General features: G+C 58.6%; 101 protein-coding genes, 2 tRNA genes and 2 pseudogenes (2 of these 105 only partly in view). 59 read left to right on the top strand and 46 right to left on the bottom strand.

Features of this window, described 5'->3' with window-relative positions; translation table 11 throughout:
• A protein-coding gene (locus AB4N84_RS09330) for a phosphoenolpyruvate carboxykinase (protein ID WP_074757932.1) crosses the window boundary here: on the top strand, positions 1–1,382 show its 3' portion. Its footprint begins 160 nt before the window's first position; the window shows 1,382 of its 1,542 coding nt (coding positions 161–1,542); its start codon lies beyond the left edge, outside the window; it ends in the stop codon at positions 1,380–1,382.
• A 438-nt stretch (positions 1,383–1,820) separates the two neighbouring features.
• Here the strand turns inward: AB4N84_RS09330 and AB4N84_RS09325 are convergent, their stop codons facing one another.
• The 3 genes from AB4N84_RS09325 to AB4N84_RS09315 form a co-directional block, all read right to left on the bottom strand.
• Positions 1,821–2,537 carry a hypothetical protein gene (locus AB4N84_RS09325; protein ID WP_074757934.1) on the bottom strand — a complete coding sequence of 239 codons (717 nt, stop codon included), beginning with the start codon at positions 2,535–2,537 and terminating at the stop codon, positions 1,821–1,823.
• Between the two features lie 229 nt (positions 2,538–2,766).
• Positions 2,767–3,900 (bottom strand): hypothetical protein, encoded by a 1,134-nt coding sequence (locus tag AB4N84_RS09320; RefSeq protein ID WP_460046096.1) that lies wholly within the window; start codon positions 3,898–3,900, stop codon positions 2,767–2,769.
• 117 nt (positions 3,901–4,017) lie between these two features.
• Positions 4,018–4,830, bottom strand: a complete 813-nt coding sequence (locus tag AB4N84_RS09315; protein ID WP_460046094.1) for a hypothetical protein — start codon at positions 4,828–4,830, stop codon at positions 4,018–4,020.
• A 243-nt stretch (positions 4,831–5,073) separates the two neighbouring features.
• Between AB4N84_RS09315 and AB4N84_RS09310 the strand changes: the two genes are divergently transcribed.
• A complete protein-coding gene (locus AB4N84_RS09310; RefSeq protein WP_460046092.1) occupies positions 5,074–7,002 on the top strand; it encodes a RecQ family ATP-dependent DNA helicase in 1,929 nt (642 codons plus the stop codon).
• A 48-nt stretch (positions 7,003–7,050) separates the two neighbouring features.
• The gene (locus AB4N84_RS09305) at positions 7,051–7,482 is read left to right on the top strand and encodes an acyl-CoA thioesterase (RefSeq protein WP_460046091.1); all 432 of its coding nucleotides are present in this window, start codon (positions 7,051–7,053) and stop codon (positions 7,480–7,482) included.
• Positions 7,483–7,537: 55 nt separating this feature from the next.
• Here AB4N84_RS09305 and AB4N84_RS09300 read toward each other — a convergent pair whose 3' ends face one another.
• From AB4N84_RS09300 to AB4N84_RS09285, 4 genes are all read right to left on the bottom strand, one after another.
• Positions 7,538–8,011, bottom strand: a complete 474-nt coding sequence (locus AB4N84_RS09300) for a glycine zipper domain-containing protein (protein WP_074757944.1) — start codon at positions 8,009–8,011, stop codon at positions 7,538–7,540.
• Between the two features lie 259 nt (positions 8,012–8,270).
• Positions 8,271–10,601 (bottom strand): FdhF/YdeP family oxidoreductase, encoded by a 2,331-nt coding sequence (locus AB4N84_RS09295; protein ID WP_167362116.1) that lies wholly within the window; start codon positions 10,599–10,601, stop codon positions 8,271–8,273.
• A gap of 2 nt (positions 10,602–10,603) precedes the next feature.
• Positions 10,604–11,443, bottom strand: coding sequence for a formate dehydrogenase accessory sulfurtransferase FdhD (gene fdhD / locus AB4N84_RS09290; protein ID WP_460046089.1), 840 nt, complete (start codon positions 11,441–11,443; stop codon positions 10,604–10,606).
• Between the two features lie 95 nt (positions 11,444–11,538).
• Positions 11,539–12,426, bottom strand: a complete 888-nt coding sequence (locus AB4N84_RS09285) for a LysR family transcriptional regulator (RefSeq protein WP_460046087.1) — start codon at positions 12,424–12,426, stop codon at positions 11,539–11,541.
• 164 nt (positions 12,427–12,590) lie between these two features.
• Between AB4N84_RS09285 and lysM the strand changes: the two genes are divergently transcribed.
• Entirely contained in the window at positions 12,591–13,037 is a 447-nt protein-coding gene (gene lysM, locus AB4N84_RS09280) for a peptidoglycan-binding protein LysM (RefSeq protein ID WP_074757952.1), read from the top strand.
• Positions 13,038–13,149: 112 nt separating this feature from the next.
• On the opposite strand, the gene yrfG is transcribed toward lysM, so the two are convergent.
• Complete coding sequence (gene yrfG / locus AB4N84_RS09275; protein ID WP_460046086.1) at positions 13,150–13,812, bottom strand: GMP/IMP nucleotidase; 663 nt, start codon at positions 13,810–13,812, stop codon at positions 13,150–13,152.
• Between the two features lie 95 nt (positions 13,813–13,907).
• Here yrfG and nudE point away from each other — a divergent pair, with 95 nt between their 5' ends.
• The gene (nudE, locus tag AB4N84_RS09270; RefSeq protein WP_074757956.1) at positions 13,908–14,474 is read left to right on the top strand and encodes an ADP compounds hydrolase NudE; all 567 of its coding nucleotides are present in this window, start codon (positions 13,908–13,910) and stop codon (positions 14,472–14,474) included.
• Positions 14,471–15,319 (top strand): 3'(2'),5'-bisphosphate nucleotidase CysQ, encoded by an 849-nt coding sequence (cysQ, locus tag AB4N84_RS09265; protein WP_460046085.1) that lies wholly within the window; start codon positions 14,471–14,473, stop codon positions 15,317–15,319. The genes nudE and cysQ overlap by 4 nt, the downstream gene beginning before the upstream one ends.
• A gap of 241 nt (positions 15,320–15,560) precedes the next feature.
• Here the strand turns inward: cysQ and AB4N84_RS09260 are convergent, their stop codons facing one another.
• The 6 genes from AB4N84_RS09260 to rfbB form a co-directional block, all read right to left on the bottom strand.
• Entirely contained in the window at positions 15,561–16,025 is a 465-nt protein-coding gene (locus tag AB4N84_RS09260; protein ID WP_460046084.1) for a thioesterase domain-containing protein, read from the bottom strand.
• Positions 16,012–17,391, bottom strand: a complete 1,380-nt coding sequence (locus tag AB4N84_RS09255) for a sigma-54-dependent transcriptional regulator (RefSeq protein WP_460046083.1) — start codon at positions 17,389–17,391, stop codon at positions 16,012–16,014. The genes AB4N84_RS09260 and AB4N84_RS09255 overlap by 14 nt, the downstream gene beginning before the upstream one ends.
• The gene (locus tag AB4N84_RS09250; protein WP_460046082.1) at positions 17,388–19,202 is read right to left on the bottom strand and encodes a sensor histidine kinase; all 1,815 of its coding nucleotides are present in this window, start codon (positions 19,200–19,202) and stop codon (positions 17,388–17,390) included. The genes AB4N84_RS09255 and AB4N84_RS09250 overlap by 4 nt, the downstream gene beginning before the upstream one ends.
• Positions 19,203–19,485: 283 nt before the next feature.
• Positions 19,486–20,031, bottom strand: a complete 546-nt coding sequence (gene rfbC / locus AB4N84_RS09245; RefSeq protein ID WP_460046081.1) for a dTDP-4-dehydrorhamnose 3,5-epimerase — start codon at positions 20,029–20,031, stop codon at positions 19,486–19,488.
• Positions 20,028–20,903 carry a glucose-1-phosphate thymidylyltransferase RfbA gene (gene rfbA / locus AB4N84_RS09240; RefSeq protein WP_460046080.1) on the bottom strand — a complete coding sequence of 292 codons (876 nt, stop codon included), beginning with the start codon at positions 20,901–20,903 and terminating at the stop codon, positions 20,028–20,030. Before rfbA ends, rfbC begins: the two co-directional genes overlap by 4 nt.
• Positions 20,900–21,979, bottom strand: a complete 1,080-nt coding sequence (gene rfbB / locus AB4N84_RS09235) for a dTDP-glucose 4,6-dehydratase (RefSeq protein ID WP_460046079.1) — start codon at positions 21,977–21,979, stop codon at positions 20,900–20,902. The genes rfbA and rfbB overlap by 4 nt, the downstream gene beginning before the upstream one ends.
• Before the next feature lie 280 nt (positions 21,980–22,259).
• Between rfbB and AB4N84_RS09230 the strand changes: the two genes are divergently transcribed.
• The 8 genes from AB4N84_RS09230 to AB4N84_RS09195 all read left to right on the top strand — a co-directional run bounded on the left by AB4N84_RS09230 (position 22,260) and on the right by AB4N84_RS09195 (position 31,566).
• On the top strand, positions 22,260–25,178 hold the full coding sequence (locus tag AB4N84_RS09230) for an aminotransferase (protein ID WP_460046077.1): 2,919 nt from the start codon (positions 22,260–22,262) through the stop codon (positions 25,176–25,178).
• A 276-nt stretch (positions 25,179–25,454) separates the two neighbouring features.
• Entirely contained in the window at positions 25,455–26,333 is an 879-nt protein-coding gene (aguB, locus tag AB4N84_RS09225; protein ID WP_460046075.1) for an N-carbamoylputrescine amidase, read from the top strand.
• Between the two features lie 5 nt (positions 26,334–26,338).
• Positions 26,339–27,445 carry an agmatine deiminase gene (aguA, locus tag AB4N84_RS09220; RefSeq protein ID WP_460046074.1) on the top strand — a complete coding sequence of 369 codons (1,107 nt, stop codon included), beginning with the start codon at positions 26,339–26,341 and terminating at the stop codon, positions 27,443–27,445.
• A gap of 243 nt (positions 27,446–27,688) precedes the next feature.
• The gene (locus AB4N84_RS09215; protein WP_341845441.1) at positions 27,689–27,838 is read left to right on the top strand and encodes a hypothetical protein; all 150 of its coding nucleotides are present in this window, start codon (positions 27,689–27,691) and stop codon (positions 27,836–27,838) included.
• 252 nt (positions 27,839–28,090) lie between these two features.
• A complete protein-coding gene (locus AB4N84_RS09210; RefSeq protein ID WP_460046073.1) occupies positions 28,091–29,359 on the top strand; it encodes an OprD family porin in 1,269 nt (422 codons plus the stop codon).
• A gap of 123 nt (positions 29,360–29,482) precedes the next feature.
• Positions 29,483–30,259, top strand: a complete 777-nt coding sequence (locus AB4N84_RS09205) for an AraC family transcriptional regulator (RefSeq protein WP_460046977.1) — start codon at positions 29,483–29,485, stop codon at positions 30,257–30,259.
• A 134-nt stretch (positions 30,260–30,393) separates the two neighbouring features.
• On the top strand, positions 30,394–30,567 hold the full coding sequence (locus tag AB4N84_RS09200; protein ID WP_074757982.1) for a DUF1427 family protein: 174 nt from the start codon (positions 30,394–30,396) through the stop codon (positions 30,565–30,567).
• Between the two features lie 39 nt (positions 30,568–30,606).
• Positions 30,607–31,566 carry a quinone oxidoreductase family protein gene (locus AB4N84_RS09195; protein ID WP_460046072.1) on the top strand — a complete coding sequence of 320 codons (960 nt, stop codon included), beginning with the start codon at positions 30,607–30,609 and terminating at the stop codon, positions 31,564–31,566.
• 938 nt (positions 31,567–32,504) lie between these two features.
• Here AB4N84_RS09195 and AB4N84_RS09190 read toward each other — a convergent pair.
• Both AB4N84_RS09190 and AB4N84_RS09185 read right to left on the bottom strand, forming a co-directional pair.
• Positions 32,505–33,254, bottom strand: a complete 750-nt coding sequence (locus AB4N84_RS09190) for a substrate-binding periplasmic protein (RefSeq protein WP_460046070.1) — start codon at positions 33,252–33,254, stop codon at positions 32,505–32,507.
• Positions 33,255–33,404: 150 nt separating this feature from the next.
• Positions 33,405–33,725 carry a hypothetical protein gene (locus AB4N84_RS09185; protein ID WP_074757986.1) on the bottom strand — a complete coding sequence of 107 codons (321 nt, stop codon included), beginning with the start codon at positions 33,723–33,725 and terminating at the stop codon, positions 33,405–33,407.
• Between the two features lie 250 nt (positions 33,726–33,975).
• Here AB4N84_RS09185 and AB4N84_RS09180 point away from each other — a divergent pair, with 250 nt between their 5' ends.
• The 4 genes from AB4N84_RS09180 to AB4N84_RS09165 all read left to right on the top strand — a co-directional run bounded on the left by AB4N84_RS09180 (position 33,976) and on the right by AB4N84_RS09165 (position 38,657).
• The gene (locus tag AB4N84_RS09180; protein WP_460046068.1) at positions 33,976–34,887 is read left to right on the top strand and encodes a LysR family transcriptional regulator; all 912 of its coding nucleotides are present in this window, start codon (positions 33,976–33,978) and stop codon (positions 34,885–34,887) included.
• A 108-nt stretch (positions 34,888–34,995) separates the two neighbouring features.
• Positions 34,996–36,189 (top strand): CaiB/BaiF CoA transferase family protein, encoded by a 1,194-nt coding sequence (locus AB4N84_RS09175; protein WP_074757990.1) that lies wholly within the window; start codon positions 34,996–34,998, stop codon positions 36,187–36,189.
• Entirely contained in the window at positions 36,186–37,124 is a 939-nt protein-coding gene (locus tag AB4N84_RS09170) for a hydroxymethylglutaryl-CoA lyase (protein ID WP_460046066.1), read from the top strand. The genes AB4N84_RS09175 and AB4N84_RS09170 overlap by 4 nt, the downstream gene beginning before the upstream one ends.
• Before the next feature lie 198 nt (positions 37,125–37,322).
• Positions 37,323–38,657 (top strand): MFS transporter, encoded by a 1,335-nt coding sequence (locus AB4N84_RS09165; protein ID WP_460046065.1) that lies wholly within the window; start codon positions 37,323–37,325, stop codon positions 38,655–38,657.
• Between the two features lie 98 nt (positions 38,658–38,755).
• Here the strand turns inward: AB4N84_RS09165 and AB4N84_RS09160 are convergent, their stop codons facing one another.
• The 4 genes from AB4N84_RS09160 to AB4N84_RS09145 all read right to left on the bottom strand — a co-directional run bounded on the left by AB4N84_RS09160 (position 38,756) and on the right by AB4N84_RS09145 (position 42,810).
• Positions 38,756–40,336: a M48 family metallopeptidase gene (locus AB4N84_RS09160; RefSeq protein ID WP_460046063.1), complete on the bottom strand. Its 1,581-nt coding sequence runs from the start codon at positions 40,334–40,336 to the stop codon at positions 38,756–38,758.
• Between the two features lie 10 nt (positions 40,337–40,346).
• Positions 40,347–40,712 carry a hypothetical protein gene (locus AB4N84_RS09155; RefSeq protein ID WP_460046062.1) on the bottom strand — a complete coding sequence of 122 codons (366 nt, stop codon included), beginning with the start codon at positions 40,710–40,712 and terminating at the stop codon, positions 40,347–40,349.
• Complete coding sequence (locus AB4N84_RS09150; RefSeq protein ID WP_460046061.1) at positions 40,713–42,083, bottom strand: CHASE2 domain-containing protein; 1,371 nt, start codon at positions 42,081–42,083, stop codon at positions 40,713–40,715.
• Between the two features lie 427 nt (positions 42,084–42,510).
• A complete protein-coding gene (locus AB4N84_RS09145) occupies positions 42,511–42,810 on the bottom strand; it encodes a DUF6124 family protein (RefSeq protein ID WP_460046060.1) in 300 nt (99 codons plus the stop codon).
• A 541-nt stretch (positions 42,811–43,351) separates the two neighbouring features.
• On the opposite strand from AB4N84_RS09145, the gene AB4N84_RS09140 reads away from it, so the two are divergent.
• The 6 genes from AB4N84_RS09140 to AB4N84_RS09115 all read left to right on the top strand — a co-directional run bounded on the left by AB4N84_RS09140 (position 43,352) and on the right by AB4N84_RS09115 (position 49,567).
• Positions 43,352–43,528, top strand: coding sequence for a hypothetical protein (locus AB4N84_RS09140; RefSeq protein WP_460046058.1), 177 nt, complete (start codon positions 43,352–43,354; stop codon positions 43,526–43,528).
• A gap of 85 nt (positions 43,529–43,613) precedes the next feature.
• On the top strand, positions 43,614–44,255 hold the full coding sequence (locus AB4N84_RS09135) for a BRCT domain-containing protein (protein WP_460046057.1): 642 nt from the start codon (positions 43,614–43,616) through the stop codon (positions 44,253–44,255).
• Between the two features lie 532 nt (positions 44,256–44,787).
• Positions 44,788–46,584: a hypothetical protein gene (locus AB4N84_RS09130; RefSeq protein ID WP_460046055.1), complete on the top strand. Its 1,797-nt coding sequence runs from the start codon at positions 44,788–44,790 to the stop codon at positions 46,582–46,584.
• A 28-nt stretch (positions 46,585–46,612) separates the two neighbouring features.
• Complete coding sequence (locus AB4N84_RS09125) at positions 46,613–47,560, top strand: ABC-three component system protein (RefSeq protein WP_460046054.1); 948 nt, start codon at positions 46,613–46,615, stop codon at positions 47,558–47,560.
• A complete protein-coding gene (locus AB4N84_RS09120) occupies positions 47,553–47,783 on the top strand; it encodes an ABC-three component system middle component 8 (RefSeq protein WP_200866307.1) in 231 nt (76 codons plus the stop codon). The genes AB4N84_RS09125 and AB4N84_RS09120 overlap by 8 nt, the downstream gene beginning before the upstream one ends.
• A complete protein-coding gene (locus tag AB4N84_RS09115; protein WP_460046053.1) occupies positions 47,780–49,567 on the top strand; it encodes a DUF2326 domain-containing protein in 1,788 nt (595 codons plus the stop codon). The genes AB4N84_RS09120 and AB4N84_RS09115 overlap by 4 nt, the downstream gene beginning before the upstream one ends.
• Positions 49,568–49,875: 308 nt before the next feature.
• On the opposite strand, the gene AB4N84_RS09110 is transcribed toward AB4N84_RS09115, so the two are convergent.
• The 7 genes from AB4N84_RS09110 to AB4N84_RS09080 form a co-directional block, all read right to left on the bottom strand.
• Entirely contained in the window at positions 49,876–50,871 is a 996-nt protein-coding gene (locus tag AB4N84_RS09110) for an integrase domain-containing protein (protein WP_460046051.1), read from the bottom strand.
• 674 nt (positions 50,872–51,545) lie between these two features.
• Positions 51,546–51,621: transfer RNA gene (locus AB4N84_RS09105), tRNA-Thr, on the bottom strand.
• A 296-nt stretch (positions 51,622–51,917) separates the two neighbouring features.
• On the bottom strand, positions 51,918–53,123 hold the full coding sequence (locus tag AB4N84_RS09100) for a methyltransferase (RefSeq protein WP_460046050.1): 1,206 nt from the start codon (positions 53,121–53,123) through the stop codon (positions 51,918–51,920).
• Positions 53,124–53,252: 129 nt separating this feature from the next.
• A complete protein-coding gene (locus tag AB4N84_RS09095) occupies positions 53,253–53,942 on the bottom strand; it encodes an ABC transporter permease (RefSeq protein ID WP_074758013.1) in 690 nt (229 codons plus the stop codon).
• Positions 53,939–54,634 carry an ABC transporter permease gene (locus AB4N84_RS09090; protein WP_346828652.1) on the bottom strand — a complete coding sequence of 232 codons (696 nt, stop codon included), beginning with the start codon at positions 54,632–54,634 and terminating at the stop codon, positions 53,939–53,941. Before AB4N84_RS09090 ends, AB4N84_RS09095 begins: the two co-directional genes overlap by 4 nt.
• A gap of 69 nt (positions 54,635–54,703) precedes the next feature.
• Entirely contained in the window at positions 54,704–55,468 is a 765-nt protein-coding gene (locus AB4N84_RS09085) for an ABC transporter substrate-binding protein (RefSeq protein WP_346828653.1), read from the bottom strand.
• Between the two features lie 13 nt (positions 55,469–55,481).
• Positions 55,482–56,255 carry an ABC transporter ATP-binding protein gene (locus AB4N84_RS09080; protein WP_074758019.1) on the bottom strand — a complete coding sequence of 258 codons (774 nt, stop codon included), beginning with the start codon at positions 56,253–56,255 and terminating at the stop codon, positions 55,482–55,484.
• A gap of 422 nt (positions 56,256–56,677) precedes the next feature.
• On the opposite strand from AB4N84_RS09080, the gene gabP reads away from it, so the two are divergent.
• Positions 56,678–58,069, top strand: a complete 1,392-nt coding sequence (gene gabP / locus AB4N84_RS09075; protein WP_460046049.1) for a GABA permease — start codon at positions 56,678–56,680, stop codon at positions 58,067–58,069.
• 73 nt (positions 58,070–58,142) lie between these two features.
• Here the strand turns inward: gabP and AB4N84_RS09070 are convergent, their stop codons facing one another.
• From AB4N84_RS09070 to AB4N84_RS09045, 6 genes are all read right to left on the bottom strand, one after another.
• Entirely contained in the window at positions 58,143–58,685 is a 543-nt protein-coding gene (locus AB4N84_RS09070) for a cytochrome b (protein WP_460046047.1), read from the bottom strand.
• A gap of 90 nt (positions 58,686–58,775) precedes the next feature.
• The gene (locus AB4N84_RS09065) at positions 58,776–59,267 is read right to left on the bottom strand and encodes a hypothetical protein (protein ID WP_074758023.1); all 492 of its coding nucleotides are present in this window, start codon (positions 59,265–59,267) and stop codon (positions 58,776–58,778) included.
• Positions 59,268–59,423: 156 nt separating this feature from the next.
• Positions 59,424–59,499: transfer RNA gene (locus tag AB4N84_RS09060), tRNA-Phe, on the bottom strand.
• Positions 59,500–59,601: 102 nt separating this feature from the next.
• Positions 59,602–59,874, bottom strand: a complete 273-nt coding sequence (locus AB4N84_RS09055; RefSeq protein ID WP_074758025.1) for an oxidative damage protection protein — start codon at positions 59,872–59,874, stop codon at positions 59,602–59,604.
• Positions 59,871–60,938 (bottom strand): A/G-specific adenine glycosylase, encoded by a 1,068-nt coding sequence (gene mutY, locus AB4N84_RS09050; RefSeq protein ID WP_460046975.1) that lies wholly within the window; start codon positions 60,936–60,938, stop codon positions 59,871–59,873. Before mutY ends, AB4N84_RS09055 begins: the two co-directional genes overlap by 4 nt.
• A 186-nt stretch (positions 60,939–61,124) precedes the next feature.
• Complete coding sequence (locus AB4N84_RS09045; RefSeq protein ID WP_460046045.1) at positions 61,125–63,362, bottom strand: AsmA family protein; 2,238 nt, start codon at positions 63,360–63,362, stop codon at positions 61,125–61,127.
• 321 nt (positions 63,363–63,683) lie between these two features.
• On the opposite strand from AB4N84_RS09045, the gene AB4N84_RS09040 reads away from it, so the two are divergent.
• The 7 genes from AB4N84_RS09040 (at position 63,684) to AB4N84_RS09010 (ending at position 69,851) form a co-directional block, all read left to right on the top strand.
• Entirely contained in the window at positions 63,684–65,345 is a 1,662-nt protein-coding gene (locus AB4N84_RS09040; RefSeq protein ID WP_074758031.1) for an OFA family MFS transporter, read from the top strand.
• A 284-nt stretch (positions 65,346–65,629) separates the two neighbouring features.
• The gene (gene hisB / locus AB4N84_RS09035; protein WP_062379429.1) at positions 65,630–66,223 is read left to right on the top strand and encodes an imidazoleglycerol-phosphate dehydratase HisB; all 594 of its coding nucleotides are present in this window, start codon (positions 65,630–65,632) and stop codon (positions 66,221–66,223) included.
• Positions 66,223–66,861 (top strand): imidazole glycerol phosphate synthase subunit HisH, encoded by a 639-nt coding sequence (gene hisH / locus AB4N84_RS09030; protein ID WP_460046044.1) that lies wholly within the window; start codon positions 66,223–66,225, stop codon positions 66,859–66,861. The genes hisB and hisH overlap by 1 nt, the downstream gene beginning before the upstream one ends.
• On the top strand, positions 66,861–67,118 hold the full coding sequence (locus AB4N84_RS09025) for a DUF2164 domain-containing protein (RefSeq protein ID WP_460046043.1): 258 nt from the start codon (positions 66,861–66,863) through the stop codon (positions 67,116–67,118). Before hisH ends, AB4N84_RS09025 begins: the two co-directional genes overlap by 1 nt.
• Positions 67,119–67,141: 23 nt before the next feature.
• Positions 67,142–67,879 carry a 1-(5-phosphoribosyl)-5-[(5-phosphoribosylamino)methylideneamino]imidazole-4-carboxamide isomerase gene (hisA, locus tag AB4N84_RS09020; protein ID WP_460046042.1) on the top strand — a complete coding sequence of 246 codons (738 nt, stop codon included), beginning with the start codon at positions 67,142–67,144 and terminating at the stop codon, positions 67,877–67,879.
• Between the two features lie 166 nt (positions 67,880–68,045).
• Positions 68,046–68,816 (top strand): imidazole glycerol phosphate synthase subunit HisF, encoded by a 771-nt coding sequence (gene hisF, locus AB4N84_RS09015; RefSeq protein ID WP_346828662.1) that lies wholly within the window; start codon positions 68,046–68,048, stop codon positions 68,814–68,816.
• 279 nt (positions 68,817–69,095) lie between these two features.
• On the top strand, positions 69,096–69,851 hold the full coding sequence (locus AB4N84_RS09010) for a substrate-binding periplasmic protein (protein WP_074758041.1): 756 nt from the start codon (positions 69,096–69,098) through the stop codon (positions 69,849–69,851).
• Between the two features lie 214 nt (positions 69,852–70,065).
• Here the strand turns inward: AB4N84_RS09010 and AB4N84_RS09005 are convergent, their stop codons facing one another.
• The 4 genes and pseudogenes from AB4N84_RS09005 to gpmI all read right to left on the bottom strand — a co-directional run bounded on the left by AB4N84_RS09005 (position 70,066) and on the right by gpmI (position 75,226).
• On the bottom strand, positions 70,066–70,836 hold the full coding sequence (locus AB4N84_RS09005) for a divergent polysaccharide deacetylase family protein (RefSeq protein ID WP_460046041.1): 771 nt from the start codon (positions 70,834–70,836) through the stop codon (positions 70,066–70,068).
• Positions 70,837–70,879: 43 nt separating this feature from the next.
• Complete coding sequence (locus tag AB4N84_RS09000; RefSeq protein WP_074758045.1) at positions 70,880–72,211, bottom strand: S41 family peptidase; 1,332 nt, start codon at positions 72,209–72,211, stop codon at positions 70,880–70,882.
• A gap of 30 nt (positions 72,212–72,241) precedes the next feature.
• Positions 72,242–73,550, bottom strand: a pseudogene (locus tag AB4N84_RS08995) (murein hydrolase activator EnvC family protein).
• 140 nt (positions 73,551–73,690) lie between these two features.
• The gene (gene gpmI / locus AB4N84_RS08990) at positions 73,691–75,226 is read right to left on the bottom strand and encodes a 2,3-bisphosphoglycerate-independent phosphoglycerate mutase (protein ID WP_460046040.1); all 1,536 of its coding nucleotides are present in this window, start codon (positions 75,224–75,226) and stop codon (positions 73,691–73,693) included.
• 145 nt (positions 75,227–75,371) lie between these two features.
• Here gpmI and AB4N84_RS08985 point away from each other — a divergent pair, with 145 nt between their 5' ends.
• Genes AB4N84_RS08985 through secB form a run of 3 tightly spaced genes read left to right on the top strand, consistent with a single transcriptional unit; the run spans position 75,372 to position 76,572 of the window.
• Positions 75,372–75,785, top strand: coding sequence for a rhodanese-like domain-containing protein (locus AB4N84_RS08985; RefSeq protein ID WP_074758052.1), 414 nt, complete (start codon positions 75,372–75,374; stop codon positions 75,783–75,785).
• 1 nt (position 75,786) lies between these two features.
• A complete protein-coding gene (grxC, locus tag AB4N84_RS08980) occupies positions 75,787–76,041 on the top strand; it encodes a glutaredoxin 3 (protein ID WP_074758054.1) in 255 nt (84 codons plus the stop codon).
• A gap of 45 nt (positions 76,042–76,086) precedes the next feature.
• The gene (gene secB / locus AB4N84_RS08975) at positions 76,087–76,572 is read left to right on the top strand and encodes a protein-export chaperone SecB (RefSeq protein WP_074758056.1); all 486 of its coding nucleotides are present in this window, start codon (positions 76,087–76,089) and stop codon (positions 76,570–76,572) included.
• A 290-nt stretch (positions 76,573–76,862) separates the two neighbouring features.
• Here the strand turns inward: secB and trmL are convergent, their stop codons facing one another.
• Complete coding sequence (trmL, locus tag AB4N84_RS08970) at positions 76,863–77,318, bottom strand: tRNA (uridine(34)/cytosine(34)/5-carboxymethylaminomethyluridine(34)-2'-O)-methyltransferase TrmL (RefSeq protein WP_074758058.1); 456 nt, start codon at positions 77,316–77,318, stop codon at positions 76,863–76,865.
• Here trmL and AB4N84_RS08965 point away from each other — a divergent pair.
• Entirely contained in the window at positions 77,317–77,757 is a 441-nt protein-coding gene (locus AB4N84_RS08965) for a hypothetical protein (protein ID WP_074758060.1), read from the top strand. The genes trmL and AB4N84_RS08965 overlap by 2 nt on opposite strands.
• 411 nt (positions 77,758–78,168) lie before the next feature.
• On the opposite strand, the pseudogene AB4N84_RS08960 reads toward AB4N84_RS08965, so the two are convergent.
• Positions 78,169–78,240 (bottom strand): annotated as a pseudogene (locus tag AB4N84_RS08960) (hypothetical protein); the annotation flags it as partial.
• A gap of 1,351 nt (positions 78,241–79,591) precedes the next feature.
• Between AB4N84_RS08960 and AB4N84_RS08955 the strand changes: the two are divergent.
• The 6 genes from AB4N84_RS08955 to AB4N84_RS08930 all read left to right on the top strand — a co-directional run bounded on the left by AB4N84_RS08955 (position 79,592) and on the right by AB4N84_RS08930 (position 84,919).
• Positions 79,592–80,971 (top strand): OprD family porin, encoded by a 1,380-nt coding sequence (locus AB4N84_RS08955; protein ID WP_460046039.1) that lies wholly within the window; start codon positions 79,592–79,594, stop codon positions 80,969–80,971.
• A gap of 176 nt (positions 80,972–81,147) precedes the next feature.
• Positions 81,148–81,786, top strand: a complete 639-nt coding sequence (locus AB4N84_RS08950; RefSeq protein ID WP_460046038.1) for a peroxiredoxin — start codon at positions 81,148–81,150, stop codon at positions 81,784–81,786.
• A 278-nt stretch (positions 81,787–82,064) separates the two neighbouring features.
• Entirely contained in the window at positions 82,065–83,030 is a 966-nt protein-coding gene (locus AB4N84_RS08945) for a sulfonate ABC transporter substrate-binding protein (protein ID WP_460046036.1), read from the top strand.
• A 27-nt stretch (positions 83,031–83,057) separates the two neighbouring features.
• Positions 83,058–83,846 (top strand): aliphatic sulfonate ABC transporter permease SsuC, encoded by a 789-nt coding sequence (ssuC, locus tag AB4N84_RS08940; RefSeq protein ID WP_460046034.1) that lies wholly within the window; start codon positions 83,058–83,060, stop codon positions 83,844–83,846.
• Positions 83,843–84,652 (top strand): aliphatic sulfonates ABC transporter ATP-binding protein, encoded by an 810-nt coding sequence (gene ssuB / locus AB4N84_RS08935; protein ID WP_460046033.1) that lies wholly within the window; start codon positions 83,843–83,845, stop codon positions 84,650–84,652. The genes ssuC and ssuB overlap by 4 nt, the downstream gene beginning before the upstream one ends.
• A gap of 51 nt (positions 84,653–84,703) precedes the next feature.
• Positions 84,704–84,919, top strand: coding sequence for a TOBE domain-containing protein (locus tag AB4N84_RS08930; protein ID WP_062379390.1), 216 nt, complete (start codon positions 84,704–84,706; stop codon positions 84,917–84,919).
• Positions 84,920–85,119: 200 nt separating this feature from the next.
• Here the strand turns inward: AB4N84_RS08930 and AB4N84_RS08925 are convergent, their stop codons facing one another.
• Together AB4N84_RS08925 and AB4N84_RS08920 are read right to left on the bottom strand one after the other, a co-directional pair.
• A complete protein-coding gene (locus tag AB4N84_RS08925) occupies positions 85,120–85,758 on the bottom strand; it encodes a TetR/AcrR family transcriptional regulator (protein ID WP_460046032.1) in 639 nt (212 codons plus the stop codon).
• Between the two features lie 274 nt (positions 85,759–86,032).
• On the bottom strand, positions 86,033–87,409 hold the full coding sequence (locus AB4N84_RS08920) for a glutamine synthetase family protein (RefSeq protein ID WP_074758074.1): 1,377 nt from the start codon (positions 87,407–87,409) through the stop codon (positions 86,033–86,035).
• Positions 87,410–87,686: 277 nt separating this feature from the next.
• On the opposite strand from AB4N84_RS08920, the gene AB4N84_RS08915 reads away from it, so the two are divergent.
• The 8 genes from AB4N84_RS08915 to AB4N84_RS08880 all read left to right on the top strand — a co-directional run bounded on the left by AB4N84_RS08915 (position 87,687) and on the right by AB4N84_RS08880 (position 97,023).
• On the top strand, positions 87,687–88,481 hold the full coding sequence (locus AB4N84_RS08915; protein WP_074758076.1) for a gamma-glutamyl-gamma-aminobutyrate hydrolase family protein: 795 nt from the start codon (positions 87,687–87,689) through the stop codon (positions 88,479–88,481).
• Between the two features lie 42 nt (positions 88,482–88,523).
• Complete coding sequence (locus AB4N84_RS08910) at positions 88,524–89,882, top strand: glutamine synthetase family protein (RefSeq protein ID WP_074758078.1); 1,359 nt, start codon at positions 88,524–88,526, stop codon at positions 89,880–89,882.
• Between the two features lie 72 nt (positions 89,883–89,954).
• Positions 89,955–91,319, top strand: a complete 1,365-nt coding sequence (locus AB4N84_RS08905) for an aspartate aminotransferase family protein (RefSeq protein ID WP_074758080.1) — start codon at positions 89,955–89,957, stop codon at positions 91,317–91,319.
• 242 nt (positions 91,320–91,561) lie between these two features.
• Positions 91,562–92,659, top strand: a complete 1,098-nt coding sequence (locus tag AB4N84_RS08900; protein ID WP_074758082.1) for a polyamine ABC transporter substrate-binding protein — start codon at positions 91,562–91,564, stop codon at positions 92,657–92,659.
• Positions 92,660–92,926: 267 nt separating this feature from the next.
• A complete protein-coding gene (locus AB4N84_RS08895) occupies positions 92,927–94,021 on the top strand; it encodes a polyamine ABC transporter substrate-binding protein (protein ID WP_074758084.1) in 1,095 nt (364 codons plus the stop codon).
• A 55-nt stretch (positions 94,022–94,076) separates the two neighbouring features.
• The gene (potA, locus tag AB4N84_RS08890; RefSeq protein WP_074758086.1) at positions 94,077–95,219 is read left to right on the top strand and encodes a polyamine ABC transporter ATP-binding protein; all 1,143 of its coding nucleotides are present in this window, start codon (positions 94,077–94,079) and stop codon (positions 95,217–95,219) included.
• Positions 95,216–96,136, top strand: a complete 921-nt coding sequence (locus AB4N84_RS08885) for an ABC transporter permease subunit (RefSeq protein ID WP_074758088.1) — start codon at positions 95,216–95,218, stop codon at positions 96,134–96,136. The genes potA and AB4N84_RS08885 overlap by 4 nt, the downstream gene beginning before the upstream one ends.
• Positions 96,133–97,023: an ABC transporter permease subunit gene (locus AB4N84_RS08880; protein ID WP_460046031.1), complete on the top strand. Its 891-nt coding sequence runs from the start codon at positions 96,133–96,135 to the stop codon at positions 97,021–97,023. The genes AB4N84_RS08885 and AB4N84_RS08880 overlap by 4 nt, the downstream gene beginning before the upstream one ends.
• Before the next feature lie 301 nt (positions 97,024–97,324).
• Here the strand turns inward: AB4N84_RS08880 and AB4N84_RS08875 are convergent, their stop codons facing one another.
• Positions 97,325–99,724 (bottom strand): penicillin acylase family protein, encoded by a 2,400-nt coding sequence (locus AB4N84_RS08875; RefSeq protein WP_460046030.1) that lies wholly within the window; start codon positions 99,722–99,724, stop codon positions 97,325–97,327.
• A gap of 233 nt (positions 99,725–99,957) precedes the next feature.
• Between AB4N84_RS08875 and AB4N84_RS08870 the strand changes: the two genes are divergently transcribed.
• On the top strand, positions 99,958–100,872 hold the full coding sequence (locus AB4N84_RS08870) for a ParB/Srx family N-terminal domain-containing protein (protein ID WP_460046029.1): 915 nt from the start codon (positions 99,958–99,960) through the stop codon (positions 100,870–100,872).
• 53 nt (positions 100,873–100,925) lie between these two features.
• On the opposite strand, the gene AB4N84_RS08865 is transcribed toward AB4N84_RS08870, so the two are convergent.
• Positions 100,926–101,513, bottom strand: coding sequence for a DUF6436 domain-containing protein (locus AB4N84_RS08865; RefSeq protein ID WP_460046027.1), 588 nt, complete (start codon positions 101,511–101,513; stop codon positions 100,926–100,928).
• Positions 101,514–101,619: 106 nt separating this feature from the next.
• On the opposite strand from AB4N84_RS08865, the gene bipL reads away from it, so the two are divergent.
• Positions 101,620–102,576, top strand: coding sequence for a phospholipase BipL (gene bipL / locus AB4N84_RS08860; RefSeq protein ID WP_460046025.1), 957 nt, complete (start codon positions 101,620–101,622; stop codon positions 102,574–102,576).
• A 256-nt stretch (positions 102,577–102,832) separates the two neighbouring features.
• Here bipL and AB4N84_RS08855 read toward each other — a convergent pair whose 3' ends face one another.
• Complete coding sequence (locus AB4N84_RS08855) at positions 102,833–103,573, bottom strand: DUF2059 domain-containing protein (RefSeq protein WP_460046024.1); 741 nt, start codon at positions 103,571–103,573, stop codon at positions 102,833–102,835.
• 195 nt (positions 103,574–103,768) lie between these two features.
• On the opposite strand from AB4N84_RS08855, the gene AB4N84_RS08850 reads away from it, so the two are divergent.
• Positions 103,769–104,407, top strand: coding sequence for a 2OG-Fe(II) oxygenase (locus AB4N84_RS08850; RefSeq protein ID WP_460046974.1), 639 nt, complete (start codon positions 103,769–103,771; stop codon positions 104,405–104,407).
• Positions 104,408–104,746: 339 nt separating this feature from the next.
• The gene (locus AB4N84_RS08845) at positions 104,747–105,184 is read left to right on the top strand and encodes a DUF4399 domain-containing protein (protein ID WP_460046023.1); all 438 of its coding nucleotides are present in this window, start codon (positions 104,747–104,749) and stop codon (positions 105,182–105,184) included.
• 211 nt (positions 105,185–105,395) lie between these two features.
• On the opposite strand, the gene serA is transcribed toward AB4N84_RS08845, so the two are convergent.
• The gene (gene serA / locus AB4N84_RS08840) at positions 105,396–106,625 is read right to left on the bottom strand and encodes a phosphoglycerate dehydrogenase (RefSeq protein WP_074758106.1); all 1,230 of its coding nucleotides are present in this window, start codon (positions 106,623–106,625) and stop codon (positions 105,396–105,398) included.
• 200 nt (positions 106,626–106,825) lie between these two features.
• On the opposite strand from serA, the gene AB4N84_RS08835 reads away from it, so the two are divergent.
• The 4 genes from AB4N84_RS08835 to AB4N84_RS08820 all read left to right on the top strand — a co-directional run bounded on the left by AB4N84_RS08835 (position 106,826) and on the right by AB4N84_RS08820 (position 111,140).
• Positions 106,826–108,220, top strand: coding sequence for an FAD-binding oxidoreductase (locus AB4N84_RS08835; protein WP_460046022.1), 1,395 nt, complete (start codon positions 106,826–106,828; stop codon positions 108,218–108,220).
• A 69-nt stretch (positions 108,221–108,289) separates the two neighbouring features.
• Positions 108,290–108,955 carry a fumarylacetoacetate hydrolase family protein gene (locus AB4N84_RS08830; RefSeq protein ID WP_460046020.1) on the top strand — a complete coding sequence of 222 codons (666 nt, stop codon included), beginning with the start codon at positions 108,290–108,292 and terminating at the stop codon, positions 108,953–108,955.
• Positions 108,956–109,131: 176 nt separating this feature from the next.
• Positions 109,132–110,052 carry an SdiA-regulated domain-containing protein gene (locus AB4N84_RS08825; RefSeq protein ID WP_074758112.1) on the top strand — a complete coding sequence of 307 codons (921 nt, stop codon included), beginning with the start codon at positions 109,132–109,134 and terminating at the stop codon, positions 110,050–110,052.
• 176 nt (positions 110,053–110,228) lie between these two features.
• Positions 110,229–111,140, top strand: a complete 912-nt coding sequence (locus AB4N84_RS08820; protein WP_460046019.1) for an SdiA-regulated domain-containing protein — start codon at positions 110,229–110,231, stop codon at positions 111,138–111,140.
• A gap of 163 nt (positions 111,141–111,303) precedes the next feature.
• Here the strand turns inward: AB4N84_RS08820 and rpiA are convergent, their stop codons facing one another.
• A complete protein-coding gene (rpiA, locus tag AB4N84_RS08815; protein WP_074758116.1) occupies positions 111,304–111,975 on the bottom strand; it encodes a ribose-5-phosphate isomerase RpiA in 672 nt (223 codons plus the stop codon).
• 262 nt (positions 111,976–112,237) lie between these two features.
• On the opposite strand from rpiA, the gene ilvA reads away from it, so the two are divergent.
• Positions 112,238–113,420 carry the 5' portion of a threonine ammonia-lyase, biosynthetic gene (gene ilvA, locus AB4N84_RS08810; protein WP_460046017.1) on the top strand. Its footprint extends 332 nt past the window's final position, so the window shows 1,183 of its 1,515 coding nt (coding positions 1–1,183); the start codon lies at positions 112,238–112,240; its stop codon lies beyond the right edge, outside the window.

Genomic DNA, 113,420 nt, shown 5'->3' with positions numbered 1-113,420 from the left:
AAGAACCAACCACCCAGGACGCTATCGCCTGGGGCCCGATCAACCGCAAGTTTCCTGCCGACAAGTTCGATGCCCTGTGGGCGCGTGTCGAGGCGTTCAACAACGCTCAGGAACACTTCGTCTCCCACGTTCACGTAGGCGCTGCCGAGGATCACTACCTCGCCGTCAAGATGACCACCCAGACCGCCTGGCAAAACCTGTTCGGTCGTTGCCTGTTCATCAATCCGGCCCAGTACAACCCTGCTGGTCGCGAAGAGTGGCAGGTTCTGAACGTTGCGAACTTCGAGTGCGTTCCAGAGCGTGACGGCACCAACTCCGACGGTTGCGTCATCCTCAACTTCAAACAGAAAAAAGTACTGATCGCGGGCATGCGTTACGCCGGCGAGATGAAAAAAGCGATGTTCTCGGTGCAGAACTTCCTGCTCCCTGCCGCCGACGTGCTGCCGATGCACTGCGCTGCCAACATCGGTGAAGAGGGCGATGTGACCCTGTTCTTCGGCCTGTCCGGCACGGGTAAAACCACCCTGTCTGCAGACGAGAGCCGTTACCTGATCGGTGACGACGAGCACGGCTGGGGCGAAGGCGTTGTGTTCAACATCGAAGGCGGTTGCTATGCCAAGTGCATCGACCTCTCCGAGAAGAACGAGCCCGTCATCTGGAAAGCCATCAAGCACGGCGCCGTGCTGGAAAACGTAGTCCTGGACGCCAACGGCCACGCCGACTACGCCGACGGCAGCCTGACCCAGAACAGCCGCGCCGCCTACCCGCTGGAGCACGTTGAAAAACGCTCCGAGAAGAACCTGGGCGGCGAGCCTAACGCTGTGATCTTCCTGACTTGCGACCTGACTGGCGTTCTGCCGCCCGTCTCGATCCTCAGCGAAGAACAAGCGGCCTATCACTTCCTGTCGGGTTACACCGCACTGGTGGGTTCGACCGAAATGGGCTCGGGCGCTGGCATCAAGTCGACGTTCTCCACCTGCTTCGGCGCGCCGTTCTTCCCGCGTCCTGCTGGCGAATACGCCGAGCTGCTGATCAAACGTATCCGTGGCTTCGGCTCCAAGGTCTACCTGGTCAACACCGGCTGGACCGGCGGCGGCTACGGCGTCGGCAAGCGCTTCAACATCCCGACTACCCGTGGCGTTATCGCAGCCATCCAGAGCGGCGCACTGATCGGTGCAGATACAGAGCACCTGGACACCGTCAACCTGGACGTACCGAAGTCGGTTCCAGGCGTCGACACCGCGTTGCTCAACCCGCGCAACACTTGGGCTGACAAAGCGGCGTACGACGAAGCCGCCAAAGCGCTGGCCGGTCTGTTCATCGAGAACTTCAAGAAGTTCGACGTGAGCGATGCGATCAAGGCAGCCGGTCCTAAGCTGTAAGCTTGGGCTCTGCTGAATAAAAACCGCCCTTCGGGGCGGTTTTTTTATGTTCGCGTTTTGATGTTTGATGTTTGATGTTTGATGGCGTGGTGCAGATTAGCGCTTCTGCCCCGAGGGCGTGGGAGCTTTTGGAGGCTACGAGGGTATGGGCCGCACTTCGGACGAACGCGGTGTGTCATTCACCATTGATGCTGCTGACCCACCGTATTCGCCAGCAAGCCGGCTCCTACAGTATTCGTGTCATGTTCAAGTCTTTGGAACGCCGCGAACCCTGTAGGAGACGTCCGAGGTTACGAGGGCAGCGAACGCGGTGTGTCATTCACCGTTGATGCTGCTGACCCACCGCATTCACCGAGCAAGCTCGCACATTCCTCCCACGCCTTCCATTAAGAAACAAAAACGCCTACCCGCCAGCGTTGGCTTTGCTTTGGGTCAATGTCACCCCGCCTTATCCGTCACCGGAAAATCCTGGGTGATGTCAAAGCTACCTTTGGCGACGACGCTCTTGGCGTCGCACAGTTTTGCGTCGAAGCCGGGGTGGCGCTCGCCGTGTTCGGCGGCGTACGTTGCGGCTTCCCGGGTGCATTCGTCGGTGGGCTGTTCCGGGGACAGAGCTGCATTGAACTGGAAGGTGCCAACGAGGCGATAGCGGTCGAGCAACTTGTTGGTGGAGGTCAGCTTTTCGATCTTGCTGAAGTCGAGTTTGACGTTGCTGTTGGCGCCGCCTTTATCGGTGTCGAAGTATTGGTAGTACGAGCCGGTATCGTAGGAAGCGCTGTTTTCATCATGAGCGACTTCCACGCGACCGCCCTGGAACAGGATGGCCTGCTTTTCCTGATCAGGATTGTCGAACGAGAAACCCAGGATCGGCCCGATACTGACTTCGTTGCGATCGCCTTCTGCCTCCTGATCCGCGCTCAGGGTCAGCCAGTTGGCGCCGGGCAGCTTGCCGGGCAGGAAGCCCACGCCGACCGCATCGCCCTTGGCTTCGTAATGCAGGTTCAACGCCCCGCTGACATCCACCGTCATCGACTTCGACAAGCCCCGGGCGTCGGCCGAGGCGCTGCTGGTCTTCTCGGGTTCCTTCTCGCCGCAGCCAGCGAGTGCGGCCATGAATGCAGTCAGCAGTAGCGGTAGGTAATGGTTGCGGGTCATGACGATTTCCTGAAGTGATCGGCGTGCAGGCCTCTGCTTGGCGGAAGGTATGACCGCGGAATCGGCCAGTGGGTCAATGGCCGCAGGGTAATCAATGAAAAAACCGCCCGGTGACTGGGCGGTTTTTTTGAAACAGGGGCGCGGCGGAACATGTTCGATGGCTTGAACAGACCGACCTCAACGCATGACTCGTTAAACGTTTATGTACAGTCGTTAACGGTGAAACGTGTTACTTCAGAATAACTTTGTAGGCGTCGTTGCCTTTCGCAAGTGTGGCGGCCAATCCCTCTTTCGGATTAAGAGGTAGGCCGGTGACTTTTCCAAATGCAACGGTTTTACCGTTATGGATGACAGAGCGTTCATTCGCCGTGTGTTCCGTCAGCCCTGTATAAGATTGACTGCGCATTTTCACAAAGTCGCTGTCGTGCATGACCATGCTCTGGTGAAGATTGCTGACATCCACTGCTGACAGATTCATCGTCTTCGTCAGTTTTGTGCCCCATCGAGTGAGGCAAACTTCTGCATAGTGCCTGACCAGCTTGCCAGGCTCGTTCAGCGCACCAGGGCCCGACGCGCCGCTCAACGACGCATTGCCCACCAGCGTGGCGTGCCTTCCCGCCATGGGGAAGATACTCACTTGAGTGGAGGCGGCCGTTTTCGGAATGACGCAGGCAAATCCCTTGGAGCGTTCATCGCGCGCATAAAAGGCGACGTACTGTTTCACATTGCTGCTCAACGAAATCTTTTCAAGCTGCGTGTTCAAGGGACCCGGAACAGGATCTACCACGAAAATGTTGACAGGAATCTTCCGCAGCACGGGATCGGCCAGTAGTGCATTCGCCAGCATGTGGCAGCTCACACCACCCCGGCTCCAGCCCACCAGGTTGATCTGAGTCGGGATGATCCCTCCCTTGCGGTGGGTCTTGATGATCTGCTCTTGCAGTTGCTGCTGGCTGACTTTGCGGTTGCCAAAATCATAGTGTCGCCACAGCCAAGAATCAGTCTCTTCGACCTTATGGATCGGCAAGCCCGCATTTTTCAACCGAACATATTCCGTTTCAGTGAGTTTCGTCCGCTGCCAGTCAAATTTGCCCTTCACGATATTGACCGCATGTTGCACGTTTTCATGCCAGCCTTTGCCGAATGCTGTTCCTGTCCAGCCGTAGCTCTTGGATTCGGTGAACAGTTCGTCAGCCTGCAAGTTGCCACTGCCAGGGCCGTTCACCACGATCCAGTCAGCGAATTCGCGGCTGCCCATGTTATTGGAAAGTGTGGAAATCAGTTCACCGTTCCAGTAGTTGTCGTGAAGCGAGTCATATTTTGTGGAGCCAGTTCCACAAAAGAAAATAGTAAATACCGTCATGTTTCTAACCTCATGGGTGTGTAGGAGCCATGAGGTTAGATTAATTAATAAAACGTTTGTGGCTGGACTGTGTTACCTGATGTTGAGCCGTATTGAGCGGTACGCTTACACGATTAATTAGTTTGCCTGATATGTCCGCGCCGCCTCGCAATATTGCGCCTGCGCCAACTTATTCTTCTCGTCCTTGTCCTTTGCAACGCGTTTGGTCCAGTCACTGCACATGTCTTTGAAGAACGGAGTCGCCGCACGCCGGCATTCGCGGTATTCGACGCTGTCGCTTTTGAAGTTCATGCACACGCTGCTGTTGTCGATGTGGTTGTTATAGATGCGATACCGCGCTTCGTAGCGGTTGCGGCCGTCGATTTCGCGGATGAATACGCCCGCGACTTCGTAATGGCGGCCGGTATCGGCTTTGGGTTGGGTGGCTGCGGACTTGTACTGCGCCATGTAGCGGTCAGAGACCATGCCTTGAGGACGCGGAGCGTTATAGTCCGTCGGCTGCGCTTCACCGAAGCGGCAGTTGATGACGTCGCGATCAATCACATTGCCGTCTTTCAGGCAGTTATCCAGTGGCTGAGTGGTTGCGGGTTGCGCCGTTTCAAGCTTGGGCGCGACATAGACGACCTGTTCGGTTGTGCGTAAGTCCGCTGCTGGCGCGACCGATGCGGGCGCTTCCTGGAGGTCGGCAGAGGGCGTAGGTGCAATCGCGACGTGCGGTGGTTTCTGCGTGTGAAACATCTGGGTGACGAGATAGATAATCGCCGCCAGCAATGCCAGGCAAATGACAACGCTGCTGAGAGGCCAACTGGTCTTCGCAGGTGCGACTTTTCGTTTGGCGGGGTGGGATCCGAGCACGACATCGAACTGATCCGGTGTCAGACGCTGTATGACGGTGAGCCCGTCGTCTTTCGGCGGTGGGGTGGGCTGCATTGCCTCTCCTTGGCATGTCGCGGGTTGCGGGCGGTTCTCTGGGCCTGTGCGAACGCGCGACATAAAACGTAACGTGTGTGGCGGCGAGGTTAAACCCCGCAATGTTGTTTTGCTAGTACAACGTATCGATGCCGTACCGGGTCTGTATCCTGGTTGGCATTTCTGTAACGGTTTCGGTGTACTGCGCCCAAACCCACCGCGTTAAGGTGGCTCACCTTTGCGACGGTCCATGGAGTGGCAGCTATGCATCAAACCCTTGAACAGGTGTTCGGTTATCGGCAGTTTCGCACCGGACAAGAGGCCGCGATCAGTGCGGTGTTGGCCGGGCGTTCTGCTGCAGCAATCTTTCCCACAGGCTCGGGCAAGTCGCTGTGTTATCAATTGCCCGCGTTGCTGCTGCCGCACCTGACCCTCGTGGTGTCGCCATTGCTGGCGCTGATTCAGGATCAGTTGGCTTTTTTGCAGCGTCATGGCATCGCGGCCGCGAGTATCGATTCGGCGCAGAGTCGCGAGGAGGTCGCGGACGTCATGTCGCGCGCGCGTTCAGGCGAGCTGAAAATTCTCATGATCTCGGTCGAACGCCTGAAGAATGAACGCTTCAGGCACTTCATCGCGCAAGTGCCTATCTCGTTGCTGGTGATCGATGAAGCGCACTGCATTTCGGAGTGGGGGCATAACTTCAGGCCCGACTACCTCAAGCTTCCGGACTACCAGCGCGAGTTCAAGATCCCACAGGTGTTGCTGCTGACGGCTACCGCTACGCCAAACGTCATCGACGACATGCAGAGCAAATTCGCCATTGCCCCCGACGACGTGGTGACGACAGGCTTCTATCGAGCCAACCTGACATTACACGTGGAGCCTACACCTGGCCGTGACAAGCGCCGTCGGCTGGTGCAATGGCTTGGCGAACGCGCGGGGCAGCCGAGCATCGTCTACGTCACGCTGCAAAAAACAGCGGAGTTCGTCGCGGCTCATCTGGCGCAAAACGGCATTCCGGCGCACGCCTATCACGCGGGACTGCCTCACGATAAGCGTGAGTCCATTCAACGGCAGTTCATGGACGGGCGACTGAATTGCATCGTTGCCACCATCGCTTTCGGGATGGGCATCGACAAGAGCGATATCCGCAATGTGGTGCACTTCGACCTGCCGAAATCCATTGAAAACTACAGTCAGGAAATCGGTCGGGCGGGGCGCGATGGGGCCGTCTCGGAATGCCTGGTTCTGGCCAATCGCGACAGCCTGAATGTGCTGGAGAACTTTGTGTACGGCGACACGCCTGAGCGCGAAGGCATTGCTCGGGTGCTGGATGACCTGCTCAATGCACGTAACGACGGGCAGTGGGAGTTTTTGCTGTTGCCGCTCTGTGAGATGAGCAACATTCGTCAGTTGCCGCTCAAGACCCTGCTGGTGCAGCTGGAGCTGCGAGGCATCATCGCGCCGCGTTATGCCTACTTCGCCGAATACCGGTTCAAGTACCTGATCGAGCCGCACGAACTCGTGGCGCGTTTTCAGGGCGAGCGGCAGCAGTTTGTGCAAGCGCTCGTCGAGACTTCCAGCCGTGCGCGCACGTGGGCTACCGTCAATTTCGACGCCATGTATCAGCAGTATCAAGCGGAGCGCTCACGGGTCGTCACGGCGCTGGATTTCTTTCAGGAGAAGGGCTGGATCGAGCTTGAAAGCAAGCAGATGACGGAGGTGTACAGCCTGTTGGTCACCGATTTCGACGCACAGGCGCTGAGCGAGGAACTGCATGATTATTTCGCGCACCACGAAACGACCGAAGTGGCGCGCATTCACGCCATGCTGGATCTGTTTGCCAGTGAGCAGTGTTTGAGCCATCGTCTGGCGCAGTATTTCGGCGACGCCCAGGCGCCCGAGCGTTGCGGGCATTGTTCGGTGTGTGCAGGTCAGGTGGCTCGCTTGCCCGAGCCGCCGGCTCTCGAGCCGCTGGAGCAACAGAGCTTCGAGGCGCTCTGTGGCGATTTCATCGGCAAGCATCGCGAGGCGCGGGGCCATGATCCCAGCACTGAATGCCTGACCCGGTTTCTCTGCGGCATCAGCGTGCCGCTGTTCACCAGGCTCAAGGCAAGGAGTATCGCCGGGTTTGCCGTGCTCGAGGACTATCCCTATGCCTTGGTGCGGGACTGGGTGCTAAGTCACCAATGAGTGTTTGAGCCGTTTCCACAGGATTGATCGACAGCAGAGGAAGACTGAATGTCCCAACCGACCCCGCAACGTGCCGACTATCGCCATTTCCAGCCCATCACCACGCGCTGGCACGACAACGACATTTACGGGCACGTGAACAACGTCACCTATTACAGCTTTTTCGACAGCGCTGTGAACGGTTATCTGATCGAGCGAGGCGGGCTGGATATTCACGACGGGGAGGTTGTCGGGTTTGTGGTCAGTTCATCGTGTGACTACTTTGCATCGATCGCGTACCCGGACCTGATCGAGGTCGGTTTACGGGTGGGCAAGTTAGGCAACAGTTCGGTGCAATACGAGCTGGCGGTTTTCAAGGCCGGTGAGGAGGAGGCTTGTGCTGCTGGGCGTTTCGTTCATGTGTTCGTGGATCGCGCATCGAATCAGCCGGTGGCGATTCCTGCCGAATTGCGTGAGGCGATGGAACAGTTGGTGCTCTGAAACGACAACCGGCCGCAAGGAAGCGGCCGGTGTGTGTGCGACGTTGCGCTGACTGTCAGCGATGACGCCAGCCGCGATGACGGCCGTGGTCGTGATGACGGGGGCCATGACCGTGGCGGTAGTCACGGCGGTCGCCACGGTAGCCACGGCGATTATCGTCGTCATGGCGGCTTTGATCGCCCATGTAGTTGCCCAGTGCGCCACCGGCGCCGCCGCCCGCTGCTGCGCCGATCAGGCTGCCGGTGCTGCCGCCGACGCTACGGCCGATGACGTTACCGCCGGCTGCGCCCAGGCCGCCGCCAATGGCCGCTTCAGTACGGTTGTGGCGGTTTGCGCCGACGGCACCGCCGGCTGCGCCACCAAGGCCCGCGCCAATCGCGGATCCGGTGCTGCCGCCAATTTGCTGGCCAACAACCGAACCCAGTACCCCACCCAATGCGCCGCCCACACCAGCCGTCACGTTGTCGCCAGCGGAGGCGAAACCAGTGGCCAGGGAGAGGGACAACAACAGAATCGAGGAATACTTCATGTATGGATGCTCGTAGGGATGACGACGCGATCCTGCAATCATGAAGAAAATGTCACAATCGAAATCCGACGAATAACACGACTTGTATACAAATCGCTAAGTGATTGTTTTTAGTCGGGAACTTAAGTCGGTTTATTGAGTCATAGACTACTTCACACAGGCCCGAATCAAGCGATTCGGGCCTTTTTTGTGCGCGAATGGAAATCTGCTTGTAGGGCGTTTCACGCAATCGAGTGTGATAAAGCGCTCCTAAAAGGGATTAGATAATCCGTGCCGTTTCGCTATGCCGTTCCAGCTTGATCGCCACGAATTTCGACGTGGGTGTGTGACTGCCGTCGCCCACGCTTTCCAGCGGCACCAATGGGTTGACCTCTGGGTAGTAAGCCGCCGCCTGGCCAGCAGGAATGTCGAACGGCAGCAATGTGAAGCCTTTGACGCGACGCTCGATGTCATCGCCCCAGATCGACACGATGTCCGCTTTCTGGCCGGGTACGAAGCCCAGACGAATGATGTCGGCCTCGTTGAGGAAGATCACGTCACGCTGGCCTTTCACGCCGCGATAACGGTCGTCCAGGCCGTAAATCGTGGTGTTGTACTGATCATGGGAACGCATGGATTGCATGATCAGGTCCGGCACGATACCCGTCCCGCGGATGCTTTCGTGGACCAGGTCGCTCGGCAGCACGTTCGACTTGAAGTTGGCGCGCGCACTCGGCGTGTTCCACTTGCGCGAGCCTGCGGAGTTACCCAGATAGAAACCGCCCGGGTGCTTGATCTTCTCGTTGAAGTCTTTGAACGCCGGAATGGTGTCGGCGATCAGGTCGCGGATGCGGCTGTAATCTTCCACCAGCCACAGCCAGTCCACCGGCTGCTTGCCCAGTGTTGCATTGGCGATGCCCGCCAGAATCGCTGGCTCCGAACGCATTTGACGCGACAGTGGCTTGAGTTGGCCGTTGGAGGCGTGAACCATGCTGAAGGAGTCTTCCACGGTCACCGCTTGCGGGCCGTCGGCCTGGATGTCGATGTCGGTGCGGCCGAAGCACGGCAGGATCAGCGCTTCCTTGCCGTGGGTCAGATGGCTGCGGTTGAGCTTGGTGCTGATCTGCACGGTCAGGTCGCAGTTGCGCAGCGCCTCAAACGTGCGCGGGCTGTCCGGTGTGGCTTGTGCGAAGTTGCCGCCCAGGCCGATGAAGACTTTCGAGCGGCCTTCAAGCATGGCGTGAATCGCTTCGACCACGTTGTGGCCATTGTCGCGTGGCACTTTGAACTGGAAACGTTTTTCCAGGGCGTCGAGGAAGAACGCCGGTGGGCGCTCGTTGATGCCCATGGTGCGGTCGCCCTGCACGTTGCTGTGGCCACGCACCGGGCACAGACCCGCGCCCGGCCGGCCGATATTGCCGCGCAGCAGCATCAGGTTGGCGACTTCCTGAATGGTCGGCACCGAGTGACGATGCTGGGTGATGCCCATCGCCCAGCACATGATCACGTTCTTGCCTTTGGCGTACATGCGCGCAGAGCGTTCGATATCCACCAGCGGCAAGCCGGATTGCTCGACGATGAACTCCCAGGAGGTCTCGTCGACTTTTGCCAGGTAGTCCAGCACCCCGTTGGTGTGTTCGTTGATGAACGCGTGATCGAATACGGCTGGCTCGCCCTTGGCCTGCGCTTCGCGTTCCCATTGCAGCAGGAATTTGGCCATGCCCCGCAGCAGCGCCATGTCGCCACCCAGTGCCGGGCGGAAGTAGGCGGTGTTGGTCGGTTCGGAACCGTTGCTGAGCATTTCCAGTGGGTGTTGCGGGTGCTGGAAGCGCTCCAGCCCACGCTCTTTCAATGGGTTCACGCACACCACTTGGGCGCCGCGTTGAACGGCCTCACGCAGGGGTTCGAGCATGCGCGGGTGGTTGGTGCCGGGGTTCTGACCCAACACGAAAATCGCGTCGGCATGTTCGAAGTCATCGAAGGTCACGGTGCCTTTGCCGACGCCCACACTTTGTGACAGGGCAACGCCGCTGGCTTCGTGGCACATGTTCGAGCAGTCAGGGAAGTTGTTGGTGCCGTAGGCGCGCACGAACAATTGGTACAGGTAAGCGGCTTCGTTGCTGGCCCGACCCGAGGTATAGAACTCGGCCATGTTCGGGCTTGGCAGGTTGTTGAGGTGTTTGGCGATCAGCGCGAACGCATCGTCCCACGCGATCGGTTTGTAGCGATCGGAATCGGCGTCGTACACCATCGGTTCGGTCAGACGGCCCTGGTATTCCAGCCAGTAGTCACTTTGCTCCAGCAAGGCGCTGACGCTGTAACGGGCGAAGAACGACGGATCGACGCGGCGCTTGGTGGCTTCCCAGTTGACCGCCTTGGCACCGTTTTCGCAGAACTTGACCATGCCGCTTTCCGGCGAATCACCCCAGGCGCAACCCGGGCAGTCGAAGCCGCCGTTCTGGTTGGTCTTGAGCATCATGCGCAGGTTCTTCAGCGCGTTGTCGCTAGTCAGCCAGGCTTGTGTCACGCTGATCAGCGCGCCCCATCCACCGGCCGGGCCTTTGTAGGGCTTGTAGCGCGGGACAGGGGTCTTGTCGGCTTGTTTGTGCATGCTCACGCTTTTTTCTCCAAGGCAGGGCTGTAAACCCGCGGCGCACTGTGTTTCGGCAAATGAATGAGGTTGAGGTTGTGACGGCGTGCCCATTGCAGCGCCAGGCCCGTGGGCGAGGACAGGCTGACAAGGGTTTGAATGCCGGCACGCAGGACTTTCTGAATCAATTCGAGGCTGCAGCGGCTGGTCACGACCGCCAGACCGCCTGTGGTCGGGATGTTCTGGCGAATCAAGGCGCCGATCAGCTTGTCGAGGGCGTTGTGGCGACCGATGTCTTCGCGGCCCATCAGCAACTCGCCCTGATCGTTCATGAACATCGCCGCGTGGACGGCACCGCAGTGTTCACCCAATGGTTGAAATTCGCTCATGCGCTCACGCAGGCCTCTGAGCCATTCAGCGGGCGGCAAGGGTGCGCCGGGCAGGACGTTCAGTTCAGGCAGGGCCTGTTCGACGGCTTCCACGCCACATAGACCGCAGCCGCTGGTTCCTGCCAGTTGCCGACGCTGGGTCTTGAGGTTCCAGAAGGCGCGACTGGCAATTTCGACCTCTGCAGTTTGCGCAGAGCCGCAGCCGCCGAGCTTGATGTCGTAAATCTCGTCAGGGGATTCGATGATGCCGCTGCCGATGCTGAACCCGACGATGAAGTCTTCCAGATCGGTCGGCGTCACCAGCATCACGGCCTGGCTGATGCCGTTGTAGGCAATGGCCAACGCCACCTCTTCGGCGAGCACGTTAGGTTCGCAGGTGTCGTGTTCCAGATTTGAGTAGCTGTAAGACTGGCTTGCGGCAGGCGCGGGCAGTTGTTTTGCGGGCGCCGTGCTCTCCGTGTGCTTGGAATGCATCGGGAAGTACCGGCAGAGTATTCAGACCGTAAGCCTAGGCCTCTGGTCGGATAACGTCTAATTGCTAGTACTGATGCCGTGATAGATGACGTCGATCAAGAAGGCTCGATCATTTTCTGATACAGGCCAAAACAGGCTTCTGCCAGCGCCGAACGCGGTGCGGCGCGGCGCATGATCAGTCCAAGGCGAGCCAGTGTCTGGGCCTGCTCGATTGGTTGCAGGCGAAGATGTTCGGTCAGCGTTTCCAGGCCGCCGTCCAGCGGCATAATCGCGCAACAGAAGCCTCCGTGAACCGCTTGCAGCAGTTGATGCACGGCATCGGTCTGGATCAGCGGCTGAGGCTGCAGGCCTCGGCTGTGGAAGTTGTGATCGATGGACTGACGAAAGTGCATGCCGCTGGTCAGCATGCCCAGCGGCAGTTCGATCAGGCTCTCCCAACTCAACGGTTCGTCACCAAAACTGAAATGACGCTGGTCGTACATCAGGCCCATGCGGGTTTCACCCAGCTCGAGTGAATCAAAGCGATCGGTGTCGAGACGGTCCAGGTACGAGACGCCCAGGTCCAGCCGATTGCTCGCCAGTTGATCGAGGATCTGCTCGGAGCTGAGTGAGGACAATTCAAAGCGCATGTTCGGGTGAACCGTGTGCAGACGCTGCAGCAATGGCAGCGGGTCGAAGTTCGACAGCGGAACAACCCCCAGACGCAACGTACCGACCAGGTGCCCGCGACAGGCAGCGGCTTCGGCCTGCAAGCCGTCATACGCCGCCAATACCGTGCGTGCCCACGCCAGGACCCGCTCGCCCGGCGCGGTGAATCCTTCAAACCGCTGGCCGCGGTTGACCAAGGGCAAGTCCAGCTCTTCTTCGAGGCTGCGCAAGCGCATGGACAGCGTGGGTTGAGTGATATGGCAACGTGCAGCCGCCTGCCCGAAGTGACGGGTCTCGTCGAGGGCGATCAGGAATTTCAGCTGTTTGATGTCCATTGTCACTCCGCAAGGCACAGGGCTGGCCGGGCGATTCTAGCGCGGCAGGATGTCGCACGGGGCGTTGATTGCCGATGGGGTCATTGGTCGGATGCACGGAGCGGTTTGCGCGACCCGGCTATGGTTGAGATTCGGACATCACAAAAACGCAGGGAGAAAGAGTTATGGGCCTTTTCAGTTTCGTCAAAGAAGCCGGTGAAAAACTCATCGACCTTCTTACGCCAGGTAACGCGAATGCCGGCGAGCAGTTGAAGGAGCACATCGCAAAAGTGGGGCTGGGCAATCCTAATGTTCAAGCGACAGTGGAAGGCGACAAAGTCACGTTGACGGGCGAGGTTGCCAGTCAGGAAGAGAAGGAAAAGATCATTCTCGCCGCAGGCAACATCGAAGGTGTGGGCAGTGTGGATGATCAATTGACGGTCGCAGCAGGCGCACCGGCAGTCGCTGCTGCGAAATTCGTCACGGTCGAAAAAGGTGACACCCTGAGCGCGATCTCGAAACGGGTCTATGGCGACCCGAACAAGTACCAGAAGATCTTCGACGCCAACAAGCCGATGCTCAAGGATGTGAACAAGATCTATCCGGGGCAGGTGTTGCGGATTCCGGAGTGAGCATCATCGTCGCCTGAACGTACGTCTTCGCGGGCAAGCGCGCTCCTACAGGGACCGCGATCGCTGTAGGCACGCCTTTGCCCGCGACGGCGTTGGTTCATCTGATAAAAATCTACAGCCCTTCAATCAACTCCCGATAATCCTCCAGCGCCGCGAACTCTTCCGTATCCTTGGGTCCCTTCTTGCTGTCCGGTTCACGCACCGCGAGCAAATGTCTAACCCCGTACCGCCCTGCGCTGCGCAGGATCGGCAACGTGTCGTCGATAAACAGACTGCGCGCGGGATCGAAGCCGATGTCGGCGTGCAGCGCGTCCCAGAACTGCGGGTTTTCCTTGGGGTAACCGTAGTCGTGTGAGCTGATCAATCGCTCGAAATACGGCGCCAGCTCCAGCCGTTCCATCTTCAGTGACAGTGAGTCGCGGTGAGCGTTGGTGATCATGATCACGCGCTTGCCGGCCTGTTTGATGGCAGCGAGAAACGTCTCGGCGTCCGGACGCAGGGCGATCAAGTGCGCGATCTCCACCTTCAGGTCTTTCACCGAGAGCTTCAGCTCTGCGCTCCAGAAGTCCGTGCAGTACCAGTTCAGCGTGCCTGCGTTTTTCTCGAACAGCGGCATCAGTTCCAGCAGTGCCATGGCGCGGCTGACACCGTGCAGTTCGGCGTAGCGCTGAGGCAGATACTCCAGCCAGAAATGGTTGTCGAAGTGCAGGTCGAGCAGCGTTCCGTCCATATCCAGCAGAACGGTGTCGATGTCGCGCCAGGGCAAAGAAGGCATACAGGTCTCTCGGCGATGAATAGTCACTGGGCTTTCCGACAAAGACATTCGGAAAAGCCACGGTATAGTACCCCGTCTACGCCAAGGAGCTCGTCATGCGCCAGAAACCCACCGTACTCGCCCGCGAAATCGTCGCGAGCAGCCGTCTTTTCCGCGTCGAAGAAGTGCAGTTACGCTTTTCCAACGGCGTGGAGCGTGTGTATGAGCGTCTGGTCGGGCGCGGCAATGGTTACGGCGCGGTGATGATCGTGGCGATGCTCGATGCCGAGCACGCGGTGTTGGTGGAAGAGTACTGCGGCGGCACGGACGAGTATGAATTGTCACTGCCCAAAGGCCTGGTCGAGCCGGGCGAAGACGTGCTGGCCGCCGCCGACCGTGAACTCAAGGAGGAGGCCGGTTACGGCGCCCGCCAGCTTGAACACCTGACCGAGTTGTCACTCTCGCCCGGCTACATGAGCCAGAAGATCCAGGTGGTGTTGGCGACCGATCTCTATGAAGAGCGCCTGCCAGGCGACGAGCCTGAGCCGATGCGTGTGGACAAGATCAATTTGCGCGAGCTTTCCAGCCTCGTTCAACACCCTCAATTTTCCGAAGGACGTGCCTTGGCCGCGCTGTATCTGGCACGTGACCTGTTGATTCAGCGCGGAGTATTCCAGCCATGACCCACATGTTTTCAGACCTCCCGCACCCGTTGCTCGCACCCGTGATCGACCTGTGCCGCCGCGCCGGCGAAGTGATTCTGCCGTTCTGGCGCTCGGGCGTGGAAGTCACCGCCAAGTCCGACGACTCTCCGGTCACGGCGGCTGACATTGCGGCTCATGAGGTACTGGTCGCAGGCTTGAAGGCGCTGGACCCAAGCATCCAGATCCTGTCTGAGGAGGACGCCAACATTCCGCTGAGCGAGCGCAGTCAGTGGCAGCGCTGGTGGCTGGTCGATCCTCTGGATGGCACCAAGGAGTTCATTTCCGGCAGCGAAGAGTTCACCGTCAACGTCGCGCTGATCGAGAATGGTCGTGTGGTGTTTGGCGTGGTGTCGATGCCGACCAACAATCGCTGTTACTTCGGCGGGGCGAGTCTGGGTGCGTGGCGCAGCGACGATACCGCTCATATCGAGCCGATCAGCGTGCGTGACAAACCGGCAGCCGGGGAGTCGTTCACGGTTGTGGCCAGCCGTCGTCATTCAAGCCCGGAGCAGGAAAAACTGCTCGCCGGATTGTCCGCGGTGGTGGGCGACTTGCAGCTGACCACGATCGGCAGCTCGTTGAAGTTTTGCCTGGTGGCCGAAGGCGCCGCCGATTGCTATCCGCGCCTGGCGCCGACCTCGCAATGGGACACGGCCGCTGCTCAAGGTGTACTGGAAGGCGCGGGCGGCGTGGTGCTGAACCTGGCGGGCGAGACGTTCGATTATCCGGCGAGAGAATCGCTGCTGAACGGGTTCTTTCTGGCGCTGCCGGGTGAGGCGGCCTGGCGGGATGCGTTGATTGAGTTGGCGACGTCCGAGAATTGAACGCGAGCGGTATACCTTCAGATCGCAATGCTGGGGCTGTAGCGACTCTGCTTCTGCCCGGAGGGCGTGGGAGCGTGGCTTGTCCCGCGATCTGCCGCGAAGCGGCAGTAAAATCGGCAGTCGCGATCATTTAGGAATACCGCAATTGCCGGATTGGCGACTACTTCGCAGCCGATCGCGGGACAAGCCACGCTCCTACAGAGACAGAGACAGAGACAGAGACAGATATCAAATTCCGGTTTTAGCGATGCAGCACGTATTGCCCCACGAATTCCACTGCTGAATCCTCGGAGCCCTCGGCCACAATCCGGGTGTTCAACGCCAACCGCGCACGGCCACGGCGTTGGTACATTTTCACGAACTTGTCCCAGGTCGCGTCATCCGGTGCATCGCAGATGGCCACGCCGTCGCGTTTGACGGGCAGCGGATAGCTGATCTGGCCCTCGTGAATCACGATGTGCCCGTCTTCGATCCCGGCTTCCTTCAAGCGCAAGTACAACCAGCCCCAACCCGCCAATACCGCGCCGCAATACAAGCTGCCGCCAAACAGCGTGCTCTTGTGGTTGATGTTGGGCTCAAGCGGCAAGTGCAGGCGCAACGAGTGGTTCTGCCAACTAATGACCTTGACGCCCATGTCGCGGGTCAGGGGAATGTCCTGATGCAGAACGTCTTCCAGCATTTGCGATGTTGGGTCATTCGTTGTCATCGGAACCACCGCCGCTGAAATTCAGCCCATGTTTGCGCAGCTTGTCGTGCAGGGTTTTGCGGGGCACACCGAGCGCTTCAGCGAGGCTGCGTACCGAACTGTGAGGGCGGGTGAGTTCGGCGGCGATCAAGGCGCGCTCGAAGGCTTCGACCTGTTCGCTGAGGCCGCCGCTCGACGACGGCATGTTCGCGTGGGCGGCACCTTCCAGTTCCAGCTCCAGGCCCAGCGCGAAACGTTCGGCGGCGTTCTGAAGCTCACGCACGTTGCCTGGCCAGGTGTGGCGCAGCAACATCGCCCGATGGCCCGGTTGCAGCTCATGGCGAGGCAACCCATGGCGCAGGCTCGCGGCATCGGCAAAGTGCTGGAACAGCACCAGCGCATCTTCGCCACGCTCGCGCAGCGGGGGAATGCGCAGCGGCGCCACGTTCAACCGGTAATACAAGTCGGCGCGGAAGCGGCCCTGATCGGCTGCGTGACGCAGATCCTCCTTGGTCGCCGCGATGACCCGGATATCCAGCGGAATCTGCTGGTTTCCGCCAAGTCGCTCGACGACGCGTTCCTGCAAAAGGCGCAGCAGTTTCACCTGCACGTCCATGCTCATGCTCTCGATCTCATCGAGAAACAGCGTGCCGCCGTTGGCGAATTCGAACTTGCCGATGCGCCGTTTCTGCGCGCCCGTGAACGCGCCGGGTTCGTGCCCGAACAGCTCGCTTTCCACCACCGATTCCGCCAGCGCACCGGCATTGATGGCCACGAACGGCCCGGCCCGGCGATTGGACAGATCATGCAGCGCGCGGGCAACGACCTCTTTGCCCGCGCCGGTTTCACCCAGAATCAGCACATCGGCTTTGGTCGCGGCGAGTGCGCCAATCTGATCGCGCAGGCGCTGAATCGGCGTCGAGAGCCCGACCAATCGCGTGCTTAATTGCTGACGATCACTGAGTTCCAGGCGCAGGCTTCGGTTGTCCAGCACCAGTCGTCGCAGCGCCAGCGCGCGTCGCACACTGTCGAGCAACGCATCGCTGGCGAACGGCTTTTCAAGGAAGTCGTAAGCGCCCGCGCGCATCGCCTGGACCGCCAGCGGCACATCCCCGTGCCCGGTAATTAGCAGCACCGGCAACTCCGGGTCTTGAGCGTGCAGCTGGTTCAGCAGTTCAAGCCCGTCGATGCCCGGCATGCGGATATCGCTGACGATCACGCCCGGCCAGTCACGTTCGATGCGTGCCTGCAGGCCTGTGGCGTCGCTCAATGGAAGGATTTTCAGTCCGGCCAGATCCAGTGTCTGGCTCAGCGCCTGACGCAGATGCGGGTCGTCGTCGATCAGCACAACCTGAATCCGGCTGTCGATGGCGGTGTCCGTGGTCATGCAGATAGATCCTCTGGCGGTTGAAGGCTGACCCCTGAAGCGCCGGTGCGCATACGCAGCGTCAACAGTGCGCCGCCTTCGGGGTGATTGGCGAACAACAATTCGCCGCCCAGGGCGCGCATCAGGGTATCGCAGATCGCCAGGCCAAGGCCCAACCCCTGCGTGCGGGTCTTGGTGGTGAAGAACGGCTCGCGGGCATGTTCCAGCGCCTCACGAGAGAAGCCCGGACCGTTGTCGCGAATGTACAGATTCACGCCTTCGGCGTTGTGTTCGGCACTGATCCACAGTTTGCGCGGCGGGCCTTTTTCGGTGAGGGCATCCAGTGCGTTCGCCAGCAGATTACCCAGGACCTGACGTAAACGCGTTTCGCCGGCCTGAACCCACAGCGTGGCGTCCGGCAGGTCGCGGATCAGCTCGACGTCCATCGCCCTGCGCCGCTTGGCGAGCAGGGCCAGGGCATCGTCCAGCGCCGGTTGCAGCGCTACGCTTTCCGGCGCATGGCGGTCGCGCCGGGCAAATGCCCGCAGGTGCGCAATGATCGAGGCCATGCGCCCGGTCAATTCGCTGATCAGTTTGAGGTTGCCCCGCGCATCTTCGGTGCGCTGATGATCCAGCAAGACTTCAGCGTTCTCGGCGTAACTGCGAATGGCCGCGAGCGGCTGATTGAGTTCGTGGCTGATGCTGGCCGACATGGTGCCCAGCGCCGACAGTTTTCCGGCCTGAACAAGTTCGTCCTGCGCGCGGAACAGCTCCTGCTGCGCGTGCTCGCGCTCCAGCACTTCCTGGCGCAGCCGTCGGTTCAAACCCTCCAGATCGGCCGTGCGCTCGACGACCCGCACTTCCAGGTCTCGCCGTGCCTTGCCCTCGAAATTGATACGGTCCAGATAATGACGACGGCGCTGCATCATGATGCCCAGCAACAGCATCACCACCAGCAATGTGGCACCGCCGATGGCAACGACCGTGCGCACCGGGCGCGACACCAGCACCTTCGGCGCCAGGATGCTCACGCTCCAGCCGGTTTCGTCGATGTGCTGGGTCTGGGTGAGCCAGCCATTGTCATCCAGCTGCAAAGGGCGTGGATCTCGGGTCGGGTAGGGCTGGATGGCCACGATTGCCTGCTTCTCTTCCTCGCTGAGCGGGCGCGTCGCACGGAATCGCCAGTTGGGGTTGGAGGTCAGGATCACCACGCCATTATGGTCAGTGACCAACAGCTGCTCCGGCGTCTTGCCCCACAGGGTTTCGGTCAGGTCCAAGTCGACCTTGACCACCAATACGCCAATGACGGTATTGCCCTCGCGCACGGCGGCCGCAAAGAAGTAGCCCCGTTTGGCTGAGGTCGTGCCCAGGCCGAAGAAGCGCCCGAGATTGCCGGCCATGGCGTTGCTGAAATAGGGCCGAAACGCGAAATTGCGGCCTACGAAGCTGTCGCGTTTGTCCCAGTTCGAGGCCGCCAGCGTGTCGCCATTGGGCGCCATCAGGTAAATGACTTCGGCGCCGGTCTGTTGCGCAATATTCTTCAACAGTTGGTTGGCGTTGTTCTGGGCTGCGGAGTCCTGAGGGTTGGCCAGTGTCGCCCGAAGGCCGGGCAGATCACCGAGGATCTGCGGCAGCGTTTCGTAGCGGTGCAACGTACCCAGCAGGTTGGCGACGTACAGGTCCAGCGTCTGGCGATTCTGGCTCAGCAGCTCGTTGCGGTAGTAATGCTCCGCCAGGCGTTCGAGCGGCCACAGCAACGGCGCCAGGATCAGCGCCAGCAACGCGAGGCTGCGCCAGCGAGGGCGGCGTGGGAGAGAGGAGGTGCTGGTCATTAAATCGCCCGGTGGGTCCGTTGCGATGCCGGCGTGAAGTCTGCGGATCAGTGTCGTCTGAGCCGGCCTCTTCGCGAGCAAGCTCGCTCCCACAGAGGCAGATGTAACGCCATGTAGGACTGAGCTTGCTCGCGATAGCGCCAGTTCAGACGATGCAGTGATTCGGACGGGGCCGCTCAGCATCGAGTTGGCCCATTATGCCTACCGCTGCCGAGCTAAGCACTCCAGCATTGCGTCATGCCAATCTGGCGGGATGGCGCAATGCTTGGCCCGGCACACGGGCTTATGGAAACAGATCCACCTCTTTAAGCAGCTTGCCGACCTGATCCTTGGCGGACAGCGTGGGTGCCTCGCTCAAACGCCAGTCGATGGCCAGGTCCGGATCGTCCCAGCGGATGCAGCGCTCGGCCGAGGGGGTGTAGTAGTCAGTGGTCTTGTAGAGGAAATCGGCGTTGTCACTGAGTACGACGAACCCGTGAGCGAAGCCCGGTGGAATCCACAGCTGTTTGGCGTTTTCCGCTGACAGCTCAAGGCCGAACCATTTGCCGAAACGCGGCGAGCTGCGGCGGATATCCACCGCAATGTCGAGCACCTTGCCTGCGGTCACGCGCACCAGCTTGCCCTGGGCGTTTTCGATTTGATAATGCAGGCCCCGCAATACGCCTTTTTGTGAGCGTGAGTGGTTGTCCTGCACGAACGGGGTGGTAACTCCGGTTTCTGCGGCAAACGTCTTGGCGTTGAAACTCTCGTAGAAGAAGCCACGCTCATCACCGAATACTTTCGGCTCGATGATGAGGACTTCAGGCAACTTGCTCACGGTCACTTTCACTGGCTTTCCCCTGCAATTTTGAACAGGTACTGACCGTAGCCGGTCTTGCCGAAATAGTCAGCACGGCTGAGCAGATGAGCCTTGTCGATCCAGCCGTTCTGATACGCGATCTCTTCCAGACACGCGACTTTCAGGCCTTGGCGATGCTCGATGGTCTGCACGTATTGCGAGGCGTCCAGCAGGCTGTCATGCGTGCCGGTGTCCAGCCAGGCGAAGCCACGGCCGAAGCGCTCGACGCGCAGGTCGCCGCGCTTGAGATAAGCGTTGTTGACGTCAGTGATTTCAAGCTCGCCCCGGGGCGACGGCTTGACGTCCTTGGCGATCTGGACCACTTCGTTGTCGTAGAAGTAAAGGCCGGTCACCGCGTAGCTGGATTTCGGCGACTTGGGTTTCTCCTCGATGGACAGCGCCTGACCGTTCTCGTCGAAGTCGACTACACCAAAACGTTCGGGGTCCTTGACCCAATACCCGAACACCGTTGCACCGGCCGGATGGCTCGCGGCACGCTTGAGCTGATCGCTGAAATGCTGACCGTGGAAGATGTTGTCGCCCAGAATCAGGCACACGGAGTCGTCGCCGATGAATTCCTCGCCAATCAGGAAAGCCTGCGCCAGGCCATCAGGTTTGGGCTGTTCTGCGTAATGGAAATTCACACCGAACTGGCTGCCATCGCCGAGCAGGGCTCGGTACTGCGGCAGGTCCAGCGGGGTGGAAATGACCAGAATGTCCTTGATGCCCGCCAGCATCAGCACCGAGATCGGGTAGTAGATCATCGGTTTGTCATAGATCGGCAGCAGTTGCTTGGAGACGCCGAGGGTGATGGGGTGCAGGCGCGTGCCCGAACCGCCCGCCAGTACAATTCCTTTGGTCATGCGATCAGATCCTTCACGTGGGTGCCCAAGCGTTCGCCCTGGTAGCTGCCGTCCTTCACGTGACGACACCACTCCAGATTGTCCAGATACCACTGCACGGTTTTGCGCAGCCCTGATTCAAATGTTTCTTCTGGCGTCCAGCCCAACTCGCGTTCGATCTTGCTGGCGTCGATGGCGTAGCGCATGTCATGGCCCGGGCGATCAGTCACGTAGGTGATCAGATCCGCGTAGTGGGCCACGCCTTTGCGCTGCTCCGGTGCCAGCTCTTCGAGCAGCGCGCAGATGCCGCGTACCACGTCGATGTTCTTCTGCTCGTTGTGGCCACCGATGTTGTACGTCTCACCGACCTTGCCCTCGGTCACGACTTTGAGCAGCGCGCGGGCGTGATCTTCCACGAACAGCCAGTCACGCACCTGCAGGCCGTTGCCATAAACCGGCAGCGGTTTTCCGGCCAGTGCGTTGAGGATGACCAACGGAATGAGTTTTTCCGGAAAGTGGAACGGCCCGTAGTTGTTCGAGCAGTTGGTCACCACGATCGGCAGGCCATAGGTGCGTTGCCAGGCGCGTACCAGGTGGTCGGACGCCGCCTTGCTGGCGGAATACGGTGAGCTGGGGGCGTACGGCGTGGTTTCGGTGAACAGATCATCGACACCATGCAGGTCGCCGTACACTTCGTCGGTGGAGATATGGTGGAAGCGGAACGCGGCACGTTCGGCTTCGGGCAAGGTTTGCCAGTAGCCGCGCGTCGCCTCCAGCAGGCTGTAGGTCCCGACGATGTTGGTCTGGATGAACTCACCCGGCCCATCGATCGAGCGGTCGACGTGAGACTCGGCTGCCAGGTGCATGATCGCATCGGGCTTGAAGCGGGCGAGTACCTTGCTGACGGCGGCCTGGTCGACGATGTCCTGCTGCACGAATTCGTAGCGGGTATTGGTGACGATACTCTGCAGCGATTCGAGGTTGCCTGCGTAGGTCAATTTGTCGAAGTTCAGTACGTCGTGGTCGGTGTTGTTGATCAAATGGCGGATCAGCGCAGAACCGATAAAACCCGCGCCACCGGTGACAAGTATTCGCATAGCTAAACCTTCTTCCCTGGATGGACGTCAAGATAACGAAGCATAGCTTGTGGCTGTGCGGTGACAGGCGCAAGGCACAAACCGCCCAGAGGCCATGAAATTAATTGATGGCCGGACCCTAAAAGCGTCATAAAACCGTCGCGACTGTTTCATTCCTGTAACGGGCCCGCTATCTGTCGGCCGTTGTTGGAATTTCATGGGTTTAACGCGGTCGGGGTTGCCAATCCCGTCAGCAACTGGCGATATTGCGCGTCCAACCTCGTCCTCGGGACCCTCTGTCATGCCGCTCGCTACCTTGATTCGTCGATCCAGTCTGCCTTGCCCGGAAATCAGCATGAATGACGCTGCCGAGTTGCTGTCGACGCATTACGGTCTGGCGGGTTCGTTGAAAGAGCTGGGCAGTCATCAGGACCGCAACTTCCTGCTCGACGGCGGCGATGGCCGGCGTTACGTGTTGAAGATCTGCCACGGTGACTACGCGACGTCGGAACTGGATGCCCAGCACGCGGCGCTGCGACATTTAGGCAGCCAGTCCAACGTTCGGGTGCCGGGCGTGATGAGCGCCCTCAACGGCAAGGATCTGTTGTCCGTGGACGTTGGCGGTCATGCCGTGCACGTGCGTTTGCTGGAGTTCATCGACGGACAGTCGCTGGCCCACGTCGAGCATTTGAGTCGGCACGTCATGGTCGGGCTGGCCGAGCTCTGCGCCCAGGTCGATGTGGCGTTGGCAAACTTCGAGCATCCGGGGCTTGAGCGCATCCTGCAGTGGGACCCGCGCCACGCGAGCGCGTTGATCAAGCACTTGCTGCCGGTGATCGACAGTTCTGAGAAACGGGCCTGTATCGCTGAGGCTGCCGAGCAGGCACACGCGCATTTGCTGCCGTTGATTGCAGCGCTGCCGGTGCAGGCGATTCACATGGACATCACCGAGTACAACGTTGTCTGGGCACGCGATGGTCATGCCATGTGGCAGCTACAGGGCTTGATCGACTTTGGTGATCTGGTACGCACCTGGCGCATCGCCGATCTGTCAGTGACCTGCGCCGCGTTGCTGCATCACGCCGAGGGCGATCCTCTGTACATCCTGCCTGCGATCCAGGCCTATCACGCAATCAATCCCCTGCAGTTGGAAGAGTTGCAGGCACTGTGGCCGCTGATCGTCGCCCGCTCGGCCGTGTTGGTGCTCAGCAGTGAGCAGCAAGCCAGCATCGAGCCCGATAACGCATACATTCAGGCCAACCTTGCCAGCGAATGGAACATCTTCGACGTGGCGACCTCGGTGCCGATCGCGCTGATGAACGCAGCGGTTCTGGACGCCGTCGGTTTGCTCGAAGGGCAAGACGATGCGCAGACCTATTCCCCCTTATTGCCAAGCCTGAACGGGCAAGCCTTTACGACGGTCGACCTGGGTGTGCTCAGCGAGCATTTCAATGCGGGGAACTGGGAACAGAGTGGGATTGATGAGCAGTTGCTCAAAGAGACTGCCCACGCACAGGGCCTGGCTGCGAGCCGTTACGGGGAGTATCGGCTGTCGAGAACCCTGCCTGACAGCGCTCGCGAACCGGACACTTTTGCGCTGCATGTCGAGGTGGTGATCCCCCATGGCACCGCCGTGCATGCCCCGTTTCACGGCACGTTGCGCCACACCGCCGACGGCGCGCTGATGCTGGTGGGCGCAGAATCGAACCTGCGTGTGTGGGGCGTGCGCTCTGATTTCGACTCCGGCGTGGAATTCGGCGCCGGTGACGTGATCGGGCAGGGCGGCGGTTCGTTGATCGTGCAGTTGTGTTCGGAGCCGGACGTCAGCCCGCCGTTGTTCTGTACGCCTTCGCGCGCCGCAGCATGGCGCAGTCTGTGTCCATCGCCTCAAGGTCTGTTGGGCTTCGAGTGCGACGCGCCGCCTCTGGAGGACGCTGCACACCTGCTCGCCCGTCGCGACGCCAGCTTTGCCCGGTCGCAGAAACATTATTACCAGGCACCGCCGCAGATCGAGCGCGGCTGGCGCAACCATTTGATCGACATGCAGGGCCGTTCGTACCTGGACATGCTCAACAACGTGGCCGTGCTCGGTCACGGTCATCCGCGCATGGCGCAGGTGGCGGCCAAACAGTGGTCGCTGCTCAACACCAACTCGCGCTTCCATTACGCGGCCATTGCCGAGTTCTCCGAGCGTTTGCTCAAGCTGGCGCCTGAAGGCATGGACCGGGTGTTTCTGGTCAACAGCGGCACGGAAGCGAACGATCTGGCGATTCGTCTGGCGTGGGCCTACAGCGGCGGGCGAGATGTCCTCAGCGTGCTTGAGGCGTATCACGGCTGGTCGGTGGCCACTGACGCGATCTCGACGTCCATCGCGGACAACCCGCAAGCCCTCAGCACGCGTCCTGACTGGGTGCATCCGGTCGTTGCGCCGAACACCTACCGTGGCGAAGCACGGGGTGCGGACAGCACGCCGTTCTATCTGCAGAGCGTCGACGCGCATCTGGCTCGGCTGGCCGAGCAGGGACGTCAGCTGGCGGGTTTCATTTGCGAGCCGGTGTATGGCAACGCGGGCGGTATTTCACTGCCGCCGGGTTACTTGCAACAGGTGTATCAGAAGGTGCGCGCCCAGGGCGGCGTGTGCATCGCCGACGAAGTACAGGTCGGTTACGGCCGCCTCGGTCATTACTTCTGGGGCTTTGAAGAGCAGGGCGTGATCCCGGACATCATTACCATGGCCAAGGGCATGGGCAACGGCCATCCGCTGGGTGCGGTTATCACCCGCCGTGAGATTGCCGAAGCGCTGGAAGCCGAGGGGTATTTCTTCTCGTCCTCGGGCGGCAGCCCGGTCAGCTGCCGGATCGGCATGGCGGTGCTGGACGTCATGGAAGAAGAACGGCTCTGGGAAAACGCTCAGGTGGTGGGTGGTTACTTCAAGGAGCGACTGCTGGCGCTGATCGATAAACATCCGCTGGTCGGCGCGGTTCACGGCTCGGGGTTCTATCTGGGCCTTGAACTGGTGCGTCACCGCGAGACGCTGGCGCCCGCTACCGAAGAAACCACTTACCTGTGCGACCGCTTGCGGGAGTTGGGCATCTTCATGCAGCCGACCGGCGATTACCTGAACATCCTCAAGATCAAGCCGCCGATGGTCACCACCCGACGCAGTGTCGACTTCTTTGTCGACCATGTCTCGAAGGTGTTGAGCGAACTGGAGGGTTAGCTGACTCCGGCGCTCTTGATTCCTGTGGGAGCGAATTCATTCGCGAAAAGTCTTCAGGCGATGGAGATGTATTGACCGTCCTGGCCAATCGCGAATGAATTCGCTCCCACAGGGGAGTCTTTCGCCGATTAATATCGGTTTAAATTCCAAATATTATTCATTTACCTCTATGAATAGCTTCTAAAGCCGATTTTTATCGGCTATAAAGACGGCCAGATTGTCATCGCTCGCCTGTTAGGGTGATCAGCCTTTCGCATCTGCCGCCGGAGGATTTTCATGAGTCGCATCGTTGCTGTCGCCGCTACCCAGATGGCCTGTTCGTGGGATCTGGAAGCCAACCTCGAAACGGCCGAAAGGCTGGTGCGTGAAGCCGCCGCCAAGGGCGCGCAGATCATTTTGATTCAAGAGCTCTTCGAGGCGCCGTACTTCTGCCAGAAGCCCAACCCGGACTACCTGCAGTTGGCGACGCCGACCGAGACCAATGTCGCGATCGCTCATTTTCAAAAGGTCGCCAGAGAGCTGCAAGTGGTGCTGCCCATCAGCTTTTATGAACTGGCCGGCCGGGCACGCTTCAACAGCATCGCGATCATCGATGCGGACGGCAGCAATCTGGGCATCTACCGCAAAAGCCACATCCCCGACGGTCCCGGCTACCACGAGAAGTATTACTTCAACCCGGGGGATACCGGGTTCAAGGTCTGGAACACGCGTTACGCGAAGATCGGCGTGGGCATCTGCTGGGACCAGTGGTTTCCGGAGTGCGCGCGCAGCATGGCGTTGCTCGGGGCCGAGATTCTGTTCTACCCGACCGCCATCGGCAGCGAGCCCCACGACAAAACCATCAGCTCGCGGGATCACTGGCAACGCGTGCAACAGGGCCACGCTGGCGCTAACCTGATGCCTTTGATCGCCAGCAACCGCATTGGTCACGAAGAACAGGACGGCTACGACATCACGTTTTACGGCTCCTCGTTCATTGCCAATCAGTTCGGCGAAAAGGTCGAAGAACTCAATCAAACCGAAGAGGGCGTGCTGGTGCACAGCTTCGACCTCGACGAACTAGAACACATCCGCAGCGCCTGGGGCTCCTTCCGTGACCGTCGTCCCAACTTGTATGGCGCATTGAAAACCCTCGACGGTTCACTGGAGTCCTGATTGACATGACCACGCTTAACAGCACACCGCGCGCCGATGGCTTCTACATGCCCGCCGAATGGGCGCCGCAAACCCAGACCTGGATGGTCTGGCCAGAGCGCCCGGATAACTGGCGTCTCGGTGGCAAGCCGGTGCAGACCGCCCACGTTGCCGTCGCCAAAGCGATCGCCCGTTTCGAGCCGGTGACCGTCGCTGTCTCGGCCGCACAGTACGACAACGCCCGCGCGCGGCTGGACGTGCCGAACATCCGTGTCGTCGAGATCAGCAACGATGACGCCTGGGTGCGCGACACCGGCCCGACGTTTGTCATCAACCATGAAGGCGAAGTGCGCGGCGTGGACTGGGCGTTTAACGCCTGGGGTGGTTTCGATGGCGGCTTGTATTCCCCGTGGAACCTGGACTCGGCCCTGGCCAAAAAGGTTCTGGAAATCGAACGCTGCCCGCGCTACGTCACCGAGGGCTTCGTGCTGGAAGGCGGCTCGATCCACGTTGACGGTGAAGGCACGCTGATCACCACTGAAGAATGCCTGCTTAATCGCAACCGCAATCCGCATCTGTCGCGCGAAGAAATCGAAGCCGTGCTGCGCGATCACTTGTCCGTCGAGAAGATCATCTGGTTGCCGGACGGGCTGTACAACGACGAAACCGACGGGCATGTGGATAACTTCTGCTGCTACGTGCGCCCCGGTGAAGTGCTGCTGGCCTGGACCGACGACCCGAAAGACCCCAACTTCCCGCGCTGCCAGGCGGCAATGGCCGTCCTGGAAAATGCAAAAGACGCACAAGGCCGTCCGTTCGTCGTTCACAAGATGCCGATCCCGGGCCCATTGTTCGCCACGGAAGAAGAGTGCGCGGGCGTTGATCAGGTGCACGGCAGCCAGGAACGCAACCCATCGGTGCGTCTTGCGGGTTCCTACGTGAACTTCCTGATCGTGAACGGCGGCATCATTGCCCCGAGTTTCAACGATCCGCTCGACGAAACCGCACGGGAAATCCTCCAGCGTCTGTTCCCCGAGCATGAGGTGGTCATGGTGCCAGGGCGCGAGCTGCTGCTGGGCGGCGGCAATATTCACTGCCTGACCCAACAACAACCGGCGCCATACCGTCGCTGAGTTGGTTCGCTTCTTGCTGTCTTGAAAGCCCATCGGACGATGGGTTTTTTTGTGGGTAGCGTTTTCACGTTTACCCGGCGAAACAGCGCACAGGTCGTGCAAAACGGTGACCCGTTTCGTCCGTCTGTAACAAAAGCTGTTTAGATTTCGCAGTCCAGGACACAAGAGGTTATCCCTATGAACGCAGGTCAGCAGTCACGTGTGACTCGAGGTTTGTCTGCGAGCAGTGAAGCACGGCAGATAATGGCGGACTGGTTACGGATAACCCAAGCTCCACGCCCACAGGAACAACGGCAGGCTCCGGACTATCGGGCGATGCTGACTCAGCGTTATCCACGCGGCTTGATCAACGATGCCGAGATGGAAGCGCTGCTGGGCATCCTTCACAACTGATGTGTTCGCCTCTCCCAGGTCTGGGGAGGCGTGCCGCACGTCGTTTTGGCGTTCGTCAAATTGACACTCTTGTAGGCCGGGGATAGCATTCGCGCCTCCACCGCCTGTGGCCAAGCGCCATGTACGTGCATCAGTCGTCCACTGCGATGATTTCGTGCGGGCTTCCGGGACTGTTATCAGATTCGGAGGACGCAATTACCTGTCTGGGTATTTGCCACAGCGCGCGATTAATCTGCTCACAAGGACAACAAGATGAAACAGCGTATCGGCCTGCTCGCTCTGGGCATCATCGCCGCCACTCACGCCATGGCGGACGGCCAGGCAGACGCCAAGGGCTTCGTCGAAGACAGCAGCCTGAAGGTCAATCTGCGTAACGCCTACATCAATCGCGATTACAAGAACGGACCTGACGACCGCTCCGAGTGGGGCCAGGCGTTCATGGCCAATTACTCGTCCGGCTTCACCCAAGGCACTGTCGGCGTCGGCGTGGATGCATTCGGTCTGTACGCGGTGCGTCTGGACGGCGGCAAGGGCAAGAGCGGTGCGGGCGGTATCGACTTCTTCAAACAGGGCGACAGCGGTAACGCGGCTGACGATCTGCAGCGCTTCGGCGGTGCGGTCAAATTCCGCGTCTCCAACACGGTCCTGAAATACGGCGACATGATGCCCGAGCTGCCGGTGCTGAGTTACGACAACTCGCGTCTGCTGCCAGAGAGCTACACCGGCACCATGATCACTTCCGAAGAGATCAAGGACCTCAAGCTGGTGGCTGGCCGTTTCACCGCCCAGACCCGCAAGAGCGCCGAAGGCCGTGACAGTGGCGACCTGAAAAGCATCAACGTCTGGGGTGCTGCTTACAAATTCACCGACGCCTTCAGCGGTGCGTACTACTCCTCCGACGACGAAGACGTGCTGAAGAAGCAGTACGTGAACCTGAACTACGTCTGGGCGCTGCCACAAGACCAGTCGCTGACGTTCGACTTCAACGGCTACAAGACCAAGCTGGACAAGGATTTTGCTGCCAACGACGCGCGTGACAACAAGATCTGGAGCCTGGCGGCGACCTGGGCTGTCGGCATCCACTCCTTCACCATTGCGCATCAGCGCAGCACCGGTGAAACCGGCTACGCCTATGGCGGCTACCGTAACAACGGCGGCACTGGCGATGGCGGTAACAGCATCTACCTGGCCAACTCCTACTGGTCTGACTTCAACGGCAAGGACGAGCGCTCCTGGCAGTTGGGTTATGGCGTCAACCTCGCCACCGTTGTGACCCCAGGCCTGAGCTACAAAGTGGCCTACGTGCGCGGCGACAACATCGACGACGGCACCGACCGTGGTCGTGGCGAAGAGCGCGAACTGTTCAGCCAGCTGAGCTACGTTGTGCAGAGCGGCCCGGCCAAGGACCTGTCCCTGCGCCTGCGTAACTCGTGGCTGCGCGTGTCCAACGATGTTGATCAATACAACGTCGGCGGTAACGAAACCCGTATCTTCATCGACTACCCGATCAACGTTTTCTGATGTTGAACGGCGGTTGAGCTGACGCTGTAGAAAAACGCCCCGGTCGAGAGATCGGGGCGTTTTTGTTTCCCCGGCGGGTATTCCGTTAACATGGCCGCATTCAATTCCCGACCGGTCACCTCCATGGCCCTTGCCGCTCCGCCTGACCTCTCCGACACCGCCGTCCCGGTGCAGCCGTTGTCCCGCACGTATCCGCGTGGCTTGTACATCGAGCCGCATGAGCATGACTGGGGGCAGGTGCTGTATGCGATGTCGGGCGTGATGTGGGTCGAGACGCCTAACGAAGCGCTGGTGGTTCCGCCGCAGCGTGCGGTCTGGTTGCCGCCCGGTGTCCCTCATGGCATTCGTGTGGTGTCGGATCTGGAGATGCGCAATATCTACCTGCGCCCGGCGCTCGCCGAGACGCTGGAGGGCACGGTCCAGGTATTCGAGGTCGCCCGCCTGCTGCGCGAACTGATCGTGAATCTGGTGGCCGAGCAGGACAAGGACTCTGACTACTACAGTGCGCTGGTGAGTCTGGCGCTGCTCGAACTCAAGAAAGCCAAGCGTTCGTTGCTGAAGGTGCCGATGCCCGATGACAGCGATCGTCGCCTGATGAACGTCTGTCAGGCGGTGATGATCGAGCCGTCCATCGACGTCCCGTTCGAGCAACATGCGGAAAATGCCGGCGCCAGCGTGCGCACCCTTTCCCGCTTGTTTCAAGGCGTGCTGGGCATGGGGTTTGCGGAATGGCGGCGACAGGTGCAGCTGGCGACGGCAGTGGCCGAGATCATCCAGGGTGTGCCGGTCAGCACCATCGCCCGTTCGATGGGCTACTCGCCCAGCAGCTTCAGCGACATGTTCCGGCGCGAGCTGGGGATGGCGCCTTCGCAATACCCCCTCGGCGAGCAGGCGGGCTAAGCGCGACCGCCAGCCTGTCCGAAATTCAGAAGTACTTGGCCGGTAGCTTTTCCGGCGTCTCCTTACACTCTGGTCATCGCTTAACGCCGCCGTGCCGCAATCGTGCCGCACGCCGCAGATTTCCGGAGTTCATCATGAGCTACCTCATTTCACTCGCTATCGGCATCGCCGTCGGGCTGCTCTACGGTGCCCTCGACTTCCGTTCACCGGCACCGCCTTTGGTGGCGTTGGTCGGCTTGCTCGGCATGCAGGCTGGCGAAAAACTCTGGCCCATGGGGCGTCAGTTGTTCGCCAACCTGATGTCTTGATTCGAACGAATTTCCCCTCTATCACCTGGATTTGACGCTATGAAAGCACTGCAATTTTCCCGAACCGGCGACCTGGCTGCGCTGGAAGTCGTCGAGCTGCCAACGCCCGTGCCCGCAGAAGGTGAGGTGCTGGTGCAGATCAAAGCGGCTGGCTTGAACCCCAGCGACGTCAAAAACGTGCTAGGGCGCTTCCCGTACACCACGGTGCCCCGCGTTCCGGGTCGTGATTTCGCCGGTGTGGTGGTCGAAGGCCCGCAGGAACTGGTCGGCCAGGAAGTCTGGGGCACCGGCAATCAAATCGGTTTTTCCCGTAACGGCTCTCATGCCGGGTACATCACGCTTTCGGCCAAGGGTGTCGCGATCAAGCCTAAATCGTTGAGCTTCGTGCAGGCCGCCAGCCTGGGCGTGCCTTACACCACCGCATGGGATGCCCTGGAGCGCAGCCAGGTGGATGGCAATACGCGCTTGCTGGTGATCGGGGCTAATGGCGCGGTCGGCAGCGCGGCGATTGCACTGGCCAAGGTACGCGGCGCGCAGGTGCTGGCGGCGGTGCGTCGTCCGGAGCAGGTCGAGGCGCTGCAGGCGCAGGGTTTCAACGCAATATTGCTCGGCAAGGCTGAAGAACTGGCGGCGCAGGTCAATGCCGTGTTTGCAGGCGGCGCGGACGTTATTTTCGACACCACCGGCTTCTGGCTGCCCGCTTCGGTTCAGGCCCTCGCGCCCTTTGGACGCATCGCGATCATCGCCGCCCCGGTCGACGGCCACGTGCAATTACCCGCGCTGGCGCTCTACCGCAAAGGCGGCTCGGTGGTAGGCATCAACTCGCTGCTCTACGGCGTCGAAGCCTGCGCGCGGATGCTGGAGCAATTCGGCACGCTGTTCGACGACGGAACGCTGCCGTTGCCGACCGGCCTGATCGAATCGCCCCTCGAAGACGGCCTGGCGCGTTACGCAGAAGTGAATCAGGGCGGCGCAGATAAAGTGATTTTGTTGCCCTAAACGCGGTGTGTCAGTCACCGTTGATGTGGCTGACCCACCGCATTCGCCAGCAAGCCGGCTCCTACGGTCTGGTGTCTGGACACACATTGAGCATCAACGCGAACCCTGTAGGAGACGTCCGAGGTTACGAGGGTATGGGCCGCACTCGGACGAACGCGGTGTGTCAGTCGCAGTTGATACGGCTGACCCACCGCATTCGCGAGCAAGCTCGCTCCCACCGTATCAGCGTCATCCCCAAGGCTTCGTAACGACGCGAACCCTGTAGGAGACGTCCGAGGTTACGAGGGTATGGGCCGCACTCGGACGAATGCGGTGTGTCAGTCGCAGTTGATACGGCTGACCCACCGCATTCGCGAGCAAGCCGGCTCCGGACTGCGGCGAGAATAAAAAACCAATCGCATACCGTCACGCCTATTGCGACGTTGCTACCGCCCAGAAGGCGTGCAGGCAGACCGCGATCCTGCTTCTGCCCGGAGGGCGTGGGAGCATTCGGAGGTTACGACGGACGCGATGGAGCGCGCAGCGGTCCTGAAATCATCCGGCGCGGTGTGCCAGGCTGATCGCGTTTGCAGGATTCACTGCTGCTGCGCGCCAGATCGTCCGAGTGCGGCCCAGAGCAAGCGCGTTCCTACGCCCTGCGGGCAGAATCAAAGCCTCCAGAAGAGGCTGTACATGTAGCGTGAGGAAGACAGTTGCTACGGTCTGGTGCCTTGATACACCTCGAGCATCAACGCGAACCCTGTAGGAGACGTCCGAGGTTACGAGGGTATGGGCCGCACTCGGACGAATGCGGTTTGTCAGCCGCAGTTGATGCTGCTGACCCACCGCCTTCGCCAGCAAGCCGGCTACGGTCTGGTGCCTGGACACACCTCGAGCATCAACGCGAACCCCGTAGGAGCCGTCGCTCCTGCAGGTGGTGGGTCAGCTACAACCCTGTGTCACCACACCGGCAAACCCTTCAAATACCGGGCCTCGATCTTGTCCGCGCTGCCGTTGGCCTGGAGCGTGTCGATCGCCGTTCTCAGTCGATCCACCATGTGCGCATCGCAGTCCTTGGAACACGCCAGGTAGAGGTCGGCCGTCATCAACACGCGACTCATGACCAACGGGCGGTCGCTGATCTGCTTCCAGATGTAGCGCGTCTCAGGCACGCCGTTGAACCAGGCATCGACGCGGCCTTTGAGCAGCATCTGCGCCGGGTTCTCGCCAATCTTCAGTGGGTAGATCTGGGACGCCGGAAAGCCTTCTTCGCGCAGGCGCGTCTCTTGCGCAGTGCCGATGCCGACGGCGATCAACTTGAAGGCTTTTCTGGCCTCATCGAAGCTTTCAACGCGCTGGTCGAGGCTAAAAAACGTACGATCCATCGTCAGCAGCGGGGCTATCCAGGTGAAGTTGTCTTCCCGGCTCTGCGTGCGGCTTAGCGGTGCAATCAACATGTCCTTGCCATTGGCGACATCACGCTGCGCCCGCGGCCAGGGTGGCGACGCGAAGTTGGGAGAGTACCCGGCCGTCGCCATCGCCTTGAGCGCGATGTCGCCCACGATGCCGTGTTCGTCGCCCTGATTGGCCATGGTCAGCGGCGGGGCTTCGGGAAAGTAGAAATCGACGGGGGTTGCCGCAAACGTCATCGGCGACCCCGCGAAAAACGCGGCAGCCGCGCAACGGGTCAAGCGGGAAATCCATTTCATGGCAGCAATGCTCAAGGTCAATACAGGGCCTGTCAGGGCAGGCCTCTTGGCTGGCGCATGAATCAGTCTGGCAGCCATTCGCGATTCTGCTGGAGAAAGTACAGCATCCTGCCTCCTTCCCAGAAATCCTCAATCAACAAAACACCTGCGTCAGGTCTTGTTGTGCTCGTTGGTGTAGCGCCCGCTCAGTTCCCAGCCGCATTCGAGCAGCATGTCGATCCAGTCTTCATAGGAGTCGTCGACATCGAGCAGATTCATGAACTGATCCTCGATGTGGCAGCGAAACGTCTGCTCTTCCACGTTCCATTCCACGTCACGGATGCGCCAGGCGCGCTGATCCGGAAGCTGAATGTTCAGGCCATGAAAAGGGACGAACGGTAGCTCGACCTCATACAGAAGCTTGGACCATTCCGAGGAAATTTCAGGGGTCTGATGGGTCCAGACGTATTTGATCAATCGGACATTGTGCACGGTGGGGCCTTCTATCGTGTTTCGGTTGCGGGTCTCTGTCACCTGAGTGAGGAGGCGATGGCCCGTCGGACATGGCTATACGTTACTCGAAGGCGGCGGGATCGGGGAGGGGGCTTGCTGTTTCTCCGTGTGGACGCGGTCGGACGAGGCGATAACCGGCGTCATGCAGCCGTTGGACAACCCTGCGTACAGACGTTCAATGCTCGGTTTGCGTGTATTCTTGCCCACGCTCAGTCGCTGAGATCATTCCATGCTGCACAAAAACCTCATCCGTCGCCTTGACCTGATCACCCTCAAGCTGTTCGTCGCGGTGTATGAAGAAGGCACCCTGACCCGCGCCGCCGCCCGTGAGGCCATCGCGACGTCGGCGGCGAGCAAGCGCTTGATGGAGCTTGAGGAAGTGCTGGGCATCGGCCTGTTCGTGCGCAACGCCAAAGGCATGGTGCTGACAGCCGCGGGTGAAACGCTGTTGCATCACGCCCGGCGCATGCTGTTCGACCTGGAAAAAATGGGCCTTGAACTCGACGAGCACCTGCAAGGCATGCGCGGTTATGTGCGCATGCTCGCCAACCTCTCGGCGATCATTCAATTCCTGCCTGAAGACCTGCACGAGTTCACCACAAGCCACGAGCGAGTGAAGGTCGACCTCGAGGAGCGCCCCAGCGCAGGCGTGGTGCAAGGCCTGATCGACGGCGTCGCCGACATCGGCATCTGCTCTGAAGACACTGACGTTCAGGGCCTGCATAGAGTGCCTTATCGTCGCGATGAACTGGTCGTGGTGATGCGTCCCGACCATCCGCTGGCCAACCTTGATCGCGTGGCGTTCGAGGACACGCTGAGCAGCGACCATATCGGCCTGCACGCCGCCAGTTCCATCAACATGCGCACCCACACCGCCGCCCGATCCCACGGCATACCGCTGCGCGTGCGCATTCATGTGCCGGGCTTCGACGCCATGTGCCGGATGATTCAAGCGAACATGGGCATTGGCGTGTTGCCACGCAAAGCTTTCGAATTGCTGGGGCCGCCGTTAGGGCTCACGGCCGTTTCGTTGAGCGACTCATGGGCGCAGCGCACCTTGATTCTGGTCGTGCGCGACACAACGGTTCTGTCGCCGGTCAGCCTGTTGCTCTTCGACCACCTGCGCCGACACCTTCAATAAGAGCGTTCGCGTTTCGCGAACGCTACTTGCCAACATACGGTTGGATTTGCCAAACGCCGGTCCTCTAGTCTTGGGCACAAATTCCAAGAAACACTTGAGGTATCCGCTATGACAGGCCCCCTGAACGGTGTGCGCGTGATTGAAATCGGCACACTGATCGCAGCGCCCTTCGCCGCACGCCTGATGGGCGAGTTCGGCGCCGAGGTGATCAAGATCGAGTCGATGGGGCAGGGAGATCCTCTTCGTAAATGGCGAAAGCTGCACGAAGGCACGTCGCTGTGGTGGTACTTGCAGTCGCGCAACAAAAAATCCCTTTCGCTGAACCTCAAATCCCCTGAAGGCATCGAGATCGTCAAACGCCTGGCCGAAAGCGCCGACGTGCTGATAGAGAACCTGCGCCCCGGCGCGCTGGAAAAGCTCGGTCTGGGTTGGGACGTTCTGCACGCCCTGAACCCCAAACTCACGCTGGTGCGCATTTCCGGTTACGGCCAGTCCGGGCCTTATCGTGATCGTCCCGGGTTCGGCGCCATCGGCGAGGCCATGGGCGGCATTCGTTACACCACCGGCACGCCCGGCTCACCGCCTGCACGCGTCGGCGTCAGCCTCGGTGATTCGCTGGCCTCCATGCACGCCGTGATGGGCGCGCTGATGTCCTTGCTGCGGGTGAAAACCGGCCAGGGCGACGGGCAGATCGTCGACGTGTCGTTGGTCGAGAGCGTTTTCAACCTCATGGAAAGCCTGGTGCCCGAGTACGACATGCTCGGCCATGTACGTGAGCGCAGCGGTGGCGCCTTGCCTGGCATCGCACCGTCCAACACCTACCCGACGGCCGATGGCGCGTACGTGGTGATCGCCGGCAACAGCGACCCTATTTTCAAGCGCCTGATGCAGACCATCGGCCGACCTGATCTGGGTGACGCCCCCGAATTTGCGTATAACGACGGCCGTGCGGCGCAGAGCGAAATGCTCGACGCCGCGATCAGCGCCTGGTCGTCCAGCCTGCCGATCGACGACGTGTTGCAGGCGCTGGAACAGGCGGAAGTGCCCGCCGGCCGCATTTACAACGTCGCCGACATCGTCGCGGACCCGCATTACCAGGCGCGCGAGATGATTCTCGACGCCCAGTTGCCGGGCGGCACTCACGTCAAAATGCCCGGCATCGTGCCCAAGCTGTCCGAAACACCCGGCTCGGTGAACTGGCAAGGCCCTGCGCTGGGGCAGCACACCGACAGCGTCCTCGGCGACCTGGGCATGACCGCCGCCGATATCGCGCAACTCAAAACCGATGGGGTGGTGCAATGATTACCGATTTCTCCGAGCGCCTGATCGTTCAGGAAGTCTCGCCGCGCGACGGTCTGCAGATCGAACCGACCTGGGTCGATACGCCTGACAAGATCGCGCTGATCGACCAGCTTTCTCTCGCCGGTTTCAGCCGTATCGAAGCCGGCTCTTTTGTCTCTCCCAAGGCCATTCCGGCGCTACGCGATGGCGATGAGGTGTTCCGTGGCATTCAGCGCCATCCGGGCGTGATCTACGTCGCCCTGATCCCCAACCTGCGCGGCGCGCAACGCGCGATAGACGCTGGTGCCGATGAGCTGAATCTGGTGATGTCCGCCAGCCAGACCCACAACCTGGCGAACATGCGCATGCGCTGCGAGCAGTCACTCATCGCGTTTGCCGATGTGGTGGCCTTCGCCGCTGGCAGCCCGGTTTCCCTCAACGGCTCCATCGCCACGACGTTCGGCTGCCCGTTCGAAGGCAAGATCGATGAAGACCGAGTACTGCAGATCGTCGACGCGTACCTGGAGCTGGGCATGCAGGGCATTTCCCTTGCCGACACCACCGGCATGGCCAACCCGCGCCAAGTGCATCGACTTGTACAGCGCGTGCTGACCCGCATCCCCGCATCGGCCTTGACCCTGCACTTTCACAACACCCGTGGCCTGGGCCTGAGCAATGTGCTGGCGGCCTACGAAGCGGGCGCGCGGCGTTTCGATGCGTCGCTGGGTGGCTTGGGCGGATGCCCGTTCGCACCGGGTGCATCGGGCAACATCTGCACCGAAGACCTGGTGAACCTGTGCGAAGAAACGGGCATCGACACCGGCATCGACCTGCCGCACCTGCTCACGATGTCCCGTCGTCTGCCCGCGTTGCTCGGCCATGACATGCCGGGACAAGTCGCCAAGGCCGGACGCAACTGCGACCTGCATCCCGCGCCGGAGAACCTGCCGACCTGAACCCCGATACGCCGCAAACCCTGTGGGAGCGAGCTTGCTCGCGAAGCGTTCTGTCAGTGGCTGATTGATTGACTGACACCACGCCATCGCAACCAGGCGACGACCCACAACCCCGCACGAACACGCCGCTGCCGGATGTTCGTCCAGACAACAAAAACAATAGGGCTCCCCCAGGGAAGTCCCACTGGAGTGACCGCAATGACAATCTCTGTTCTGACCCCGAACAGCAGCCTCGCCGAGGTTGTAAGCGCTGAAAAAGCGCTGATCCGCAAAGTCGCGTGGCGCCTGATGCCGCTGATCATGGTCTGCTACCTGTTCGCGTTCTTTGACCGCATCAACATCAGCTTCGCCAAGTTCCAGCTGCAAACCGACCTGAGCCTGAGCGACACCGCGTACGGTCTGGGCGCGAGCCTGTTCGTGATCGGTTACGTGCTGTTCGAAGTGCCGAGCAACATCATGCTGTACAAGGTCGGCGCCCGCCGCTGGATCGCCCGCATCATGATTTCCTGGGGCATCGCTACCGCCCTCATGGTCTTCGTCAACGCCGAATGGCAGTTCTACGTGCTGCGCTTCATCATCGGCGCCATGGAAGCCGGTTTCGCACCGGGCGTGTTGTTCTATCTGACGCTCTGGTTCCCGCAGACCTACCGCGGCCGCATCACCTCCACGCTGTTCCTGGCCTCGGCCTTCGCCGGTCTGCTCGGCGCCCCGATCTCAGGTCTGGTGCTCGGCGGCATGGACGGCGTGATGCAAATGCGCGGCTGGCACTGGCTGTTCCTGCTCGGCGGCTTGCCCTGCATTGCACTGGGCTTTGCCGTTCTCAAGCTGCTCAAGGACCGCGTCGCCGATGCTCACTGGCTGACCGATGACGAGAAGACCTACCTGTCCAGCCGCATCGCCCAGCACGAGCCGAACAAACACGGCGGCTCGCTGCTCACTGCTCTCAAAATGCCCGGCTTCCTGATGCTCGGCCTGATCTACTTCCTGATTCAGGTCGCGTCCTACGGCCTCAACTTCTGGGCGCCGCAACTGATCCGCAGCGCAGGCGTCGAAAGCCCGGTCATCATCGGCCTGCTCACCGCCATCCCGTACATCTGCGGCGCCATCAGCATGGTCGTCGTCGGTCGCCTCTCCGACGCCAGCGGCGAACGCCGCAAATTCGTCTGCGGCCTCGTCGTGCTGGGCGCCATCGGCTTCTTCAGCGCCGGCATCTTTGCCCAACACACCAGCATGCTCATCGTCTCTCTGGCCATGCTCGGCGGCGGCATCGTCGCCTCCATCCCCGCCTTCTGGACCCTGCCACCCAAACTCCTCGCCGGTGCTGGCGCAGGCGCCGCAGGCGGCATCGCCCTGATCAACACCCTCGGCCAGTTCGGCGGCATTGTCAGCCCGGTGATGGTCGGGCACATCAAAGACATCACCGGCAGCACCACACCCGCGCTGTATGTGATTGGCGTGACGAGCGTGATTGCAGCGGGACTGTTGATGTGGGGCTTGCCGCAGAAGTTGCGGACGTTGGATAAGAGCGAGTAACAGGCCGAACTGCCCGAAAGGGTCTCTATGTCCCCCGAAACAATTCGGAGGAATGGAGACCCACGTGCCAGTTGCCTCTGTGCCCTTGATTCAGTCGGCTAAGCGCGTGCCGTAGGCGCAAGCTTCTTGCAGCTGTCCTTGCGGCTTGCGTACTGCTGGCACTTGCTGAATATCTCTTTGACCTGGGTGTCGTCCTTCAACTGCTGGTGAGCCACCAGTTTCTCGGTGATGAACAGCTCTTCGGAGCCCAGGTTGGTTTCCGCCAGGCTGATCAACGACAGTGCGGCTTTTGGATCGTTGTTCTTCAAGTGATAAGCGATCTTCAAGTCGTAAACAGGCTGGCCCGCAAGGCTCCAGTCCCTGATGGCCTCAAGGTCATTCAACGCCTCTTTACGCTGACCTCTGGCCAGGTGAACGCTGAACGCAGAGCGACGAATACCCGGCTGGTCTTTTACAGGTGAAGAAAGCGCGCGCTTGATGAAGATCTCAGCTTCGGCGGGCTGGTTCTGGGCCAGCGCGGCGGAGGCGGAGTGGGCGTCTTTGTAACCTTGCAGCGCCGCGACCACTGGAGCGGCGGTGCGCATTTTTTGCCAACTGCTTGCGTCAACCCGCGCGCGCCGGCTCTGGCGATATTCGCGTTGAACGTACTGTCGGAGCTCTTCATCACGATCCAGCGCAGACATGTGCGAGCGGTTGAAGTATTCAGCGGTTGCCTTGAGGCTCGTCTCAACGCCTTGTTTGAGGAAGACGTCCACCTCTTTGGTCATACCGTTGATGTCCATTTGCTTGGCTGACTGCTGGATTGCGTCCTTGCGCTCGTTGAGAAAGCTGGTCAGCAACGGTTTCTGTTTGCCCTGGAAATCATCCAGACGCTGCAGGCTGTTACTGGCCGCACGCGGCGCGTAGCCTGCGCGAATCATCAGGTCGGTGCCCAGAAGATCGGCCTGATCCTCCTGCGTACGGCCCCACGCGGTGCTCCACACGTTGTCTGAAAACGCATTGAACATCGCCGTATAAAGCACGGTTTTGCCGATGGTCTGCTGCGTACCCAACGGGTCCTTGCTGATGAACTTCGTTTTTCCGGAGCTGCGGTCAACGCCCGTGTCGGCCACGGTTTTACCGAAAATGACCATCGACGCGAGCGAGGTCATCATCTTTTTCTGTTGCTGGAAGGCGGCGGTGCGGTCGTGATGATGCAACAACACATGGCTCATCTCATGGCCCAGCATGGCGGCAATTTCATCTTCGCTTTCCACGTTCTCCAGCATGCCCAGCGGCACCAATACATTGCCGTAAGGATCAGCCGACGGCCCGAAACTGTAGCTGTCGGTAATCTGCACCTTCAGCGTCGGCAACTCTCCGGGCCAGCCTTTGGAGAGCTTCACCACGATGCTTTGCAAATAGGTCTGCAACATCGGGATGTCCGCAATGTTTTCCTGCCGCGCTTCGTCGGCGGGGATGGTGTGACCGTCATAGCTCAGGCGCTGCAAACTCTGACGCTGTGGGTCGAGTTTGTAGTAGGAGCGCACGTCCTCATTCGCGATGTACTGGCCAGTAAATCGGGACTGGGTAGACGGCCCTACCAAGTTCATCAGCGCATCATCGGCGCCCTTGAACGTGGTGCAGCCCGTCAGCGTGGTGCCGGTCAATACAGCCAGGGCCAGAAGAGATCCTTTCACGTGTTGCTCCTTATTTATTGCAGCCTTCACCGAAGCCCATCGTCGAGTGGTTCTTTTCCGCGCCCTTCTCGCTGCCGTTCAGCTTTTCGCAGGGCATCGTGACGATCTTCAAGGGTGGTTTGATGCGCAGATCGACCGGGTCCAGCCAGACCTTCTGACCGTTGAGATCAACTTGCACCAGTTCCGCGCCTTCGTTGTATTGCAGCACCGGCAGAGGCCGGGTCGGGGCGTCTTTGCGCGGTATCTCACGCAGAACCTTGCCCTGCTCGTCGAGCACTGACACAGGATCCGCCAGAAAGGCTTCTACCGTATTGGCAGCTGCAACACACACCTGGCTGGACAACAAGCCGATGACAAACACAGTCCGCTTGAACATTTAAATTCCTTTTTGTCGGGTGAAAGGCGCAAAGATTTTTGGCAGCGAGCTGAAGGCATCGGCGACCAGAACGAGAGAAATCAGCAGCACACCGAGGACGTTGACCGGCGTGATATGCGTGGCATTGAGCACTTGGCTAAGCAGCCATAGAAACCCCAGGACAACGATCCAGGAAGCCAAAGGTGACAACAGGCCGACACGGACGCGGGTGAGCCGGTCGCACGCCTTGAAATCCTCGGACGCACGCTGGTGCAGGCACCTGATGAGGGCGATGACCCCGACCAGAACGATGCTCAGGACGTCCAGCCAATTGAAGTTGGTGCCCCTCACGCTCTCAGGATCGCGGTCGTACTTCATGCCTTGGGTGATCAGGTTATCCAGCGCCATCGCATGCAGAAACACGCCCGGCACCAGCCCGTTGACTGGGGATTCGGTAAGGTCGCTGGCAGAGGTGATATCGGCGCCCACCAACACGAGGCGATTGGCGATCAGCCTGCCGATCAACTCGCGGTCCTGTTCGTCCGTCACTTCAAGGTCAGTGGCCGTGAGGGTCAGCGCGTAGCGGCACACGGGCTTGTCGTCGCTGTCGTCCAGCTTCCAGAACACGGCATGCATAAGCTGCTTCCAGAACTCCTCGGCAAGGCTGCCGATGGCCCGACAGTCGTCGGCTCTGGCCACACTGGACTGTTCGGGCGGCATGTTCAGCCCCCATTGCACCGCCATCGGCGGCGCAGTCACGGCACTTGCGGTGTCAGCCGGAATGTCGGCACACAACCGATCGCGACAATACTCACGATAAAGGGCCAGCGCAGGCGTTTCGAGATTTCCCATCGACGTGCTGACCGCCAACGGATAACGCTCATCGAAACCGCTCCATTGCACCAACGCCGGGCTGCTGACACTGCTCAGCGACTCAAGGGCGTTGACGTGTCCCGCCTCTTTTTGCGCGACGCCGCTGTTGGCGAGGAAGAGCGGGATGCTTCGTCTCTGATAACGCTCGAAAACATTCGCCAGCAACTGACTGTCTTTCCCGGCCTGACCGTCCGCATGATCGTGGCTATACAAAAGGTCAGCGAACACAGCCTTCGGCTTGAAGCCCAACAGATTCTTGAACAGCTTGCTCTGCTCGTCATACGGCATTGGCCAGAACGTCCCGTTGCGCTGCAAATAGGCGTCATCGATCAACACCACCGCAATCTGCTGCTGACCGAGATGCCCATAACCACTGGCGAACATACGGTTCAGCCAACGCTCAGACGCCGCGTCGCTTGAACTGGACAAACCGAACGGGTCGAGCAGGGTGATCGCAACAAAGAAGACTCCCATCACGACCTGACGAAAGGACGGAACAGGCAAAAGGTAGAGCGACATCCGTGTCTCACTTGAGTTCACATGTATCGACTTTTTAAGTGTTTCGTCTCAGCAGTGTCAAGGTTTTGATGCTGGCAATTTGACAGCCTGTTATTCAGTCAGCCTGTTTTTAGAAGCTGAGCGCGAGCGAGGACCGCTGGTTTCGTGGCTTTTAGCCACTCTCCGAGCGGGCAAGGGGATGATGAATCGAAAAATCTGAATTGAGAAAAGCCAGGCGGTTTAGGGGTGGTAGCAACGTGATGACTTCGATGCCGATCGCGGAGATTGGCAAGTGCCCTAGGGGCGAGCCTGTATGACGAGTTGACGTAAGCAACGGGACGCGCGGGTTCGGCGCACGCTCAAGGGATCTGCCGCAAAGGTCCGAAAGATAGAGGGGACGTGATCGATGCTTCAAAGCCGCCTGATGAACGACGGCTCAACTTTGCAGCTAAGGCGTAACGTCCGCGCCATTCGACAAGCCAGCAATCGACGCCTCCACCAAGGCCCTCGCCGCCTCAATCTGATGCACCACCGCCCTGGCCAATGGCCGGAACTCTGCCGAGCTGTTATCAGCGGCTTCATAAGCAGTGGCTGCTGCGCAGGACAGGTATTCGGAAGCGAGCGCGAGCGCATCATCGACCCGGACTTCAGGCTGGACGCGGAAGAGACTCAGGTTGCCGAGATTGACGCTGAAGGGCGTGGCTTTGGTGACGGGGATTTCGGGTGGGTGTGGGGTGGATCTGATCATGATGGCGCTCCTGACGTGGTGAAACCGCCACACACCGCGACTAAACGAAAGGGTGGCGGCCATACGCGGGTTAGTCGACCGGAACGTCAGGCATCCGGCGCACACGAGTGTGCCCCACGTACAGCCACCATAAACACACGAGCCGATATCGACGACAGCGGCAAGTGCGAAGAGGGCGTTACGTGCCTGACATATTCGGGCGACTAAACCCGGTCGCTGAATACAACGACAGGCGGGAAGGTAGTCGCGGTGTCAGGCGTCTACAAGTGGTCGAGGAGGATAGCGATTAAATTCAGAAGCGTCCTACAGGATCTGGTTTGTTTTGTGGGGGAATGTGTCTAGTTGGGGGATGTAGGAGGTGAATAAGTGCACAAGGCCCAGCAGGACCAATTGTCAGAAAGGAGCTGCGCTTGGTTTGGAATTACCTTACGCGGCCCTAGGAGATTTCCTGTATTTGGTAACAGATGAACGCTTCAAGCTTCTCCCGTTAAGAGGCGCGGGGTCTCTAATCAGAAATACGTCAAACCAGACTGGAGACGGGATGAAAAGGCCGCTGCTGTTTCTCGTGACCGCCGGAGTGCTATCGCTGACGGCGTGGTGCTTCTGGCATTTCCTCGGGCGGGCCGCGATGGATGTGCTCACGGTTTCCGTTATGGTGCTGCTCGCAGTGGACAACGACAGACTGCGTCGAGCGTTGGCGGAGGCCACTAAGGGCTAGCGTGCGTTCAGCGTGACTTGCCCGTTCCGCCATAACGAGCTAAACCTTGACGCACTTCGTTACGTCTTCAAAAGGAAGCTTCTGCATGGACTTGCACAACGAATTCACCAACAGTCGATTTTTTCATGCCGCCCGCATCGACCGCCGTTCTGCCGACGCCTTGGTAGGCATTGCTGCTGGACTCATTGCGGATGGAGTGGTCAACACCACCGAGGCGATTTTTCTGAAGCAGTGGCTTGAGAGCCAGGTCGCGCATCTCGACGACCCCGTGATCAACCTTCTTTATTCCCGACTTGCCTGCATGCTGCAGGACAACGTGCTGGATGAAGACGAGTCGCATGAACTGCTCAATCTGTTGCATGGCTTCGCCGGATTGCCGATCAGTCAGCCAGCCCCTTCCCAGCGCAGCGCCGTCGCCCCGAACGACTTACCCTTCAATACCCCTGAGCCTGAATTGATATGGGCAGACCGAGTGTTTGTGTTCACCGGCGTCATGGCCTACGGGCCGCGAAAGAATTGTCAGGCGTTGATCGAGGAGAGAGGCGGCTTGATCGGCGGTGGGGTGAGCAAAAAGGTCCACTATCTGGTGGTCGGGAGCATCGGCAACGAGCAGTGGCGACACAGCACCTATGGCACCAAGATCATGAAGGCCGTGGAGTTGCGAGAGGCGGGGGCGCCGATTGCTATCGTGGGTGAGGCGTATTGGCAGCGTGGGATGTTTGGTTGAGCGTCTAGATCGGATTCGCTGACGTTTGATGTCGCTGGGAAGGTTACATCAACCAGTTGCGCCCAGAAGCGATTATGGAATTGGTGATCTGTGTCTAACTTTGCTGGTGTAGCGGAGATAGGGGGCGCACAGATGAATGCGATTGCGGCGAAAGAAGCCTCACCGCGTCAACAACGAAAGCCAACGTTTGGGCGAGCCTTTTTCGATAGCTTCATGGTGCGGCACCAGACGAACGGTAGCTTTAGGCGAGCCCAGGAGTGCTGCGGGTTTAGATGTCGATGGAAAATTTGGCGTACCCCGACCAGTAACTATAAATAAAACAGCTAGTTATGGCCTTCAGTGGAGTCGGATCGGGGTTGCTCCTATAGGATAATTAACAACCTTAATGCCCGGATAGCGCTTCTAAATTAACTTAATTTCAGCCTTCCAGATTCGCGCTGAAAGCGTTGTCTTATTTTTGCTCGAGATTTCTAGGCTGGCGCAAGGCCATTTGGTATGATCGAGCCTTTGCGACTAACAAGGAAGTATGCAGATGGATTTCACGAATGTTTATCTTGGGAAAAGCGCACAGTTCTATAAAATTAAGAAAAAAATAACCAAAAAGAAAATATCTGAAGTATTTAAAGATATCTCTTCTGAGAAAATTGGTGGGTTCTTAATAAGAATTATCAAGGAAAGGCTGGTTGTTAATCAAGAAGTTATTTTGTGTTCTGCAGTTGCCTATAAAATTGTTAGTGAACCCTCATTCTTGGATCAAACCGATATCCGTGAGGAGAAGTACGCGTTTGCATTAATCATAGAGTACGATTCAGCTGTAGCTATAATAAAGAAGCATGTTTCCTCGCTGGAGAAAAAGTTTTCCGAGTTCTTAGATGAATTCGAGTATGAGAAATTTACGAATTTTCAAGGGCGAAACGACCCGGAGTATGAAAAAGTTACAATGAGTAATATGGCGATTTCGGATGCTGTCATTAGAAGCCGAGCGTATGAAGCCCGACGGCTAAATGGAATACTTTCGTCGAACTCATCAAGCCGTTCTATACCACAAAGTTTTAGAATAAAGGTGCAAGGCGATACGATTACTTTGACACCTAACGCGTCTAGAGTAACCCTTAGAGATAAACGATCTAATTTAAATGAAGTCGTGAGGTGGGCTATGGCCACGGTGCAGGAAATTAAAAATCTTGCAAATAAAAGCGAGTTCATTAATGGCTTTGCCTCACCTATTACGCTTGAGGAAATTGTCCAAAAAGGTTTCGAGCCTATCGCATTGTTTATTAATCTTGACGAATTAGATGAGATAATCAGATCCGGAAACTCCGCATCGGAAATAAAGGTTTTACGCGGTGGAGTTGAGGAGGCGATGTCCCCGCTTCAAATGAAGCGTCTATTCGATTGTTTCAAGACGCCGGCTAAGGTTGTGGCGGGAGGGACAATGGTTTTTAAAGGGAAAGAAGTTTCAGGCGCTGTAACTTTGCAAAAGCGGGTGGCTTCATTCAAATCAAAAATCACAGATAATATTTTGCTGTATATTGAAAATGAACAGTGCATATCATTGACGAAATATATCAACACCCATAAGCCGTTTTCGATCATGTTTAATACTCCTAGGTATGCCTACTTCGGAAGAGACTGTTTCGAAGATAAGAAATTATTAAATAATTTGCCTGCGATTTTATCTATATTTAATTCTAATTACGATTTTTCTGGAATTCGTAGTGAAAAGGAAAAGAATGAAGATAGAAGGTATCCACCAGGTATAGATAAATTTCCCGAGTTATCGTTGTTTCGGAAGGTTGAAGATTTAGTATGCCTGCCTGATGGTGTCACTGTATGTGACGATATGAATGACGAATGGGCTGACCACATTTTCTTTGAGCCCAATGCTAATCCTCCGGCGATATCGTTCATACATTCAAAATTTGTTAAAGGTGAAAGTTACGGTGCAAGTAGCTTTCATGAAGTGGTTGCTCAAGGCCTAAAAAATATTGGACGCACATTCGCTGATACCATTGAATTTAGAGAAAAACATGATCGTGATTGGACAGGTTTCTACGAAAACACTCAAATCACTAGAGTCAGAGGCGGAAAAAATTGGACAGATATTGAAAACGCATTAAACGCAATTACATCCAATCAAAACTCAGTGAGAAAAATAGTGCTGGCAACACCATTTTTAAAAAAGAGTGTGTTGGAAACTCAATTTAATGAGTTAGCGCAAACGGGGACGTGTCGGCCGCATTATATTCAGTTGATCTGGCTGATCAATACTTTCATTGGTGCTTGTAAGGAATATGGTGTTCAGCCTCATATTCTATGTAATCCATGAAATAAAAATATCTGGGAAGGATGCAGGTATGAAATATCAGTATAGTGAACTATCCCCGACGCAATTTGAGACTCTCGTAATTCACGTTTGTTATCGGCTGTTAGGTTTGGGCACTGAAACATTTTCTGATGGGCCAGATGGCGGGCGCGATTCCCGTTTTCACGGAGAAGCAGAATTGTTTCCAAGCAGATCAAAGCCGTGGAGTGGTTTAACTGTGATTCAAGCAAAACATACGCTAGCATACAACAAGAAATTTTCAGACCCGGACTTCTTTGGAGTCGCCTCGTCGGCTGTCAATGGTGAGATTCTAAAGATTAAGGGACTGATCGATAACGATGGTTTAAGTAATTATTTGCTTTTTTCAAATAGAAAGCTTCCAGGCAATGCGAATGAGGCCATCAAGAACTTTATCTCTTTTGAGACTGGCCTCGACAAACAGAATATTGGACTGGTTGGTATCGAGAGTTTTGAAAATTATTTGAAATTCTACCCCGACATTCCAACTGCTGTCGGTTTAAACCCATTCGAGATGCCTTTGAACATAGAGCCAGATGACCTAGCTAGCATTATAGTAGGGCTTAGTAATGGCTTAGGAGGTATAACTAAACGCGACATATCTACCCGAATATTTAGAACTGATTTTGAAAGAAAGAATGAGATAAATAGTCTTTCTGATCAGTATTCTAAGCTCATAAAAAGAAAAATTGAAGACATGTATCTCATCCAGGACTTCCTCGCGATGCCTGAAAACGATGATTTGCAGAGGCTATACTTAGGCGTATCTGAAGAACTGGCTGCGAAAATTATTGCTCTTCGAATCCCTGGTCAGAGTTTTGATGTAGTGCTAGAGAAGTTGATCGAACTGCTGTTGGAACGGGATGTTGAACTAAAAGGGAACAAGCAGTTAACCAGATCTATGATGTATTATATGTATTATCATTGCGACATTGGAGATGATGATGTTGCTAATGCCTAATAAGAACTCACATCCCGATCTCACTGTCCTGGCAGTGTCTGGTTTTTTATTGGGCTCCATTAAGAAGTCTAAATTTGAAAGCTATTCTGATTTGCTAGAAAAGCTTAATTCTTACGATGCTAGGGCAAATATTTTATTTAAGCCGAGCTTGCAGTTGCTTTTTCTTTTGGGGTTGGTTGATTACCACCGTAAGAATGATCTTATCGAGTATGTCGGACCATGAAAATTTCTAGGATATATTCAAATTTCGAAAGCGAATTTTCTACTGTTGATTTCCATGATGGTTTTAATGTCATACTTGGTAGGGTTTTTAATAAGGCCTTGAAATCGACAGATGCCCATAATTTAGGGAAAAGCAAACTGGCAGAACTTATTGATTTTTGTTTGTTGAAAGGGCGGCACAAGACTTTCTTTTTGTTTGAATTTTTTTCTGTTTTTGAAAAATATGAATTTTACATTGAGCTTAAGCTGAACTCCGGTGAGTTTTTAACTGTAAGGCGCGGAGTATCAAAAAACACTCGGATTTTTTTAAGGAAACACTCAAAAGCTAAACAATGCTTTCGAGGTTTAGAAGATGCGCTCTGGGATTATAACGACCTTGCAATCGACAAAGCACGCCTTGTTCTTGACTCCTACCTTAATCTCTTGGTTATTGATCCGTGGAGTTATCGTGATGCTATCGCTTACTGTCTAAGAGGTCAGGATGATTACACGGATGTTTTTCAATTGGATAAGCATAGAGGGCAACATGTCTACTGGAAACCATATGTTGGACACCTTCTGGGATTTGACTCGCATTCGTTGAAGAAAAATTACTTGCTAAAGAGCGAGGTTGATGCTCTGCGGGAGGAAATCGCCAAGCTGAAATCCGCTATAGGCGTGACTGCAGGCGATCAAGAAGAAACGATATTGAACCTGCTCGACGTGAAAAAAAATCAAGTTTCTGATTTGGAATGGCAGTTAGAGAATTTTAATTTTGATAGCACTGATGTGCTTTATATTGAAGAGCTCGCGGAGGGTATAAATTCACAGATAAGTGATCTTAATAATTTAAGATACTATCTTTCTGCACGGTTAAAGAAGCTCAATAAGTCTTTGGCGTCGAGCGATGTTAAAATCGAGTTGGATGGTTTGTCTCAGCTTTTCGAGGAGTCAGGTGTTATATTTGATGGTCAGCTTAAGCGAACATTTGGGGAGTTGGTAGAGTTTAATCGTAAGATAACTATTGAGCGTCAAGGGTTTGTTTTTCAGCAAATAGGGGAACTGGAAAGCGAACTTGTTGAAATAGCTAGCTCTATTTCTGAGCTTAGTGAAGAGCGCTCAAAGAAATTGGGGTATCTACGCTCGCAAGATGTATTTTTAAAATATCAAGAAGTGTCAGATCTTCTTTCTGAACAGAAGTCCTACATTTATGAGCTGAATCGAAGGTTGGAAGTGAACTCTTCTGTGAAAAGCATGGAGGCTGATTGTAGAAAGCTGATTCGAGAAAAAGATGAGATTGTAGAGAAGATTAGGATGAATCGCGATTCGGTCATCCGGTCGAATGATGGAATCTATAAAGGGATCAAAGAGCATTTTGCGAATTTTGTAACGGAAGTATTAAATAAAGACGGAGTATTAATAACTGAGCAAAATGCTGAAGGAAATTTGGAATATTCGGCCGGTCTTTTAAATGGTCTAGGACGAATAACTGGAGAGAGTGATGGGCATAGCTACAAAAAAATGCTGTGTATAGGCTTTGATATCGCTGTCGCAATGGCGTATTCAAAAATGGAATTTGTGCGGTTCTTATATCATGACGGTGGGTTGGAGACACTTGATGATAGAAAGAAAATTGAGTTTATTGAGTACGTCCGAACAGCATCGAGTCTCTCTGGGATTCAATATATTTTGACTACGATCGACTCCGACGTGCCAGATGGCGTTGTATTCTCGGAGTATGAACTAGCCCGCGTGCTTCATGACGAAGGAAGTTCTGGCAGATTGTTTAATATACCTACTTGGTAGTTTGAGTTAGCGTTTTTTTGTGTTATGTCCATTAAGGTCATTGATGCGATAATTTTTCTGTCAGGGGGTATTGTTTAAGAGCCATTTTTTTCCGAGTTGACGAACTATCAACCTCGAGGTTAGAAGGTAATATTAATGGGAGCCGGCTGTTTGTTGATTTAGAAACCAGGTGAGATGCTTGTGCTGCCACGTCCATGGAGTGTCTCGGTACCAGCGATCAGAGATCGCGGCTTGAATGGTCTTTGCTTGGCGTAGATGGCGCTGGCGTGTGGCATGCGACCCTGTCTGGATCCCCACCAGGAACAGCTCTATATCGAATGGTCTGATGATTGTCGACCACCAATGTAGGCCGATACCACGTCGCTTCGACCATGCCCCAGTTCATAACTGATTTGTGAGCGTGCCTCTCGATCGAGTTGCAGATCTAAGTGGCTGCATCTGCCGCCGTTGATAGGCGCTAGATGAAAGGTGATCTGCTTATAGCGTTCGCATGCGTAAGCTGCGCGTAGTTCGTGGAAGCGTTTGAGGTTGTTCGTATGTAGGAAGTCCCGGGCGGGTCGCACGACTCTCCGTTGGAAGTCGAAGTAGCTTTCGTTCGGTGCCAGCAGGTTGCAACTACCGTTGGGAGAGACCTGCTCGGCATAGCTGAGTGCTTCGTGGATTTGAATATTTACCTGAATCCAGCGAGGCGCAGATGCCCCCGAGCGTCCACCCTTGGTTCCATCCTGGATATTGATCTTGCCGTAATGTTTGGCTTCGCGCTTGAGGCGTGGTAGGTCGGCCAGAATCGCCTCGCGCAATCGCATGCGAGTGGCGCGTGCCGACTGCATAACGGCTGCGGCACGGGGATTCTGTTCGCAGAGCTCGTCGATGATCCGATTCACCTGTTCGCGGTCTTGGCCTTGCGGCACTGAGCGACGAACACTGGCCCGCTGCATTCCCAACGCCTTGCTTGGGCTCGGTACTTTCACGGACTGATCACCGCGAAGCGCGGCCATGGTTCGGTTCAGGCTGGACAATCGGTTTTGCGCGTTCGCGATGCCGATAGCTCCTTTTGCAACCTGCTGGCGTAAGTGTCCTGCGTAATCCAGTAAGGCCTGCCGATCAATCTGCCGCGCATCGTTAAATCCTGGTCCATCCTCCGACCGACACCACCGAACAAACGCCTGCCAGCGATCACTGTGCGCTTTGACCGTCCCGTAATGCACACCGCCAAACAGATCTTTCAGCGCTTGTGGCCCCGCATAACTCAGTTGCCGTCCATAGCCAAAATTGCGCCCATCCCGTCTACCGACCAATGCCATGATCGAACTCCTGTCGAAGCCAAATCTCTGAAGCTTTCCCCACGTCATTCCGCCAAGAATGTTGAGTGTTATCAGGGATCAAGGCCCCTGCGACCTGTGAGGTTTGTCCACTAACGCGGGACCGGCGGCTACGACCGGGAGATTGGGCATCTCATGATCTGGCCTCCTGAACGCTTCCGAAGACGTGGGCGGGTGGAGGCTGCGCTGTCTGACGAGACCAATGCTGCGAGAACCTGAGTCGGGTGAAGGCAGTGATGCTATGACCGGGGCATGCCTGACTGTCAGTCAGGTGCAGTCCATTCCCTGGGCTGCGGCACCATCATCTGCATCGCTGTTGCTGGTGACTTCGGTGTTTGTCACGCCGATTGTCGAGAGGGGAAATGCCGCAAAGCCTTTTACGAGTTGGCCTGCAGCAGCGGTAGGAGCGCCCGTCTCTTTCCGGGAGAAAGAGACGGGCTAAGGTTGGCGCAATGAAATGGCCAAGCAGATAGGTTGCCGCAGGGCAGCTATAAAGGGATATGAGTTGCCGCAGCGGGCACTCTGGTAGAAGTAGGAATCCATCACATCGCTGTGATCTTGCGAGCCACCGGAGGCTAATCGCACTTTGGGATTCAGAACGGGACAACACAAACAAAAAAGGCCCACCTTTCGGTGAGCCTTTTTCGCTAGATCTATGGTGCCGGCACCAGGAGTCGAACCCGGGACCTACTGATTACAAGTCAGTTGCTCTACCAACTGAGCTATACCGGCGTTGTGGGCGCTGATTATAGGGATTTGGTTTGTCGAGTAAAGCCTTAATTTCACTTTTTTTGCGGTGCTTATGCCGGAACCCTAGGACCGTTATTCACAATGGGTCCATCGAAAGGGCGAGAGATAGCGGTTTTGTGGAATGGTTCTCATTGGTTCGCAAGCTACTGATTTGTCGCAAATTTAACACCTGTATAAAAAGTGAACAATTTGTTAAATCGTTTGCGAGGCGCGTGGTTTGTAGGTTCGGCGGAATTTAGTCAACAGAGTTATCCACAGGGCAGTACGCTCGAAGTGGTTCATTTTCGCTCGGCGAGGATGAGCAGGTTGCGGGGTGTGATGTGGCTGTCGCAGAAGGTGCCTATGCGGACGTGGTAGTTGCGATGTTGCAGGTAGAGGGCGCGGTCGAGGATGAGCCAGAGTTCAAGGGGGCGGCGGAAGAGGTTGCGCAGGAGTTCGAGGTTGCGGACTTCGGCGAGTCGTCGCCATCCGGCGGCTTCGAGCGCTGGCCAATCCTGTGTGCCGGGTTCGGGCAGTTCTTTGAGTTCGGCGAGGTCGCGGCAGTAGTCGGGGAAGGGTTTGTCGAGCCAGGCGCTGGGGAGCGATGGGGTGGGCAGGTAGTCGTCGATGCCGCGCAGTTGGCGTTGCAGCAGGTCGAAGGCGAGGCGGCGGGCCATGGAGGTGTCGCGTTGGCGACGGACGCGGGCGCCTGCGGTGACGGTTTCGCTCAGTGGGAGGCCGAGGTCGTCGAGGGACAGATGAAGGGACGATGCCAGGCCTTCTGTCGATAACGGCTGGTAGTGGCCGCTGGCGATGCGGTTGTAGCAGCACGGGGCGATGGCCATTGTTTGGCAGTGGGCGTCGCTGGCCAGTCGCATGAGGCGCACGTGGAGGTCGCCGCAGGCGTGCAGGGCGACCGGGGTGTGGGTGGCGTTTAATCGGGCGTCGGCGTCGGCGGCCATGACGTCTTGATGCAGGTGCTGGGCGGTGATGCCGAGTTTGTGGCTGAGCTGTTCGCCTGCTTCGACCAGTTTTGCATCGTATTCAAGGCAGGTGAGGGCTTGGCCGTGGTGGGCGAGGCGGCGGCCGAGGTGGCCTTTGCCGGCGCACCAGTCGAGCCAGTGTGTCGGGGTGTGTTTGAAGCTGAGGCTACTGGCGAAGGCTTCGATCTGTTGCCATTTGCGGCCGGGGACGTCGACGCTCATGCGTGACGACACGTGTTCCAGGTCGATGCGGGGCAGGGCGTCGATGTCGCTCAGGGCTTTGGATTGCTGGGCGATGGCTGCGAACGGTTGGGGGGCGTCGAGTTGTTCGGGGTGGTTGTGGGCGGCTTCTGCTTCTTCTAGAGAGCGTTGGCGCAGCCAGGTGGATAATTCTGGGTGTTGCGTTTCCCACGGCAGATGGCGATGGGTGAAGGGTTTTGGGCGCCACAGGGCCTGATGCTCGAGCAGGAAGGTGTCGAGGGCGTGGAAGCGGGATTGTAGGTCGGCGGGGTGGATGGGCATTGGCTGGGCGGCGGTTTTTGGATGTTGGGGAAGCTTACGGGCTTTGGTGACTGGGCGTCAGTCTTCGTCCGGATGCGGCCCAGAGCAAGCTCGCTCCCACAGGGTGGATGGCGTCAGGTCGGGCGGTGCTTAGCGTCCCTGGCTCGCATCCACTCGCAGGTAACGCTCCAGCAGTTTGAAGCCTTGCACCAGCACGAAGGACATCACGAGGTAGATCAGGCCCGCCAGGAAGAAGCTCTGTTCGGGCATGTAGGTGCGGGCGTTGATGGTGCGGGCCATGCCGGTGATGTCGAGCAGGGTGACGGTGCTCGCCAGGGCGCTGGCTTTGAGCATCAGGATGACTTCGTTGCTGTAGGCGGGCAGGCCGATGCGGGCGGCGCGGGGCAGGATGATGTACAGCAGCGCCTTGCCTTTGGACATGCCGAGGGCGCGGGCGGCTTCGATTTCGCCCGGTGGAACGGCCTGGATCGCGCCACGCAGGATTTCGGCGATGTAGGCCGTGGTGTGCAGCGTCATGATCAGGGCGGCGCAGAAGAACGGCTCGCGCAGGTAAGGCCACAGCGGGCCTTGGGTCACGGCCTCGAATTGCGCCAGGCCGTAATAGACCAGGAACAGTTGCACCAGCAAGGGCGTGCCACGAAAGAAGAAGATGTAGGCGAAGGGCAGGGCGCGTACGTAGACGTTACGCGACGCGCGCGCAATGCCCATCGGGATGGCTAAGATCAGGCCGGCAACGACGGCGATGGCGACCAGCTCCAGCGTCAGCGTGGCGCCCTGCAGCAGTTTGGGCAGCCATTTGAGGGCGAATTCCCAGCTCATGATGCGCTCCTCACGAATCCGATCGATGCACGTTTCTCCAGCCACGCCAGCCCGATCATCGACACCGCCGTCATGCCCAGGTACAGGAAGGCCGCGACCATATAAAAGGTGAACGGCTGTTTGGTGGTGGTGATGGCGATCTGTGCGTGGCGCATGACTTCTTCAAGGCCGATGACCGACACCAGCGCGGTGTCTTTCATCAGAATCATGAACAGGTTGCCGAGCCCTGGCAGTGCGATCCTCCACATCTGCGGCATGACCAGCTTGATGAAGATCCGCGAGCGCGACATGCCTAATGCCAATCCCGCTTCGCGATGACCTTTTGGGATCGACAGGATGGCGCCGCGAAGCACTTCGGTGGCGTACGCGCCGAAGCACAGCCCCAGCGCGATGACGCCCGCGGCGAAGGCGCTGAGCGACAGGTTGGGAATGCCGAACAGATGGCCGATGGCGCGCATGCTGCTGATGGTGCCGAAGTAGATCAGCAGCACCCACAGCAATTCGGGGATGCCGCGCACCAGGGTCGAGTAAGTCACGCCAATCCATTGCAGGGCGCGATTGGGCGAGGTCTTGGCGAGTGCGCCCAGCAGTCCGAGGACGAGGCCCAGGCAAAGGGCGGACAGGGCGAGCTGGATCGTCATCAGCACGCCAGCCGCAAGGGCCGGGCCGAATCCTTGTAGATCGAGGTTCATGGCTTTGCTTGGTCAGAGGACGGGCAGCGCCGCGCTAGGGATACAGCGCGGCGGCGTCGGTCGGGCAGATCAGAGGATGCTGAACGGGAAGTACTTGTCGTTGATCTTCTTGTAGGTGCCGTCGGCGATGATTTCCTTCAGCGCTTCGTTCAGCTTCTCGCGCAGGGGATCGTCTTTGCGCACGGCGATGCCGATCTTGTCGTCACCCGGCAATGGCTCGCCTTTGAACTCAAAGCTCTGGCCTTCCTTGCTTTTCAGCCACTCGTAGCTCGCGTATTTGTCGCCCAGCAGCGCGTCTACACGGCCGGAAGCGAGGTCCAGAAAGGCGTTTTCCTGCGAGTCGTAGAGCTTGACGGTGACGGCATCGCCCCAGTTGTCTTCCAGCCAGGTGCCGGACAGGGTCGCGCGCTGTGCGCCGATGGTCTTGCCGTTCAGCGCTTGCTTGATGGACTCGTTGTCCGCGCCCAGGTTGGTCGCTTTGGGTGCGATGAACTGCAGCTTGTTCGAGTAGTACGGGTTGGTGAAGTCAACGGCCTGCTTGCGTTCTTCGGTGATCGACATCGAGGAGATCAGGAAGTCGAACTTCTGCGCGTTCAGGGCCGGGATGATGCCGTCCCAGTCGGAGGTCACGACTTCGCAGGTGACCTTCATCTTCGCGCACAGGGCGTTGCCGATTTCGACGTCGAAGCCCACGACCTGACCGCTGGCGTCCTTGTTGTTGAACGGCGGGTAGGCGCCTTCGATGCCCATTTTCAGGGTGTCGGCAGCAAAAGCACTGGTGACGACGGCCAGGGTAGCGGCAGCGGCCAACAGGAATGTTTTCAGGGTCTGCATCGATGTTGCTCCGTTAGCGATTGCTGGACATGAATTGTTTGCAGCGCGCCGATTGCGGGTCATCGAAGACCTGCTGCGGCGATCCTTGTTCTTCTACCAGCCCTTGATGCAGGAAAACCACTTCACTGGATACCTGCCGGGCGAAATTCATTTCGTGGGTCACCATCAACATGGTCCGGCCTTCTTCGGCCAAACCACGAATCACTCCTAGCACTTCTTGCACCATCTCCGGGTCCAGCGCTGAAGTGGGTTCGTCGAACAGGATGACTTTAGGCTGCATTGCCAGCGTGCGCGCGATGGCGGCGCGTTGTTGCTGACCGCCCGACAGTTGCGCCGGATACACGTGGCGTTTGTCCGCGATTCCGACCTTGGCCAGCAGGGCTTCAGCCATTTCAGTGGCTTCGGCCTTGCTTTGACCGAGCACACGACGCGGCGCCTCGATGATGTTATCGAGCACGCTCATGTGAGGCCAAAGGTTGAAGTTCTGAAAGACGAAGCCGATCTCGCTGCGCAGTCGATTGATCTGACGGTTGTCGGCGGCGATCAGTTCACCCTTGCGGGTGGCTTTGAGCCTGAGTTCTTCACCGGCGACCAGGATCTGACCCTGATGCGGATTTTCCAGCAGGTTGATGCAGCGCAGCAGCGTGGATTTGCCGGAGCCGGATGAGCCCAGAATCGAAATCACGTCGCCATCGCGCGCGCTCAGCGAGATGCCCTTGAGCACCTCCAGCTGACCGTAACGTTTATGCAGGTTGCGGATTTCCAGGGCGGGCGTGGCCTCAGCCATGTGGACTCCTCATGTGTCGGTGTGTCTGCCGCGCGCGGCCATTGAGCTGGCTTTGCGCAAAAAGGGCGCGATGGTGCCAGCTTTAAACGCCGTCGTGAAGGGTATTTCGGCCACTGTTACGATCAAAGGTCACTTTCGTGCGCTTATTTGGTGCTAATCGGTCGCCTCTGTGTATTTTCGGTGCAGGTAAACGTCTCTATCCTGTTGCGCTCGGTAACAATTCCTACGTGAATGGCGAAATGCTATTCCCTTCAGAGACTTACCGAATGCCTCTGCAACGGGCCTATCCACGCACGACGTCGTTTTTGAAATATTTTGGCGTACTTCTTGCGTAAAAAATAAATAACAGTGCTGTTGTGATCTTTTTACGAGTGATCGCAAACAGTCCTGATCCGTATAAAAAATCCTCAAAGGTTGCTTTCATGAGCAGTACCGCAAACGCTTCAAATCTCGATCAAGGGCTCAAACCACGGCACATCACCATGCTGTCGATTGCAGGTGTTATCGGCGCCGGTTTGTTCGTCGGTTCCGGTCACGCCATCGCCGAAGCCGGTCCAGCCGTGCTGCTGGCCTACGCCGCAGCCGGTACGCTGGTGGTGCTGGTGATGCGCATGCTGGCCGAGATGGCCGTTGCGTCGCCGGACACCGGATCGTTCTCGACCTACGCCGACCGCGCGATCGGTCACTGGGCGGGCTTCACCATCGGTTGGTTGTACTGGTGGTTCTGGGTGCTGGTGATTCCGCTGGAAGCCAACGCCGCTGCCACCATTCTTCATGCGTGGTTCCCGAACATAGCGATCTGGGCGTTTACGCTGATCATCACGCTGCTGCTCACGGCGACCAACCTGTTCAGCGTCAAGAACTACGGCGAGTTCGAGTTCTGGTTCGCGCTGATCAAGGTCCTGGCGATTATTGGTTTCGTGGTGTTGGGTGTGGCGGCCGTGTTTGGCCTGCTGCCGAACAGCCAGGTCAGCGGCGTCAGCCATCTGTATGACACGCAGGGCTTCCTGCCGAACGGCATGGGCGCCGTGCTCGCCGCCATGCTGACCACCATGTTCTCGTTCATGGGCACCGAGATCGTCACCATCGCGGCGGCGGAATCGAAGAATCCGGGCCAGCAAATCACCAAGGCCACCAACTCGGTGATCTGGCGGATCTGCCTGTTCTATCTGCTGTCGATTTTCCTGGTGGTCGCGCTGGTGCCTTGGAACGACAGCCGTCTGGCCGAAGTCGGTTCGTACCAGACCGTGCTCGACATGATGGGCATTCCGAACGCCAAACTGATCGTGGATCTGGTCGTACTGGTTGCAGTGACCAGCTGCCTGAACTCGGCGCTCTACACCGCTTCGCGCATGCTGTTCTCCCTCGGCAAACGCGGCGACGCGCCTGCCATTTCGCAGCGCACCAGCAAAGCGGGTACGCCTTACTGGGCTGTATTGCTGTCGACCGGCGCCGCGTTCGCCGCCGTGTTCGCCAACTACGTTGCACCGGCCGCTGTGTTCGACTTCCTGTTGGCCAGCTCCGGCGCCATTGCGCTGCTGGTGTACCTGGTGATCGCCGTTTCCCAACTGCGCATGCGCCGCAAGCGTGAATCTGCTGGCGAGCCGATCGACTTCCGCATGTGGCTGTTCCCGGGTCTGACCTGGGCAGTGATCGTGTTCATCGTCGCCGTGCTGACCATCATGCTGTTCCAGGAAGGCCACCGCATGGAAATCGTCGCCACCGGCCTGCTCAGCCTCCTCGTCGTCGCAGCCGGCTTGATCGTATCGAGCCGTCGCAAAGCGGTAAAAGCGGGCAAGGTTGTGCTCAATTGATAAGTGATTGAGCCGGCGTTGCTGGCGAGATAAAGGCGGCCGCCCTCAGTGATGAGGGTGGCCGTTTTTTTTGCTACTTGATCATCCTTCCCAGCACTGACTTCCCCCTCATGTGATGCATCACCACCGCCGCCAGATGCAGCGTCACCAGCCCCGCCAGAATCGCGCAGAGGACGTGATGCAGTTCATGCAGTTGCAGCAGCGCGATATTCGAGTGAATGAGCTGTGGCAGCGTTATGAGCGCCAGAAGCGTGACCGGGTGGGTCATCATCAGAACGCCTGTGATGAGAACGCCCGACACGGCGGCGTAGATGCCCATGTGGACGGTGTGGGCCAGCCTTTCCTGTGGTTTGCGTGAAGCGCGCGGTTCGGCACGCAGGGCCAGCCACAGGCGCCAGGCAAAAAACGGGATGAAGAGGCTGGTCAACTGCGGGTTGAACGACTCGACCCATTGCCGGAACGGGTGATTCTGATCGAGCAGCACCACGCCGAAGCCGCTGAAGGTCGCCCACAGGATGACGGCAGCGGACAGCCAATGCAGGACAATTCGGGGTTTGGAGTAAGCGTTCGATTCGTCCGCCGAGGCGGCCGGCGAAGAGGAGTGAAGATCTGTCAAAACGGAAGCCTTTATTGAGAAGGATTTGCATTCTCGTAATGGCGCAAAGCTACCGTCTTGACCGGTGTCATGCAAATTAAAACTGGCGGGTTAGCGGCGACCGGCGTCGCGAGCGTTTTTGCGCTGAAGGATGTCCGACGCCAGGTTGTAGGCGTCCTGGAATTCGTCGCTGCCCAGCCATTCGACAGTCACCTCTTCCTCTTCGTCGTGGAAGATGCCGCGGTAAACGATCAACAAGGCCATCAGGAAATCAGTGGCCGGGTCTTCTTCTTCCTCGGCAATCACCAGCTCCAGCACCGGGTATTGCAGGAACACGACGCACATCGCCAGCAGGCTGATCGATTCTGCAGCTTTCATTGCCTGGAACAGATCGTCGTAGTCGGCGGGCTCGAAGCCGTTCTCCATGATGTCGTTGAAGTCGAATTTGCTCAGGTCGAGGAAAACGTCATCGAACGGCTCATTCACGGAAGGGTGGTTCAGCACCGGATGCACCGGGCTCGGCTTGCCCTTGCCGGAACGGTTCTGCTTGGCCTTCGCTTTGGCCCGCTGGGCGCGTTTTTGCTGTTTGTCTGGGGAGGCCATGCGCGTCGGTCCTTTTGCAGGCGAGGGTGATTTTGCGGTGGGCTATTGAATCGCAGCCGCCGGAATTTACCAAGGGTAGCCGGGCGTGATTGTCCCGAAAAATCGTAGCCAATAAAAAACCCCTGAATCTTTCGATGCAGGGGTTTTTCGGTATTTTGGTGCCCAGAGACGGAATCGAACCGCCGACACGGGGATTTTCAATCCCCTGCTCTACCGACTGAGCTATCTGGGCAACGGGGCGCATTAGACGTGTTTTTCAGGAGGTCGTCAAGCGTGTTGTTTAAAAAAATTTGAATTATTTCCTCCGCTTACGATTAACACCGTCTGCAAAGGGTTATTCGGCCGGTGGAACGTAGCCTTCGGCCTTGGCGTATTCCTCGCCCGAGAGGTACTTGTCCATCTCGGCCTGCAGGAACTTGCGGTCTTCGGCGTTCATCATGTTCAGGCGGCGCTCGTTGATCAGCAGCGTCTGGTGTTTCTGCCAGTCGGCCCAGGCCTTCTGGGAAACGTGGTTGTAGATGTCTTCGCCTTTGGCGCCTGGGTACGGTGGGCGGTCCAGGCCGGGCAATTCTTCTTTGTACTTGCGGCACATTACGGTTCGGGTCATGACGACTCTCCTGCGTTCAATACGTCGGCTGCGTTTTGCAGCAGCTTCTTCACCGGGGCAGCGAGGCCCAGGCGAGGCGGGGTGGCGAGGTTATACCAGAGCCAGTCGTCCTCGGCCACGTGATGGCCGGACTCCTCGACCCGGACCAGCCAGGGTTCGATGGTCAGTTGAAAATGGCTGAACGTGTGGACCAGCCCAGGCAGTGCCTGATGCTCGCCCATCTCCAGCGAATGCTGATCGGCCAGATGCTGCATGTCATCGAAGGCGTCCAGTTCCGGCAGGCTCCAGAGCCCGCCCCACAAACCGGTCGAGGGGCGACGGTAAAGCAGGATCTCGCCTTGATCGTTGGCGAATATCGGCATCAAGGTACGTTTTTGCGGGACGGTCTTGCGCGGCTTGGGGATCGGGTAGCGCGTTTCCTGGCCAAGCATGTGGGCTTCGCAGCCCCGTTCCAGTGGACACAGCAGGCAACTGGGTTTGCTGCGCGTGCAGAGCGTGGCGCCCAGGTCCATCATCGCCTGGGTGTAGTGATTGACCCGGCTGTGAGGCGTGAAGCGCTCTGCAGTCGCCCACATTTGTTTCGCGACCTTGGGCTCACCCGGATAACCCTCTTGCGCCGTAAAACGCGCCAGAACGCGTTTGACGTTGCCGTCGAGGATCGGCGCGCGAATGCCCATGCTGATGCTGGCAATGGCGCCTGCGGTGGACAGACCGATGCCGGGCAGCTCCGTGAGCGTTTCGACGTCGCGCGGAAACTCGCCACCGTGTTCGGCGACGACGATTTTCGCGGCCTTCTGCAGGTTACGGGCGCGGGTGTAGTAACCCAGGCCGGTCCACAGGTGCAGGACTTCGTCTTCCGGCGCCTCGGCGAGGGCCTGAACGCTGGGCAACGCTTCCATGAACCGGTCGAAATAACCCAGCACGGTGCTGACCTGGGTTTGTTGCAGCATGATTTCCGACACCCAGACGCGGTAGGGCGTGATGTCGTGTTGCCAGGGAAGATCGTGACGGCCGTGACGGTCGTACCAGTCGAGGACGGCGGAGGAAAACTGCTCGGGTTGCATCATGGTTCCGGTGTTCAGGAAAAAGGTGAGGCCAGTGGGTCTCGGGATTGTAGGAGCCGGCTTGCTGGCGAACGCAGTATGTCTGTGCCCGATCAGGAGGCTGACACACCGCGTTCGCCACCGTCGTAACCTCCGGCAGCTCCTACAGGTTTTGGTTGCTGCCGGGAGATATCGGCAGCAGAGCCGCTAGCGCTTGAACAATCCCTTGATGGCGTCCTTGAGCTCAGGACTGACCTTGTCCCCCAGCTTTTCGTCGATCTTGTCGCCGATACGATCGGTGGCGAGTTTTGCGGCCACTTTGCCCAACCCTTCGTTATCCAGACGGCAAGCCTTGGCGCCCAGCTCCAGCGGGCCACGGCAGAGGATCGGCCATTCGATGCCGACAAAGCGCGGGTTCACTTCGCAGGCCGGGTCCGGCATGTCGCTCTTGTCGCCTTCGATGATCACGCCGACGCGGTAATTCATGCCCAGCACGCGCAAGTCGATGTCGCCGTCGCCGTTGACCGTGAGGCCCGGCGTGCGGACTTTGAGGTCCGGGTTGCTCGCCACGCCGTTACGGAATGTCAGATTGCCGTTGAGCTGCTGGAAAGGCGTGTCCTTGCCGCGTGGATCGCCACTCAGTGTCTTGCGATTGAGCACCGAAATGCCGCGGCACAGCTGTTGCTCTAGGTTGGCGTTGACCAGCACGCCGTCGTTGAGCGCAAAGCTGGCGGTGCCATTGAGGCTTTCGACCAGCGCTTTCTCGCTGTTGCCCTTGGCGGTGACGTCGCTGTTCAGATTCAGCAGGCCGCGCAGCGGAGGCGTGGTGCCCTGGCTCTGGATGAAGCGCTCGACCGGCACCTTGGCGATGTGGGTCTGCACGCTGGCCAGCGGAACTTCCGGGCGCACGTCCAGATTGCCTTTGACTTCGAAGTTGCCGTTGTAGAGGTCGCCGCGCAGGCTGTCGACCGTAATGATGCCGTCCGCCGCCGAGGTCTTGAGCGCTGCGTTCTGGATCGCCAGCTTCTCGACGGTCAGCTTGCCAAAATTCAGATCGGCGTCGACGTCGAGCTTGCGCATGCGCTCCAGCGGCAACAGCTTTGTGTCGCTCCAGGCGACCTGGGTGGGCTGATTCGGCAGCGGGCTGGTGCCCGATGCGGCCATCGCCTCGGCTTCGTTACCCTGAACTTCGGTTTTGCGCGCAGCGCCTGCGGCCTTGGCCTGTTCGCTCTGTGGCGGACGATAACGGTCCGCATCAAACGTGTCGGCTTTCAGTTTCAGGCGCAGGGACTGCTTGGCGAAATCATCCACGGCGACTCGGCCGGTGAAGGTGCTGTCATCGAGTCGCAGCGTCAGATCGTCCAGCGAGACACTGTTCTGCGTTGCGGCGATGCGGCTGACCATTTCCAGTCGGGTCAGGCTGTTGTCGCCCAAGGTTGGCGCGGTCTGGCCGACGCTGTCGAGGAACTCACGCAGGTTGAACTGGGCAATGGAAATGCCGCCGCTCAGTTGTGGCGCCTTGTCCAGGTCGCGTACGTGCAGCTCGCCCAGGGCGCGTAGCTGGTTGGCGGAAAGCTTGAGGTTGGTCCACTCGGCGACGTTGGCCGACAGGTCAGCCAGAAGCTGGCCTTGCGCGGAGAACGTCAGGGTCTTGCCTTGCAGCGGATCGCCTGCCGCCTCGCCGGAGAACCGCATGTCATCGAACTGATACCGCTTGAGCGCGCGGTCGAACCGCAGTTTGCCGGTCAGTTCTGTCTTGGTGCGGATCACCGGCTGGTTGGTGCTCAGGAAGGCGGTCAGCTTCACCGGAATGTCGGTGGCGTTGTGGACCGGGCCGGTGCTCAGTTGGATGCTCTCGGCGGTGAACTGCCGGGCTTTCTGCACATCATTGAAGTCAATGCGCGCGTTGTTCACGGTCAGGCTGTCGATGTCCAGTTTGAGCGGTTGCCAGGCCTTGTCCGGCTTGGCGGCTGCTGCGTCCGGTGCGGTATCCGGCGAGGTCTGGGCGACGGGGGGCTGCGCGGGATTGGCCGCAGCGGCAGGCACCTTGCCGATGTCTTCCCAGTTGCCGTGGCCGTTTTCATCTCGGGTCAGCATCAGGTTGAGGCCTTCGACCCGCACGTCGCTCATCTGCACTTCTTTGCGCAGCAAGGGCAGGACACGGACCGAGAGGCCCAGCATCTGCAGGTCGGCAAACGGTTTTGACGGCTCGGTCAGCGTGGCGACACTGGCGTCGTGCAGCTCAAGGCCCAGCCAGGGGAACAGGCTCCAGCCGATGTCGCCATTGAGCGTCAGCTCGACGTGTGCCCGGTCGCGGACCAGTTTACGAATCTCGTCTTTGTAATCGTTGGGATCAAACAGATGGGTCAAGGCGAAGCCGAGAGCCACGATGATCAGCAACAGCCCGAGAATGAATAGTCCCAGGATTTTGCCGAACGCTTTCATGGGCGAGTCCTTGTAATCGAGTCGTTCAAAATTTAGCCCGCGAGTATAGCGTTCTCACGCAGACGACGGGCTTTGGATGGCCTTATGCACTTTAGTGAAGTTCATGCAGTGACAAACGGTAGAAAAATCGTAGTAGCAGAATGCTTCCTGTCATGCATCAGATGGTAATCTCTCGCCGTTCGCGGGTCATGCTGCGTCGAAATGTCACGTAATGAGGCTTTCTGCCGATAAAACTCCCGATGCTTGCGTGCATGAAGAGGGGTGGCGGAAGCAATGCCGTTGTTCTTGCGGGACACAACTATAAATAGGGGCAAAACTTAGATGACTACAAGCACTGCTCTGGGCGGCTCTATCGCTCAGCCTGCGTTCTTGTCCAAAGAGCGCATTATCGCCAAGCGCGGTTTCAACCGCTGGCTCGTTCCACCGGCCGCACTGGCCATTCACCTCTGTATCGGTATGGCTTACGGCTTCTCGGTGTTCTGGTTGCCGCTGTCCAAGGCGATCGGGATCAAAACCGCCGTTGCCTGCGCACCGGACATGGGGTTCTTCGAGCAAGTCTTCTCGTCCAGCTGTGACTGGCCGATCTCGATGCTCGGCTGGATCTACACCCTGTTCTTCATTTTCCTGGGTTGCTCGGCGGCCATCTGGGGCGGCTGGCTGGAACACGCCGGACCACGTAAAGCCGGTGTCGTCTCGGCCCTGTGCTGGTGTGGCGGTCTGCTGATCTCGGCGCTGGGTGTCTATACCCACCAGATCTGGCTGATGTGGATTGGTTCGGGTGTGATCGGCGGTATCGGTCTGGGCCTGGGTTACATCTCGCCTGTTTCGACCCTGATCAAGTGGTTCCCGGACAAGCGCGGCATGGCGACCGGCATGGCGATCATGGGCTTCGGCGGTGGCGCGATGGTCGGTGCTCCACTGGCGACCGCGTTGATGAGCCACTTTGCAACGCCTGACAGCGTGGGCGTATGGCAAAGCTTCGTCGCCATGGCTGCGATCTACTTCGTCTTCATGATCGGTGGCGCCCTGGCGTACCGCGTTCCGCCAACCGGCTGGAAACCTGAAGGCTGGACCGCTCCTGCGAAGAAAACCAACAGCGCGATGATCACCAACCGCCACGTGCACGTGAGCGTTGCGTGGAAAACCCCGCAATTCCGTCTGGTGTGGCTGGTGCTGTGCCTGAACGTTTCGGCGGGTATCGGCATCCTCGGAATGGCCTCGCCACTGCTGCAGGAGGTGTTCGGCGGCAAGCTGCTGGGCACCGATCAGGCGTTTGGTCAGCTGGACGCTTCGCAACTGGCCGCTATCGCCGCCATTGCAGCCGGCTTCACCGGTCTGCTGAGCCTGTTCAACATTGGCGGCCGTTTCTTCTGGGCGTCGTTCTCGGACTACATCGGCCGTAAAGCCACGTACTTCGTGTTCTTTGCGCTGGGCTTCCTGCTCTACGCATCGGTGCCGACCCTGAGCCACCTGGGCAGCGTTGCGCTGTTCGTTGCTGCGTTCTGTATCGTGCTGTCGATGTACGGCGGCGGTTTCGCGACCGTTCCGGCGTACCTGGCTGACCTGTTCGGTACGCAAATGGTTGGTGCGATCCACGGTCGTCTGCTGACTGCTTGGGCTGCCGCTGGCGTGCTGGGTCCGGTGCTGGTGAACTACCTGCGTGAATATCAGCTGAGCCACGGCGTTGCTCGTGCCGACGCTTACGACATCACGCTGTACATCCTCGCCGGCCTGCTGGTGCTGGGCTTCATCTGCAACATGCTGGTGCGCCCGGTGGCCGACAAGTACTTCATGACCGACGCGCAATTGAAGGCTGAACAAGCCATCGGTCACGACGCTGGCGCCGACCACACCACCTCCCTTGAGTGGAAAGCGGACGCAGGCACCAAGCCGCTGGCGATCCTGGCCTGGCTGGCCGTGGGCATCCCGCTGGCGTGGGGCGTGTGGATCACCCTGCAGAAGACTGCGGTGTTGTTCCACTAAGCCGCTCTCGATGTCGGCCTGATTGGGCCGACATCGAACCTGTAGGAGCGCGCTTGCCCGCGATTGCAATTTGTCTGGCATTGATTGGCTGTCTGACACACCGTAATCGCGGGCAGGCGCGCTCCTACAGGGTTTGGCGTCATCTCGTATGTGCTTGTATGCACATGTCTAACGCTCGCGGCGGCGAATTCAGCCCGTCAGCGATATCTCCCTTCGTGTTTCTGTTTCCATCCTACACGCCTATAATGTCCGCCTTTTCGCCCAATGATTTTGCGGAGCTGGTGATGGCCGAACGTAAGGCGTTCGTCGAGCGCGACACCCTGGAAACCCAGATCAAAGCCTCGATCAACCTGGATGGCACCGGAAAGGCCCGATTCGATATCGGCGTTCCTTTTCTTGAACACATGCTCGACCAGATCGCCCGTCACGGGTTGATCGATCTGGATATCGAAAGCAAAGGCGACCTGCATATCGACGACCACCACACGGTGGAAGACGTCGGTATCACCCTCGGTCAGGCCTTCAGCAAAGCCATTGGCGACAAAAAAGGCATCCGTCGCTACGGCCACGCCTATGTCCCGCTGGATGAAGCGCTGTCGCGCGTGGTCATCGACTTCTCCGGTCGTCCTGGCCTGCAGATGCATGTGCCGTACACCCGCGCCACCGTAGGCGGTTTCGATGTGGACCTGTTCCAGGAGTTCTTCCAGGGCTTCGTGAACCACGCGAACGTCACGCTGCACATCGACAACCTGCGCGGTCACAACACTCACCACCAGATCGAAACGGTGTTCAAGGCATTCGGCCGCGCGCTGCGCATGGCCGTTGAGCTGGACGACCGCATGGCTGGCCAGATGCCTTCGACCAAGGGCGTGCTGTAATGCAGACGGTTGCCGTTATCGACTACGGCATGGGCAACCTGCACTCGGTGGCCAAGGCCCTCGAGCACGTAGGCGCTGGCCGTGTGCTGATTACCAGCGACGCCGACGTGATTCGCGAAGCCGACCGGGTTGTGTTTCCCGGTGTGGGCGCGATCCGCGACTGCATGGCTGAAATCCGTCGTCTGGGCTTTGATGCCCTGGTGCGTGAAGTCAGCCAGGACCGTCCGTTTCTTGGCATCTGCGTCGGCATGCAGGCGCTGATGGACCGCAGTGAAGAGAACGATGGCGTCGACTGCATCGGTGTCTTCTCCGGTCAGGTGAGGTTTTTCGGCAAGGATCTCCACGAAGACGGCCAGCACTTGAAAGTCCCGCACATGGGCTGGAACGAAGTGACGCAGGCGGTGGATCACCCGCTGTGGCACAGCATTCCGGACCAGGCGCGGTTCTACTTCGTGCACAGCTATTACATCGAGTCGCCGAACCCTCGGCAGATCGTCGGTCGCGGTCATTACGGCCATGACTTCGCTGCCGCATTGGCGGACGGCTCGCGTTTCGCGGTGCAGTTCCACCCTGAGAAGAGCCACACCCATGGCCTGCAGTTGCTGCAGAACTTCGCTGCGTGGGACGGCCGCTGGTAATGAGCAAGAAGAACAAGCCGCCGATCCTGACCCTCACTCCTGAGCAGGAGAGCGAGGCGTGTCACACGATCAAGCGGTTCATGGAAGACCGCTTCGAACTGGACCTGGGTTCGTTCGAAGCGGCTGAAATCCTTGAATTTTTCACTCGCGAAATTGCCCCGCACTATTACAACCGGGCGATCTTCGATGTGCAGGCGCATTTGAAAGAGCGCTTCGAAAGCATCGAAAGCGACGTTTGGGCGCTCGAGAAAAACTAATTTCCGATTAAGTAGGTTTCCAGATGCTGATTATTCCCGCTATCGACCTTAAAGACGGTGCCTGCGTGCGCCTTCGTCAGGGTCGCATGGAAGATTCCACAGTGTTCTCCGACGATCCGGTGAGCATGGCTGCCAAGTGGGTTGAAGGCGGTTGCCGTCGTCTGCATCTGGTCGATCTGAACGGCGCGTTCGAAGGCCAGCCGGTCAACGGTGACGTGGTCACTGCCATCGCCAAGCGTTATCCAAACCTGCCGATCCAGATCGGTGGCGGTATTCGCTCGCTGGAAACCATCGAGCATTACGTCAAGGCGGGCGTGAGCTACGTGATCATCGGCACCAAAGCGGTCAAAGAGCCTGAATTCGTCGCTGAAGCCTGCCGCGCGTTTCCGGGCAAGGTGATCGTCGGTCTGGACGCCAAAGACGGCTTCGTCGCCACCGACGGCTGGGCTGAAGTCAGCTCGGTTCAGGTGATCGACCTGGCCAAGCGTTTTGAAGCGGACGGCGTCTCGGCCATCGTTTATACCGACATCGCCAAAGACGGCATGATGCAGGGCTGCAACGTACCGTTCACCGCTGCGTTGGCGGCGGCGACGAAGATCCCGGTCATCGCCTCTGGCGGCATCCACAACCTGGGCGACATCAAGGCGCTGCTGGACGCGAAAGCGCCGGGCATCATCGGCGCAATCACCGGTCGTGCGATCTACGAAGGCACACTGGACGTCGCTGAAGCCCAGGCTTTCTGCGATCAATACAAGGCCTGAGGGTATTGATTCTGTGGGAGCGAATTCATTCGCGAGAGTCCGGTACATTCGACGCATCTGTCAGCAGTGCCACCGCATCGCGAATGAATTCGCTCCCACAGAGATCCGGTCTCAAAGCAAAGTTTGATGATGGGTTAATACCCCTCAGTTTTTGGAGAACACCCTCATGGCTCTCGCCAAACGCATCATCCCCTGCCTCGATGTCGACAACGGTCGCGTGGTCAAGGGCGTTAAGTTCGAGAACATTCGTGACGCCGGCGATCCTGTGGAGATCGCCCGTCGCTATGACGAGCAGGGTGCCGACGAGATTACGTTTCTCGACATCACTGCCAGTGTCGATGGTCGTGACACCACGTTGCACACCGTAGAGCGCATGGCCAGTCAGGTGTTCATCCCGCTGACCGTGGGCGGCGGCGTGCGGACCGTGCAGGACATTCGTAACCTGCTCAATGCCGGTGCCGACAAGGTGTCGATCAACACCGCTGCGGTGTTCAACCCCGAGTTCGTCGGTGAGGCGGCTGCGCGTTTCGGCTCGCAGTGCATCGTCGTGGCAATCGACGCCAAGAAGGTGTCCGGGCCGGGCGAAGAACCGCGCTGGGAGATCTTCACCCACGGCGGTCGCAAGCCAACCGGTCTGGATGCCGTGCAGTGGGCCATGAAGATGGAAGGCCTGGGCGCTGGTGAGATTCTGCTGACCAGCATGGATCAGGACGGCATGAAGAACGGCTTCGATCTGGGCGTGACCCGGGCGATCAGTGATGCGCTGGGTATCCCGGTCATTGCGTCGGGTGGCGTGGGGAACCTGCAGCATCTGGCCGACGGCGTGCTCGAAGGCCACGCAAGTGCCGTTCTGGCCGCGAGTATTTTCCACTTCGGCGAATACACCGTGCCGGAAGCCAAGGCGTTCATGGCCAAACAAGGGATTGTGGTTCGCTGATCCCGTATGTGAACACTCCATCTGTGGATAATCGCTCCCACGCTCTGCGTGGGAGTGACTTGCGTCACAGGGACGCGGAGCGTCCTGCCCTGCATTCCCACGCAGAGCGTGGGAACGATCAACATTGTGTCAGTCAGTGAGCGATCAAGCCGCTGAGCGCCCCGCCCCAGACGCTTCGAGACACCTCTGTCCTGAAAGCGACTCCACCCATTCCCGAACTGGACAACGCCCTGTGTTAACGGCACTCTCTTGCCGACGTCAGGATCGGGTGCCAGGGATATGTTCAAAGGTGTTTTTCTTGCGCTGATCAGCGTGGCCACATTGCTGACAGGAACCGCCCGGGCAGAGGATGCGCCGGCGTATTCGATGGTGTTGCTCACCGAGAATTTCCCGCCCTACAACATGGCCATCGACGGCAAAAATTTTGCTCAGGAGAGCAATATCCAGGGCATTGCCGTCGAAATCGTGCGCGAAACCTTCAAGCGTGCGGGCGTCGGCTACAACATGACGCTGCGTTTTCCGTGGGACCGCATTTACAAACTTGCGCTGGAAAAGCCCGGTTACGGCGTGTTCGTGACGGCGCGTCTGCCTGAGCGCGAAAAGCTCTTCAAGTGGGTCGGCCCCATTGGCCCGGATGACTGGATCATGCTGGCCAAAGCCGACAGCCCGATTCAGTTGAATACCCTGGACGAAGCCCGTCAGTACAAGATCGGCGCCTACAAGGGCGATGCGATCGCCGAAGAGCTGGGGCGTCAGGGAATGAACCCGATTGTGGTCCTCAGCGACAAGGACAACGCCAAGAAGCTGGTCGACGGGCAAATCGACCTCTGGGCCACGGGCGACCCGGCCGGGCGTTACCTGGCGCGACAAGAGGGCGTGACCGGATTGAAAACCGTGCTGCGCTTCAACAGCGCCGAGTTGTTCCTGGCGCTGAACAAAGACACGCCGGATGAGGTGGTAAAGAAGCTGCAGACCGCGCTAGATCAGCTGCGCAAGGAAGGCACGGTGGACAGTATTTTGGGTAAATACCTGTAAACAGGGTGCGATATATCCCTGTGGGAGCGAATTCATTCGCGATGCGGTGCGACTGCTGAAAAAAATGTGCCGGGTGTACTGGCCAATCGCGAATGAATTCGCTCCCACAGAAGAAGGCTGCTTGCTCCATACATTTCTATCGGATGACAGCCCGCATTCGCGGCCCTCGTAACCTCGGACGGCTCCTACAGGGGGGGCGTGCAAGCCGGAAGATCTACCGATAAACCCCATTCTTCCCATGCCCACCCATCGCCTGATTGCCACGGATGCTGATCATATGGCGTAGTTCGATCCAGTCGATGCCTTGGGCCTTGAGCTTGGGCAACTCACGTTCCAGCACCTCCATGGTCACCGGGTACGGATGGCCGATCATCACCGCCGAACCTTGCTTGTGCGCCAGCTTGACCGCGCTCTGCAGCTGGCCGCTGATGGCCTCTGCGGTGCGCTCGTCATCGAGAAACACGTCCCGGGATAGACTGGCCAAACCGATCTTTTGCGCTTCGGCTGCGGCGACGGTTTTCGCACTGGTGCGGCTGTCGACCAGAAACAGATGGCGCCGCTGCAGTTCACCCACCAGCCAGTTCATCGCCACCGGCTCGGCGGTCATGCGGCTGCCTTCGTGGTTGTTGATCCCCGCCGCATAGGGCACTTTCAACAGCGCCGCGTTGAGTCTCGATTCGAGCTCGGTCAGCGGGAGATCGGGACGCCAGGCGTACGGCCCGGTGGCCGGGTCCATGGGCATGTGCAGCATCACGGTCTTGCCTGCCTTGTGGGCCTGGCGCGCGAAGTCGGTGGCGTGCGGGGTGTCGGGCATGATCGCCAGCGTCACGGGGCCGGGCAGAGCCAGCGCGCGGCTGTCCTTGTCGGGACTCTGTCCGAGGTCATCGATGATCAGACTGATGTAAGCGACCTTCGGCGACTTGCCGTCGGTTGTCGAGGGTTCGGCGGATGCCGCCTGTGCGGCATCCGTCAGAACAACAGCCATCACTGCAAGGGCCCTGACGAGCCCGGTCAACCAGAAGCGCATATCAATTGCCGCGTGTGACACTCAATCCCTTGAGCAGACTGAGGGCCTGGTTCAGCTGGTAATCGTCGTCCTGTGGACGCGCCTTGCCAGCCTTGGACTTGGTGGTCGGTTTGTCCGCGCCGCCGTTGCCGTTGCCCAGGTGGCCGAGCAGGTCGGCCTCTTTGTAGTTCTCGCCGTCGGCCTCTGTGGTGACCTTGGCACGTTTGACCTCGATGTCCGGGTTGATGCCCTGTGCCTGGATCGAACGGCCATTGGGCGTGTAATACAGCGCGGTGGTGATCTTCAGCGCGCGGTCGTTGGCCAGCGGCAGAACGGTTTGCACCGAGCCTTTGCCGAACGAATCGGTGCCCATCAGGATGCCGCGTTTCTGGTCCTGCAAGGCGCCGGCGACGATCTCGGAGGCCGAGGCGCTGCCGCCGTTGATCAGCACCACCAGAGGCGCGCCTTCGCTGGCGTCGGCCGGGTCTGCCGAGAAGCGCAGTTCGGAGTTGGCGATGCGGCCCTTGGTGTAGACGATCAGGCCCTTGGTCAGGAAGTGGTCAGCCACTTCGACCGCTGCCTGCAACACGCCGCCAGGGTTGTTGCGCAGGTCGAGGATCAGGCCGTTCATCTTCTTGCCGTTGTCCTTGCGCAGCTTGGCCAGCGCCTTGCCGACTTCTTCACCGGTCTTGACCTGGAACTGCGTGATGCGGATGTAGCCGTAGCCAGGCTCCAGCATCTGCGACTTCACGCTCTTGACCTGAATGGTCGCGCGGGCCAGCGTCACGTCGAACGGGTTGCCGCCGTCGCGCACCAGCGTCAGGGTGATCTTCTCGCCGATCTTGCCGCGCATCTTGTCGACGGCTTCCTGCATGGTCTGGCCCTGGGTCGGCGCGCCGTTGATCTTGACGATCAGGTCGCCGGCTTCGATGCCCGCCTTGGAAGCAGGCGTGTCGTCGATCGGCGACACGACTTTTATAAAGCCGTCTTCTACGCCAACCTCAATGCCCAGGCCGCCGAACTCGCCGCTGGTGCTTTCCTGCAGCTCCTGAAAGTCTTCAGGGCCCAGGTAGGCGGAGTGCGGGTCGAGGTTGCTGAGCATGCCCTTGATGGCGTTTTCCAGCAGGGTCTTGTCATCTACCGGCTCGACATACGCCGCTTTGATCCGGTCCATCACCTCGGCAAAGGTGCGCAGCTCGTCGAGCGGCAGCGGCGCCTTGATGTTCGCGGCATTGGCAGGTGCGGAAGCAGCAGGCGCCGCAGCGGGAGCGGCACCGGCGGCCTGCGCAAGAGGCGCGCCGATAACCACGGCGATAGTCAGGGCCAGCGAGGTGAGGCGGGACGAAAACAGCATGTCTTACGAACTCCTGAGTGAGGTGTCGACTTATCCTTGAGTGCGACACCATTGGGCCGGATCACTAGGGCGACCCTGCTGACGAATAGCGAAATACAGCGCCGGAGTGTCCTGACCGCCACCACTGTTACCAACGGTGGAGATCGCCTCTCCGGCTTTTACAACGTCCCCAGCTTCCTTCAACAGACTCTGGTTGTGACCGTACAGACTCAAATAACCGTTGCCGTGGTCGAGAATCACCAGCAGCCCGGCGCCTCGCAACCAGTCGGCGAAGACCACACGACCACCATGCACAGCGTGTACCTGACTGCCCGCGGCAGCACTGATCATCACGCCATCCCACTTGGTTCGCTCGTCATCGCCGCGGGTTTCACCGAAACGCGCCAACAATCGACCATCAACAGGCCAAGGAAGTTTTCCCTTTGCCTGGTCAAAAGGTCCGCCGTACGACTGACCGGCGCTGGAAACCAGTGCGCCGGGGGCTTTTGTGGGGCGACGCGGTGCCTCGTCGCTGTCGTCTTTTCCTCGGCTCTTGGCCAGCGCTTCTTGCTCACGCTGGCGTTTCTCGGCCTCCTGCTGAGCCAGTAGCGCTTTCTGACGCGCCTCTTCGGCTTCGCGGGCTTGCCGTGCAAGGGTTTCTTCGATTGTCTTGAGGACTTTAGTCAGGTCTGCCTGATCTTGCTGGCGTGACTGCAGTTTCTGGTCGCGAGCCTTGTAGTCCTGATTCAGCTTGGCCAAGGCGACCTGGCGTTGCTGGCGAACGGTGTCGAGCTGGGCTTTCTGGTCATCCAGCGAGCTCTTTTGCACCAAGAGCTGGGCTTGTTGCAGGTCGATGTCTTTTTCGACTTCGGCCAGTTGGCGCAGCGTTTCGTTGAAGCTGCGCAGCTGCTCCAGGCGGGCCTGGCTCAGGTAATCGTAATAGGTGAGGGTGCGCGCGAATTTCTCGGGGTTCTGCTGGTTGAGCAGCAGTTTGAGGTATTCCTGACGCCCGTTCTGATAGGCGGCGCGGGCCTGAATCGCGATCAGGCGTTGCTGTTCAACGCGTGCGCTTTGGAGTTTTTTTCTCTCCATCGAGCCGTTGAAGCTCGGTTTCACTCTTTTTTAGTTCTTTTTGCAGGGCCTCCACCTGCTTTTCCAGCTTGCCCATTTCGGTTTCGGTCGAGCGCAGATCTTTCTGAACCCCGGACTTTTCCTCCTGGAGTTGGCTCAGCGCCTTCTTCAGTTCGGTAATGTCCTGACGCGTGGCATCCAGCTGTTTTTGGGTTTGTGCGCGCTCATCGTCGGCAAAGGCCGGGTTAAGCAGACAAATCAAAGCGAGGGCGATCAGGGCGCGGAGCATGGAGTTGGGCGATACCAGGAGTGAAGACGGGCTTAGTATGCCCGGCGGTGGCTGCAAAAAAAACGCTCATAGGGCGCCGCTTTCAGACATTTCATACAAAAACCGGCGCTGTCCGCGTAAGACAGGCCGGTTTAGACGACTTACTTGGCAACCAGAATCGATTTGCCGGTCATTTCCTTCGGAATGTCCATGCCCAGCAGCGTCAGCATGGTCGGAGCGACGTCCGCCAGCACGCCGCCTTCGCGGACTTTCAGGTCACGCTTGCCGACGTAGACGAAGGGCACGGGCTCAGTGGTGTGCGCCGTGTGCGCCTGTCCTGTGGTGTCGTCGGTCATTTGCTCGACGTTGCCGTGGTCAGCGGTGATCAGTGCTTCGCCGCCGACTTTTTCCAGCGCTTCGGTGATGCGACCGACGCAGACATCGAGGCATTCAACGGCCTTGATCGCGGCTTCCATGATGCCGCTGTGACCGACCATGTCGCCGTTGGCGTAGTTGACCACGATCACGTCGAAACGCTGGTTTTCGATGGCGTCCACGATTTTGTCCGTGACTTCCGGCGCGCTCATTTCTGGCTGCAGGTCGTAGGTGGCGACTTTCGGCGAAGGGATCAGGATGCGTTCTTCGCCTTTGAAGGGTTCTTCACGGCCGCCGGAGAAGAAGAAGGTCACGTGCGCGTATTTTTCGGTTTCGGCGATGCGCAGCTGGGTTTTGCCGTTGTTCGCCAGGTACTCGCCCAGCACGTTGTGCAGGCCTTCCTTGGTGAACGCAGCCGGTGCCGGGATCGTGGCGGCGTACTGGGTCAGCATCACGAAGCCGGCGAGTTTTGGCTGACGTGCACGGGCGAAGTCCTTGAAGTCGTCTTCCACGAACACACGGGTCAGCTCACGGGCGCGGTCGGCACGGAAGTTCATGAACACGACGGCGTCGCCGTCTTCGACTGTGACTTTCTCGCCGATGCGGGTGGCTTTGACGAATTCGTCGTTCTCGTCGCGCGCGTAAGCAGCGTCCAGCGCGGCCTTTGCGGTGTCAGCCTGGAATTCAGATGTGCCGTCGACAATCAGGTTGTAGGCGGATTCGACACGGTCCCAGCGATTGTCGCGGTCCATGGCGAAGTAACGGCCGATGATCGTTGCAGTGCGACCTTTGCCCAGGCGCTTGTAGGCGGTTTCCATGGTGTCGAGGTACTTGTGCGCGCTGCGTGGCGGCGTGTCGCGGCCGTCCAGGAACGCGTGCAGGTAGATCTTCTCGGCGCCGCGTTTGACCGCCAGTTCAACCATCGCTACCAGGTGATCTTCATGGCTGTGCACGCCGCCATCGGACAGCAGGCCCATGATGTGCACGGCCTTGCCAGCGCCAACGGCCTTGTCCACCGCTGCGCAGATTGTCGGGTTTTCGAAGAACTCACCGTCGCGGATCGCTTTGGTCACGCGCGTGAAGTCCTGATACACAACACGACCGGCGCCCAGGTTCATGTGGCCGACTTCGGAGTTGCCCATCTGGCCGTCCGGCAGACCGACGTCCATCCCGGAGCCCGAAATCAGGCCGTTGGGCATGGTTTTGTAGAGGCGATCGAAGACCGGCATCTTCGCTTCATAGACCGCGTTGCCGTGATGGCTGTCGCTGTGACCGAAGCCGTCCAGGATGATCAGAACCAAAGGTTTAGGCGTGGTAGTCATGAATCCCACTCTTGGTGAAAAGATGAAGTAGAGGAAAGATCGACAGTTTAGGGACAAGTTCAGACGGCGTCACTGCCGTACGGGCTTTGGCCGACCTTGGGTGCTGTGTATACTGGCCGACATTTTAACGCCCTGGAACCTAATGATGGTTGATCACCTGATTGCATTTGCCACTAATCACTATTTGATCTCTGGCGCTTTCGTCATCCTGCTGGCACTGCTGATCGCGACAGAACTCAACAAGGGCGGCAAGAGCCTGAGCACCGGTGAACTGACCGCGCTGGTCAACCGTGACGAGGCGGTGGTCATCGATGTGCGTCCCAAGAAGGACTACGCCACCGGTCATATCGTCGGCTCCCTGAACTTCCCGCAGGACAAGGTCATGTCCCGTACTTCGGAGCTTGAGAAGTACAAACCCAAGACCCTGATCATCGTCGATGCCGCCGGTCAGCACGCAGGACACATTGCCAGCGAATTGCTCAAAGCCGGCTTCACTGCCGCCAAGCTGTCCGGTGGTGTGTCGTCGTGGCGCGGTGACAACCTGCCGCTGGTGAAGTGAAATGGCTGAAGTCATCGTCTACTCCAGCGATTATTGCCCTTACTGCTCGCGCGCCAAGTACCTGCTCGAGAGCAAGAACGTCGACTTCGAGGAGATCAAAGTCGATGGCAAGCCACAGATTCGCGCTGAAATGACTAAAAAGGCTGGCCGCACGTCGGTTCCTCAGATCTGGATCGGCTCGGTCCATGTTGGAGGTTGCGACGACCTGTTCGCCCTGGAACGCGCTGGCAAGCTCGACGCACTGTTGAGCGCCTGAATTCGAACCCTACGTACAAGACCTTAAAAGTAAGAAGGATCTGAGATGACCGATCAAACGAATAACGGCGCCACTTCCAACGAAGAAGCACCACAGTTCTCCCTGCAACGCATCTACGTTCGTGACCTGTCCTTCGAAGCGCCAAAAAGCCCGGCGATCTTCCGTCAGGAATGGACCCCAAGCGTCAGCCTGGACCTGAACACCCGTCAGAAGCAGCTGGAAAATGACTTCTACGAAGTCGTGCTGACCCTGTCGGTCGAAGTGAAGAACGGCGAAGAAATTGCCTTCATCGCTGAAGTCCAGCAAGCCGGTATCTTCCTGATCAAGGGCCTGGACGCGGCTTCGATGAGCCACACCCTCGGCGCGTTCTGCCCGAACATCCTGTTCCCGTATGCCCGTGAAACCATCGACAGCCTGGTTGTCCGCGGCTCGTTCCCTGCGCTGATGCTGGCTCCGGTGAACTTCGACGCCCTGTACGCCCAAGAGCTGCAGCGCATGCAGGAATCCGGCGAAACTCCGACCGTTCAGTAAGCCTTGCGGCCTGAATGAAAAAAAGCGCCTGTGATGGGCGCTTTTTTTGTATGAGCGGACGCTAAAAACTGTAGGAGCGTGGCTTGTCCCGCGATCGGCGGGGAACCCGTCGTAAATCCATGTGATGTGCGGCGTACCAAAAATACCGTGGGCGCTGCATTTGCTGCCGGTTCCCGGCAGATCGCGGGACAAGCCACGCTCCTACAGGTGTGGATGCGATCGGTGTAGGAGTGAGCTTGCTCGCGATCAGGCCCGAAGGGCATCCGTGTAGAGATCCCGCGCCGGAGGGGTTATTTAAACCCCAACTGTCGCCAGCCTTCGTAGACGGCCACCGCCACGGTGTTTGACAGATTAAGGCTGCGGCAGCCTTCGCGCATGGGCAGGCGCAGGCGTTGGTCGCTGGACAGCGGGTCCAGCACCTCGGGCGGCAAGCCACGGCTTTCAGGGCCGAACACAAAGGCGTCGCCTTCCTGGAACGCCACGTCATGGAAAGGCTTCGAGCCCTTTGTGGTAAAAGCGAACAGGCGCGGATGACCGATGCTTTCCAGGCAACTGGCAAGGTCGGCGTGGCGATGCAGGGTGGCGTACTCGTGGTAATCGAGGCCAGCACGGCGCAGACGCTTGTCATCCAGCTCGAAGCCCAGCGGCTCGATCAAATGCAGGCTGCAGCCGCTGTTGGCGCAGAGCCTGATGATGTTGCCGGTATTCGGCGGAATTTCTGGTTGAAAAAGGATCACGTGAAACATGCACGGCTCCGAACATAAGGACGGGATGCATTCTACCCCCGAAGAGGACCCGAGGCCGAAGCTATGGCCGCGGTTTTTGGGTTCGATCGCGATTTTCGGGGTCATGGTGGGTTTGATGATCGGCCGTGTCACCACGCCGGACCCGATCGCGCTCCAGCAGATCGAGCCGCTGCCCAATGGCGTCGCGGTGTGGTTTAACCGCGAGCCGCAGCTGCACGGCGAAATCGTCGACGGTGCCGTGGCGCTGCTGTTCAACGCCAAAGGCGAAGCGCAACGAGGCGAACTGAAGCTCAACGGTCGGGATGTGCGCTGGAGGGTGCAGAAAAGCGATAAGGGATTGTTGCTGAACCTGCTGGCGGCCCGTCCGTTGCGCGGTGAGTGGCACGGCGCAGCGCTGGACGGGCGCTGGAGACTCGAGGTGAGTCTCCGAGAGGAATAAAAGAGGGGAATCCCCGGCCTGCCTGTACCAAGGTCCCCAAAACTGGTGATGCTTAACCTATTGCAGCCTGCGTGCCAGTTTTGAGAATTCTCTGTAGGAAAGGTGAAAGTATCTCGTAGGAGCCTTATTTAAAGCCCCGATCAAGGTGCCTTGAACAAATGGGCGAGGGTCAATCGTTCGGATCAGCGTTCACATTTGGGTGTTTATTGATCAGGTTTGCACGCTATTCGCGCATTTTTGGGTGAAGGGTTACCAAAGTGATGCACGTGGCAGCCTGCGATGATCTTCGCTGATAAACCTGTGGGAATGAGCGTGCTCACAATTGCTGCGTTCCAGCCCATGAAAAAAGGACTGAATGTACGGGCCCGTTCGTGAGCAAGGTCACTCCCACAGGGGACGTTGATCGCTACATTAAAACGGCACATCCCCCAGAATTGTCGCGCGGTGCATCACCCGACGCTGCGGTCGGTAGTCGTCCACCGCACCGGGATACTGTGCGCTGATGCGCTTCAGCCGTAACAAGGCCATGGCAATGACTCCGCTTCTATATATAGACGATTCGTTTGGGCTGCACTGCGCTCGCGACGCAGCGGCTGCAAGATAACCTCGGATGGTTCACTCGAGGTCCTGTAGTCGGCTTGCTGGCGAACGCGGCGTTTCAGTCGATATCTAGTTAACTGATCCGCCGCATTCGCCAGCAAGCCGGCTCCTACAGGTTCCGTCGATACCGTTCTTACGGGGTCTTACTGAGTGACGAACTTGGCGCTGACGTAAGGCGTTTAATCAGCCAGCACGGCATCGACCTTGCCTTGTCCCTTGAGGAACGCCGCGGTCTTGCCGATGGCTTTGGAGGTCGGCGCGTCCAGCTCGACCATTGCGCGCGACCAATGCTTCAGCGGCTCTGATGTGGGTTGCGATCAGAAAGGATAGGCAACGGTGAAATCCGCCGCTTGGGCAATCAAGGCAGAGCCTGCCAGCGACAACGCCGCCAACACGCGAAGAAGGTTGAATCGTTTCATGGTGACGCTCCGATGCAAGGCAGACCGAGGGCCGAATGATGAGGAGCGTAAATGATCTAAGAAGTGCGAAATAAATAACGTTTTGGTATGAGCTTAGAGAAGATTATTTCTTGAACGGGCCTTTCTGAGGGCGTCAACCGAAAAATCATCGGAAGCCCCGTGACCGTTCATCGAATTGTCACAATCTGTAAATAGGATCGGTCCGCTTGCCAAGACTGTCTGTGCTTCGCCCCGTGTCTGTCTGGTAAAAGCCAGCAACGGAAGCATGGGTGATGAGCAGAATGGCGGCCAGACTATCGTGACAGTCGGGTTTGCCAGTTAACTGATGAGCCTGTTCGTCACCTCGGTGAAAAACTGACGGCGAACAGGGTGACAACGGTAACAATCGCGTCTACGCGTTTGGTAAGTTCATTACTTTCAAAGGGTTACAACACTAATTCTCATGCTGTTTCGCACGGGGACCGTGACTGGACAGTCAAGTTCCAGTCGTACGATGTGCCGAAACGGATCGATCTGACGAACGGAGTCGAAATATTTTTTGGGAATTAGGTTAAGACGCCGATACACTCCGCAACGGACGGCTGAAACGGCTTGTGACATATAACTGCTTGGCATAAAAGCAGGCTCACAAAGTCTTTTTGGGTTTAAAGGATTTACCTTACCTTGCAGCCAGCTGTGAACGCGGTCTAGTCAATTAGTCTTGGGGTCATTGACTCATAGAGTCGGGCCAGCGCTAATCGCGCATCCGCGGTCTTGAGCCTTAGGTCTCAGAACCAAGGAACTACAAAAATTAGATTCAAGAGGAGCGAAACACAATGAAGAAGTCCACCCTGGCCTTGGCCGTGTATGCAGGTGTAATGGCCACTCAGGCTGGTGCAGCTGGTTTCCTGGAAGACAGCAAGGCAACCCTCAGTTCCCGTACTCTTTACTTCGAACAAGACCCACGTGAGCCGTCGTCTTCTGGTGCTAAAGGCCAGGATCAGCGTCAGACCACCCAGGGCTTCCTGTTCAACTTCATCTCGGGTTACACCCCTGGCACTGTAGGCTTCGGTCTCGACGTGCAAGGCATGTACGGTATCAACCTGAGCGGCGGTATCGACAACCGCGCCGCCAACGGCAGCACTGCAAACACCGTTTCGCCGACCAGCTCCGACGGTACTCCGCAACACGACTGGGCTCGTGCCGGTGCCAACGTCAAGGCGAAGATCTCCAAGACCGAGCTGAAAATCGGTAACGCTCTGCAGCCAAACCTGCCGATCCTGGTATCGAACGACGGTCGTCTGCTGCCGCAAACCTTTGAAGGTGGCATCGTCACTTCCAAGGACATCGACAGCCTGACTCTGACCGCCGGTAAGCTGACCAAGGCTGCTGGCCGTGCCTCCACCAACTACGACAACCTGTCGGTTTCGGGTGGCACCAAGGGCTCCAACAACTTCCAGTTCGCCGGTGCTGACTACAAGCTCACCAAAGACCTGACCCTGCAGTACTACTACGCCAACCTGGAAGACTACTACAAGCAGCACTTCTTCGGTTTGCTGCACGTTCTGCCAATCGGTGAAGACCAGTCGTTCAAATCCGACCTGCGTTACTTCCACAGCACTTCCGATGGCAAGAACGGCCAGGCCAACAACGTTGGCTACCGTCTGACCGGTAACGGTTACTCGGGTACCGGTAGCGACACCGGCGAGATCGACAACGATCTGTGGACCGCAATGTTCACCTATACCCTGGGTGGCCACGCCTTCATGCTGGGTTACCAGTCTTCGAGCGACAGCGGCGCCATGCCGATCATCAACAACGGCAGCGTAGTTGACGGCCGTGGTCGTAACGAAGGTGAAGGTGGTAACTCCGTTTACCTGTTCACCGACAGTATGATCACCAACTTCACCCGCGCCGGTGAGAAGACCAAGTTCGGTCAGTACTCGTACGACTTCGCGCGCCTGGGCGTTCCAGGTCTGAAGGCTGCGGTTGCTTACCTGTACGGTGACCAGATCCGTACCAGCGCCACCGGTGGTCGTGGTACTGAGTGGGAACGCGACATGCGTATCGACTACGTCTTCCAGGACAGCTTCCTGAAAGGCTTCGGTGTGACTGTACGTCGTGCCAACCTGCGTTCGGATTCCGATCTGTACCCGCTGCAGCAGAACGTCGACCAGACTCGCGTTATCCTCAACTACACCTACGCTTTCAAATAAGCACTGGCTGGTTGAAAAGAGCCCCGCTTCGGCGGGGCTTTTTTATGTCTGAAACGAAATTAAATGACCGTTTTTTATAGCGAAAAAGACGCTCGCCATTGCCATTCGGTCTTTCAGTTTCGACTTTTTCGCAGGCACAGTATCGACATAATTCTCATACCAAAGGAGCTGACTGCATGAGCCTCAAACTTGGCGACATCGCCCCCGACTTCGAACAGCAATCCAGCCTGGGACCGATCAAGTTTCACGAGTGGTTGGGGGATAAATGGGGCGTACTGTTTTCCCATCCTGCCGATTTCACGCCAGTCTGCACCACCGAATTAGGCTTCACCGCGAAGCTCAAGGATGAGTTTGAAAAGCGCAATGTGAAAGCCATCGCCCTGTCGGTGGATCCGGTCGACTCGCACATCAAGTGGATCGATGACATCAATTCCACCCAGAACACGGTCGTCAATTTCCCCATCCTGGCGGACGCGGATCGCAAGGTGTCCGAGCTGTATGACTTGATTCATCCCAACGCCAGTGAAACGCTGACCGTACGCTCGCTGTTCGTGATCGACCCGAACAAGAAAGTGCGCCTGACCATCACCTATCCCGCCAGCACCGGTCGCAACTTCCACGAGATCCTGCGGGTGATCGATTCGCTGCAACTGACCGACAACTACAAAGTCGCCACCCCTGCGAACTGGAAGGACGGTGAAGACGTTGTGATCGTGCCGTCGATCAAAGACGAAGCCGAGATCAAGGAACGCTTTCCTAAAGGCTATAAAGCCGTCACGCCGTACTTGCGACTGACGCCGCAGCCCAATCGCTGATACACCGATTTCAACCACGACATTCGGGCCGATTTATCGGCCCTTTTTTATTTCGCCCCGTAGCAAGCCGGACCCTACAGTGAGCCGTGACGTAAATAGGCTTATATTCGATTAAGTTCTAATCAAATGAATAAATATGATTTTAGTGAATAACACACCCCTGTTATGGTCTCTCCGTCCTGGCGATACGTAGCCGGTCATGAATCCCCAAACGCCTTACTCGTCCGCTATCGGGCAAGCAGGTGCCACCTGTTAGCTACACAGCAAAGGAGCGTGCCATGCGCACTGTCATTTTGCGTCGAGGCCTGGTCGCTCTGTTTGCTGCGGCGGTGTCGTTCGGCGTCCTAACACAAGCTCAAGCCGATACCTTGCGCATCGGGTATCAGAAGTACGGCACGCTGGTGCTGCTCAAAGCCAAAGGGTCGCTGGAGAAAAAACTCGCAGAGCAGGGCGTGCACGTGCAATGGACCGAATTTCCGGGTGGTCCTCAGTTGCTTGAAGGCTTGAATGTCGGCTCCATCGACTTCGGGGTCACCGGCGAGACGCCTCCCGTTTTTGCTCAGGCCGCTGGCGCTGATCTGCTCTACGTGGCGTCCGAGCCACCGGCGCCGACCAGTGAAGCGATTCTGGTGCCCAAGGACTCGGCGATCACGTCGGTCAAAGACCTGAAAGGCAAGAAGGTCGTCCTCAACAAAGGCTCTAACGTTCACTACCTGTTGGTGCGGGCGCTGGAAGACGCGGGTCTGAAATACACCGACATTCAGACCGTCTTTCTGCCGCCCGCCGACGCGCGTGCCGCTTTCGAGCGCGGCAGTGTCGATGCCTGGGTGATCTGGGACCCGTACCAGGCCGCCGCCGAACAACAGTTGCAAGCGCGCACGCTGCGTGATGGCAAAGGCATCGTCGACAACAACCAGTTCTATCTGGCGACCAAGCCCTATGCGCAGCAGCACCCCAAAGTGATTCAGACGCTGGTCGAAGAAGTCCGCGCCGTGGGTGAGTGGTCCAAGGCCAACCCCGACGAAGTCACCAAGCAAGTCGCGCCATTGTTGGGCCTGCCGGAGGACATCACCAGGATTTCGGTCAAGCGACAAGGGTACGGCGCGCTGTTCATCACGCCTGAAACCGTCGCGGCGCAACAGAAGATCGCCGACACGTTTTATCAGCTCAAGCTGATCCCCAAACCGCTCAGCATCGCCGATGTGATCTGGACGCCACCCGCTGCTGTTGCGAAAGCGCAGTAAGCCTCGGCCTTGAGAGGAGACAACTCCATGAGCGTGGAAAAAGTAACCCACAAACTGGCGCCCTGGCTGCTACCGGTTTTATTGCTCGCGATCTGGCAACTGGCGGTCAGCGCCGGTTGGCTGTCGACCCGAATCCTGCCAGCGCCGAGTGCGGTCATCGAAGCCGGCGTGACGCTGGTGCGCAGTGGCGAGATCTGGACCCATCTGGCAATCAGTGGCTGGCGTGCCGGCATCGGCTTTGCCATCGGCGGTGGCATCGGTCTGGCCCTGGGGTTCATCACAGGCTTGTCGAAATGGGGCGAACGCCTGCTCGACAGCTCCGTGCAGATGATCCGCAATGTGCCGCATCTGGCGCTGATCCCGCTGGTCATCCTGTGGTTCGGCATCGATGAAAGCGCCAAGATTTTTCTGGTGGCGTTGGGCACGCTGTTCCCGATTTATCTGAACACGTATCACGGGATTCGCAATATCGACCCGGCGCTGGTGGAGATGTCCCGCAGCTATGGTTTGTCCGGTTTTGCGTTGTTCTGGCACGTCATATTACCGGGTGCGATGCCTTCGATTCTGGTGGGTGTGCGCTTCGCACTGGGCTTCATGTGGCTGACGCTGATCGTGGCTGAAACCATCTCCGCCAGCTCCGGCATCGGCTATCTGGCAATGAATGCCAGGGAGTTTCTGCAGACTGACGTGGTGGTGCTGGCGATCGTGTTGTACGCCGTGCTCGGTAAATTGGCGGACCTCGCCGCGCGGGGTCTGGAGCGGGTCTGCCTGCGTTGGCACCCGGCGTATCAAGTGGCAAAAGGTGGCGCGCGATGAGCACTCTCCAACAACCGGCAAACCTGTTGCGCGGGATTCCCCTGCAAGTGCGCAAGCTCAAGAAAACCTTTGGCTCGCGGGAAGTCCTCAAAGACATCGACCTGCACATTCCGGCCGGGCAATTCGTGGCCGTGGTCGGTCGCAGCGGCTGTGGCAAAAGTACCTTGCTGCGCTTGCTTGCCGGCCTTGATCAACCCTCGAGCGGTCAGTTGCTCGCAGGGTCCGCTTCGCTGGCCGATGCACGAGAAGACACACGATTGATGTTCCAGGAAGCGCGTCTGCTGCCGTGGAAAAAGATCATCGACAACGTCGGGCTGGGGCTCAGCGGAGACTGGCGTGGCAAAGCGCTGGAAGCACTGGAGGCCGTCGGCTTGGCCGAGCGCGCCAACGAGTGGCCGGCGTCGTTGTCCGGCGGCCAGAAACAACGTGTGGCGCTGGCGCGTGCGTTGATTCACCAACCGCGCCTGTTGCTGCTGGACGAACCGTTGGGCGCGCTCGATGCCTTGACCCGTATCGAGATGCAGCAATTGATCGAAAACCTCTGGCAGAAGCACGGCTTCACGGTGTTGCTGGTGACGCACGACGTCAGCGAGGCCGTGGCGATTGCTGACCGTGTGTTGCTGATCGAAGAAGGCCGCATCGGGCTTGATTTACAGGTCGATCTGGCGCGACCACGTGCACGTGGCTCACACCGGCTTGCCGCGCTGGAAACCGAAGTCCTTAACCGCGTGCTGTCGCTGCCAGGCAGCCCGCCCGAACCCGAACCGTCATCACCCCTGCCCACGCAACTGCGTTGGGCCAATTGAATCCAGGTGCAATGTTGCCTCTGGAACTGATCACTCAAAGGAAGACAGACCATGACTATCAAAGCCATCAACGTTCGTAACCAGTTCAAAGGCACCATCAAGGAAATCGTCACTGGCGACGTGCTGTCCGAAATCGACGTGCAGACCGCGTCTGGCATCGTCACTTCGGTGATCACCACGCGTTCAGTGAAAGAACTTGAGCTGGTGGTCGGCAGCGAAGTGATCGCCTTCGTGAAATCCACCGAGGTGTCGATCGCCAAGTTGTGATCGATGCGTTGTGATCAACCCCGAAGGGTGCGAGCCCTTCGGGGTTTTTGCTGTGTGGGATTTGACGCGGCAGCTTGCTCGGCAGGCCGAGGCGCGTTCTTGTGGGAGCGAATTCATTCGCGATGGTATTTATCGGGCGCCAGATATGCGGGGGCTGCACGGGCGTCTCGCGAATGAATTCGCTCCCACAGGGTTATGCGTTAGGACTCAAGCACGCGCTTGGGCAAGAACGGTGGCAGGTAAATGCCAAGATACGCATCGAACACCCGCTGGCCTTCTTCTGCCATGCGCGGCGTGATCGCGTTGTGCAGTTGTACCGAGCGTGCATAAACCCGGTCGGCGAGTTCGAGGGCGAGGGCGAACACTTCGATGTCGTCTGGCAAGGCGGGCAGCTGGAAGTGTTTGGCGAACAGTGCGTGCATGAGGTTGCCCAGTTCGACGTCGTGCTGACGATCCGCCTGGGTGACTTCGGTCAAGCCGTGCTGCGCCAGGATCAACTGCCGAGCGGCAGCGTCTTCACTGTAGATCGTGAGCATGCGTGCCTCGACCAGGCGTGACAGGTCTTGCCAGTGGTTGAGTCGGGCGTGGTCGATCGGTTGTTGCAGGCTTTCGCGAAAGGCGGCGTGCACATCGGCGGTCAGCCCTTCCAGCAATGCCGGGACGCTGGCGAAGAAGTGATAGACCGAAGAAGGCGGGATTTCCGCGCGTTCGGCCACACTGTAAATCGACAGGCTCGCCACACCGTCAGACGCCAATAACGTACGCGCGGCCTCAAGGATCGAATCGATCCGGGCCTGACTGCGTGCGCGGGGTTTGCGGGGTGTGGCGGGGCGGGTCATCGAAGCGTCTCGAGGGCGAAAGTCCGGGCATTGTACGCGAGATCATTGGGCAGATTATGTTCGGTGTAGGAGTGCTTGCCCGCGATAGAGTGTCCGTTGATGCTTCATGCCTGACGCAACGCCATCGCGGGCAAGCGTGCTCCTACAATGTTTCGCAGTCCCGGCAAGCCAGACTGCTACCGAAATCGATTCAAACGCGCCGTCTAAAATAAAAAACGCCCCCAGCCTTTCGGTTGGGGGCGTTCTTTTTATTTCACACCGCTATTTCACACCGTCAAACCGTGTGCAGATACCAGTTGTATTCAAGGTCGGAGATGGAGTGTTCGAACTCTTCCAGCTCACTTTCCTTGCACGCGACGAAGATATCGATGTACTTCGGATCGATGTACTTGGCCATGACTTCGCTGTCGTCCAGCTCGCGCAATGCATCGCGCAGGTTGTTCGGCAGGCTCTGCTCGTTCTGCTCGTAGGAGTTGCCTTCAACAGGCGCGCCCGGTTCGATCTGGTTGGTCATGCCGTGGTGGATGCCTGCCAGAACCGATGCCATCAACAGATAAGGGTTGGCGTCTGCACCGGCAACCCGGTGTTCGATACGCACGGCGTCCGCGGTGCCGGTAGGGACACGGACGGCCACTGTGCGGTTGTCCAGACCCCAGGTAGGCGAGTTGGGCGTGTAAAACTGAGCACCGAACCGGCGATACGAGTTGACGTTCGGGCAAAGGAACGCCATCTGCGCCGGTAGGGTCTCGAGCACACCGCCGATCGCATGACGTAATGCGGCGTTCTGCTCGGGATCCTCACTGGTGAAGATGTTTTTGCCATCGCGATCCAGGATCGAGATGTGGACGTGCAGACCGTTGCCCGCCTGGCCTGGATACGGCTTGGCCATGAAGGTGGTGTCCATCTCATGGTCGTAGGCGATGTTCTTGATCAGTCGCTTGAGCAGAACCGCGTAGTCGCAGGCTTTCAGCGCGTCAGCGGTGTGGTGCAGGTTCACTTCGAACTGCGCCGGAGCACTTTCCTTGACGATCGCGTCGGCAGGAATGCCTTGCTCTTTCGCACCTTCCAGAATGTCCTGGAGGCAATCGACGTATTCGTCGAGGTCGTCGATCAGGTAGACCTGTGTCGAGTGCGGGCGTTTGCCGGAGATCGGCGAGCGCGGGGGCTGTGGACGGCCGTTCACGTTTTCCTGATCGATCAGGTAGAACTCAAGCTCGAATGCCGCGCAGATGGTCAGACCCATCTCGTCGAACTTGCTGACCACTTGGCGTAGCACTTCACGAGGATCGGCGAAGAACGGCTCGCCTTCCAGTTCGTGCATGGTCATCAGCAGTTGTGCGGTAGGACGCTTCTGCCACGGTTCGTTGCAGAGAGTGTCGGGGATTGGATAACAGATTCGGTCAGCGTCACCGATGTCCAGGCCAAGACCGGTGCTTTCCACCGTCGAGCCATTGATATCCAGTGCGAAAAGAGAAGCTGGGAGGTTGATGCCTTTTTCGTAAACCTTATGGAGGCTGGTGCGTTCAATGCGCTTGCCGCGCACCACTCCATTCATATCTGCAATCAGAAGGTCAACGTATAGAACCTCAGGATGTTCCTTAAGGAACGCGTTCGCTTCGTTGAGCTGAACGGCACGCGGGGGTACCGACATGATGCAACACCTTTGTTGTTGAAAATATCAATCATCGAGCATTACGGGGTTCAGTCAATCCGAAAGCCCAGATGAAGTCAAGAGAGCCCTGTTTTGCCCTAAAAAGGCGCCGTGAGGCCGTTTTTGCCGCACTTTAGGGCGGATTTCAGCCGTTGGAGGTGTTGGGAACTGCGATCTTGAGCGGGGCGTATTTTATTTTTTACGGGGCTGTTGTGTAAAAAAATGAACAACGCTAAGCTCGGTCGCAACCCATAACAGCAATAATACCGGGGGTCACATGTCTCGCCTTCCGCTGATCGGCGTCACCGCCTGCACTCAGCCAATCGGCTCGCATGCCTATCACATCAGTGGTGACAAATACGTCCGCGCAGTCGCCGTCGCTGCCAAGGGCCTGCCGCTGATTCTGCCGTCACTGGCAGAGCTGATCGATCCAGCCGACATACTCGCAGCGGTCGATGGTTTGCTCTTCACCGGTTCTCCATCCAACGTCGAACCCTATCACTATAGTGGTCCTGCCAGCGCGCCGGGAACTGCTCATGATCCTGCACGCGACCACACCACCTTACCTCTAATTCGTGCCGCTGTGGCCGCGGGCGTGCCTGTGCTGGGCATTTGCCGTGGGTTTCAGGAGCTGAATGTGGCGTTTGGCGGCAGTCTGCATCAGAAGGTTCACGAGACGGGAACCTTCATGGATCATCGTGAGCCAGACAACGAACCTGTTGAAATTCAATACGCTCCCAGCCATCCGATGCACATCGAGCCGGGCGGTGTATTGGCAGGTCTGGGTTTGCGAGAAGAAATTCGTGTCAATTCAATTCATGGCCAGGGCGTCGAGCGTCTTGCGCCCGGTCTGCGGGTCGAAGCGACCGCACCAGATGGCCTGATTGAAGCGATCTCGGTGCCGGAAGGCGCGCCTTTTGCTACAGCCAATGTGTTCGCATTGGGCGTTCAGTGGCATCCGGAGTGGCAGGTCACGCAAAACCCCGACTATCTTTCTATCTTCAAGGCATTTGGCGATGCCTGTCGAAAACGGGCAGCACAACGCGACGCACAAGCGTTAAAGAACGCCTGATCGCCATGATGGCGACCAGGAAATAACACCCCTGAGGTATTTATGAGTACCAACCTCGACCAGCTCACCGATTGGTTGAAAGAACACAGGATTACCGAAGTCGAGTGCATGATCTCCGACCTCACCGGTATCACGCGCGGCAAGATCTCTCCGACCAACAAGTTCATTGCCGAGAAGGGCATGCGCTTGCCGGAAAGCGTATTGCTCCAGACCGTGACCGGCGATTACGTCGAAGACGACATTTATTATGAGCTGCTGGACCCCGCAGACATCGACATGTTCTGCCGTCCTGACCAGAACGCGGTGTATCTGGTGCCCTGGGCCATCGAGCCCACTGCGCAGGTGATCCACGACACCTACGACAAGCAAGGCAATCCCATCGAGCTGTCGCCGCGAAACGTGTTGAAGAAAGTACTCAAGCTCTACGCCGATCAAGGCTGGCAGCCCATCGTGGCGCCGGAGATGGAGTTCTATCTCACCAAGCGCAGCGACGACCCGGATTATCCGTTGCAGCCGCCGGTCGGTCGTTCGGGCCGTCCGGAGACAGGCCGTCAGTCCTTCTCTATTGAAGCGGCCAACGAATTCGACCCGCTGTTCGAAGACGTCTATGACTGGTGCGAACTGCAGAACCTGGACCTCGACACGCTGATCCACGAAGACGGCACCGCGCAGATGGAAATCAACTTCCGTCACGGCGATGCGCTGTCGCTGGCCGATCAGATCCTGGTGTTCAAGCGCACCATGCGCGAAGCAGCGCTCAAGCACGACGTGGCCGCCACCTTCATGGCCAAGCCCATGACCGGTGAGCCTGGCAGCGCCATGCACTTGCACCAGAGCATCATCGACATCGAGACCGGCAAGAACATCTTCTCTAATGAAGACGGCACCATGAGTCAGCTGTTCCTGCAGCACATTGGTGGTCTGCAGAAACTGATTCCCGAGCTGTTGCCGCTGTTTGCGCCGAACGTCAACTCGTTCCGCCGCTTCCTGCCGGACACCTCGGCGCCGGTGAACGTGGAGTGGGGCGAAGAAAACCGCACCGTCGGCCTGCGCGTTCCGGATGCCGGCCCGCAAAACCGCCGTGTGGAAAACCGCCTGCCGGGCGCCGATGCCAACCCCTATCTGGCGATTGCCGCGAGCCTGCTGTGCGGTTTCATCGGGATGGTCGAAGGCCTCAACCCGAGCGCACCTGTCGTGGGTCGCGGTTATGAACGTCGTAACCTGCGCTTGCCGTTGACCATCGAAGACGCGCTGGAGCGGATGGAAAACAGCAAGACCATCGAGAAGTACCTGGGGCAGAAATTCATCACCGGCTACGTCGCGGTCAAGCGCGCCGAGCACGAAAACTTCAAGCGTGTGATCAGTTCGTGGGAGCGGGAATTCCTGCTCTTCGCCGTCTGAAGAAACGGGCGCCACGCGGCCTTGCAAGGTCCGTGGCGCCTGACACGCGATATCCGTCAATGGAGTGGTTTCATGAGTTCCAACAACCCGCAAACCCGCGAATGGCAAGCGCTCAGTAGCGAGCATCACTTGGCGCCGTTCAGCGACTTCAAGCAGCTCAAAGAGAAAGGCCCGCGCATCATCACCCGCGCCAAGGGCGTTTATCTGTGGGACAGCGAAGGCAACAAGATCCTCGACGGCATGGCGGGCCTGTGGTGCGTGGCCATCGGTTACGGTCGTGACGAACTGGCCGATGCCGCCAGCAAGCAGATGCGCGAACTGCCGTATTACAACCTGTTCTTCCAGACCGCTCACCCGCCAGCGTTGCAACTGGCCAAAGCCATTTCCGACGTCGCGCCTGAGGGCATGAACCACGTGTTTTTCACCGGTTCCGGCTCCGAAGGCAACGACACTGTATTGCGTATGGTTCGCCACTACTGGGCGGTCAAAGGCAAGCCGAACAAGAAAGTCATCATCAGCCGCATCAACGGCTACCACGGCTCTACCGTGGCGGGCGCCAGTCTGGGCGGCATGACGTATATGCATGAACAAGGCGATCTGCCGATTCCGGGCATCGTCCACATCCCGCAGCCTTACTGGTTCGGTGAGGGCGGTGACATGACCCCGGACGCGTTCGGCGTCTGGGCGGCCGAGCAGCTGGAAAAGAAAATCCTCGAAGTCGGCGAAGACAACGTCGGCGCGTTCATCGCCGAGCCGATCCAGGGCGCGGGCGGTGTGATCGTTCCGCCTGACACCTACTGGCCGAAGATCAAAGAGATCCTCGCCAAGTACGACATCCTGTTCGTCGCCGATGAGGTGATTTGTGGCTTTGGTCGTACCGGTGAGTGGTTCGGTAGCGATTTCTACGACCTCAAGCCTGACCTGATGACCATCGCCAAGGGCCTGACCTCGGGCTACATCCCCATGGGCGGCGTGATCGTGCGCGATGAGGTGGTGAAGGTGCTGAACGAAGGCGGCGATTTCAACCACGGCTTTACCTATTCGGGTCATCCGGTGGCGGCAGCGGTCGGTCTTGAAAACATCCGCATCCTGCGTGATGAGAAGATTGTCGAGCGTGTGAAATCGGAAACGGCACCATACTTGCAAAAGCGTTTGCGTGAGTTGAGCGATCATCCGTTGGTGGGTGAAGTTCGTGGCGTCGGCATGCTGGGCGCCATCGAGCTTGTGAAAGACAAAGCCACTCGCGAGCGTTATGTCGGTCAAGGCGCGGGCATGATTTGCCGAACGTTCTGCTTCAATAACGGACTGATCATGCGAGCGGTGGGTGACACGATGATCATTTCGCCGCCGCTGGTGATCAGCTTCGCCGAGATCGATGAGTTGGTGGAAAAAGCACGCAAATGCCTGGACCTGACCCTTGAGGCACTTCAAAGCTGAGGGCGGATGTGGGAGTGAGCTTGCTCACGAAAGCGGAGTGTCAGTCACTGTATCCGGCACAGGCAGACCGCAATCGTAAGCAAGCCCACTCCCACAGAAGGGTGAGGTTGTTGGCGTGCAGATGAAATCTTTGAAAGTTATGCAATAAGGCAGGCCGGTCTGCTTGTAAGCCCGCCCAGGAAATTGCCAGACTAACGGTTGTTTTAGTCGCCGCTAACATAAAAAACATTGGAGCTGTACGAATGAAGAAATTTGGCAAAACCCTCCTCGCGTTGTCCTTGATGGGCGTGGTGTCCGCTGCGGCACACGCCGATGACAAAGTTCTGCATGTCTACAACTGGTCCGATTACATCGCGCCGAACACCATCGCTGATTTCGAAAAGGAATCGGGCATCAAAGTGGTGTATGACGTCTTCGACAGCAACGAGACCCTGGAAGCCAAATTGCTGGCCGGCAAGTCCGGTTACGACATCGTCGTTCCGTCGAACAACTTCCTGGCCAAACAGATCAAGGCCGGCGTTTACCAGGAGCTGGACAAGTCCAAGCTGTCCAACTACAAAAACCTGAACGAGAAGCTGCTCAAGGCCGTCTCGGTCAGCGACCCGGACAACAAGCACGCCTTCCCGTACATGTGGGGCTCGATCGGTATCGGCTTCAACCCGGACAAGGTCAAGGCCGCATTGGGCGCCGATGCGCCGGTCAATTCCTGGGACCTGCTGTTCAAGCCTGAAAACATCGCCAAGCTCAAAGGCTGCGGTGTGAGTTTCCTGGATTCGCCGACCGAAATGCTGCCAGTGGCGCTGCATTACCTGGGTCTGCCAACCGACAGCCAGAAGAAAGAAGATATCAAGAAGGCTCAGGATCTTTTCCTGAAGATTCGTCCTTCGGTCACATACTTCCACTCGTCCAAATACATTTCGGACCTGGCCAACGGCAACATCTGCGTCGCCGTGGGTTATTCGGGTGACATCTACCAGGCCAAGGCCCGTGCTGAAGAAGCAGGCGGCAAGGTCAAGGTCAGCTACAACATTCCGAAAGAAGGTGCTGGCAGCTTCTACGACATGGTCGCCATTCCTAAAGACGCCGAAAACGTCGAAGGCGCCTACAAGTTCATGAACTTCCTGCTGCAGCCTAAAGTCATGGCCGAAATCACCAACGCCGTTCACTTCCCGAACGGTAACGCGGCGGCGACCGAGTTCGTCGACAAGGACATCACCTCTGACCCAGGCGTTTACCCGCCAGCCGATGTTCTGGCCAAGCTGTACGCGATCGCCGATTTGCCGGCAGCGACCCAGCGTGAAATGACTCGCGCCTGGACCAACATCAAATCGGGCAAATAAGCCTGGTCAAAGCGTGCCGCCTTATCAGCGGCACGTGCATAGCTGTGTAGGAGTGAGCTTGATCTGGGCCGCAATCGGATGCGTCATTGACACACCGCTTTCGCGGGCAAGCGCGCTCCTACAGGTCCCAAGTCGGGACAGCCATAACGAAAGTTTTTTTGCGAGCAGGGTTTATCGAAGGTAAGTTGCGCGCCGGATTTGTCACAGGCAGTCGTTACTGTCGTCGGCACGGGCAACAGGCCCACCTACTAAAAAAGGACTGCACACGTGTCTATTTCTTTATTTTCCAAAGGCTTGCTACTGGGAGCCGGCCTGACGTTCGCCGTCGGCGCTTACGCGGAGTCCACCGTCCGCATTTATAACTGGTCCGATTACATCGGCACCACGACCCTGGCGGATTTCGAATCCAGCACGGGGATCAAGACCAAATACGACGTGTTCGACTCCAACGAAACCCTGGAAGGCAAGCTGCTGGCCGGGCACACCGGCTATGACGTGGTCGTGCCGTCCAACCACTTCCTTGGCAAGCAGATCAAGGCCGGTGCGTTTCAGAAGCTGGACAAGTCGCAACTCCCCAATTATTCCAACCTAGACCCCGAGCTGATGAAGCGCCTGGAGAAGAACGATCCCGGCAATCAGTACGCCGTGCCTTATCTGTGGGGCACTAACGGCATCGGCTACAACGTCGACAAGATCAAGGAAGTGCTGGGCGTCGACACGATCGATTCCTGGGCCGTGCTGTTCGAGCCAGAGAACATCAAGAAGCTGAAAAAGTGCGGCGTTGCCTTCCTGGACTCGGCAGATGAAATGATGCCGGCCGTGCTGAATTACATGGGCCTGAACCCCAACAGCACCGACGAAAAAGACTACAAGAAAGCCGAAGACAAGCTGCTGAAAGTCCGTCCTTACGTCACCTACTTCAACTCCTCGAAATACATCACGGACCTCGCCAACGGCGACATCTGTATCGCAGCCGGTTTCTCGGGTGACGTGTTCCAGGCCAAGGCGCGTGCTGAAGAGGCGGGCAAGGGCGTGAACATCGCGTATTCGATTCCCAAAGAGGGCGGCAACCTGTGGTTCGACATGCTGGCGATTCCGGCCGATGCGCCAGACGTCAAAGCAGCCCACGCCTTCATCAACTACATCCTCAAGCCTGACGTCATTGCCAAAGTCAGCGACCAGGTGGGTTACGCCAACCCGAACCCGGCTTCGGGCGAGCTGATGGATCAGGACATTCGCAACGACGAATCGGTGTACCCCTCGAAGGAAGTGCAGCAGCGTCTGTACGTGAACTCCGAGTTGCCACCGAAAATTCAGCGTGTGATGACGCGCAGCTGGACCAAGATCAAATCCGGTAAATAAAGACCTGGCGCCCGGCCATATTGGCCGGGCGCAAAAACAGTTGGGAGTTTCACCCATGGCAGTTGCCTCCGGCGCCTACAAAAAAGCCCTTGAGGGTGGTCAGCAACCGAAACAGGTGCTGGTCAAAATCGATCGGGTCACGAAGAAGTTCGATGAGACGGTTGCTGTGGACGATGTGTCTCTGCAGATCAACAAGGGCGAGATCTTCGCCTTGCTTGGCGGTTCTGGTTCAGGGAAGTCCACGCTCCTGCGCATGCTGGCCGGTTTCGAGCGACCGACCGAGGGCCGGATCTTCCTCGACGGCGTCGACATCACCGACATGCCGCCGTACGAACGTCCGATCAACATGATGTTCCAGTCCTATGCGCTCTTTCCGCACATGACCGTGGCGCAGAACATCGCCTTCGGTCTGCAGCAGGACAAGCTGCCCAAGGCCGAGGTCGAGGCTCGTGTCGCCGAGATGCTCAAGCTGGTGCAGATGACCCAGTACGCCAAGCGCAAGCCGCACCAACTGTCCGGTGGTCAACGTCAGCGTGTGGCGCTGGCGCGGTCGCTGGCCAAGAAGCCGAAGCTGCTGTTGCTCGACGAGCCGATGGGCGCGCTGGACAAGAAGCTGCGTTCGCAGATGCAACTGGAACTGGTGGAGATCATCGAGCGCGTCGGTGTGACGTGCGTGATGGTGACCCACGACCAGGAAGAGGCCATGACCATGGCCCAGCGCATCGCGATCATGCACTTGGGCTGGATCGCCCAGATCGGCAGCCCGGTCGACATTTATGAGACCCCTACCAGCCGTCTGGTCTGTGAGTTCATCGGCAACGTCAACCTGTTCGACGGTGAAGTCATCGAGGACATGGAAGGTCACGCGCTGATTCGCAGCCCTGAGCTTGAGCGCAATATCTACGTCGGCCACGGGGTCAGCACCTCGGTGGAAGACAAGCACATTACCTACGCCATTCGCCCGGAAAAACTGCTGATCACCACCGAGCAGCCGGCGTACGAATACAACTGGTCGCGCGGCAAGGTCCACGACATCGCTTATCTGGGCGGTCACTCGGTGTTCTACGTGCAACTGGCCTGCGGCAAGCTGGTTCAGTCCTTTGTTGCCAACGCCGAGCGCCGTGGCGCGCGGCCGACCTGGGACGACGAAGTGTTCGTCTGGTGGGAAGACGACAGCGGCGTGGTACTGCGGTCATGAAAATTCGAAAAATCAAACGAGCGCTCAACCGAATAACGCCCAATGGCCGTCAGGCGGTCATCGGGGTTCCATTCCTCTGGCTGTTCCTGTTTTTCGCGCTGCCGTTTCTGATCGTTATCAAAATCAGTTTCGCCGAAGCCGACGTCGCGATTCCGCCGTATACCGAGATCTTCACGTACGCCGAGCAGAAGCTCGACATCGTGCTCAACTTCGCCAACTACGCGTTGTTGACCGGGGACGACCTGTACATTTCGGCGTACCTGGGCTCGCTGAAAATGGCCTTCTTCAGCACCTTGCTGTGCCTGTTGATCGGCTATCCGATGGCCTACGGCATCTCTATCGCCCGCAAGGAAATGCAAACGGTGCTGTTGCTGCTGATCATGATGCCGACCTGGACGGCCATCCTGATCCGCGTGTATGCCTGGATGGGCATCCTCAGCAACAACGGCCTGCTCAATGCGTTCCTGATGTGGCTCGGCGTGATCCACGAGCCGTTGCAGATTCTCAACACCAACCTGGCGGTCTACATCGGCGTGGTGTACTCGTACCTGCCGTTCATGATTCTGCCGCTGTACGCCAACCTGGTGAAGCACGATCAAAGCCTGCTGGAAGCCGCGTCGGACCTCGGTTCGAGCACCTTCAACAGCTTCTGGAAGATCACCGTGCCGCTGTCGAAAAACGGCATCATCGCTGGCTGCATGCTGGTGTTCATCCCGGTGGTGGGTGAGTTCGTTATCCCTGAATTGCTGGGCGGCCCCGAGACGCTGATGATCGGTAAAGTCCTGTGGCAAGAGTTCTTCAACAACCGCGACTGGCCGGTGGCGTCTGCGCTGGCGGTGGTGATGCTGTTGATCCTCATCGTGCCGATCATTCTGTTCAACCGTAGCCAGGCCAAAGAACTGGAGGGCAAAGCATGAGAGGCTTCCGATTCTCGAACCTGATGTTGGTACTGGGCCTGGTCTTCATCTACGCCCCCATGGTCATCCTGGTGATTTACTCGTTCAACGCCTCCAAGCTGGTGACGGTCTGGGGTGGCTGGTCGGTGAAGTGGTACGTCGGCCTGCTCGACAACACCCAACTGATGAGCGCAGTGGCCCGTTCGCTGGAAATCGCCTGCTACACCTCGGTCGCGGCGGTTGCCCTCGGCACCATGGCGGCGTTCGTGCTGACCCGCGTGACGCGCTTCAAGGGGCGCACGTTCTTCGGCGGTCTGGTGACCGCGCCGTTGGTCATGCCTGAGGTCATCACCGGTCTGTCGCTGTTGCTGCTGTTCGTGGCGATGGCGCAGTTGATCGGCTGGCCGCAGGAGCGTGGCGTCGTCACGATCTGGATCGCCCACACGACGTTCTGTGCGGCGTATGTGGCGGTAGTGGTGTCGGCCCGTCTGCGTGAGCTCGACATGTCCATCGAGGAAGCGGCGATGGATCTGGGCGCGCGACCGTGGAAGGTGTTCTTCCTGATCACCATCCCGATGATCGCACCGTCGCTGGCCGCAGGCGCCATGATGTCCTTCGCGCTGTCGCTGGATGACCTGGTGTTGGCGAGCTTCGTGTCGGGCCCTGGTTCGACGACCTTGCCGATGGAAGTGTTCTCGGCCGTGCGCCTGGGTGTGAAGCCTGAGATCAACGCCATTGCCAGCCTGATTCTGCTGGCCGTGTCGATCGCGACGTTCCTGGTGTGGTTCTTCAGCCGTCGTGCAGAAGAGAAACGCAGAAAGGCGATCCAGCAAGCCATCGAAGAAGCAGCGGCGGATGGCTGGAAACAGCCGGATGTGCGCCGTGCTCAGGTGGTTGAGTCGGTTTGAGCGGGTCCAGCAGCAAGTCATGATCATTCCCCCGCCCCGCGTGGGAATGCATCCGCTGACGCTCTGCGTCGTTGATGATGGACGCGGAGCGTCCTAAGCGGCGTGACCACGCAGAGCGTGAGAACGATTAATATCGGGACTGATGTTGACCCTGTAGGAGCGTGGCTTGTCCCGCGATCTGCCGGGCACCGGCAGCAAACCCTGTGAATGCGTTCTGCCAGATGGGCCGTGTGTACCGGGTTTGCGACGGGTTCCCCGCCGATCGTGGGACACGCCACACTCCTACAGGGGATCGATGTCGTCAGTGACTCGGCACCAACCGCAACTCCTCTTTGCTGTTCCCCGCCACATCTCTCTCACTGAACTGCTCCGGCACGTACTGGCCGGCGATGTAGCGCTGTGCCTGATCGGCGTAGTGCTTATCGAACAGCACGCCGCTTTGCCCAACCGGGTTGATGCCCAGCGCATGGGCGGGGTCGGCGAAGTCGATCAGGCGGCGAGTCGACGGGCCGTAGGTCACAGGCCAAGGGGCAGTGGTGATACTCGCCGACAGGTTATTCGGTACTTCATGGGTCCCGGGCGCGGCAAACGGGCCGACGTTGAACAGCATGTCCAGTGGCGGCTGCCGGCCCAGCGGATGTTCGTGTGTCAATGTGTGCGCCTTGCCCCAGGTCCACTCGTCTGCGTTCAGCCCGTAGAGCGACTTCAAATGAGACACCGTCGCATGCCACGCCACTTTTACGGTGTTGTCGCGGCTTTCCGGTTCGGGCGAGTTGCGGTTGTTCCACCAGGGGGAATTGGCATCGGCGGCAAGTTTCGGCAGCGCCATGTCGATCACGCGCGTCGAGAGCAGGGTTGCGAACAGCCCGTCTCCCAGTTCATCGCGAAAGGTCTGGTCGCTGAGGTTGTAGAGGAACTGGTTGAACAGCGTCGCGCCTACCGAATCGACTGGATAATCGCCTTTCCAGGCAACCAGGCGTTCGATCAGATCGTGCTCTTCAGGATCGGTGATGACCCGACGCAGCACGGGAATCAAGGGTTTGAGAATCTGCGCGGCATAGTCGGTGCGGGTGCCCAATTGCAGCGCCTGGCTGTTTTCCAGGTTCCACTTCACCGACGGATCACTCAGTTGCCTGTTCAACTGACGACCGCGTTCGGCGAGGTTGTAATAGCCCGGAATTTCCATTCCCGTTGGCGACACGGGCTGGAAGTTGGCCGACACGATATAACCCCGCGCCGGGTTTTCTTCCTGAGGGTTGGCACTGAAAGGATAGAACCCGTCCTTGTCGGCCTGGCTGGTGCTGCCGTCGAGAAGAAAGGCCGGGTTTACGCCTGCCGGACGCTTGGGCAACTGAGCGGCTGCCCACCAGCCGATATCGCCTTTGGCGTTGGCGTAGACCACGTTCAGGCCCGGTGACTGGATCTTCTCGGCGGCGCTGCGCATCTTGTCCAGCGTGTCGGCGCGGTTGGCTTCGTAGAAGCCTTGCAGGATCGGGTTCTCGGACTCCAGGAACGACCACCACATGGCAACCGGCGTATCGGCGTGCTCTTGAATACCGCTGGCGTTCAGTACGTCGTTGACGATCGGGCCGTGGGGCGACTGGCGCAGCGTGAAGGTAATCGGCGATTCGCCTTTGACCTTGATCTGCTCGGGCCGCGAGGTCATCTCTGCCCACGCGCCGTGGTACCAGACCTGATTGGGGTTCTCGGGGTTGACCTTCTCGGCGATCAGGTCGACGTCGTCGTTCTGGAACATGGTCAGGCTCCAGCCGAAATCCATGTTGTGGCCGAGGAGGGCGAACGGATTGAGCGCCTGAAAGTGGCCGTATAACTCGAAGCCGGGAGCGGACAGCTGCGCTTCGTACCACACTGCGGGCACCGAGAAGCGAATATGCGGATCACCCGCCAGCAACGGCTTGCCGCTCTGCGTGCGACTGCCTGACACCGCCCAGGCATTGCTGCCCTCGAATTGCGGCAGGCCTGCATCCTCCAGCGCTTGCTGGCTGAGCAGCGCCAGGTCGCTCAGGCCTCTCCAGTCCTTGCTGCTCAGCGCAGGCCCCTGGCCCAACGCGCCTTGGGGTTGCCAGTCGAGATCGAAGACCTTCAAGTACTGCGGCCCGAGCTGATCGCGCACATAAGTCAGCAGCGGTTCGGTACGAAACGCGGCGGCAAAGCTGTACGCCAGATAGCCGCCAATGCTCAGGGTGTCTTCTGCGGTAAAAGGACGCTTGTCGATGCCCAGCACGTCGAATTCGACGGGTTTGGGGTGAGTCGCCTGAAACTGGTTCACGCCGTCCAGATAGGCTTGCAGCGCCTTCCAGGCAGGCGTGTTCTTGTCTTGGCGGGCCACGTATTCGTCGGCATGTTCACGAATGCGCAGGCTGCGGAACAGTTTGTCGGTGTTGACCAGCTTCGGTCCGAGGATTTCGGCCAGTTCGCCACGGGCCAGCCTGCGCAGGATTTCCATCTGGAACAGGCGATCCTGCGCGTGCACATAACCCAGCGCGCGGTACAGGTCGTCCTGATTTTCGGCCTTGATGTGCGGCACGCCGCGTTCGTCGTAACGCACACTGACCGGCGCCTTGAGACTGTTCAGCGCCAGCTCGCCGTTGCGCACCGGTTGTTTGCTGTGGATATACCAGGCACCGCCGCCAGCGATAAGGAGGATCAACAAAGCGATGACGGAAAGGCTGCGTTTCATCCAGAAGGCTCAAAAGGTGATTGAGAAGGTTTCGCAGGCTACAGAATCGGCGCGACGCTGGGTAGGCGGCGATGACACCCGATTGTGTAGGAGCGCCCGCGATGAACGATAACGTGGGTTTCCTGATAGGCCGTGTCGCCTGATTCGCGGGCAAGCGCGCTCCTACAGGTAGGCGACTCGCATCAGATCTTATTGCGTTAAGCTTCGCCCTACGCCACCAGAGAGCTTTACCCATGCGATTTCAATCTTGCGCCCTGACGCTTTTGTTGGCGCTGCTTTCTGCTCAGGCAGTCGCCTTCACCGGCCCCAAGCCCGGCGATGTCATCGAAGTCACGCTTGACCAGGTCCACCCCACGCAGGCGGTGATCGGGTTCGATCAGGTGTATTACAAGCTTGAGCGCTTCGCCAAGGATCGCCAGAAGCTGTTCGATGAGATCTGCGAAAGCAACGGTCAGGATGAAGCGAAAACGGTCAGTGAAAGCGCCGACCCACTGAAGCCTGAAAGCTTCACCTGCAAGGACGAACCGAACGCCCATCCCGAAGAGATGAAAACCGTGGTGGTCGGTCCCGGTGGCCAGTTCTATCTCACGGATGGTCATCACACCTTCACCACGCTGTGGGAGCAGCCCGGCGCAGGGGCGCAGCTGAAGATGAAGGTACGCATCACCGACGTTTTCAGCGACAGCGCCGACATGGCGACATTCTGGAAACGCATGGAAAAGGCCCACAAAGTCTGGCTTAAGGACGGCAACGGCCAAGCGCTTTCACCCGATCAATTGCCCGCGCACGTTGGCTTGAAGTCGATGCAGAACGACCTCCTGCGCAGCATCGTCTATTTCGTTCGTGGCGCCGCCTATGACAAACCCAAGGCCGGTGATGTGTCCCCGGAATTTCTGGAGTTTTATTGGGCTGACTGGCTGCGTGACCGGCTCAAGCTGGCGGACTTCAACCTCAGCGAACGCAGCGGTTATCATCAGGCACTGCAGGCAGCGAGTGATTTGATGGTTAAGCCGCCGTTGAGCAAGACCATCGGCGGCGGTCTGACGGCGAAACAGTTGGGTGGTTTCAAGTCGGTGAAGCGCAAGGCGTTGACCAAGACTGCGAGTGAGAAGCTGCCGTACGTGATCGACTACAAGGACACCCATTGATCGATGGGTGCCTTGATGGCGGCGAGCAAGGCCCGGCGTTTATGAGACCTGAGTCAGTCAGTACTCAGCCAAGGGCAATAGCAGCCGACCGCCATGGTGTGTGTGGCGCTGACCGGGCGATCGGCTTTGAGCGCCAGAAGGATCGGCTCGATAAAGCTGTTTTGTGAATTGCAGATCAGCCCTTCGCTGTAAGGCCCGAAATACGCAAGCCTGCCCTGACGGTCCCAGATCGCGACCGCAGGGCTGGCGGTGATCCGCTCGGCACCCGGCAGGCTGCCAAGGGGTTTGATCGCGCTCAAGGTGGACGGCAGTTGTCCGTGAGTGCCCGGCTTCTGGACCGCATAGAAATCCACGCCATTGGCGCCCGCGAAATGCTCCACGAGCTGGCTCAGGTGTTCCTGATTACCGACGTTGCAGGGGCAGGCCGGGTCCCAGAAATGCACGACCCTGATACGCCCCGGTCCGGCCAGCGCTGGCGGCAGGCTCAGGACATCGCCGGCAAACAACGCCGTCTGATCACTGAACGCACGGATGTATCGGCCCTCAAACCATTCATAGCCTGCCCATAACGCCGCCGCGCAGATGACCGTAGTCAGCGCAATGAATGCAGTGCGACGTCGAGTGCGTGGGTGGACAGTCATGGGGCGGGCTTCGATTTGGGTGACGTAGCTTGCCACGCCTGAGTGGACAGAAGAAACTCACGGGCAGTCGTCACTTTTTATTTCCTGTTTGGCTGATGGATTACCGATGTCCAACACGTTCGACCCCGATCACCTGCGGGCCAGTCTGCAACCGTTGAGCGCCCGGCAGCCGATGTCCGATGAAGGCCTGGCTTACCAGCGTTTCTACACCCTGGCCGGGCTCGGTCGTGATGGTCTGGTCAACAGCCGTCTCGGTCGCTTCGAGGTCGGCGGCTACGAGATCGTCACCCAACTCTGGATGCCTGAGAACCCGGTCGCGACGCTGGTTTTGGTGCATGGCTTCTACGATCACATGGGGTTGTACCGGCACGTCATCGAGTGGGCGCTGGAGCTGGGCTTTGCAGTGGTGTCCTGTGATCTGCCAGGGCATGGACTGTCCAGCGGGAGCCGGGCGAGCATTACCGACTTTGCCGAATATCAGCTGGTGCTCGACCGGTTGTTCGTCGAGGCCGAGACTCTCCAACTGCCCAAACCCTGGCACCTGTGTGGACAGAGCACGGGCGGCGCCATCGTGATTGACCACCTGCTTAATCACGGCGATGAAAGCCCGGCACAAGGGCAGTCGATCCTGCTCGCGCCGTTGGTACGACCGAGGGGATGGACCTGGTCGAAAGTCAGTTATTACCTGTTGCGGGCGTTCGTCAAAGGCATCGACCGACGCTTCAGCGAGAACTCCAATGCGCCTGCGTTTCTGCCGTTTCTGATGGCCGACCCTTTGCAGCCCCGGCGCTTGCCGACGGCGTGGGTCGGGGCGCTGGCCAAATGGATCGAGCGCATAGAAAACGCGCCCCGCAGCCGCCGCAGCCCGCTCATCGTTCAGGGCGAGTCCGACATGACGGTGGACTGGAGCCACAACCTTGCGGTGCTCAACGACAAATTCGATCACCCGCAGATTTTCATGCTGCACGAGGCACGGCATCACCTGGCCAATGAACTGCCGGAGTTACGGGAGCGGTTCTTTGAGTTTTTGACTCAGCGGATGGTGCAGAGCCAGATATCCTGAGGCCTTTACCTGTAGGAGCTGGCTTGCTGGCGAATGCGGTGGATCAGCTACATTGATGCTGGATGACGCACCGCATTCGCTGCCCTCGTAACCTCGGACGTCTCCTACAGGGATCGGGTTGATGCGCAAACTTGTGCTCAGGCCTGTGGGCCGGCTTGCTGGCGAATGCGTCCGTTCAGACACACCAAGGTTGAATGACACACCGCGTTCGCCAGCAAGCAGGCTCCTACAGTAAAGTCGCTAGCCTCAGAGTTGACTACTTCACGTTCTGCCCAACCGCCAACCCCGCGCGAATCGCGGCCAGGGCGGCCTGATAATAGGCCTTGCCTTCGTTGGACTCGGCAAAGGTCGAGAACTCGTCCAGCTCCGAGTCTGACAAGTCGCGGTAGACGTACAGCAGCGTGTTGCTCATGTCGTTGCTGATCTGCGCCATCAGCCGCTCGCGCTGACCGTCGAGCATGGCCTGTGTCGTTCCTCCGCCCATCAGTCCCGGAATCATCGAGCTCAGGCTGTCGGCTGCCACGCCGGCGATGGCCAGACTCACTTCTGCGCCCGCCTCTTTGGCAGGCAGCGCGCTGACCAAGTGGCCGATGATGAGCAGGCGGTTGTCGCTGGCCTGCATCTTAGGCAACCCCTGCGCGTTCTTTGCCAGTTGGTCGGGGCGCGTGGCAGTCAGTTCGGCGTTGACGATCTTGCGGCCCAGAGGTGACTGGAAGAACTGCAGGGCGGGGTTGGGGTCCGTCAGGGTCTGACGCAGTCTCTGTTCGGCACGCTGGTCCATGGCCTGTGGGGCGAAGCGTTGGTTGCTGTTGTTCACCAGCGCGTCGAACACGGCAGGCGGCAGGCTGTTCTTGTAGCGCTGTTGTGCGGCTTTGAGGGCGTCGTTGAAATGCGCGCGCTGTTCTGGCCAGCCGGCGACCTTGTACAACTGGTCGTGGCCGTCTGCCCAAACGGGCATGGTGCAGAACATCAACATCAGGAAAAACAGACGGCGCATTAGAGACTCCTGTCGGCAGGCCGCTATTCTCGGCGGGGCGGCGGGGATTTGTCGAGTTAACAGTTGCCAGACCCCAAGAAAACCGATGCGTTCGGCCCGTTTACGTGTAAATCGGCCATGGGTTTTTAAACCTGAAAAAATATTCCTCGGCTGGCGGACCACGGGCTCTGTTGGATTGATCGGCGTATGGATACTATGCGCGCCATGCGCATATCCCCTGATCACCCCCTGCTGTTACGAATCGTCGACGACCTGGCCGAGCGTGGCTGGTCGCAGCAGAATATTTTCCTGCCGGACAGCCTCACCCGTGAGCTGGCGCTTGAGTGTCGCCAGCGGGCAGCCGAGGGTGAACTTGCGCCCGCAGCGGTCGGGCGCGGCCCTGCGCAGGAAGTGCGTGAAGGGATTCGGGGTGATCACATTCAGTGGCTAGAACCGGGACAGGCCGAGCCTTGCGACCGTTACCTGGAGCTGATGGACAGCTTGCGTCAGGCGCTCAATCGCGGGCTGTTCCTGGGGCTTGAGGATTACGAGAGCCATTTCGCGCTGTACCCGCCGGGCGCCTTCTATCGCAAGCACGTCGACCGTTTCCGCGACGACGACAAGCGCATGGTGTCGGCGGTGATCTACCTCAATGACGCGTGGCTGCCGGAGCATGGCGGTCAACTGCGCATGTTCCTCAAGGACGGCGCCGAGTATGACGTGCAACCCACCGGTGGATGTCTGGTGGTGTTTCTCTCCGGCGACATGCCGCATGAAGTCCTGCCTTCTACCCGCGAGCGCCTGTCGCTGACCGGCTGGTTCCGCCGACGGGGCAATGAGCCGTTTGAGCTTTGATCGGGCCTGCGGCTGGCGACTCATGCTCACGGCTGAGATCCGATCTGCTGTGGGAGCGAATTCATTCGCGAACAATCTGATCGACGACCGAGAGGCGTCGAGTGTATCGGCCTCTCGCGAATGAATTCGCTCCCACAGAGGGCAGTCGTCATTCAGCCAGGGCTGTCGGGGCCGCGAAAACATGAAATCTTCTACATAAATCCGGTTAGCTGCACACGTCGGTCTCAAGCGGGGCTAAGGTACAGGCCATGCTTGAGCGTTTATCAGTGGGTCGTGAACCGGCCTTTTGCGCTCACGGTCCGACGCCAAGCGTTCACAAGATCAAGAACCGGAGAGATCATGAAGACCCTATTCGCAAGAACTGCCCTGGCTGGCCTGCTCCTTGGCTCGACCTTTCTGGCTCAGGCTGCCGATGTGCCACGGACCCCTTCGCCCGCTGGCGCCGAGGTTTACATCATCTCGCCCAAGGACGGCGCTGTCGTCAGCGGCGCGTTCAAAGTTCAGTTCGGCCTCAAGGGTATGGGCGTCGCACCTGCGGGCGTTGACGTGCCAGACACGGGTCACCATCACCTGCTGATCGACGTGAAGGATCAACCGGACATGAACGCGCCCCTGCCGACCACCGACAACATTCGTCACTTCGGCAAAGGCCAGACCGAAACCGAACTGAACCTTACCCCGGGTAAACACACCTTGCAGCTGCTGGTGGGTGACAAGAGCCACGTGCCGCTGAACCCGGTGGTTGAGTCGCAGAAGATCACGATTACAGTGAAGTGACGCATTTGTAGGCGTGGGTGACGCCTTTCCCTGTGGGAGCGAATTTATTCGCGATGCTGAGTTTCAGGCGATAAATCTGTATCGGATGCACCGCCCTCATCGCGAATGAATTCGCTCCCACAGAAGGTGTGCCGACCGTGTAGGGCATTACTGGCAGGCACAAAAAAAGGAGACCCGAAGGTCTCCTTTTTTATGGCCCTGAAAAAGCGGCTTAGAACAGAACGCGGCTACGGATGGTGCCTTTGATGTGCTGCAGCTTCTCTTGCGCCAGGTCCGAGTATTCGGCGTCGACGTCGATGACCACATAACCGACTTTCTCGTTGGTCTGCAGGAACTGACCGGAGATGTTGATGCCGTTTTCTGCGAACACCTTGTTAATCTCGCTGAGCACGCCCGGGATGTTTTCGTGAATGTGCAGCAGACGGTGCTTGCCCGGGTGAGCCGGCAGGGCCACTTCAGGGAAGTTGACCGAGGACACCGACGTACCGTTGTCGCTGTACTTGACCAGCTTCTCGGCCACTTCCAGACCGATGTTGGCCTGGGCTTCGGCAGTGGAGCCACCGATGTGCGGGGTCAGGATCACGTTGTCCAGGCCACGCAGCGGGCTTTCGAAGATGTCATCGTTGGAGCGAGGCTCGACCGGGAACACGTCGATGGCCGCGCCGATCAGGTGCTGGTCCTTGATCGCGCTGGCCAGGGCGTCGAGATCCACCACAGTGCCGCGCGCGGCGTTGATCAGGATCGCGCCTTTCTTCATGGCGCGGATTTCTTTCTCGCCAATCATCATTTGCGTGGACGGCAGCTCAGGCACGTGCAGCGAGACGATGTCGGCCAGGCCCAGCAACTCGGTCAGGCTAGGGACCTGGGTCGCGTTGCCCAGCGGCAGCTTGGTCAGCGGGTCGAAGAAGAACACCTGCATGCCCAGGCTTTCAGCCAGAACCGACAGCTGAGTACCGATAGAGCCGTAGCCGATGATGCCCAGTTTCTTGCCACGGATTTCGAACGAGTTGGCAGCGCTTTTGATCCAGCCACCACGGTGGCAGGACGCGTTCTTTTCCGGGATGCCGCGCAGCAGCAGAATCGCCTCGGCCAGCACCAGTTCCGCCACCGAACGGGTGTTGGAGTACGGGGCGTTGAAGACGGCGATACCACGCTCGCGAGCGGCGTTCAGGTCGACCTGGTTGGTACCGATGCAGAAGCAGCCCACCGCGACCAGTTTCTTGGCGCAGTCGAACATTTCTTCGGTCAGTTGAGTGCGAGAACGGATACCGATGAAGTGAGCGTCGGCAATCTTTTCCTTCAGCTCGGCTTCCGGCAGAGACTTGGTGTGGTACTCGATGCTGGTGTAACCGGCGGCCTTGAGGACGTCGACTGCGGATTGGTGGACGCCTTCGAGAAGAAGGAACTTGATCTTGCTCTTGTCGAGGGAAGTCTTGCTCATCTGCGTAAACCTGTGTCCCGGAAAAAAATGGCAGGGAATGGACAGCTTGAGCTGGCCTCACGGCGCAACGGCGCCATCGCAGGTCGGCCTCAGGCACGTCTCTGCGGGGGCGGTATGCTAGCATATGTGCCCCGCTAAATACCCGCTCCTGCGACGTGAAGCGTTCTCAGGATGACCATGAATAGTTCGAGAGTTCGCCCATGATCGACGTTGCCGTAATCGAAGCGCTGAAGACCTTGGTTGAGCCCGGAAAAGTCCTCACGGACGCGGCCTCCCTTGAAGCTTATGGCAAGGACTGGACCCGTCAGTACACCCCAGCGCCCAGCGCCATTGTCTTCCCCAAAACCACCGAACAGGTTCAAGCCATTGTGCTGTGGGCCAACGAGCACAGCGTCGCACTGGTGCCTTCCGGCGGCCGCACCGGGCTGTCCGGCGCGGCGGTGGCGATGAAGGGCGAGGTGGTGGTTTCGTTCGATTACATGAACCAGATCCTCGAACTCAACGTCACCGATCGCACCGTGCGCTGCCAGCCGGGCGTGGTCACTAAACAGCTGCAGAACTTCGCGGAAGAAAACGGCCTTTATTACCCGGTGGACTTCGCCTCGTCCGGCTCCAGTCAGATCGGCGGCAACATCGGCACCAATGCGGGCGGGATCAAGGTCATTCGCTACGGCATGACCCGTAACTGGGTGTCCGGGTTGAAGGTGGTCACCGGAAAAGGCGACATCCTCGAGCTGAACAAGGATCTGATCAAGAACGCCACCGGCTACGACCTGCGTCAGTTGTTCATCGGCGCCGAAGGCACGTTGGGCTTTGTCGTCGAGGCGACGATGCGTCTGGACCGCTCGCCGAAGAACCTGACCTGCATGGTTTTGGGTACACCGGATTTCGACGCGATCATGCCGGTGCTGCACGCGTTTCACGGCAAGCTCGACCTGACAGCGTTCGAGTTTTTCTCCGACAAGGGGCTGGCACGCATCATGGCGCGGGGCGATGTGCCCGAGCCGTTTGAGACCAAGACCCCGTTCTATGCCCTGCTGGAATTCGAGGCGAGCAACGACGAGATCGCCAACGAGGCGCTGGCAACATTCGAACACTGCGTGGAACAAGGCTGGGTCATCGATGGCGTGATGAGCCAGAGCCAGCAGCAGTTGCAGAATCTGTGGAAGCTGCGCGAATACCTGTCCGAAACCATCTCCCACTGGACGCCGTACAAAAACGACATCTCGGTCACCGTGTCGAAAGTCCCGGCGTTCCTGAACGAGATCGACGCAATCGTCAGCGAGCATTACCCCGACTTCGAGGTCGTCTGGTACGGCCACATCGGTGACGGCAACCTGCACTTGAACATTCTCAAGCCGGAAGACTTGCCCAAGGAAGAGTTCTTCGCCAAGTGCGCCACCGTCAACAAGTGGGTGTTCGAGATCGTCGAGAAGTACAACGGCTCGATCTCGGCCGAGCATGGCGTTGGCCTGGTCAAACGCGACTACCTCGAGTACAGCCGCTCGCCCGTGGAAATCGACTACATGAAAGCGGTCAAGGCGGTGTTCGACCCCAATGGCATCATGAACCCCGGAAAGATTTTCACGGTGTAAGCTTCGCTCTGCCCGCTGGCCGTTTCACACGATAAAGACAAGCAGCAAGACCCGTATTCAGGAGCGCTCATGAGCTATCAGCACAAGTATGTCGACGGTACCAAGGTCCATTTTCCCTTGGGTAAAGTGGTCTGCATCGGCCGTAACTACGCCGAACACGCCAAGGAACTGGATAACCCGGTGCCAACCGAGCCCCTTCTGTTCATCAAACCCGGCAGCTGCGTGGTCGGGATCGAAGGCGGCTTCACCATCCCGCAGGACCGTGGCTCGGTGCACTACGAAGCTGAAATCGTGGTACTGATCGGCAAACCGCTGAGCAAGAACCCGAGCCGGGAAGAAGTGCTGGATGCGATCTCCGGTTTCGCGCCGGGCCTTGATCTGACGCTGCGCGACGTGCAGTCCAAATTGAAGGAGAAAGGCCTGCCTTGGGAGATCGCCAAATCGTTCGACGGCGCGGCGGTGATTGCGCCGTTCGTGTCGGCCGACGCGTACCCGGACCTGGCCGACATCGCCATTCGCCTGACCGTCAACGGCGAAGTGCGCCAGGACGGCAACAGCAGCCAGATGCTCAACCCCATCGTGCCGATGATTCAGCACATGGCCTCGCAATTCTCGCTGCAGGCAGGCGACCTGATCATGACCGGCACGCCTGCGGGCGTCGGGCCGTTTCAGATCGGCGACGACATCGTGTTGGAGCTACCGGGCCAAAGCCGTTTCGAAAGCGACGTTCGCTGATTCATGAAGGGGTCGGCTATTGAAGGCCGCTTGTGAGGGTTCACAAGCGGCCTTTTTTTGTTTCACGGACACACCGGTTTGCCAGGTTGCCGTTTTTTTCACAACCGATCTGGATAATCCGTCGCCGACCGCAGCGCCTTGCCGCTGTGCCAATGAAAACTTTCAGGATCGTTTCGATGGCCGTTGATGCACAACAACTGAGCAAGCCCCCGCGTCGCACGCGTTTTCAATGGTCCTGGTTGTTGATTGCCCTGGTGGTGATCCTCGTCGGCCTGTCGTACGCATGGCATTGGGACGATCGGGGCTTGTTGTGGTTGCGCGAGCAAAGTGCTTCCGCCGAGCAGCGTGCGGCCAGCGTCTGGCTGCCGGACTACAAAGTCGATATCGACGGCAAGTCGATGGTAGGACTGGAAAAGGACGAGGCGTCGGATCTGTCCTATGACCCGGTCAGCAAAACCCTGTACTCGGTGATGGGCAAGAACGCATTCCTGGCTGAGCTGAGCCTGACCGGAGACGTTTTGCGCAAAATCCCGTTGGTGGGCTGGAGCAACCCGGAAGGGGTGATGGTGTTGGGCAATGGCTTGATTGCCATTGTCGACGAGCGTCAGCACTTGATGACGATGGTCACGGTGACGCCTGACACCAAGACCCTGGACATCAAGGACTTCCCGAAATACGACCTGGGCCCGTCGGTCGATCAGAACAAAGCGTTCGAAGGCGTGACCTGGGACGCCAGGAACCAGCAGATCTTGCTGGGCGAAGAGCGCCCGCCCGCGCTGTTCAGCTGGAAGTCCGATGGCAGCGCCATTTTGAAGGGCGACAAGCGCAAGCTGGTGAACGACAACCTGATCATGCGCAACCTGTCTGCGCTGTACGCTGACCAGAAAACCGGGCATCTGCTGGTGTTGTCGGCTGAGTCTCACCTGTTGCTGGAGCTGGACGAAAAGGGCAACAAGGTGAGTTTCATGGCGCTGGTCACGGGTCTGAATGGTCTGGCTCACACCATTCCTCGCGCCGAAGGCGTCACCATGGACGAGAATCGCACTATTTATATGGTCAGCGAGCCGAACCTGTTTTATTCGTTCAAGAAGAAGTAAAAGGAAGCGATTCCGGCATTCCGGATTGACTGGACGTTTTTGATTCTGGTCGCAGATCGCGGGACAAGCGCCGCTCCTACGCCCTCCGGGCAGAAGCCAGATCAGCGCGCGCTTTAAGGCTGGTTTCAGAATAGGGTGATATTAAAGCGCCTCCTGTTTGTCGCCGAGCTCACTGCATGCGTCGTCTCTCCCCTCTGAAAAGCGTCCTGCTCACGCTGCTGGTTCTGTGCGTGCTCGCGGGTTCCTACCTTGTCGCCCGCGAATACCGCGTCGTCGAGCGTCTCTGGTTCAACTGGCATGTGTTCTGGCAGGCCAGCGATGCACAAGCGCTGGGGCTCGATGATTATGAGGTGGTGATCGAGGCTCGCGTCATTGATGGGTTGCCCGACAATGTCTCGGCGCTGAGCTACGATCCGCACCGAAAAACCCTGTTCACGGTCACCAATAAAAACCCGGAGCTGGTTGAGCTGAGCCTCGACGGGCGCATCGTGCGACGAATTCCCCTCACCGGCTTCGGTGACGCCGAGGCCGTCGAATACATCAGCCCCGGCACCTATGTGATCAGCGACGAGTACAACCAGCGACTGATCAAGGTGCACATCGACGACAGCACGCTGTTTCTGGATTCAGCCGATGCCGAGCAACTGACGTTGGGTATCGACGCCGGCGGCAACAGCGGTTTCGAGGGCCTGGCGTATGACAACCAGGGCCAGCGCCTGTTTGTGGCCAAAGAGCGCAAGCCGGTTCAGATCATCGAAGTGCGCGGTTTTCCCAATCTCGCCCCGGGCTCGCCCAATGTCCTTGAGGTGACCTCCAGTAAACGGCGTGATGCCGGATTGTTCGTGCGGGACCTTTCCAGCTTGCAGTTCGATGAGCTCAGCGGGCACTTGCTGGCGCTGTCGGATGAGTCTCGACAAATACTGGAGCTTGATACGCAGGGCAGGCCCGTCGGCAATGTGTCGCTGAGCAAAGGCAGCATGGGCTTGAGCAAAAGCGTGCCGCAGGCGGAGGGAATCGCGATGGGGGATGACGGGACGTTGTACGTGGTGAGCGAGCCGAACCTGTTTTATGTGTTCAGGAAGAAGTAACCGACACTCACGTTTCATGGCTGCGCTGTACCTGTGGGAGCGCATTCATTCGCGATGCGATGGCACATCCGATGGAGATGTAGCGGATGTCCGGGCCCATCGCGAATGAATTTGCTCCCACAGGGTTTTAGTCCAGCGCTGCGCTGCGTTGATCGAAAAGTGATCAGCGCTTCAGGGTTTTCACGCCTTCCTGAGTGCCCAACAGCAGCAGGTCAGCCGGACGTGCCGCGAACAGGCCGTTGGTGACCACGCCGACGATGGCGTTGATCTGGGCTTCGAGCTCCACCGGGTGGGTGATGCTCATGTTGTGAACGTCGAGGATGATGTTGCCGTTGTCGGTCAGCACGCCTTCGCGGTACACCGGGTCGCCGCCCAGCTTCACCAGTTGGCGTGCAACGTGGCTGCGGGCCATCGGGATGACTTCGACCGGCAGCGGGAATGCGCCCAGTACAGGCACCAGCTTGCTGCCGTCTGCGATGCAGATGAACGTCTTGGCCACAGCGGCCACGATCTTCTCGCGGGTCAGGGCTGCGCCGCCGCCCTTGATCAGGTTCAGGTGCTCGTCGCTTTCGTCCGCGCCGTCCACGTAGAACTCCAGGTCACTGACAGTGTTGAGCTCATACACCGGAATGCCGTGGCCTTTAAGGCGAGCGGCGGTGGCTTCGGAGCTGGCGACGGCGCCGTCGAATGCGCCCTTGTGTTGAGCCAGCGCGTCAATGAAGCAGTTGGCGGTGGAGCCTGTGCCGACACCCACGATGCTTTTGTCGTCGAGTTTCGGAAGGATGAAGTCGACAGCGGCCTGGGCGACGGCCTGTTTGAGTTGATCCTGGGTCATGCGGGTGGGCTCCACGAGGGCCTGAGGTTAAGGGCAACTGTAAGAGCGCGCTTGCCCGCGAAGAGGTCTGTACAGCCGACACATCCATGTCGCCTGTTACTGCTCATCGCGGGCAAGCGCGCTCCTACAGGGGATAGCGATATGCCGAGGGCCGGCATTATAACGACATGCCGTGGTTAAAGCCTGACTCTTGGTGTGGTCGTGCGTCGGGTCGCGGGGTAGACTTCTCGGCCTTGCCCCTTTCGCCAGTGATGCTTTCCCGATGCTCGAACAGTACGTCAAGAAAATCCTCACCTCTCGCGTCTACGACGTGGCCGTGGAAACCCCGCTTCACGGCGCTCGTCAGCTGTCCGAGCGGCTGGGCAACCAAGTGCTGCTCAAGCGCGAAGACCTGCAGCCGGTGTTCTCGTTCAAGATTCGTGGCGCCTACAACAAGCTGGCGCAGCTGAGCCCGGAAGAGCTGGCGCGGGGCGTGGTCACGGCGTCGGCGGGCAACCACGCGCAAGGCCTGGCGCTGGCGGCGAAGACCTTGGGTGTCTCGGCCACCATCGTGATGCCCAAGACCACCCCGGAGATCAAGGTCGAAGGCGTACGTTCCCGTGGCGGCAAGGTCGTGTTGCACGGGGACTCGTTCCCTGAGGCGCTGGCGTTTTCGCTGAAGCTGGTCGAGGAAAAAGGCTACGTCTACATCCACCCTTACGACGATCCAGACACCATCGCGGGGCAAGGCACGGTGGCCATGGAAATCCTGCGTCAGCACCCGGGCCAGCTCGACGCGATCTTCGTGCCGGTGGGCGGCGGTGGTTTGATCGCCGGCATCGCGGCGTACGTGAAATACCTGCGCCCGGAGATCAAGGTGATCGGCGTCGAGCCGGATGATTCCAACTGCCTGCAGCAGGCCATGGCCTATGGCGAGCGGGTCGTGCTGCAGCAAGTCGGGCTGTTCGCCGACGGCGTGGCCGTTGCACAGATTGGCCAGCACACCTTCGACCTCTGCAAGGATTACGTCGACGAAGTGATCACGGTCAGCACCGACGAGATCTGCGCGGCGATCAAGGACATCTACGACGACACCCGCTCGATCACCGAGCCCGCGGGCGCGCTGGGCGTGGCCGGGATCAAACGCTACACCGAGCAGTATGGCGTCAGCGGCCAGACCTTCGTCGCCATCGACTCGGGCGCCAACGTCAACTTCGACCGCCTGCGCCATGTCGCCGAGCGCGCGGAACTGGGCGAAGGCCGCGAAGCGATCATTGCCGTGACCATCCCCGAGCAGCCGGGCAGTTTCAAGGCGTTCTGCGAAGCCATCGGCAAGCGCCAGATCACCGAATTCAACTACCGCTACCACACTGACCGCGAGGCGCACATCTTCGTCGGCGTGCAGACACACCCCGAGAACGATCCGCGCAAGGCCCTGATCGCCAGCCTGACCGCGCAAGGCTTCC

It is taken from the genome of Pseudomonas sp. S2_H01 (genome assembly GCF_054668305.1).
Note: the sequence above shows the minus strand (reverse complement) of the source record. Positions and strands in the feature narration are given on the sequence as shown.

What these genes read in the sequence shown, in the direction of transcription:
- AB4N84_RS09325 (WP_074757934.1), bottom strand. Translation starts at nt 2,537, where the DNA reads ATGACCCGCAACCATTACCTACCGCTACTGCTGACTGCATTCATGGCC.
- AB4N84_RS09320 (WP_460046096.1), bottom strand. Translation starts at nt 3,900, where the DNA reads ATGACGGTATTTACTATTTTCTTTTGTGGAACTGGCTCCACAAAATAT.
- AB4N84_RS09315 (WP_460046094.1), bottom strand. Translation starts at nt 4,830, where the DNA reads ATGCAGCCCACCCCACCGCCGAAAGACGACGGGCTCACCGTCATACAG.
- AB4N84_RS09310 (WP_460046092.1), top strand. Translation starts at nt 5,074, where the DNA reads ATGCATCAAACCCTTGAACAGGTGTTCGGTTATCGGCAGTTTCGCACC.
- AB4N84_RS09305 (WP_460046091.1), top strand. Translation starts at nt 7,051, where the DNA reads ATGTCCCAACCGACCCCGCAACGTGCCGACTATCGCCATTTCCAGCCC.
- AB4N84_RS09300 (WP_074757944.1), bottom strand. Translation starts at nt 8,011, where the DNA reads ATGAAGTATTCCTCGATTCTGTTGTTGTCCCTCTCCCTGGCCACTGGT.
- AB4N84_RS09295 (WP_167362116.1), bottom strand. Translation starts at nt 10,601, where the DNA reads ATGCACAAACAAGCCGACAAGACCCCTGTCCCGCGCTACAAGCCCTAC.
- fdhD (WP_460046089.1), bottom strand. Translation starts at nt 11,443, where the DNA reads ATGCATTCCAAGCACACGGAGAGCACGGCGCCCGCAAAACAACTGCCC.
- AB4N84_RS09285 (WP_460046087.1), bottom strand. Translation starts at nt 12,426, where the DNA reads ATGGACATCAAACAGCTGAAATTCCTGATCGCCCTCGACGAGACCCGT.
- lysM (WP_074757952.1), top strand. Translation starts at nt 12,591, where the DNA reads ATGGGCCTTTTCAGTTTCGTCAAAGAAGCCGGTGAAAAACTCATCGAC.
- yrfG (WP_460046086.1), bottom strand. Translation starts at nt 13,812, where the DNA reads ATGCCTTCTTTGCCCTGGCGCGACATCGACACCGTTCTGCTGGATATG.
- nudE (WP_074757956.1), top strand. Translation starts at nt 13,908, where the DNA reads ATGCGCCAGAAACCCACCGTACTCGCCCGCGAAATCGTCGCGAGCAGC.
- cysQ (WP_460046085.1), top strand. Translation starts at nt 14,471, where the DNA reads ATGACCCACATGTTTTCAGACCTCCCGCACCCGTTGCTCGCACCCGTG.
- AB4N84_RS09260 (WP_460046084.1), bottom strand. Translation starts at nt 16,025, where the DNA reads ATGACAACGAATGACCCAACATCGCAAATGCTGGAAGACGTTCTGCAT.
- AB4N84_RS09255 (WP_460046083.1), bottom strand. Translation starts at nt 17,391, where the DNA reads ATGACCACGGACACCGCCATCGACAGCCGGATTCAGGTTGTGCTGATC.
- AB4N84_RS09250 (WP_460046082.1), bottom strand. Translation starts at nt 19,202, where the DNA reads ATGACCAGCACCTCCTCTCTCCCACGCCGCCCTCGCTGGCGCAGCCTC.
- rfbA (WP_460046080.1), bottom strand. Translation starts at nt 20,903, where the DNA reads ATGACCAAAGGAATTGTACTGGCGGGCGGTTCGGGCACGCGCCTGCAC.
- rfbB (WP_460046079.1), bottom strand. Translation starts at nt 21,979, where the DNA reads ATGCGAATACTTGTCACCGGTGGCGCGGGTTTTATCGGTTCTGCGCTG.
- AB4N84_RS09230 (WP_460046077.1), top strand. Translation starts at nt 22,260, where the DNA reads ATGCCGCTCGCTACCTTGATTCGTCGATCCAGTCTGCCTTGCCCGGAA.
- aguB (WP_460046075.1), top strand. Translation starts at nt 25,455, where the DNA reads ATGAGTCGCATCGTTGCTGTCGCCGCTACCCAGATGGCCTGTTCGTGG.
- aguA (WP_460046074.1), top strand. Translation starts at nt 26,339, where the DNA reads ATGACCACGCTTAACAGCACACCGCGCGCCGATGGCTTCTACATGCCC.
- AB4N84_RS09215 (WP_341845441.1), top strand. Translation starts at nt 27,689, where the DNA reads ATGGCGGACTGGTTACGGATAACCCAAGCTCCACGCCCACAGGAACAA.
- AB4N84_RS09210 (WP_460046073.1), top strand. Translation starts at nt 28,091, where the DNA reads ATGAAACAGCGTATCGGCCTGCTCGCTCTGGGCATCATCGCCGCCACT.
- AB4N84_RS09205 (WP_460046977.1), top strand. Translation starts at nt 29,483, where the DNA reads ATGGCCCTTGCCGCTCCGCCTGACCTCTCCGACACCGCCGTCCCGGTG.
- AB4N84_RS09200 (WP_074757982.1), top strand. Translation starts at nt 30,394, where the DNA reads ATGAGCTACCTCATTTCACTCGCTATCGGCATCGCCGTCGGGCTGCTC.
- AB4N84_RS09195 (WP_460046072.1), top strand. Translation starts at nt 30,607, where the DNA reads ATGAAAGCACTGCAATTTTCCCGAACCGGCGACCTGGCTGCGCTGGAA.
- AB4N84_RS09190 (WP_460046070.1), bottom strand. Translation starts at nt 33,254, where the DNA reads ATGAAATGGATTTCCCGCTTGACCCGTTGCGCGGCTGCCGCGTTTTTC.
- AB4N84_RS09180 (WP_460046068.1), top strand. Translation starts at nt 33,976, where the DNA reads ATGCTGCACAAAAACCTCATCCGTCGCCTTGACCTGATCACCCTCAAG.
- AB4N84_RS09175 (WP_074757990.1), top strand. Translation starts at nt 34,996, where the DNA reads ATGACAGGCCCCCTGAACGGTGTGCGCGTGATTGAAATCGGCACACTG.
- AB4N84_RS09170 (WP_460046066.1), top strand. Translation starts at nt 36,186, where the DNA reads ATGATTACCGATTTCTCCGAGCGCCTGATCGTTCAGGAAGTCTCGCCG.
- AB4N84_RS09165 (WP_460046065.1), top strand. Translation starts at nt 37,323, where the DNA reads ATGACAATCTCTGTTCTGACCCCGAACAGCAGCCTCGCCGAGGTTGTA.
- AB4N84_RS09155 (WP_460046062.1), bottom strand. Translation starts at nt 40,712, where the DNA reads ATGTTCAAGCGGACTGTGTTTGTCATCGGCTTGTTGTCCAGCCAGGTG.
- AB4N84_RS09150 (WP_460046061.1), bottom strand. Translation starts at nt 42,083, where the DNA reads ATGTCGCTCTACCTTTTGCCTGTTCCGTCCTTTCGTCAGGTCGTGATG.
- AB4N84_RS09145 (WP_460046060.1), bottom strand. Translation starts at nt 42,810, where the DNA reads ATGATCAGATCCACCCCACACCCACCCGAAATCCCCGTCACCAAAGCC.
- AB4N84_RS09140 (WP_460046058.1), top strand. Translation starts at nt 43,352, where the DNA reads ATGAAAAGGCCGCTGCTGTTTCTCGTGACCGCCGGAGTGCTATCGCTG.
- AB4N84_RS09135 (WP_460046057.1), top strand. Translation starts at nt 43,614, where the DNA reads ATGGACTTGCACAACGAATTCACCAACAGTCGATTTTTTCATGCCGCC.
- AB4N84_RS09130 (WP_460046055.1), top strand. Translation starts at nt 44,788, where the DNA reads ATGGATTTCACGAATGTTTATCTTGGGAAAAGCGCACAGTTCTATAAA.
- AB4N84_RS09125 (WP_460046054.1), top strand. Translation starts at nt 46,613, where the DNA reads ATGAAATATCAGTATAGTGAACTATCCCCGACGCAATTTGAGACTCTC.
- AB4N84_RS09120 (WP_200866307.1), top strand. Translation starts at nt 47,553, where the DNA reads ATGCCTAATAAGAACTCACATCCCGATCTCACTGTCCTGGCAGTGTCT.
- AB4N84_RS09115 (WP_460046053.1), top strand. Translation starts at nt 47,780, where the DNA reads ATGAAAATTTCTAGGATATATTCAAATTTCGAAAGCGAATTTTCTACT.
- AB4N84_RS09110 (WP_460046051.1), bottom strand. Translation starts at nt 50,871, where the DNA reads ATGGCATTGGTCGGTAGACGGGATGGGCGCAATTTTGGCTATGGACGG.
- AB4N84_RS09100 (WP_460046050.1), bottom strand. Translation starts at nt 53,123, where the DNA reads ATGCCCATCCACCCCGCCGACCTACAATCCCGCTTCCACGCCCTCGAC.
- AB4N84_RS09095 (WP_074758013.1), bottom strand. Translation starts at nt 53,942, where the DNA reads ATGAGCTGGGAATTCGCCCTCAAATGGCTGCCCAAACTGCTGCAGGGC.
- AB4N84_RS09090 (WP_346828652.1), bottom strand. Translation starts at nt 54,634, where the DNA reads ATGAACCTCGATCTACAAGGATTCGGCCCGGCCCTTGCGGCTGGCGTG.
- AB4N84_RS09085 (WP_346828653.1), bottom strand. Translation starts at nt 55,468, where the DNA reads ATGCAGACCCTGAAAACATTCCTGTTGGCCGCTGCCGCTACCCTGGCC.
- AB4N84_RS09080 (WP_074758019.1), bottom strand. Translation starts at nt 56,255, where the DNA reads ATGGCTGAGGCCACGCCCGCCCTGGAAATCCGCAACCTGCATAAACGT.
- gabP (WP_460046049.1), top strand. Translation starts at nt 56,678, where the DNA reads ATGAGCAGTACCGCAAACGCTTCAAATCTCGATCAAGGGCTCAAACCA.
- AB4N84_RS09065 (WP_074758023.1), bottom strand. Translation starts at nt 59,267, where the DNA reads ATGGCCTCCCCAGACAAACAGCAAAAACGCGCCCAGCGGGCCAAAGCG.
- AB4N84_RS09055 (WP_074758025.1), bottom strand. Translation starts at nt 59,874, where the DNA reads ATGACCCGAACCGTAATGTGCCGCAAGTACAAAGAAGAATTGCCCGGC.
- mutY (WP_460046975.1), bottom strand. Translation starts at nt 60,938, where the DNA reads ATGCAACCCGAGCAGTTTTCCTCCGCCGTCCTCGACTGGTACGACCGT.
- AB4N84_RS09045 (WP_460046045.1), bottom strand. Translation starts at nt 63,362, where the DNA reads ATGAAAGCGTTCGGCAAAATCCTGGGACTATTCATTCTCGGGCTGTTG.
- AB4N84_RS09040 (WP_074758031.1), top strand. Translation starts at nt 63,684, where the DNA reads ATGACTACAAGCACTGCTCTGGGCGGCTCTATCGCTCAGCCTGCGTTC.
- hisB (WP_062379429.1), top strand. Translation starts at nt 65,630, where the DNA reads ATGGCCGAACGTAAGGCGTTCGTCGAGCGCGACACCCTGGAAACCCAG.
- hisH (WP_460046044.1), top strand. Translation starts at nt 66,223, where the DNA reads ATGCAGACGGTTGCCGTTATCGACTACGGCATGGGCAACCTGCACTCG.
- AB4N84_RS09025 (WP_460046043.1), top strand. Translation starts at nt 66,861, where the DNA reads ATGAGCAAGAAGAACAAGCCGCCGATCCTGACCCTCACTCCTGAGCAG.
- hisA (WP_460046042.1), top strand. Translation starts at nt 67,142, where the DNA reads ATGCTGATTATTCCCGCTATCGACCTTAAAGACGGTGCCTGCGTGCGC.
- hisF (WP_346828662.1), top strand. Translation starts at nt 68,046, where the DNA reads ATGGCTCTCGCCAAACGCATCATCCCCTGCCTCGATGTCGACAACGGT.
- AB4N84_RS09010 (WP_074758041.1), top strand. Translation starts at nt 69,096, where the DNA reads ATGTTCAAAGGTGTTTTTCTTGCGCTGATCAGCGTGGCCACATTGCTG.
- AB4N84_RS09005 (WP_460046041.1), bottom strand. Translation starts at nt 70,836, where the DNA reads ATGGCTGTTGTTCTGACGGATGCCGCACAGGCGGCATCCGCCGAACCC.
- AB4N84_RS09000 (WP_074758045.1), bottom strand. Translation starts at nt 72,211, where the DNA reads ATGCTGTTTTCGTCCCGCCTCACCTCGCTGGCCCTGACTATCGCCGTG.
- gpmI (WP_460046040.1), bottom strand. Translation starts at nt 75,226, where the DNA reads ATGACTACCACGCCTAAACCTTTGGTTCTGATCATCCTGGACGGCTTC.
- AB4N84_RS08985 (WP_074758052.1), top strand. Translation starts at nt 75,372, where the DNA reads ATGGTTGATCACCTGATTGCATTTGCCACTAATCACTATTTGATCTCT.
- grxC (WP_074758054.1), top strand. Translation starts at nt 75,787, where the DNA reads ATGGCTGAAGTCATCGTCTACTCCAGCGATTATTGCCCTTACTGCTCG.
- secB (WP_074758056.1), top strand. Translation starts at nt 76,087, where the DNA reads ATGACCGATCAAACGAATAACGGCGCCACTTCCAACGAAGAAGCACCA.
- AB4N84_RS08965 (WP_074758060.1), top strand. Translation starts at nt 77,317, where the DNA reads ATGCACGGCTCCGAACATAAGGACGGGATGCATTCTACCCCCGAAGAG.
- trmL (WP_074758058.1), bottom strand. Translation starts at nt 77,318, where the DNA reads ATGTTTCACGTGATCCTTTTTCAACCAGAAATTCCGCCGAATACCGGC.
- AB4N84_RS08955 (WP_460046039.1), top strand. Translation starts at nt 79,592, where the DNA reads ATGAAGAAGTCCACCCTGGCCTTGGCCGTGTATGCAGGTGTAATGGCC.
- AB4N84_RS08950 (WP_460046038.1), top strand. Translation starts at nt 81,148, where the DNA reads ATGAGCCTCAAACTTGGCGACATCGCCCCCGACTTCGAACAGCAATCC.
- AB4N84_RS08945 (WP_460046036.1), top strand. Translation starts at nt 82,065, where the DNA reads ATGCGCACTGTCATTTTGCGTCGAGGCCTGGTCGCTCTGTTTGCTGCG.
- ssuC (WP_460046034.1), top strand. Translation starts at nt 83,058, where the DNA reads ATGAGCGTGGAAAAAGTAACCCACAAACTGGCGCCCTGGCTGCTACCG.
- ssuB (WP_460046033.1), top strand. Translation starts at nt 83,843, where the DNA reads ATGAGCACTCTCCAACAACCGGCAAACCTGTTGCGCGGGATTCCCCTG.
- AB4N84_RS08930 (WP_062379390.1), top strand. Translation starts at nt 84,704, where the DNA reads ATGACTATCAAAGCCATCAACGTTCGTAACCAGTTCAAAGGCACCATC.
- AB4N84_RS08925 (WP_460046032.1), bottom strand. Translation starts at nt 85,758, where the DNA reads ATGACCCGCCCCGCCACACCCCGCAAACCCCGCGCACGCAGTCAGGCC.
- AB4N84_RS08920 (WP_074758074.1), bottom strand. Translation starts at nt 87,409, where the DNA reads ATGTCGGTACCCCCGCGTGCCGTTCAGCTCAACGAAGCGAACGCGTTC.
- AB4N84_RS08915 (WP_074758076.1), top strand. Translation starts at nt 87,687, where the DNA reads ATGTCTCGCCTTCCGCTGATCGGCGTCACCGCCTGCACTCAGCCAATC.
- AB4N84_RS08910 (WP_074758078.1), top strand. Translation starts at nt 88,524, where the DNA reads ATGAGTACCAACCTCGACCAGCTCACCGATTGGTTGAAAGAACACAGG.
- AB4N84_RS08905 (WP_074758080.1), top strand. Translation starts at nt 89,955, where the DNA reads ATGAGTTCCAACAACCCGCAAACCCGCGAATGGCAAGCGCTCAGTAGC.
- AB4N84_RS08900 (WP_074758082.1), top strand. Translation starts at nt 91,562, where the DNA reads ATGAAGAAATTTGGCAAAACCCTCCTCGCGTTGTCCTTGATGGGCGTG.
- potA (WP_074758086.1), top strand. Translation starts at nt 94,077, where the DNA reads ATGGCAGTTGCCTCCGGCGCCTACAAAAAAGCCCTTGAGGGTGGTCAG.
- AB4N84_RS08885 (WP_074758088.1), top strand. Translation starts at nt 95,216, where the DNA reads ATGAAAATTCGAAAAATCAAACGAGCGCTCAACCGAATAACGCCCAAT.
- AB4N84_RS08880 (WP_460046031.1), top strand. Translation starts at nt 96,133, where the DNA reads ATGAGAGGCTTCCGATTCTCGAACCTGATGTTGGTACTGGGCCTGGTC.
- AB4N84_RS08875 (WP_460046030.1), bottom strand. Translation starts at nt 99,724, where the DNA reads ATGAAACGCAGCCTTTCCGTCATCGCTTTGTTGATCCTCCTTATCGCT.
- AB4N84_RS08870 (WP_460046029.1), top strand. Translation starts at nt 99,958, where the DNA reads ATGCGATTTCAATCTTGCGCCCTGACGCTTTTGTTGGCGCTGCTTTCT.
- AB4N84_RS08865 (WP_460046027.1), bottom strand. Translation starts at nt 101,513, where the DNA reads ATGACTGTCCACCCACGCACTCGACGTCGCACTGCATTCATTGCGCTG.
- bipL (WP_460046025.1), top strand. Translation starts at nt 101,620, where the DNA reads ATGTCCAACACGTTCGACCCCGATCACCTGCGGGCCAGTCTGCAACCG.
- AB4N84_RS08855 (WP_460046024.1), bottom strand. Translation starts at nt 103,573, where the DNA reads ATGCGCCGTCTGTTTTTCCTGATGTTGATGTTCTGCACCATGCCCGTT.
- AB4N84_RS08850 (WP_460046974.1), top strand. Translation starts at nt 103,769, where the DNA reads ATGCGCGCCATGCGCATATCCCCTGATCACCCCCTGCTGTTACGAATC.
- AB4N84_RS08845 (WP_460046023.1), top strand. Translation starts at nt 104,747, where the DNA reads ATGAAGACCCTATTCGCAAGAACTGCCCTGGCTGGCCTGCTCCTTGGC.
- serA (WP_074758106.1), bottom strand. Translation starts at nt 106,625, where the DNA reads ATGAGCAAGACTTCCCTCGACAAGAGCAAGATCAAGTTCCTTCTTCTC.
- AB4N84_RS08835 (WP_460046022.1), top strand. Translation starts at nt 106,826, where the DNA reads ATGATCGACGTTGCCGTAATCGAAGCGCTGAAGACCTTGGTTGAGCCC.
- AB4N84_RS08830 (WP_460046020.1), top strand. Translation starts at nt 108,290, where the DNA reads ATGAGCTATCAGCACAAGTATGTCGACGGTACCAAGGTCCATTTTCCC.
- AB4N84_RS08825 (WP_074758112.1), top strand. Translation starts at nt 109,132, where the DNA reads ATGGCCGTTGATGCACAACAACTGAGCAAGCCCCCGCGTCGCACGCGT.
- AB4N84_RS08820 (WP_460046019.1), top strand. Translation starts at nt 110,229, where the DNA reads ATGCGTCGTCTCTCCCCTCTGAAAAGCGTCCTGCTCACGCTGCTGGTT.
- rpiA (WP_074758116.1), bottom strand. Translation starts at nt 111,975, where the DNA reads ATGACCCAGGATCAACTCAAACAGGCCGTCGCCCAGGCCGCTGTCGAC.